This window comes from Blochmannia endosymbiont of Camponotus nipponensis (assembly GCF_009827135.1).
Taxonomy (GTDB): domain Bacteria; phylum Pseudomonadota; class Gammaproteobacteria; order Enterobacterales; family Enterobacteriaceae; genus Blochmanniella.
The window spans coordinates 634,386-749,728 of sequence record NZ_CP046534.1 but is presented as its reverse complement, the minus strand read 5'-3'; the positions used below and the strand labels follow the sequence as shown (position 1 = coordinate 749,728).

Genomic DNA, 115,343 nt, shown 5'->3' with positions numbered 1-115,343 from the left:
TGTAAGAAATTATATATAATTAATGGCCTATATACATTTAATTCAAAATGACCAGACGCACCACCAATATTTATACTAACATCATTTCCCATAATTTGAGAACACAACATAGTCATGGATTCACATTGCGTTGGATTAACTTTTCCTGGCATCATCGAGCTACCTGGTTCATTTTCAGGAATGCTTAATTCACCTATACCACATCTAGGCCCAGAGGATAGTAAACGTATATCGTTAGCAATTTTCGTCATAGAAACCGCTAGACCCTTTAAAGAACCATGACTATGTACTAATGCATCACATGTTGATAATGATTCAAATTTATTTGATGCGCTAACAAAAACATGTCCAGTAAGCAGTGATAATGCATCAGCAATACGACTGGCATATTCCGGATGAGTATTAAGGCCTGTGCCTACTGCTGTTCCACCTAAAGCTAATTCGCATAAATGGGGTATAGTAACTTTTATATGGTCTATGTTATGTTGTAGCATAGATACCCAAGCAGAAATTTCCTGTCCTAAAGTTAAGGGAGTAGCATCTTGAAGATGAGTACGCCCAATTTTAATAATATTATTAAATTCAATAGATTTACCAAGTAAAGTGTTTTGTAATGTTTTAACCTTAGGTATTAGCTGTTCATTTAAATTAATTACTGCTGCAATATGCATTGCGCTAGGGAAAACGTCATTTGAACTTTGACTTTTATTGACATGATCATTTGGATGAATAAATTTATTATTTACACCTTGTTTATTTTTTAACAATTTATTGGCTCGATTAGCTAAAACTTCATTCATATTCATGTTACTTTGAGTCCCAGATCCAGTTTGCCACACTGATATTGGAAACTCGTCCTTATGCATTCCAGATAATACTTCTTTTGCCGCTTTAATAATTGCTTTAGCCCTTTCACAATCTAATAATTTTAGATCGTAATTTACTTGTGCCGCTGCACATTTGATTTGTGCTAAGGCTTGAATTAATGAAAAAGGAATTTTTTCATCAGAAATATTAAAATATTTTAACGCACGTTGTGTTTGTGCTCCCCATAATCGATTTTTCGGTACTAAAACACTTCCCATAGTATCTTGTTCAATACGTGTCACCATAATAATAACCTCTTCAATAGAAAATTATTGTGTTCTTGAATTACGAAAAATATATATCATTTGTATGTAAACATACAAATGATATATATTATTAAAAAAATTCAATTTTTATTTAAAAATTTGATTGTTAATTTAATAAATTTATATATATTGATTATTTATTTAAGACTGTAAAAATTAAAATATAAATATACTATATATTATGTACAATACAAAATATTTTCATTAAAACAAAATATTGAACATGCTGAGATTAATTATATTGGGAATAGTATTTCAAATACTTGTACACAACGAGACCGCTTGGTGTAATACGTTCAAAAATAACGTTAAGTTTAATATGATGAGTAATAGTATGTTTCAAGATGAAACATATCAGAAAGAAATGAAATGTAATACTCAAGACTATGTACGTCAAACTCTCAATTTTTCTCCCTATACAACAAATAAACTGCGTGTGCATGCGTATAATTATACATCTCCATTTTCTTCTATTTACAGATCTAAAATACAATTACAAAATAATTCTATAAATATGTTCCACTCATTTCATACACAATGTAGCACACATCAAAAAAATATATCTTTCATGCAACTAGGAATACATGATTTTTTATCAGAACCAATTTTTAATTTTGGAGGGGGAAAAAGACATTTAACTAATGATAAATATGCTATTGGATACAATACTTTTTACCATTGCCCTCTTTCTAGTCACAGTAGTCAACCATATTCAATTAATGTTGGCGTAGAATATTGGTTATATAATACATTATTTATGCTAAACAATTATTATAATTTAAATAGTGTTTTTAATTTTGAAACATCATCATCAAAAAAATGTAGCATACACTGCCCAAAAAGTGGCTACCAAATACATATGCACACTAAATTTCCATATTTTCCCGAATTTACTGGAAAAATAAAATTAGAGCAATTTGTTTATAGCAAAAAATACAAAAAAATTTTTAATAAAAAAAATAACGACTACTGTATATCATTAGCTCTAAATTATCAACCTTTTCCCATATTAGGATGCAATATAAACAATATTTTTGTAAACAATAAATATTTTAATACTGTTTGTCAGGTATTGATAAATTATCAATTTGGTGTGCCTATTGCAGAACAAATAAATTATACAAATAAACGAAATAAATCAATATTGAGCGATATTGATACTATGGTGCAATCACCATTTATACCTACCGTCACTCCATGTCGTGATTGTATTCTATTTAATAAACATAATAATTACACTAAATCATTACAAAATATTCAAAAAATAACGGGTTATCCTGGAGAAATAAAAATAATTAAAATTGATGACAGTGATAACGAATCTATACAATGGAATTTTCAGTTACTGCAAAATCAAGGAGGTAATATCATTGCAATAACAAATGACACTTATGCGTTATATTTACCTGACCATCCTATTACACAAGAAGACAAAATTTTTATTTCATATATTACGAATTCAAATAAAACTCCTCAAAAACAAAGAAAACAAGATATACCTATTTTAGTAAAAGATTTTTCACAAAAACAATCATTAAACACACAAAAACAAACTTCTTCTTCCGTTATTAATTTTAATAATGATTCCGAAATTAATGTTGTAAAAGACACAGTTACACATACATCAATGTATAATGATGATCATCATCAAACAAAAAATAATATGTCTCTTTCAAATATTACTACAGAACATATCACACACGATACTACAAAAGAACATGCACAGAATGTTACAACAGAAAATGATTGTATACTTTCCATTCCTATTCCTCCTCCAATTCCTTTGCTTTTTTCAGAAAAAGAATCTTCATTTATCATTGCATCATCAACATTAAACGATGATACATTACCGCTATCGTCCTCTTCTGCGTTTCATGAAGATCATGATGCTGATTCTGAAGAAAATAGAAATAAAAAAGAGATACATGATAATTTGGTTGAACATTCTAAAGTTATATTGAATAAAAATGAAGATTTATCGTACCGTTTGTCTGCACATAAGCAAACTAAATTTTCTTTAATAGGTACCACAGAACATATAAATAAACTTGAAAATACTATAGCAGAGAGAAAAAAAAACAAATACTTTGGTGATATGGAAAAAATATTTATTAAATTAAATATTGCTCAATCTGCATCATCTATGCACGAAGATTGCATTACAGATAACAGTAGTAGTGATGATGATAGTTTTACTTCTAATAAATAAAGAAAAAAATTTCTTACAGAAAATATCAACTTATTGATATTAGTTACCTTTAATAATGTTAAAATCTAATTGTTTTAGTTTAATTTCATAAAGTTGTCATGATTTTGATGCTTGATTCCTAGCCAAGTGGAAGAAATTGTAGTATTAATTCCAAATAAATTTAAAGCTCTTGCTACAGTATAAGAAATGATATCATCTATAGTTTTTGGATGTGTGTAATATGCAGGTACAGGTGGCATAATCACCGCTCCAAATTCTGCCAACTTAACCATTGTACGTAAATGTCCCAGATGCAGTGGAGTTTCTCTGATCATCAGCACTAATTTACGTTTTTCTTTTAACATTACATCTGCAACACGACTCATCAATGATGATGTCATACCTGAACTAATTTCTGACATAGTTCTAATAGAACATGGAGCAATTAACATACCTAAAGTTGGATATGATCCACTAGCAACGGATGCCCCAATATCTTGCGGAAAATGTACAACATCTGCTAATTCATATACAGCTTGTTTATTCATATTGAATTCTTGTTGCAATGTAATCAGAGCATTTCGAGTGACAATAAGATGAGATTCTATATGTATAGGACATTGTTTTATTATAGTTAATGCGCGAATTCCATAAATACCGCCAGATGCTCCTGATATTCCCACTACTAAACGTAGTTGTTGCTGCTGCATAATTATTTTTATACTCCAAATAAATATAAGTAAATATACTTATGATTTTCACTATTAATAATCCTAAGTATATAACATTAAAAATATTTCTTCATGTCACAACTATATATGTATGCTCCAGGAAATTTGATACTTATATTATGAAAATACACGTCATCAGGATTTATCATGATTAATATCATAATAAATCCTGATGATTTATATAATTAGTATTATTTACAGTTCCCTTATGTATTTACTTCAGAAAAACACAATTAAAGTGAATTTATTGTATAATCCATTGAAAACATTTTCGTATGTTGTAATCTTATATATAGAAGATACATATTAATATATTATATTTTTTTTGATGTATCTTTAAATGCGATATTAGCATATTTCAACGATTCTGGAGTATCTACGCTAATATTAAACGCATTGTCGATGACAGCAACATGTATTGTTTCTCCATGCCATAGTACTCGAAGTTGTTCAAGTTGTTCATATTGTTCTAATGGACTTCTGGTCCATGAAACATAATGATGCAGGAACTGAACTTGATATGAATAAATACCAATGTGACGTAACAATATTCTAGACGATCTATTATCTATGTGATTCTTATAATTACCGCGATGCCATGGAATCATAGAACGCGAAAAATAAAGAGCATTATGATGTATATTTACAACAACTTTCACAACATTATCATCATGCGCTTCTTTTAAAGAATGTATCGGAGCTGCTAATGTTACCATGCTAGCAGTATCTCGCACTGAACATAAAGTACTTGCTACTTGACGAATCATAGCAGGTGAAACTAATGGTTCATCTCCTTGAAGATGTACAATAGTTTGATTGGTTGGAAATTTGTAATTAATAACTACCTCTGAAAGACGTTCAGTCCCTGATTGATGATCAGATCGCGTTAAATATATTTCTCCTGAAGATTGTTCTGATTCAACAACTCGAGCTATACAAGCACTATCAGTAGCAATTATTACTTTATCAGCCCCAGAAGCCAAAGCGTTTTCCATAACACGCACAATCATGGGTTTACCATGAATATCGGCTAAAGCTTTTCCTGGAAAACGTGTCGAAAAAAATCGGACAGGTATAATTACTACAAAATTCATATTTATTCCTTTTATAATGTAAAATTACGAGCATCTTTTTTTAAAAGAACTGGAATTCCGTTTTTTATTGGAAAAGCTACGTTATCAACATTACAAATTAATTCTTTTTTTTTTGAATCAAAAAATAATTTCGAATAACATATAGGGCATACAATAATTTTTAATAACTGATATTTCATTATAATAATCACTATATTAATAATATAATTACTTCACATACTGTATATAATCAAACTGTATGTAAATATTTCATAAATACCCAACGACTGATTAAGCATGTAAATAACCTATGATACTACAATGTATAATTGCATACGATATCAATAATATTGATATCGTATGCAATTATACTCTAAAACTATATGTTGGAATTAAAATATTTATAATATTTGATTTTATCCTCCACCGAACACAATAGTTTATTCGTATCTTTTGTGTTTATTTTTACTTCTATATGCACGTACCACCAATTATCATGAGCAAAATCTAGACATTTAACCGCGTCTTTTTCAGTCATTAATAATATCTCATTCTTTTCAGTAAGAGATTGCAACATTTTTTCTGAATATATATGATGATCAGAAAACGAAATCACTTTGATAGGAGTTATACCATAATTTCTCAGAGTATCGAAGAATTGTGTAGGATACCCAATCCCTGCTATAGCTACAACGTTATTTAAAATATTAAGAGGCCTATGTTCTCCTGTCAATATATTTATTGCAGCACTAGGATATAATTGCATTAATATTTCTCCGGATTGCATCCCTTCTGCTGATCCATTTGCAATAATTGCCTGCACCGTGTGAAGTCTATTAATACGTTCACGCATAGGACCTGCTGGCAACCAATAACCATTTCCAAATCGAAATGAAGTATTAATAATTACCCATTCTATATCCCTAAAAAGCGCATAATGCTGTAATCCATCATCGCTTATTATAATATCTAATTCTTGCATTCGTAACAATGCAGCAACTGCATCAGCACGTTTTGGAGAAACTGCTACCAATACTCCAGTACGTCTCCAAATTAGCATAGGCTCATCACCGCATTCAATGCTATGACTATTTATATTAATAATAATTGGATAATTGCTTGACCTACCCTTATATCCTCTGGAAACTACTCCAACTTTCCAACCACGGTGTTTCAATTGTTCTACTAACCACAATACCATCGGGGTTTTCCCATTTCCTCCAATTGTTAAATTACCAATAATTATTATTGGAACTGAAAATCTATATACTTTACGCCATCCATATTGATAACTAATACGATTAAGTGTACTTACTAAACCATATAACCAGGAAAATGGTAGTAAAAATAAATAACACAACGATGATCTAAACCAAATACGAGCAAACATTAAGAAAATTGTAATTTATATAACTGAGCATAAATTCCTTGGCTACATATTAAACCCTTATGCACACCACGTTCTATAATATAACCATTTTCAACCACCAATATTTCATCTGCATTTTCAATAGTAGATAAACGATGCGCTATAACTAACGATGTTCTGTTTTTTTTCAACATATCAAGTGATTTATGAATCACATATTCTGATTCAGAATCTAAAGCAGAAGTAGCTTCGTCAAAAATTAAAATCGGACAATCTCTTAATAAAGCACGTGCAATAGCAATACGTTGACGCTGACCACTAGATAATAATACCCCATTTTCTCCTATAGTGGTATCTAATCCGTTTTTCATTTTAGAAATAAAATCCATAGCGCATGCCATACGAGCTGCAGTTTCGATAGCTTCCCTAGAATAAAAATTCTTGCGCGCATACGCAATATTATTTGCGATAGTATCATTAAATAAATGAACGTTTTGAGATACTACAGCTACTTGATTACGTAAAGAAGAAAGCTTATAATCATTTAAATTAAAACCATCAAGTAATATACGTCCTTTATTTATATCATAAAAACGAGTTAATAAATTTACAATAGTAGATTTTCCGGAACCAGAACGACCTACTAAAGCAACAGTTTTTCCCGATTCAATAGTAAAAGTAATTTTAGACAATGACGGAGTGTTTTTTTCAGGATAAAAAAAAGTAACATTATCGAAAACAATATTTCCCTTCACCCGTTGAATATTAAGTGTACCTTGATCTTTTTCTGTTTCCAAATCCAAAATAGCAAATAAAGTTTGACAAGCTGCCATTCCACGTTGAAATTGCGCGCTAACATTAGTCAACGACTTTAATGGTTTCATCAAAACTATCATAGATGAAAAAATAACAGTAATAGTTCCTGCAGTAAGCATTTCCATAACGCTTGGGATACTAGCTGCATACAGAACAAAAGCTAATGCCAATGATGCAACAAATTGAATCAATGGATCAAAAATAGATGAAGTTTGTACCATCTTCATACTTTGTTGTCTCATGCTATTACTTACAGAATTAAATCTATCATTTTCTGTATGTTGACCTCCAAATATCAATACTTCTTTATGTCCTTTTAACATTTGTTCAGCACTGCTAGTTAATTGCCCCATAGTACTCTGCATCTTTTTACTGATTGCTCTAAATCTATGAGAAACAAGTTTAATAGTAATAGATACTATTGGAGCAATCAGTATTAAAATTAATGATAATTGCCAACTGTAATAAAACATCATGATACATAAACCAATAATAGAGGCTCCTTCTCGAATAACAGTGACTAAAGCTCCAGAAGAAGAAGAAGCAACTTGATCAGAATCATAGGTAATTCTAGATACTAATGTACCAGTAGACTGTTTTACAAAAAACGAAACTGGCATATTCATAATATGTTGAAATAACGCACGTCTCATCTGCATAACTACTTTCCCAGATACCCAAGATATGCAATAAGTAGATGCGAAACCACTAAACCCACGAACACCCATTAACCCAACTAAAGCTAATGGCATCCATACAAATACATCTCTATTTGCTCTTCCAAATCCATCATCAAGTAAAGGTTTTAATAAAGCTAACATTAAAGCATCACTTGTTGCATTTAAAATTAAAGTAATAGACGCAACAACTAATCCTACCCTAAAAGGAAAAATTATTGGCCAGAGACGGCGAAAAGTGTGCCAAGTAGAAGAATAATCTTTATTATACTGCAACATTTATATCCCTGCAGTCAGAATTTATTTCATACTAAACATATGGGTAAATCTCGATCAAATATAACTATAATAATATAGAACATACACATCTACTAATCTTTAATCTTAACTCTCATAACATATATTATTATATAAAATATAAAAACCCCTAAACTTAATAAGTTTAAGTAATTGAATGTAATTTCATAGAGAATAACTTAATACTCATTTACATATTAAATATTTTATCACAAAAACCTCATCTATCATACTATCCGATCATTGATGACATTTTGATTATAACTTATAAATTATAGCTAACACGTAATATTTCTTATTTCGCATTTATTTTATTTAATATTTAATGTCAACTATATTTTATTATTTTTATGTACAAATAGTCAAATATCTTACTTAATATGAAGTAAATATAAAAAATTGAAAATACGATCTTCTTAATTTTTTAAATTTAAGAAATATTACGTCATTCCATTAAAAAAATTACTGACTGGGCAATTAACACTATAACTCTTATATTCCTAATATATATTATACTCATAATATATATTAGGAATATAAATTTTATATATTTCACATTACACACACTAAAATTATTATTTATTCTCTGTTTTATTGTTTATTACCTTTATATTTATCTCATTGTTTATATTAATCTGTTAACATATGCAGAAATTATGTAATTGAATAATCATTCATTTTTAGTTGCTGCTTTAAATGCCTCTACCATAACACTAGAAAAATTCTTATCTTTTTCTTTTTTATGATTGCCACCAACATTTATCTCTGATTTTGGAAGAATATCATATATATTACATTCAGATAAATTAATGATTCTATTTTTACGATCTACCCCATCTAATGTTGCTTGTATATCACTGCCTATGTGTAATGATGTATATTTTTTCTTATTAGCAGGTTTATTTCGCAATATTTCAGATACACATAAATAGCCAATGACAGTGTTATTGTCTAATGAAACAGTAGCTCCTCCTTTTTCATCTATAGACATGACTCTTCCATATACCATACTCCCCTTTTTATGAGCAGATAAATAAATGTTTAAAGGATCCTCTGTCAACTGTTTTATACCTAAAGAAATACGTTCACGTTCTGCATCTACCTGCAGCACCATGGCCATTATTTCATCACCCTTCTTATACTTATTAACTGCTGCTTCATTAGATAAATGCCAAGAAATATCAGAAAGATGCACTAAGCCATCAATACTTCCATCTAATCCTATAAAGATACCAAAATCAGTAATCGATTTTATCTTTCCCATCACTCGATCACCTCGATTATACATATCGGAAAATTTTTGCCATGGATTAATTTTACATTGTTTCAATCCTAAAGAAATTCTCCGACGTTCCTTATCAATGTCTAACACCATTACTTCAACTGATTCTCCTACTGTTACTACTTTAGAAGGATGGATGTTTTTATTGGTCCAATCCATCTCAGATACATGTACCAATCCTTCTACCCCCTCTTCAATTTCAATAAAACATCCATAATCAGTTAAATTAGTTACCTTTCCTGTCAATTTACTTCCTTCTTTGTGATCTTGAACAATAGCCAACCATGGATCCTCGCCTAATTGTTTGAGACCTAAAGATACACGAATACGTTCTCGATCAAATTTTAATACTTTAACAACAATTTCATCTCCAATATTTATTATATCACTAGGATGTTTAACGCGTTTCCAAGCCATATCAGTGATATGTAACAATCCATCTACACCTCCTAGATCGATGAAAGCGCCATAATCAGTTAAATTTTTGACTACTCCTTTAATTTCTATTCCTTCATGTAATTTATTTAATAATTGTTCGCGTTCAACATTATTTTCAGACTCAATCACAGCACGACGAGATACTACAACATTATTACGTTTATGATCTAATTTTATTACTTTAAATTCAGATACTTGTCCCTCTAAAAATGAAGTATCACGTATTGGTTTTACATCTACTAAAGAACCAGGTAAAAAAGCACGTACACCATTTAGTTCAACAGTGAACCCCCCTTTTACTTTTCCATTAATAATACCTGTAACAGTAGTCATTTCTTGATGTGCTTGTTCTAATGATAACCAAGATTCATAACGTTTGGCTTTTTCACGAGATAATACAGTTTCTCCAAATCCATCTTCTACTGCATCTAATGTAACATCAACATAATCACCAACTGACACTTCTAATTTTCCTTGAGAATTATAAAATTGCTCAATAGGAATAGCAGATTCTGATTTTAATCCTGCGTCGACCAACACAATATCCTTAACAATAGATACAACAACTCCACGAATTATGGATCCAGGGCAAGTTTCTATCTTTTTTAAAGATTCTTCAAATAGCTGGGCAAATGATTCTGTCATCTTTATAATCTTCATTTTTTAATTAACGTCCATCATATATCCATTCTTGATGGAGTTATAATAAATATCTCATCACTATCCTTGATGATGAGTAGTATTATACAGCACTCTCTATGAGAATGCCATACTCTCTCTGATATACATAAGCACTTTAGATTTTACTTCTTCTGCAGACAAATAGGTAGAATCTAATATTAATGAGCCAAACGCAGGAGTCAAAGGGGCTGATCTTCGAGTATAATCACGTTCATCTCGTTCTCTTATTTGTGATAATAAAAGTTCAAAATTAACATTTAATTTTTTTTTCTGCAACTGATGTAATCTACGGCGCTCTCTTTCTTTAAAAGAGGCATAAAGAAAAATTTTTAATTTTGCATTAGGAAATACTACTGTTCCCATATCACGTCCATCAGCAATAAGCCCCGGACATTTACAAAATGTACGCTGATATCTTAATAAATTTTTACGTACTTGTGAAAAAGTAGCAATCTTAGATGCACAATTTCCTATAGTTTCTGTATAAATATCTTTTTTAATTTTTTTTCCATTAAATGATATAATAAAATTATTTTTGCTATTTATAAAAGTGATTTGTATCGTTTCAGTAAGTACTGCTACTTTTTCTTCATGATTAATATTAATTTTATTTTCTAAAACTACTGACGCTAAAACTCGATAAATAATTCCTGAATCTAATAGATTCCAACCAAGAATTTTTGCCAAACCTTTAGATAAGGTTCCTTTGCCTACTCCACTTGGCCCATCAATAGTAATAACCGGAAAAATATTATCCACAATTATCCCCTTATAATACAACTATCTTTATTATATCATGATGATAATTAAATTATTTTGAACATAAAACTTAATAATTGCAAATCCTCATGCGTGTAATTTTCATTATATATATACATCACATATTATATAAAATTTTATCGTAATATACTAATACTAGATAATTGTGTGAAAAAATCTGGAAAAGTTTTATAGGTACATTTAGGATTATGAATTATGATAGAAACATCTGATAATGCCGCTAAAGAAAAACACATCGCTATACGATGGTCATTATAAGTATGAATATAAGCTGATTTTATTTTAACTGGAGGGGTGATCTGTAAATAATCATAACCTTCTACTATTTTAGCTCCTAATTTTCGTAATTCAGAAGCCATAGCAGTTAATCGATCACTTTCCTTAATCCTCCAATTATAAATATTACGTAATATTGTAGGACCATTGTCAGTAAACAATGCAGTCGTAGCAAGAGTCATAGCTGCATCAGGAATATCATTAACATCTAGATCAATAGAATTAAGATGAGATCCACGAGCACATTCTATATAATTATCACCCCACGAAATATTTGCGCCCATCCTTTCTAAAATATCAGCAAGATAAATATCTCCTTGTTTACTATATCTTCCAACTCCTATCACTCGAACGGTGCCTCCTCGAATAGCTGACGCTGCTAAAAAATAAGAAGCACTTGACGCATCTCCTTCCACTAAATAATGCCCAGGTGATTGATATACTGTATTTCCTTTACAATGAAAAACACGGTAATTCTCATGTTCTATATTAATTCCAAAAATTTTCATAAGAGATAAAGTAATATCGATATATGGCTTAGATACTAATGCCCCATTTAATCTAATCAGAGTATCTCTAGGGGCTAATGGGGCCATCATAAGCATGGATGATAAAAATTGACTAGAAATATTTCCTTTAATAAAAATTTCGCCCCCATGATATCCTCCATACAATCGTACCGGAGGATAATTATTACGTTCTATATAATCAATATGCGCCCCTCCTTGTCTTAAGGCTTCTACTAAATGTAATATAGGTCTATCTTTCATACGTGGGTAACCAGTAAGGATAACATTTTGCATTTTTATAGATAATGCTGCAATAAGAGGTCTCATAACAGTTCCGGCGTTACCTAAAGATAAAATTAGTGGATTATTATTTTTTGATTGAAGTGCACCACCGATACCATTAATTTCACAAGTCTTTCTATTATTTGAAAGAGAATATGTCACGCCTAGATTATGTAATGCACTCAACATATAACGTACGTCATCACTATCTAATAAATTGGTTAATTGCGTGGTGCCTACAGACTGAGCTGCTAATAATAACGCTCGATTAGATATACTTTTAGAACCAGGAAGATAGATGGTCCCCTGTATTTTTTTAATAGGATCCAATTTGATAAAATCATTCACGCTCCACCCACTTTTTATATAAAATAAGCTTTATTTTTAAAAAATCAATTACTTATTTATCACTTTATAGTAACAATATATACTTAAATGTACGCAATGTTAATACATTACTTATATATATATATAAGATATCAAGCGCTACATATATAATTTATCTATATTTTTCAGAAAACAATTGCATAAATTCAACTAATTTTTGTACACCTTCTAACGTCATGGCGTTGTATAAAGATGCTCTCATACCTCCAGCTGTTCTATGTCCTTGTAATCCACATAATCCAAAACGTGTTGATTCTTTTAAAAAAAGATCATTTAATTTATTTTTTTTTAAAAAAAAGGGAATGTTCATACATGAACGATTAGATGGACTGATATTATTATAATAAAAATCATTAGAATCAATAGCTTTATATAAAAAAGCTGCTTTTTCTTTATTACGTTTATTAACTTCTTTCAATCCTCCTTGTTGTTTTAACCATTTAAATATCAAACTAGCTACATACCAAGACATAGTAACAGGCGTATTAAACATCGAACCATTATCAAATAAAATTTTATAATTTAAAATAGAAGGAACTGCTCGATTAGGTTCTTTCAATAAATCTTTTCTAATAATTATTACAGTTAAACCAGATATACCAATATTTTTTTGAGCAGCAGCATAAATTATACCAAAACGACTCACATTGATTGGACAAGAAAATAAAGTTGAAGAACAATCTGCTACTACTATCTTTTCTGGAAAACTTGGGGTTTCATATACAGCTATCCCATCGATAGTTTCATTAGGACAATAATGTATATAAATACTATTTGTAGAAACATTCCATTGAGACATCGGTTGAATATTATATAGTCTATTTTTTATTTTTATTACATTAATTACATGTGGATTACAATATTTTTTTGCTTCTGTTGCGGCACTATATGCCCAATATCCAGTATTTACATAATCAACATTGTCTGATGATTTTTCTAATAAATTCATAGGAACTGCCGAAAATTGCGCACGTGCTCCACCGTGACAAAATAAAACTGCGTAATTTTCTGGAATATCCAGCAGATCACATATATCTTTTTTTGCATCTTGTATTAATTGCAAAAATTCCAAACTGCGATGACTTATTTCCATCACAGATGCACCCATATTGTTCCAATTATATAATTCTTCTTTAATTTGTTTTAGTACCTGTTTTGGCAGCATTGCCGGACCTGCGCTAAAATTAAATATCTCATTCATTTCATGTTCAATCAGAAATACTTGAATTAATAAAAAACTGTATTTTGCGTAACAAATTGTTATAAAAAAGAAAAAATAGTAGCAACAACACCAAAAATTATATTTAATATGATATTAAATGACATATCTTCTTTAAATCTCTACTTAACGTGAAAAAAATTATTTAAAGAAACAACGACATTTTTTAATTTTATATACATAAAAATAGCACGTAAATAGAATGCATATATTCCCACTATTTTAAAAATCATCTAATTACTCATAGTGACCAATGTAACATATATATTTATTTAATTTAAATAAAAATAATAATGAAAAATATTAGATAAACCAATACAATATTTAAAAATATAGAACAATCAATTAATATGTGTCATACCATCCATATAAGGATATAACACCTCAGGAATCATTACACGTCCATCCTTTAATTGATAATTTTCTAGCACCGCTGCTAGTGCTCGACCTACTGCTACTCCAGAGGCATTTAAAGTATGCAATAATTTCTTTTTTTTGTGTCCCTTTCTTTTATAGCGCGCTCTTATACGACGTGCTTGAAAATCTCCAACATTTGAGCAAGAAGAAACCTCACAATAAGTATTGTGAGCTGGTAACCAGACTTCTAAATCATATGTCTTACAAGAAGAAAATCCAATATTTCCTGTACATAATAATATTTTTCGATATGGTAATTTAAGTAAACGCAATACCTGTTCTGCATGATTAGTTATTTCCTCTAATATTTGCATAGATTTATCTGGATGTACTACTTGAACTATTTCAATTTTATCAAATTGATGCATCCTAATCAATCCACGGGTGTTATGACCATATGATCCAGCTTCAGAACGGAAACATGGAGTATGAGCAACCATCTTAATGGGTAATTCTTTTTCATCAAGAATTACGTCACGAACTAAATTTACTAATGGCACTTCAGCAGTAGGTATTAATGTGTAAGGTTTAACCTCAGATTGTAAACATTGAATATGAAACAAATCTTCATAAAATTTTGGTAATTGACCTGCACCATATAAAGATTCTTCATTTACTATATATGGTAGGTAGTATTCTTCATATCCATGATGTTTAATATGCAAATCTATCATAAACTGAGATAAAGCACGATGCAAATGCGCTATCTGTCCTTTCATTACAATAAAACGTGATCCGGTTAATTTTGTTGCATCAGAAAAATTTAAACCATTCGCTAATAAACCCAGTTCTACATGATCTCTTACAGGAAAATCAAATTGACCTAAAGTACCCCAACGCAGCACTTCTAAATCATCTTGATCTCTTAATCCATACGGTACTTGATCATTCGGAATATTTGGTAAAGATAATTCATAGTGTCTTATTTTTTCCTGCAATGTCTTATGTTCAAGTTTAAGTAAATTTAATTTTTTTCCTAACAGATATGCTTCTTGACATAAATATTCCACATTTTCTCCATGAGATTTAGATATTCCTATGATTTTAGCTTTAGCTTTACGTGCAGTTTGTAAACTTTCAATTTTTTTTTGTAAAATTTTACGTAAATTATCTTGTTGACGAAATTGATTAGTATTCAGTATAAAATTTCTACGAGCAAGCTGTTTAGCAACTAAATCAATATTACTACGTAATAAATCAGGATCAAGCATTTTTAACCTATACTATCTATTTTATCATGTACTAATTTAGTAGTAACATATGTTAATTATCACTTCAGTTCATCATCAATTATAACAATCTATATTAGATCTATATTTATTTTACACCAAATTCATCATACAATTACACTTTATGCATATAAAATAGTATTATTTTCTATACTGATGCATTTCTTATAAAAATAGTAGTTCATGTTCTTTATACTAATACTGTTTTTTCAAAAAAAAAACACACAACCATTCCTATTATAAATAGGAAACACATCATTATATATTTCATATATTCATTATTTTACAATTTGTAAAATATACAGATTAATTATATTTGTAAAGTAACTATATACGCTATATATAATATATAGCGTATATAGTTACTTTACAAATATAATTAATTGTTAAAAACATTCTAACAAAAAATAATGCTTATTACAAATAATTTATTATAACACATCCTCTCTATATTTTTAGAAAGTTGAAATACGATAAATGTAATAATACTAAAATGTTTTAAATAAAATAGATTAGTCTTATATGCGAGCTAATATACAAATTATATATAATAGTTTATCTTCAGTAAAATTAATATCAAAAAAAATACATTAAAGCCACGGTACATATTTAAACGCAAATATTTGAATATCATCTACTTTTATACTTTTTATAATCAATAATTATTTAAAATAATTTAAATAATTTCTTTGAATCTTCATGAAATAATAAATTCATATTAATATACAAAAACTTTTAATTTAATATATATATATTTTATATTAATAATGATATATGAAGTATCTTTAAATACTATACTAAAATAGTGGCTTTTATTAGAATACCGTTTGAATTATTTATATCTCGCGATAATATAGCAACTAAAATAGCTTACTATTGTATAAACTTAAACAATAGCATTATTCATAATATTTTACATGATGAAAATAATGTGTTTAAATCACTACTAACAATGTGTTCAATAAATTTATTAAATACAATATTTGTTCATATAATGTATATTGTATGAAATTCAACCTAGTGTTGCTTGATATGATTTTTTATTTTTGTACAAAATAGTAATTTTATACACATGCAATAGAATACAGGTTAATTAACTATCAAGCACTATTTGCGTTGCTCGTCTAGTTGAATATCTTCCGACAAAACAAAATAAAACTTTTTTATGTCAATTATGTTATTATTTTGCTCTGATAAATTATAATCCACACGCTGTCCTTGTTTTTCAATAAAGCTAAACCCCTTAATTGTACCACAATCAGTTATTTCAATCCTGTATTCTTTTAAAGAAATATCATTATGTATTGGTATTAAAGAAAAAAAATCTTCTTGTTGAAATACATTATAATCGTCCCATTTATACATATTCTCATTAGAAAATAACATAAAAAAAATGTTATTAGAAAAGTTCTTTAACCAATATGTAGTAACTTGTTTGAGAGAAGGAATATAAAACCAAAGCGTTTTTCCATCAGATATCAAAAAGTTCTCTTCGGGAGATATCATATGCCAATTAAATAAATTAGGACATTTTACCCATAGTTCTCCGTAAGCTTCTAACAACATATTACTATCAGCATCAATTACTTTTTGAATGAAATGCGCGTAAAAATTGTTTATTTTTTTTAGGCGATTCTGCAATACACAAACAGATATATCATTAGCCACTACTGCAATCACCACAACAACATTAAAAAAAAGAGCGTATATTACTCGTTTAAACATTTATAGTTAATTATTCTCCCATTATTATATTTTATTCATATAAATGCATAATAAAAGTTGTATATCTGAACATACACATAATAATCCTATGCATATTACAATAATTCTTATTGTATAGAAAAGATTATAAACTAACTATCTGATTTTTCCAAAAATCAACTACCGCATGTATTTCCTGATCTTCTACGAAAGCTCCATGCACTCGAGTAGATATAGAAGAATTGGGGCCTAAATATAACATGTCACCCATACCTAATAAAGATTCTGCTCCGGATTGACCAAGAATAGTACGAGAATCTATTTTACTTGATACAGTAAAAGCTACACGCGCTGGAATATTTGCTTTAATGACTCCGGTAATCACATTGACTGATGGTCTTTGCGTGGCTAATATTACATGAATACCAGCAGCACGAGCTTTTTGTGTTAAACGAATTACTAATTCTTCTACTTTTTTGGTGGTAGTTATCATTAAATCTGAAAATTCATCTATAATAATTACAATATAAGGTAATTTTTCTAATGTATCAGAAAATGCAGAACTATCATTAATGTATTTACTCATAACATTGTTTGCAGTAAATCTCTTAGAATGATTTTTTTTTAAATGGTTATTATAATTTTCCAAATTTCGAACACCAAGCATAGCCATCAATTTATAACGACGTTCCATTTCTTTTATACACCATTGCAATACTTCATATACTTCTTGCGTATCAGTAATAACTTGTTTTAAAAGATGAGGAATACCTGAATATATAGATAATTCTAAAATCTTGGGATCAATCATAATAAAAGACACTTCTTCCGGTGTAGCCTTATATAAAATGCTAATAATCATAGCATTAATTCCCACAGATTTACCTGATCCAGTTGTTCCAGCAACTAATAAATGCGGCATAGATTTAAGATCCACAATAAATGGTTGTCCAGATATATCTTTACCCAAAACCAACGCTAATGGAGTATTAATTTTTTTAAACTGTTGCGAATTAATTATATCCCCTAAATATACCGTATTGCGTTTTTTATTAGGTATTTCTAATCCAACATATGATGTACCAGAAATTACCTCTACCACTCTCACAGAAGTGGTATATAAAACACGAGCTAAATCACGCGATAAATTAGAAATTTTTGATGATTTTATGCCGGGTGATAAATTTAGTTCAAATCGAGTAATTACTGGCCCGGGAACAATATTTGCTACATTTGCTTTAATATGATATTCTAATAATTTCGATTCTAATAAATGAGCAATTTTTTTTAATTCTAAAAAATCCGTTGTTTTTTCTGAAGAAGATGTAGTTAATAAGTCTACGTCGGGAAAAATAACGGCACGATCATTACAATATGACTTTCGATATACTGCAGAAACTTCTTTATGTTGAAACAGAGGTATATTGCGTTTTATGTTTTTATTTATAAATACAGGTATTTTCCTTTTGTGATGCTTATCATTAATGCATACTGTATTCGAATCATATATCAATGACATATTAATATTTTGTTCTTTTTTCTCGAAACAACATATATTATAATTATTAGAAAATTTTTTATCGTACTTATCAGTTTTTATATTATAATTATTTCGTTTATAAAAAACATTATTCATATATTTTATTTGATAATAATCACGACCTTTCTTACTAGTATATAACTTAATACGAGATAGCAGACTCTTAATAATATTAAGAACTCGGCTAAATATTTGCACTAATGAAACGCATTTAACTTTAATAAAAATATTTTTTAAAATAAGAACAAATGTTTTCATAAATTCTTTAATTTTCTCAACAGTATCATAAATTGTATGTGTGTTTAATAAATTATTTTCTGAATTTTTCAAAAAATTAGATTTTTTTGTGGATAAAGTTAATGGATAGATACTACATGTATCACATGATTCTTGATTATTAATTTGACATCGTTGTTTTTTTTCACAAAAAAACAACGATGTCAAATAGTATGAATAATAAAATAATTGTTTCTTGATAGTTCTTAAAAGCACCAAAAAAAATCTATTGAAAAATATCATAACATCAGCAATTCCAATCAATAAAAATAAAATTAAATTAGTAGGATAAGTTATTTTTTCAAAAGATGAAATAAAATCATGCGTTACGCTGCCTACTATACCACCAGAAGAAAAATAAAAAAAATTATCAATAGTCAAATGAGCTAATCCGCAACACACAAATAATAGTACTAATATACCCATTAATTTAAATAAAAAAATAAAAGTAGTAATATGAACGTCTCGTGCATAAATTTTCCAAAGATAAAATAACATAAACAATGGAATCATATAAGCTGGAATACCAAAAATAAAAAATAAGAAATCAGAGATTTTTGCCCCCAATATACCTCCAACATTATGAATTGATCCATTCCACGTCATCTGTAACCATCCAGGATCTGCAGGATTGAAAGTAATTAATATAATAATTAAATATAATAAAATTATGCTTATACCAATCAATATAAAATGAATCACATAATATTCCTTACTTAAATATTTGGATAAAATTTATTAAATTTAATATCCCCTTTTTATATTGAGTATTCTTACTTAGAATAAATAATAACATTTTAATTTGTATAAATAATTACAATGATAACAACTTATATTAATTCAGTAATTTATATACATGTTGAACCAACAACATATTCAAAATATTATTTCAAAATTATATATATGTATCGGACAAATATTCATTTGTATCTAACAAAAGTTAAAAAAATACTGTTAAATTTTGTATAAAACACTTGCTGTATATTACAAGTATGTCTTATAATGTGTTATTTGTTATGTATGATCTTAATATTAGTTGTATAAATTTAATTATATCATTAAACATCTATATGTTTTGCTACGATTCTTATTCTCAATCATACAAAAAAATTAAATGTTTAACCACATATTAGTATTGTTAAAAAATATATTTAATGTTAATAAAAAATAAATATATTCATATAACTAAAATGAATTATTATTTTTAGCATACTTATAACTTATTTTTTACATCAATTTTAATTTTTAAAAAACATTAAATATCAAAAAAATCAATACTTAATGCAATATACAGAAGCAATATATGCATTTTGTTTGAATGAGATATGAGGAGGTAAAACAATTATGGTAATGAAAAAACACTGTAAATTACTTATATTAGGAGCAGGACCTGCCGGGTATACTGCAGCGATTTATGCTGCACGAGCCAACTTAAAACCTGTACTAGTTACTGGATTAGAAATAGGAGGTCAACTCAGTACTACTACATATATTGAAAATTGGCCTGGAGATGCAAAAAATCTTACCGGACCTACATTGATGGATCGTATGAACACACATGCCACTTCTTTACATACAGAAATTATTTCTGATCATATTTTAAAAGTAAATTTCAAAAAATATCCTTTTTGTTTGTATGGTAATGTCTATAAATATACGTGCGATGCTTTAATTATAAGTACAGGAGGATATGCTCGCAAACTTGGAATACCTTCTGAAGAAAAATATAGAGGAAAAGGTGTATCTTCATGTGCTACTTGCGATGGATTTTTTTTTAATAAACAAATTGTTGCAGTAGTTGGTGGTGGTAATACGGCAGTGGAGGAAAGTTTATATTTATCTAACATTGCCTCTGAGGTTCATATTATCCATCGTCGTGATAAATTTAGTGCAGAAAAAATATTAATTAATAGACTGATGCATAAAGTGAAAACCGGTAATATTTTTTTACATACTAACCATATTGTTAAGGAAATATTAGGTAATGACACAGATGTCACCGGTATATGTGTAAAAAACATAATACAAAACAAGGAATATATAATAATCGTTCAAGGTGTATTTATTGCTATCGGTTATAACCCTAATACTTCTATTTTCAATGATCAACTTGTATTAGATAATGGATACATTCGTATACAATCTGGCACAAATGGTAACGTAACAGCTACTTCCATTTCTGGTATATTTGCAGCAGGAGACGTTATGGATCATATCTATCGTCAAGCCATCACCGCTGCTGGCTCAGGTTGCATGGCAGCAATAGATGCTGAACGCTATTTATCCACTGCAGATTAATACACTTTTAAGAAGCTATAATAATTATTATAGCACTTAAATGATTATCTGGTCACTTTCAAAATAAAATATATAATTATTTTTATTTAAAAAATTGAAAACAAACATAAATATCTTATCAATATATTTTTTTTGAATACTATTTCATACATAAAATAGTGATATGAATCTATATTCACCATGCAACATATACGTTGATTATATTAAAGTCTACATATATATATCGATACCATAAAAAAGAGATTCATATTAAATATGAATATATGCATATGTTCAAAAATAAAATATCATAAAAATATATAATAACTATATATAACAAAAATATTGCTTTTATAAACTTTTATTAAAAATTAAGATATTAAATGAGTCGCATGCATTAAACTTTAATACTTGATTAACTAATATATTATGATATAATTTCAATTATTGTTAATTTGTTAGAGATAATGATGACAAAAGAAGAAAATTTCGAAATGCATGGTGTAGTATTAGATACTTTACCTAATACAATGTTTCGTGTAAAATTAGAAAATGGACACATCATTGTGGCACATATTTCCGGAAAAATAAGAAAAAACTATATTCGCATATTGACGGGAGATAAAGTAACAGTTGAACTTACACCATACGATTTAAGCAAAGGAAGAATTATTTTTCGCAGTAGATAATCAAAATTTCCAAAATATATGCGCAATTAACCTAATCTCTAAATATATTCTCTGACAATTATACTACCGACAACAATAAAACTCTTTTATTTATCTATGAACCTGTTGTCCATTATCGCCTCTTTTTTATTTAGAATATCATCCCTACTTTAACCCACCAAGTACGTCCTGGTTCATAAATTAACTTTCTATCAGGATATCCAAATCGTTTATGAATATGTGAACTCAAGTATTCTCTATAATTATGATTTAATAAATTATCTACACCAACGCTAAATTTATAAAATCGAGAACTCGTCCATGCTAGATGTACGGATAATATTCCAAAACCTGGGGTATTACAATTTATTCTTGTATGGAACCACTCATTATTATTAGACTGTTGTGCTAACATAAACCTCCATAAAGTAGCTATACTGTAATATCCGTGTGTCCATTGACATGTTATTTTCCCTTCCAATGGAGGAATTGTAGGCAAAATAAAATTATCGTTTATATTAACGCCCCAAGCCCATGAAATATTGCCTTCAGTACTCCAATGATCATTAAATTTATAATTTAATCCTGCTTCAGCGCCACATATTTTAACATGAGTGTTTTTTGCATAATTAGTATCATCTGATGTGGTAGCATGATTATTGTAATCAGATAAAATAAAATCTTTAACATACCCAACATAAGATGATATCCATCCGTTTGTTTGTAGATGCTGAAAATATACTCCTGTATCTATTTGTATGGATCTTTCAGGTTTTAATTGAAAAATATTTTCAATATTAAGATTTTCACCCAATTTAGTAGAAAATAATTCCCAGTAATCTGGAAAACGAAAGCTTGTTCCCACACCAATATAATACGACAATAATGGATTAACATTATTTTCATATCGTATAAATCCAGCAGGATATACTATAGCATTTCGTTTATACTTAGAATGATTATTAAAATTAATTACACCATATTCCAGTCGCGCGCCGCCAACTAATCTTCTATCTGACAACGAATCAACAATCAATTCGGTAAATACACCAGTATCTTGAGAAATAATATCTGTTTTCCAATTAGCATCAGATTGTGCGTATTTTCTATGTTTATTAATTTGTAGATCCGCACCACTGTAACACTTAATATTATCCCACTGAGACACAGCGATACCTCGAACCCCCCATATCAATCGATCAATATTGTTATTGAAATTTTCACTGAAACCACAACATTTTTTAGTAGAAGATTTTGTAATATAAGGTATAGTAGTATCAGCCATAATATGGTTTACATAATTGCGCCATGCTTGCAATTCAATTTTATCTAATGTTTCACTTATATTCGAAGTTTCTATTTTTATTGCATAACTTTCTCTAGCAAAACATAACCCATCCATAGATCGAGCAGCATAATTTGCATGACCATTGCCTTGTCCCAAACTAACTTCCAAACATGTGTCCGTACCAATATTGAATGATAAAATTGCATCAGCATTCCATTTATACCATGCAGAATGTACTCGGTGTTTATTACCATCATAATAATCATCCGCACTAGAAACCTCTCCTATTAATCTAAGATAACCATATTTATTCCCTATGATACTATCTATATTTTTATCCATTCTATTATTTGCGCCAATTGCTACATTGCTACGTAATTGAATTTTTGATCTATCAAAACGAGGATGATATCGTTCAAATTGTAATGTACCTCCAGATGTTACAGGACCCCATAGTACCGTTTGAGGGCCCTTAATAATATTTAAAATATCAAAAGTGTTTGGAGAAATATAAGCACTAACAGGATCCATGTGAGAAAAACAAGCTCCAAGTATTTCACCACTATTCATCAAAATACGTATCCGAGACCCAAACATTCCACGAAATGTTGGTTCGTTATTTACTCCTCCGTTACGAATAGAATTAAAACCAACAATATTTTTTAAATAATCAGACATATCAGTTACATAAAACGATTGCAAAAATTTTGAGGGAGAAGAGGTAAAAATTAATGGAGAATTTTTTGGTAAAATAATAGTTACGATATCGTCGTGCACTTTTTCTTGTAATAATATAGGCAAATTTTGTATATCATCAGACACCGATACGGAAACTTCCTCGGATCTACCGTGAAATGATGCATCGTTTGAATTAGCTTGAGTATGATTAACAATCAACATAATCAATGTGAAATATATTATAAATAACATTATATGAATTAATATTTTAAAATATAAAAAATACACCATACACCATACATCATATACCATATACATGATATTTATAACTATTACATGTTTTCAACATACTCATACAATCATCACAATTATACTGGTCATTAATTTTTTTCAATAAAAATCATATAAATCAATGATACTAACAACATCAATTGAAACCATATATAGCTAAACATGCATTTTTGCAGTATTTACAAATATCATGATACTTTAAAAAATCAAATTATTATATATAACATTAAATTAAAAATATTATCTTAACACTAATGGAGACTTACAATACTTATTATTCTGTGCTCAACTAAAGTTTAATTAACGCATACTATTCAATTTAACGCTAAAATTGATTGAATAATAATTTATATATCATTGGCGTACTAACATATATAATATGTATCATTTTATATTTCTCCTGAAACAATACATGTACTAACATGCTAGCTTTTTTATGGTATGGTATTATACTATCTGAAATAAATTGTAAAACTACCATAATCTAAAATAATATAATTAAAATCATGTTAAAGCAAATTTTCATAATAAAATACTTTTTATAGTTTTTATATATTTCAATTAAAAAATAATATTATTTAAATTTTATATAAACAACTGACATGAATCTGACTTTGTCAATTTACAGTTCATATAGAGTAACTAAATGAAATATGTAATTCAATCTACCATAATATTTGACACTACAGAATATGTTTTAACATCATTAACTGATTCTAATACATCAGTAAAATTGTCTAATTCTGCTGGACGGGTATTAGAAGAACTAATTAAACAACGGAATACTGATGTTTGCGCGCCAGTTACTCGAGAACACTTGTTTTCAATCGTTTGGAGAGCTTATGGACTTGAACCATCTAATGGAAACTTAAATCAACAAATTAGTTTAATAAGAAAAACTTTTACTTCTTTTGGATTAGAAGCTTCGTCTATTGTAACAATTCCTAAACGAGGATTAAGATTAAATAATCAATTAATTATAGAAAAAATTAATGAAGATCAACTCTACATATCCTCTCCTCTGAAAAAAACTGAGGATCAAAACAATCACTCGTCATCACCTATTCTGATCAACATAAAAAATCAGGTAAAATATATAATGAATTTAACAATAATGCTTATAATTTTATTAAGCATCGGTTTAGCATACTTATATACTAAAAAAGATCGTATTAAATTATATTGTTGCAAAGAAATAAACTCATGCAATATTTGTACCTTTCATCCAGAAGTAGGATTTGAATGCAGTGACTGTACTATGCAATGTACTGAAATTACATGACATAAATCAAATATCAAACTAACTAACATGAAAATTTAAGTTATCCCAATGTTCCCGTTATAACAATTACCTAACTTAAATACTTATAACCGAAACATTTGCTGATAATATATTAAAAATATATAGTCAAAATAATATATATATACATATATATATTATTTGTTTCAGAAACAACTATTATAATATAAAGCATTCATTAATAAATTTATGAAAAAATCAATTTAATCAAATTTACTCTTCCCTTTTTATTAAAATTTAACAACTCGCAAATTACAATAGTTAATAACCATATATTTATCAATTTTTATATATAAAATGATCTACAACTTGTAATTAATTTTTAATTAAACCACATAATAACAAAGTATCCTGATATTTTAACATGATTATCACCCATTTAAATGGATCAGAATAACCATTCATTAATCTTAAATATTCTATTGACATCTTTTTACCATTTATTACGATAATGACAGTAATCAAATATATTGATACCCATTAAAGTTAGATATAAAAATTAACTACAATCAATAAACATATTAATAATTATGCTTCATCAAATAATTATCACCATATATATGCTCGTAAAAATTTTATTAAAAGCATTAATATCAAATACATCATTATTATAATTAATTCTGTTCAATATAAATAGAATTAACTTTAAATAAATAACGTTGTGCTTGTGTAGATGGATGATGAGATTGTATATGTTGGAAAAATTGTTCTGGATTAAGTCTATTTATTTTCTTGATTGCATAATTGCGATCAATAGAAAATGTTTTTAACAATGCACTTACACCGTTCACATAAGCAACAATTATAGCGTAACGTCTGGTTTTTAAATTAATAATTCCTTCTAATTGTTTTTGCAATATAGATAAATAAGCAGTACCAAGATCAATATTAATAGCAGCATTTTTTAATTCATGAATACTAGGCTTTCCTTTCCATCCTTTCAAACGATAAGCATCTTTTCCTGCAGTATCCGCTTTAAGCTGCATCAAACCCACAGCATTAGATTTACTAATTACAGTAGGATCGTAATTAGATTCTACTTGAATGATAGCTTTTACTAAAGAAGCGTCTACTCCATAATTCATAGCACAACGATGAATGTAATCATTATATATAGATGGTGTAATTCGTTTAGAAGAATAAATAATCGCGTACTTTGAATCAGTATATAATGTTCGTCCAATGTTTTCTTCAACGTTTCTCTGCGCACAAGCCGTTAAGAATAAAATGCCAACCGAATATATTATATAAATCTTCATAATTTCATGATTTTTATAATCAAAATATATACTTCTTCATAAAAATTATCATGCAAAAGCGATGCCTTTATTCTGGAAAATTAATTCCTTGTAATTTTAATAATTAAAATATGCAGAGATATTTATTTATATATACTATATATAAATAAATAATAATTTATATTTACATTTTTATTATAGTAAACGATATATGTAAAGTTGATATTAAAAAATCTAAAAAACATAACTTTACTATATAACGTAAGATATCTCATTTTTAATGAGATAAAGATTAATATAAATTAAATATATATATATATATATTTATTATATAATTATTTAACTAAATTTAGTTATCTATTGAAGCGATCAGAAAATTGACTAAATGCTAGTAATGTTTCATTGCTAACATGATGTTCAATACCTTCTGCGTCTCTTTGAGCAATTTTTTTATTAATGCCTAAAGCCATTAGAAAAGTTTTTACAATTTTGTGTCGTATATGATTTTCTTTAGCTAACTGTTTTCCTTGTATTGTCAAAGACACTCCACGATAGCGTGCATGTTTAACTAATGAAGAAGCAATTAATTTCTTCAGCATTTTTGCTACTGTTGGTTGTGTTACTCCCAGTCTTAATGCTAACTCTACTTGACGCGCTTCTCCGTATTCTTGAATCAAATCTGCAATCAACTCAATATAATCATCAATAAGTTCACGACGATGCGCCGCTCTAACCTGAACAAATCCTTGTAAATTATCTGTCTTTTTTATGATCCGCGTTAGATCATTGGATAACACTTTTATATCATTTTTAGTCATAAAAATCTCATTTTTTACATGTATAAACAATAACATTTTTTATCAATAAATATATCAAAATATATATATAACATAATGTACATTACATATTTCATACTGAAAATCATGATATATAAAACATAAAAAATAAATATAAATATATTATTATAGCATTGAGTTTTTAAATAAAACATTGTATATATACTAGATATATTTTGTATATATTTCAAAAGAATAATTGAGCTCAAAAATTTATATTTATCTATCCTATTCTATCCATATAAAAGATACAAAATAATAATACATAACATATATTTAAAATTAAAAAATCAAGTTTATAATATATGCTAATTTAATATATATATATATTTACATTAAAAACTTGCAAATAACTATAATTTAATTTTCTTTTTTTTGAAAACACTATATCATCAACCTCATAACGTAAATGAAATTTTTCAATTTTCATATTTTATACACATAAAAGTACTTAATTTTTTAAAACATGTATTTTTGTATATGTATTATGAACATATAAATTGTTCCAAATAAATAATGTACCGTACATTTACATAATGAAATCTTTTTTAAATATAAATTTTTTGCTATATAATATATTATGTATACGCAGTATTACATAATTAACTTTAGATCTTTATTTTATTATAAATTATGTCGTATATTAGTTCAAAAAAAGTAATTGTTGGTATGTCTGGGGGGGTAGATTCTTCTGTATCCGCATGGTTGTTACAACAACAAGGATATACAGTAGAAGGATTATTTATGAAAAATTGGGAAGATGACGATAACACAGAATATTGTGCATCAGCATCTGACTTATCAGATACTTATTCTGTCTGTAATCATTTAGGTATACATTTACATACCATAAACTTTTCTCAAGAATATTGGGAAAATGTATTTCAAATATTTTTACGAGAATATAGCGCTGGTCGCACCCCCAATCCTGATATACTCTGTAATAAGGAGATTAAATTTAAATATTTTTTAGAATTTGCACGTAAAAGTTTAGGAGCTGACCTTATAGCAACTGGACATTATGTGCGTCGTATTAATATAAACAAAGAAATTTATTTGATGCGTGGTGTAGATAGAAATAAAGATCAAAGTTATTTTTTATATACACTTAGTAGCAAACAACTTAGGCAATGTTTATTTCCTTTGGGAACATTAAATAAATCAAAAGTTAGAAATATTGCTAAGAAACTAAATTTAATTACAGCAAACAAAAAAGACTCAACTGGTATTTGTTTTATTGGTAAACGCAAATTTAAAGATTTTATTAGCAACTACATACCGATACGGCCAGGAATTATAATTAATACAAGAGGGAAAAAAATCGGAACACACCAAGGAGTATCATTTTATACTTTAGGACAAAGAAAAGGGCTGAATATCGGTGGAGTTAAAGAAGGCAATGGTCAACCGTGGTATGTAATAGATAAAGATATAATGAATAATACATTAATTGTAGCACAAAAACGTAACCATCCACGTCTCATGTCTACCGAATTCGTCGCTGAACAAGCACAATGGATTAAAGAAAATACACTTAAATCACCTTTATGTTGTACAGTTAAAACTAGATATAGGCATCCAGATATTCCATGTCAAGTGTACCCTCTTTCTAACAACAATCTAAGAGTCATTTTAAAAAACCCGGTTCTAGCAATTACACCGGGACAATCAGCAGTCTTTTATTCAAAAGAACGTTGTTTAGGAGGAGGAATCATCGCAAAAAATATCCTTTTATCCGGTTTAAACACCAAAGAATAATCTGAACCAACATAAGAAACAACAATAATAAAATTTATTTAATATTGTTAATAATATTAAATATTACTATAATTGTGAACATTTAACTGTTATTTGATTGGTATACATTTTATTATAAATAAATGTTATAATTTTCTAGAAATTTATATAAAACCAAAAATAATTAACATCAAAATTAATAATCAATTATATGCATAATATAAATAGTTATACTTATCATTATAATAAAACATCAGTAATTATAATTACTCCATATGTTTTTAACATTAATGTAAATGCTCATATAATCAGTCATAATTATAAAAATAAATTTTTCATCACAAAAAAATAAAAACACAATATATACATATGTATTATTTTTAAAAACATTTAATCTATAAATATTGTGTACACGTAAGAACCTACAAATTATAAAGAGGAAAAAGTGATAACATTATCGCCCTTAACCGTAATATCTCCTATTGATGGTCGTTACTATAAACAAACTGATTCTTTACGTAATATTTTTAGTGAATTTAGTTTACTAAGATTTCGTGTACAAATAGAAATCCATTGGTTGAAAAAACTAGCTAACACAATTTCTATCAAAGAAATACCACCTTTCACGCAAATAGAATGTGATTTTTTAAATAAATTGGTAATTGACTTTAATATTAAAGATGCAGAACGTATTAAACAAATAGAAAAAATTATTAATCATGATCTCAAAGCAGTAGAATATTTTTTAAAAGAAAAAATAAATAAATTACCTACTTTAAAAAAAATAAGTGAATTTATTCATTTTGCTTGTACTTCAGACGATATTAATAATCTTGCATATGGATTAATGCTGATTAACGCTAAAAGAACCATTTTATTGCCAATTTGGGAACAAATTATTAACGAAATAAAAAAAATGAGTATTAATTACAAAAATATTCCTATGTTATCCAGAACTCATGGACAACCTGCTACTCCTTCTACCATAGGAAAAGAAATGGCTAACATTGCATATCGTTTGATACGCCAATATCATCAATTAGAATCAATAAAAATTTTAGGAAAAATTAATGGCGCCGTAGGAAACTACAATGCTCACACTATAGCATATCCAGAAATAAATTGGCGAAAATTCAGTGAAGAATTTGTTATATCTTTAGGTATTGAATGGAATCCTTATACAACACAAATAGAACCACATGATTATATTGCTGAATTATCCGATTGTATCGCACGATTTAATACCATCCTCATAAACTTTAATAGAGATGTATGGGGCTATATTGCTTTCAATTATTTCAAACAAAATCATAAGAATGATTTCATCGGATCTTCTACTATGCCTCATAAAATAAACCCTATAGATTTTGAAAATTCCGAAGGAAATTTAGGATTAGCCAATGCTATATTTAATCATTTTTCTGCTAAATTACCAATATCGCGTTGGCAACGTGATTTAAGTGATTCTACTGTTCTAAGAAGTTTAGGAATAGCCTTGGGATATGCCTTAATTGCCTACCATAGTGTATTAAAAGGCATAAAAACATTAACAATTAATAAAGAACATATATTGACCGAATTAAGTAAACATTGGTTAATATTAAGCGAAGCCATTCAAACAGTAATGCGGCGACACAATATTCACGAATCTTATGAATATACGAAAAAATTTATCAGTAATACAGACGTTAATGCTGAAAAAATAAAAATTTTTATTGAATCATTACCATTACCAACAATAGAAAAAATACGACTAAAAAAAATCACTCCAATTAATTATATAGGTTTAGCGGTAGAAATGGCAAATGACATTGCTGATATAACATAACAAAATTTTTAATTATTGGTCAATTATAATAAATTTATACTACATTTTAAAAATTAAAAAATAAACATTGATTATTTTACCGATTGATCTGCAATTTTCATTGCATATATATCCTTACATTAAAAATACAACTGTAAGTATCAGATTATAGATATTATCCTTATACGCATAAATACTAAATTCATATCAGGATATACATTCAAACATATTGATCTCGTGGATTCTTGTGTTATACAATATCACACATCCTATTGTATTTTATTACCTTCATAATCATAATGTAAACTACAAACTAAATATTATTCAAAATACACACATAAACAAACTTCAAAACTATTACATAAAAATACTAAACATATACTTTTATAATAATATTCGATATTCATTTTTACTTATAATATCATTGTGTACATAATCAAATAGATCATTTAACACCCTACATTCTGATAAGAAAAACTGTAATCTCAATTATTCATTTTAATATTTTATATAAATCGATTTTCCTCGTCTTTAATGCTATGCACCAACTAGTTAATGATCCAAGTAACAATGTTATGCTTAACACCAACAATATATCCCATTTATTCAGTTTGACAGGTAAAAAATTAATAAAATAAATTCCTTCTGGAAAAATTTTATTTCCTAGTAAATCATTGCATATTATAACTAAATTTGTTAAATTAAAAGCTATAAAAATACCGAATCCAGTTCCTACTATACTGGCAATCACGTAAATAATTAATCCATACCAAAAAAAAACATGCTGAATAAAAATATTTGGAGCTCCTAATGCACGAATTATCGCAACATCATAATTTTTATCTTTTATTGATAAAATAAGCGTAGCAATTACATTAAAACAAGAAATACCTATTATTAATACTATCGATAAATATATAATTATACGAACCATTTGAATATCTTGATAAATATATCCATAAGTATCCATCCAGCTGCGCACGTAAATCTGATGATTCAGTTTCTTTGCAATCTTATATATTGTCTTATTAACAGAAAAAATATCATTAGTTTTAATAGCTATTCCTGAAATATCTGATGTTCTACCACAATAACATTGCGCGTCTGATAAGGATATCATCGCAATATTATAATCTAATTGACTATTCAAATTTAATATCCCAGCCACTTGTAAAGAAATTTTATTAGATAATAATAATTTGTTGCTTGCACAAAAGTCCTTAGTAATTAAAATAGTAACCCAATCTCCTACTTTAACTCCTAAAGTATCTGATATTCCTTTTCCTAAAATAATTTGTTTCGTATTTTTACAAAAATATTTCCAAGAATCTTTTTCTATAAAATTAATTAATCCATTTTCATACACGTTTTGTGTTAAATCTACACTTCTAATATAGACTGCATGCCATTTATTGTAATATTCAACAACTCCGTAAAAATTAATATAAGGACTTGCATAAATAATGTCTGGCATTTTACGAATATGCGCTAAAACTGTCTTCCAACCAATGAAAGGTGTATTGATTGGTTCAATCTCACCATGCGGAATAACTGCCAAAATGCGATTGCTTAACTCATATTTGAAACCATTTATTGCGCTTAATGAAATTATAGATATCGTTATTCCTATAGCAATACTAACAACTGCAATTAAAGATACTAAAGATATTAAAGTATTGTTTCTTGCGCTTTGATGAAATTTCAACGCAATTTGTAGAGATAATATCATGTATAAATAATTACCTGAATGAATTATCCTGTGTTAATGTTATTCTACCATTGGAGATTTTTAATATTTTATGACATTGCTGAGCTAAACGTAAATCATGAGTTGCAATTACAAAAGTTGTACCATAATGTATATTTAATGTCTTTAATAATTGAAAAATATTATCTGAATTTTTTTGATCTAAATTACCAGTTGGTTCATCAGCAAGTACTAAAGATGGGTTATTTATTATAGCTCGAGCTATAGTGACTCGTTGACTTTCTCCCCCAGATAATTCATGTGGAAAAGAATGAATACGATTTATTAACCCAACCACCTCTAGTATATATAGTGCCCTATTTTTTGCATGATTAAACTTAACACCTCCAATCAACAAAGGCATAGCTACATTTTCTAAAATATTAAAATCCAATAATAAATGATGAAATTGATAGATAAACCCTATACGTTTATTACGTATCGCAGCACACGCATTATCAGATAAATGATGTAGCGCATGACCTTCAAAAAATACCTTACCTTCAGTTGGTTTATCTAATCCTCCAAGCAAATGTAACAATGTACTCTTACCAGATCCAGATGCTCCTACGATGGCGATAACTTCATTACATTGAATACTTAAAGTAATACCATTTAATACTTTAACTAAAATATCAGCACATTGATAACACTTTGTTAACTGAGTACAATGCAATAATGGAATATCAGTCATAACGTAAAATTCTTGCAGGATGAATAGCAGTTGCACGCCATGATGGATATAAAGTTGCTAATAAGATAATAATGAACGTTATAAATATAATACTTAATATTTGCGAAAATTTTATTTCTACAGGTAATGGTAATACATCTGAAAATATTTTTAAAAATAATAATATTTTGTTTAATTTATTAGATAACAATACTCCTAATCCTGTTCCAAATATAACACCAAAAAAACCATTACTAATCCCCTGAAGCATAAAAAGTAACACAATATTTCGGCGAGTAAAACCATATGTTTGTAGTATTGCTATCTCTATTTGTTTGTCTAATATTAACAATACCAAAAAAGAAATAATATTAAAAACTGCTGCTATTATGATTAAACTTAGCAGCAAAAACATTATATTTCTTTCTGTTTTCATCGCTTGCATTAAAGATCCTTTAGATTCTCTCCAATCTTTCCAAACCCAATCTATATGTAATTGTGATTGTTGATAACAATAATAACTATTATCAATCAAAAATGGTTTATGCAGCCATACACGCCATCCAGTAACACATTGCGGTGGATAATGCATTAATGCAGACGCATCTGATTGATGCGTTAATACTTGATAAGAATCAACTTCACTAGAAGTAATATAAATATCCAATACTGTAAACAATCGTTGACTAGGAACATAACCAATAGGAGTGATCTGCACAACAGAAGGAATAATCAAACGAATTTGATCATTTATATGTACTTCAAGTTTTTTTGCTAATGCTGATCCAAGAATGATATAATATTTTCCTAAAATTAATTTACTTGCACGTTTATTCACCAAATAATCACATAATGGTTCAAATTGATTTGGATCAATACCCAGCATAACTCCAAACGAAATCTTCTTACAACTTTGTAATATTACATTAGATATAACTAACGGTTGCACACGTGTTATATTGTCTAATTGACGTAACATTAAATGTGGTTTATGTCCAACATGCACGTATCCTTTTGAACTAGTGAGTAAAACATGAGGTATGAAATTAAGAAGGTTTTTTTTTAATTCTCGTTCAAAACCATTCATGACTGATAATATAATTATCATAGCCATTACACCTAACATAATAGCAAAACTAGAAATCCAGTAAATATATCGACCAAATTGATCTACCGATTTTCCTAAAATATAACGTAGTGCAATAAACAATATAGTTGATCGATACATCAATATTTGTTTATATTACCTCATAAATATATAAATTACAGATATCAAAATTTACATATGCAATGTTAATGCAAATATGCATATTTCCATCTATGCTGACTTACTGCGCAATAGATGTAACTGTTCTATTAATTTTAACAAGCTAAATGATGCTTAAGTATCATATTAAAATCTTCTTAAAAACTTTAAACAGTTACTTTACCTCTCTTTCCTATTAAGAGGATATATATACATTTTATACAGAACCGTTAATAACTTGTACAATTTCACCAGTTTTAACTAATATTAATTGTAATTCTAAATTTGGTTTTTTTGAATCTCCGTAAGCAATACTATATAAAATATAGTTCGCTTTTAAATAATTTGCAATTTTTATAGCAAAATTATAAGAATTACGATTATCCTCCGGATATACACCTAATTGCCTATATACGGCATACATTGTTTCTATATCAATAACATTATATTTTCTGGTATTTTCTTGAATACAATTAATTAAAATATTTGTAATATTTGTGGCTTGTAAAACACCATCGGTATCATTTTTTACCATGTTTACTAATAAAAGACCATCATGTGCAATGTTATCAAAAAAAAATACATTTTGCAGTATTTTTAATAAAACCGGTTTCCAATCAATTAAATTGATTGTCGACGGCACTGATAATACTGGTTCTGTACTTAAAGCAAGTATATTATAACTATATAATCCAATACAATATATATTAATCACATTAATCATTAAATACATAATTTTTTTTTTCATGATAACAAATGTATTATCTATCATTAATAATAGAATTCTAATATGATTTTTATCATTTTATCTAGTTATATGAATATGATATAATAAACAATATATGTTATTATTCATAAATTAATAAATAATTACCTACCATATTAGGTAAGCTACATACAACTATGTCACATATAAAGAACCATCTCATTCACATTTATAGCGTATTAAACTATAAATAGCTACAATATATTGTTTTGTTGTAACAAAGGACCTAGAGGCTTGCCACCTAATAAATGCATGTGGAGATGATAAATTTCTTGTCCAGAATGAGCATTACAATTAACTATCAAACGATAACCTGAAGAATGTATATTTTGTTTTTTAGCAATCTTTGCTGCTACTATGAATAATCTACCTAATGTTATTTCATCCTGAATTGATACATGATTAACAGTAGGAATTAATATATTAGGAATAATCAGTACATGAACAGGTGCCTGAGGATATAAATCATAAAATGCAGTAACTAATTCATCTTGATATAAGATATCAGTTTTAATTTTTTTTCTAATAATATTTAAAAATATATTATCTTTTTTCATGATTTATCCTGTTTTTAAGATAATGTGAATTCTACAATAACTTCTTTAACACATCAACCAAAATTTTACTTCTTAAAATAAAAACATAAATACTATACCTGGATCAATCTTCAAATACTATCTCTTAGAGATATTGATATAATTATTATATTAATAAATTTCAATACCAACTAAATCATTATTTTAATATAACAAAATTACTATGTTCTAAAGATCAACCAAAATAAAAATATTTTATTTATGTCTTCATTAAACATATACATTATGTATACTGTTGTTCTAAATGGAATAAGGTATGAAAATTAGAAGTAGTAATAAGAGCTAATTCATCTATATTTATATTTTTTACAAGCGCTACATATTTTGCAATTTCATATATATAAGCAGGTTGATTTTCCTGCCCCCTATAAGGTACTGGGGTCAAATAAGGCGAATCAGTTTCTAATAATATACGATCAGAAGGTATATATTTAATAACTTCTTGCATCGCGCAAAACTTCTTAAACGTTATCATTCCAGAAAAAGATATATAAAAATTAAGATTTAATAACAATCTTGCGGTATCTATATCTTCACTAAAACAATGCAATACACCACCGCATTCTCTTGCTTCTTCCGCGAATAAAAGAGTAACAGTATCCTTACAAGATTCACGACTATGTACTATAATTGGCTTTTGTACTGCTTTAGCAACATTAATATGTTCTTGAAATGCTTTTATTTGTTTTTTTTTGTCATCTAACGTTAATTGATAATGATAATCCAATCCGGTTTCACCTATAGCAACTATATTTTTTTGAGAAGATAAAACAAATAATTTCTCACTGTTAAAATTATCAATATTATACACATATGTAGGATGTACCCCGCAAGAAAACACAACATCATTTCTATACCCTACTAATTCCACCATATCATTATAGTCCGCCATAGTGAGACTAACTGATAAAACTAATTGCACTCCGCGTTCTTTCGCTTTGTTTAATACATCTGAAACATTTTTATGAACATTTTTATAATTCAATTGATGTAGATGACAATGAGAATCCACCAAAAACATAATATCATATACTCCATGGATGAAAACAAGATTCAACAATATCTTGTTTCCAATTTAATAACCGATAAGTCAATAATAACTCACGATCAACATTAGTAAATTCTTGAAAATAACGTAATAGTACTAACCATTGTTGTAACTGACTACTTAAAGACAAGAGACTCCTCTGTTCTGTGATAACAGTAATTAATTCCATTTGATCTAAATTTATTATAAATCTTTTTTTTATGCCTTGCTTCCATTTTAATGCATCCATAAGCACAGTAATAAACCAATACAAAAATATATTTTTATTACAAGCATTTAACAATGGTACAAGTTTTAAAAAATCTCCGTTTGTAATCGCGTAATTTATAGATTTACACAATTCTAATCGTTTTTTCCACAAACCTAATCTAAACATAGCCTCTGCTTCTATAGGGGCCCCATCACATAGACGTAATGCGCATTGTCCCAACAAAATATTATTTATCTTCTTCTGTTGTTGCATTAACCACTGTAATCCAAGTGATTCCTTTGGCGGTATAATAGACCATCGTATACATCGACTCAACAATGTCAATGGTATTCTCATATGATCTCGGGTTTTAAAAAAAAAATAAGTATTTATTGGAGGTTCATCAAGTGTTTTTAGTAACGCACTACTAGCCTGATCAGTTAAATATTCCACGTATTTTATACATATAATTTTTAATTTGTTTTGATAAGAATGCTTAGATATAGCATCAATACAAGTACGTATGGTATCTATACCTATAGATTGAGTATTATTTTCGGGCTTTATTTGATAATAATCAGGATAATGCCCAACATTCATTAACTTACAATTATAACAAATGTTACAATGTCTAATGTCTTTAGGATAAGCACAAATTAACCAACGAACAATGGCATCAATCAAAGTATCTTCACCATTATCTCGTTTACCATTTAAAAGTAACGCATGATGTCCTCTATTTTTTCGATAAGAATTTAATATTTGATTATAAGTAATATCTAACCAAGGATACCATTTCATTATATTTTATTCTTGTTGACACAAGAACCACCAATTTAAATATCTGTAAATAGTAATAGAAACTTCTTCTAAACTTTGAGTAGCATCGATCGTGATGATATTTTTTTTTTCAGAAGCTAATTTTTTATAACAAGAACGCACACGATCAAAAAAAATTAGGGGTTCTTTTTCAATACGATCTAACGTTCTTCTGTTATTTATACGAGATAAGCTTAATTCCGGAGAAATATCAAGATAAAATGTTAGATCTGGAGATAAGATATTTGTAATTTTATCTGATAAAGTATGTAACAATAATGTATCCATTTCTCTTCCAGCTCCTTGATATGCCTGAGAAGATAAATCATATCTATCTCCAATCACCCAATAACCTTTAGATAAAGCTGGTTTAATAACATTTTCTATTAATTGTAATCGTGCAGTATATATCATTAATAATTCTGATGTATTATTAATAGGCTCATCCGTAGGTCCACCGTATTTTATCAGTATACGCAATAAATCCGAAATTGGCGTACCTCCAGGTTCATGCGTAGTTAAAATTTTAGTAATACCGTACTGATTTAAGTAGCTAATCATTCTATGAGCAACAGTAGTTTTTCCGGCACCATCTAACCCTTCAATTGTAATAAACTTATTATCCATATTATACTCTCATATAAAACGATTTATGTCATTTTTTGAGTGATTCTAATTATTTTACGAAAATTACATGAGCTTTTCATGTAAATTAGGTACATAATTATCAAAATACATTATACTTAAATATTCTTTAATTATTTTTACTCAAAAAAAATACACATAAATTTAATAAAAAACATAACATTTAATGCATTCTAAAAAGATAATAATCATTATCTATGTAATAATAAAATGAAATATTTTTCTATTACTGTTATGGTAATGCTTGATAAAAACTGATATCAAGAGATGTGTGATCACTATTTTAACAAATTTATATAAGATATAGTTCTGATTAAAAAAACCATAAATATTGTATGAGTATTATTTTACATAAAACCATTATAAGTGTTACTAAATATCACTATTTATAATATAAGAACGCAATAAATGAAATAACGTCCTATCTGAATAACAATAATCATCAATTGAATTAACTGATGCTAATGGTAACAAAGAATTGGTAATAAAAACTTCATTTGCGTTTTTTAAATGCTCAGGACCAACTGTCACTATTCGTATGTGGTAGCCTAATGTTGGTAATAATTGTAATATAAACTGACGCATAGTTCCATTAACACCAGCATGACGTAAAGATGGAGTAAATACTTGGTATTTATGCCTCCAAAAAATATTAGCACTACAACATTCTACAACATTTCCATTAGTATCTAAAACTAATGCTTCATCAATAGTTTTATTTTTATCCACCCAAATAGCAATCATAACCTGCTCTAATCTATTTAAGTGTTTTATGCCTGCTAAACAAGTGTTACGTGCTAAACGCATAACACTTGTTCTCAAATGAATTCCAGATCTAATCCAACGCATGTAATATTTTGGTAATTTACTAACATAAATGATACGTAATGGTTCTATATCGTTGCTACATCGATATCCAGATAACCTGAGGTTATTTTCTCTAATTACTATTACTTTGATGACACTGTATATATTACTATAAGAAGCTGCATGCAGCATTTCTTTATATAAAAGATCAAAATTAATATTATTAAACATCAACCTTTTTGCTGATATAATTAATCTATCCATATGCCAATCTAAAAATTTTACTTTTCCATCTTGTAATTTAGCAGTCGTAAAAAATCCATCACCAAAATGTAAAGCACGATTATTTAATAATATTGTTTTTTTTTTAATTCCATTAACCCAATACATTTTTATCTCAATTTATCAGTACCCAATAATATTACAGTATTATAATATAAATTTTATTAATATAATTTTCATAAACACATACAATAGAAACAAAAAAATATTTCATGTATAGATAGCAGCAGTTACCTATATTAAAATAGGCATAATCCCATACTATTGATGGGACATTAACACATACAATGCTTAAAATCTGATTACTTCTATTTCTATATATAATTCGTACTACAATTTAACTGTCATTTAACTTTGCACAATATCTTTAATTTTATAATTCAATAAAACAATTATCTAATATAAATGATATTTTTAAAAAAAAATCAAACTTTTTTAAAACTATTATCTTGTAATATTTGCAAATTATCACAGTGTGATTTATATATTAAAGTTCATCTGATTTATGAAAAAAGCACCAAAATTTCATTAAATATCATAGACAACAAAATTAATTAAAACATAATCGACAGCCTTACTTACATGAGACCAACGTCATGTATGCATATAATTAGTCTTATACGTAATAAGAAACATCACAAAACAACTTCGATCTATATCGAATCATAAATAAATAAATACAATTTACTAGAAAAATTACTTATATATCAATATAAATAAAAATATACACCTTATAATTAATTAATTAATTCTTATTTTTTTTGTGATTATTACTGATGAAATCTATTGCTGCCTGTACAGTTGTAATTTTCTCTGCTTCTTCATCTGGAATTTCAGTATCAAATTCTTCCTCTAACGCCATAACCAACTCAACAGTATCAAGAGAATCAGCCCCAAGATCGTCAACAAATGAAGCATGATTCACAACTTCTTCTTTTTTTACTCCTAATTGTTCAGCAATAATTGTTTTTACTTTTTCTTCTATAGTAATCATATTCTCATTTTCCTATCAAAAATGCACCTATACAAAATAATTTTTAAAAACATCAGCAACTTTTCTCTTATCTTTCGCGCCATAAGGATAAAATACATTTTTATTTTGTTAAATATTTAATATCTACTAGCACATAATATAGATTACCCCATATACATTCCTCCATTAACATGTATTGTTTGTCCAGTGATATATTCCGCACGATTAGAAGCAAAAAACATTACCGCATAAGCTACATCTTTTGGATCTCCAAAACGTTTAATTGGTATTTGTGACAAAATATGATTTTTTTGTTTATCAGTAAATTTTTTAACCATATCCGTGCAAATAAATCCTGGTGTTACCAAATTAACTGTAACACCTCTAGAAGCAACTTCCCGCGCTAAAGACTTTGTAAACCCAATTAATCCTGACTTAGCAGCCGAATAATTCACTTGACCAGCATTACCCATAACACCAACTACAGATCCAATATTAATAATTCTACCATAATGTTTTTTTATCATCGATTTTATTACCACTTTAGACATGCGGTACACAGCGGTTAAATTTACATCAATAACAGACTGCCATTCATCATCTTTCATGTATAACAAAATACTATCCTGAACTATACCAGCGTTATTTACCAAAATATCAACATTACCAAATTCTTGTTGCATCTTGTCTAAAAAAATATCAATAGAATGTTTGTCACTAACATTTAATTGGATTCCTTTTCCTTGATTTCCTACATACCTATCAATATCTTTAACACCTAACGCGCTAGTTGCAGTTCCTATTACAGTAGCTCCATACAGTGCAAACATTTCTATAATAGCACGACCAATACCACGGCGAGCACCAGTTACTAAAACAATCTTTTTATTAAAATTCATCCTACATATACTCCTGACATGAATAAATTAACTCCAATTAACTTTCATCGCTTCTGCAAAAGAAATAGGATCGTTTATTGATAAAACAAACGCATTGTCAACGGTGTTGCGTACCAATCCGGTTAATATTGTTCCAGGACCCATTTCTAAAAATCTCTTAATTTTTTGATGAACACAATATTGCACAATTTCACGCCAACGCACTGGAGTATACAGTTGCCTCATTAATGCACTACGAATAGCTTTGGGCTCTCGCTCAATACACACATCAGTATTATTCACTACTGGTATATTAGGAGTAGTAATAACTATTTGTTCTAATGCTTTTCTGAATTTTTCAACCATTGGTTTCATTAACGCACAATGCGATGGAACACTAATCGGCAACATAAATATATGTTTTGCTCCTGCATTTTTACAACACAAATTGACACGATTTACTGCTTCTTTATGCCCAGAAATAACTATATGTCCAGGGGCATTAAAACCAGCAGGAGAAACAATTTGATCTTTTTGTGCAGACCTACAACATTTAAAAACCATATCATCATTAAGTCCAATGATTACAGACATAGCTCCGTACCCATATGGTGTTACTTCTTGCATTAGCATACCACGTATCATTACTAATTTAGCTGCAGAGTACAAATCCATGCTCTCCGAGCATACTAAAGCAGAATACTCGCCTAAACTATGACCCGCCATTATCCTTGGCATACAACCTCCCTGTTGTTTCCATATTCTCCAAATAGCCACTGATGCCGTCAAAATAGCTGGTTGTGATCGATAGGTTTTGTTTAATTCCTCAGAAGGTCCGCACTGTATCAATTTCCATATATCATAACCTAAAATCTCCGATACTTCAGCAAAAGTCTCTTCTACTAATGAATAATGTTTGGCAAGAGTTTTTAGCATGCCTACTCGCTGAGCCGCTTGTCCTGGAAATATTACAGCTAATTTATTATTATTCATAATATTTAATACTCCCTTTATAATTAAAATCGTAATAATACTGAACCCCAGGTAAATCCAGCTCCAAATGATTCCAGTAATACCAATTGATCTGATTTAATACGACCATCGCGTACTGCTTCATCTAACGCTAAAGGAACAGAAGCTGCAGATGTATTTCCATGTCTATCAAGAGTAATTACTACTTTTCTCATATCCATATCTAATCGTTTAGCGGTAGCGGAAATAATTCTCAAATTAGCTTGATGAGGTACTAACCAATCTAATTCATCTTGGTGTACATTGTTAACATGCAGTGTTTCATCTATAACACGCGCTAAAACAGAAACAGCGATTTTAAATACTTTATTGCCAGACATTGTTAAATAATTAGATACAGCAGGATACTGCCTGTTACAATGAGGAAGAGTCAACAAATCTCCATGATGTCCATCTGCATGTAAATGAGTAGAAATAATACCTGGTGTTTTTGAACGACCGAGTATTACTGCGCCTGCTCCATCACCAAATAAAATCAATGTTTCACGATCTCTAGGATCTAAAGTATGACTTAATGTATCTGAACCTATAACTAAAGCATAATCTACACTTCCATTTTTAATATATTGATCCGCTACACCCAATGCATAAACAAACCCAGAACAAGCTGCTGATAAATCGAACGCAATAGTATCTTGTATGCATAAGTCGCGTTGAATTTGACATGCTGAACTAGGAAATGCATGACTAGAAGATGTAGTAGCAACAATAATAATACCTATTTTGTCAGCACGTAGACAAGACATATCTAAAGCTTGTTTAGCAGCAAAATAACCCATTTTTGCAACAGTTTCATCAGAATTAGAAATGCGACGTTCTTGAATACCAGTGCGAGCAACAATCCATTCATGCGATGTATTTACCATTTTTTCTAAAACAAGATTAGATCTGATTTGTTGAGGCAAATAACTCCCAGTGCCAAGGATTCTAGTAAACATGGATATTCAATTATTATTTTTAGATAACACTACACTTAATCGATTAGAAATTTTTTCTGGCACTTTTCGTTCCACAGCACGAATCGCCTGTATAATAGCAGCAGTAAATGCACGTTGATTAGCTGCGCCATGGCTTTTTATTACCGTACTACGTAAACCTACCAAATGAGCTCCATTATACCAATCTGGATTGAATTGATTGAGTTGATTAAATAAATATTTACTTATCCAAAAATTAATACTTTTCATCATCCAATTAAATTTATTTCTTTGCCCTGATGATGATTGTAATATCGACAGAATTACTCTCATAACTCCTTCCATGGTTTTTAAGGTAATATTGCCAATAAACCCATCACAAACTAAGACATCTGTTTTTCCCATTAATAAATCATTCGCCTCAATGTAACCAACATAATGAATTGATGAAATAGTATGTAATATCTCTGAAGCACTACGAATGTTATCTAAACCTTTAGTTTCTTCTGATCCAATGTTTAATAATGCTACTCTTGGATTACTTATACCTAAAATTTGTTCTGACAATACCGAACCCATGATTGCAAATTGTACTAACATTGCACCATCACATGAAATATTAGCTCCTAAATCTAATATAACAGTTTTTCCCTGTTTTTGATGTGGTAGCAACGTTGTTAAAGCAGGGCGTACAATACCATTTATGGACTTGAGTACTAATTTAGATAAACCCATGAGAACGCCCGTATTTCCTGCGCTAACGCAAGCTTGAGCGCGTCCGGATTGAATAAGTTCTAAAGCTACACGCATCGAAGTGCCTCGACTTGCTCTAATAGCCTGAGCAAGTCTAACATCCCCTCTAATTACCGCTTTTGCTGGAACAACAGTTAATCTATCTAGACATACAGATTTTGATGTCTCTAAAAGAGGTGAAATGACATCAGAGTCTCCAACAAGCAACAATTCGAGTTTTGGGTATAAAGATAATGCCTGTAAAGAAGCAGGTACTGTTACAACTGGACCAAAATCTCCACCCATCGCATCCAATGCAAGCACTAAATTCTGCGATTGTATATCGTTTTTCAAAAATTACTTCTCAATCATTTTTCGTCCGCGATAAAAGCCATCAAAAGTAATACAATGCCTTCGGTGTGTTTCTCCAGATATTCGATCTATTGATATAGTAGTTAGGCGCAGTGCATGATGAGCACGACGCATTCCTCTTGTAGAACGAGTAGACTTATTTTGCTGTACGGCCATGCTATATTCTCCTTTTAATATATTTTTTATAGTATTATTTGTTCTCCGAATATCCAGTATAATTCTTATCAAATTAACTAAATGATTAAAATGCTCGTTTATTTAATTTACACTTAATATAACTTCTCAAATTAATAATATTTTTTATTTTTCATTGAAAACATTATTTTATCAAAAAATATTAGATTTATTTTCTATCACTTACAAACATAATATTTTCATTGATTTATACTACTTCTTTGCGTTATTACATAACATTCTTAATGTTATTCAAAAAAAATATAACCGTATGTAATAACTACATTCACTATATACTCATATATAAACTATATAAAGAATCAGTTTATCTTAAATTGATAATATTTTATCATAGCACTTATTCTCTTGTCTTAATCTTATGCACTTACCAATTTTCTCACGACAATAAAAAATTACACCAAAAAGCATCAATAACCAATATTTTTAATACCAACTATTAAGACATAATTCAATAAAAATCAGATAACATATTTAAAAAAATCAAATTTATTACATATATGAGCATAATCACTAACATTTATACAATTACGTTCTTAACATTAAATGTCATTTATGATTAGAGTATTATAAATATACTTCATAATTCACTAAAACGATCAATTAAATTTTATTTTATAATACAAAACTATCTAGATATTATTCAAATAATTTCATTTTATACAATACACTGATTTTCTAATGCATCTCAACTCTATTATGTCATGATAATATTCATTATATCAAAAACAGACAATAAATTAACCTCTTAATTCATCATCTTTTTTTATTAAACAATTAATAATACCGAAACTGTTTTAAAAAATGAAAATTTTATACATTTATTATTTTTGTAAACAAGATATTAATCTTGTCAAGATTATAAAAACTACATCAATAATAATATTCTTCTTTGAGCATTCTAATATTAGCGATCAAATTTTTTTGTTAAATTAATGATTAACAACTAACAATAATCATTGTTATTATTTTTTATCTCTATTATCTACATTTTTCTCATATACTCTAATGCACCATTATAGTTATTTATAATTAAATTTCTTAAAAAAAATAAGCAATTATAAAATGACTGTCCCAACGGTGCATATATATGGAATTTTTTTCTTGTATTTGGGTGTGTAAAACATAACATGTAAGCATGTAAAAACAATCGATTAAATCCAAATTGTTTAAATTGAACATTAACTTGATCATCACCATATACATCGTCTCCTATAATAGGATGACTAGCATGCTGAGTATGCACTCTAATCTGATGTGTACGCCCGGTGATAGGTTTAATTGTAAGCAAGGTTGCTATGTTAGCAAATCGTTCTTTAATGTAAAAATAAGTCGTAGAAAATTTTCCCTTATCTGAATCTATATAAATAGTTCTATTGTCATACAACGAAATATTCTTTTTTAACAATGGCACAGATACTATTTGTATATTTGCATTCCATACTCCATGTACTAAAGCCAAATATTCTTTTTTCATATTTTTTAGACGTAATTGTTCATGTAATTGCACTAAAACAGTACGTTTTTTAGCCACTAACAGCACACCAGAAGTATCTCGATCTAAACGATGAACTAATTCTAAAAACTGTGCTTTAGGACGCAGTGCTCGTAATCCTTCAATAACACCAAATTTAAGACCACTTCCTCCATGTACAGCAATACCAGTCGGCTTATTCAGTGCTAACAAATAATCATCTTCATGAATTATGATTTTTTCTAAAAATGCAATTTCCTTCATATATTTCGTATTAAATCTATTTACTTTTATTCCCTTTACTGGAGGAATTCTTAACACATCTCCTACTTGTAACTTATATTGAAATTGGATTCTTTTTTTATTAACACGTATTGCACCAGTTCGTATAATTCTATAAATCATAGATTTAGGGACTACTTTTAAATAGGTATATAAAAAATTATCAATCCTTTGACCAGAAAAATTTGAAGAAATTCTAATTAAATGTATTTGAGTATTATGTTCTTTCATAAGAAACCATGGCAATTAGATAATTGTTCCAATATAATGACAAAGATAATAGAAAATATAATTTAAGTAAACTAAGCCTAACTAAATGACAAATATTTTAAAACCATTAATATATTTAATACTTACAACTAATAATTTTATATTAATCATATGTAATTTCATTAAGATATACTTATATAAAGTATTATTTTTTCATTTAGTATCAAGTACAATTATTAACTTATATAATTACAATAAAGTTGCTGATAGATGATATATTACAAAAAATAATAAACATCATTTGTAATAATACTGCTGGAATAAAATATTCCATCAATAACTAATATTATAATTTACATAAATATGTAGTTATTAACAATTCTAGGAACTTTCAGAGAAAAAACAATTATACATTTAAGTTATAAATGAAAATTTATTCAACATAACACTAAAAGAATACTGAAATAATTAGATATTCAAATGAATACATCTACATTTCAATATGTCAACATTGGTAAAAATTATAATGAAAAGAATGTTAATTAACGCTACTCAACAAGAAGAATTACGAGTAGCATTAGTAGATGGACAACGATTATATGACTTAGATATTGAAACCATAGGTCACGAACAAAAAAAATCAAATATTTATAAAGGCAAAATTATTCACATTGAACCTAGTTTAGAAGCAGTATTCGTAGACTATGGAGCCGAACGACACGGATTCCTTCCTATAAAGGAAATCTCGCATGAATATTTTCTTTCTCCATTATCTTCTTCCTATAATAAATTTAATATTAAAGAAATTTTGTGCGAAGGACAAGAACTAATTGTACAAATAGATAAGGAAGAAAGAGGAAATAAAGGTGCGGCATTAACTACTTTTATCAGTTTAGCAGGTAGCTACTTAGTACTCATGACAAATAATTCCAAAGCTGGTGGCATCTCAAGACGGATCGAAGGCAATGATCGAGTCGAATTAAAAGAAACTTTATCTGCTTTAAAATTGCCTGAAGGAATGAGTTTAATTATTCGTACCGCTGGATTGGGAAAATCTACTGAAGCATTAGAATGGGATTTAACTTCTCGCTTACAACATTGGGAGACTATAAAAAATACCGCAGAGAAACAACTAGCACCTTTTTTAATACATCAAGATAGTAATGTTATCGTACGTGCATTTCGTGATTATTTACGTCCAGATATAGGAGAAATTTTAATCGATAATCCTAAAATTTTGAATTCAGCCAAAGAACATATCACTTCTTTAGGTCGTCCGGATTTTGCCAAAAAAATAAAATTGTATAATGGTGACATTCCTTTATTTAGTCATTATCAAATAGAATCTCAAATAGAATCGGCATTTCAACGAGAAGTACGTTTACCATCTGGAGGATCTATTGTTATCGATACTACTGAAGCTTTAACAGCAATCGATATTAATTCCTCAAAATCTACTAAAGGGTTAGATATTGAAGATACAGCTTTTAACACCAATTTAGAAGCAACTGATGAAATAGCACGACAATTACGTCTTCGGGATGTAGGTGGATTAATTGTTATAGACTTTATAGATATGACTCCAATTCGCCATCAACGTGATATTGAAAATCATTTAAAAATAGCAGTACATCAAGATCGTGCTCGCATTCAAATAGGACGTATTTCTAAATTTGGTCTATTAGAATTATCTAGACAACGACTAAGTACGTCACTAGGAGAGTCAAGCCATCATATTTGTCCACGTTGCAGTGGAACAGGTAGTATTCGTGATAATGAATCTCTTTCTCTATCCATTTTACGTTTAATTGAAGAAGAGGCACTAAAAGATAATACTCACGAAGTACATGCAATTGTTCCCGTAGCTATCGCCTCATACTTACTTAATGAAAAAAGAAAAGCTATTAGCGATATAGAACAACGTCACAGAGGAGTACGTGCCGTCATAGTACCTTATGAACAAATGAAAACTCCAAATTACGAGGTTCGACGCATACGCAAAGGAGAAATAAACAATAAACCAAGCTACTTATTAGCAACAAATCAAAATCATGAAATAATCCAATCATCAGGAGAAATAATTTCTTCAAATTACACATATGCTTCAGAAACATCACAATCAAACACAATCGTTTTATTAAATTCAATATCTAATCATAATAACATTTATCATTATACAAATTACAAATTACAATCTAAAACAAAACAAGAAATTTCATGGTTTGACAAAGCAACAAATTATTGGTCTAAATTGCTTAGTGTGTGCATGGATAATTATACTCACTTAGAAAAGAGACTATCCAACATAATTAAAAAACATACCAATTGGATATATATTGCAATTACACATAAAAACAGACTATCTCAACACTTACACCATGATACTCAGTTATATCAATATTGTTGTCCTAAAGACAACAATATTGATAAAAAAAATCACAACCATGACATAAAAAATCAAGCTAACTGCAACAACTATAAAAAAATAACAGATTGTTTTAATGAAGATAAAAATACCACTGTATCTATATCAAAATTTATTGAAAATATTGATCAAGTTATATCTACTCCTTGTTATACTAATCAAACACAATATATTAAAAAAACAATAAAAAAAACATCTATACAAAAATATAATACAAAATACAAATACCGCGTTATATGTAAACACTTAAATAAGATATGTCATCTGACATTTTGGATACGACTAAAGGATCATCAATCTAAACATAACCTTTTGGTAAAAATAAACAAAGAATCAGTAGAATTTCTATATCTCCATCTCTACAGAATATATAATATATCAGATTCTCATATTTTTGAAAAAAAAATCACTATCACTGCAGTAAACTCTCATTCTATCAACAATTCTAAAAATACTAATGTTTCAGACATACAACCAAGTGATCTACATATTCCAAAAAATATCAATAATAACATTATACACTATTCACATAGTAACCGTAATGTTACTAAATATAATAGCAATAACATATACTCCCAAGACAAGAACAATCGTACACAATGTATCCATCGGTTACGTCGATCTTCTCGTTATTTTATATAAATCGCAAAAACCAATTACAGCAACATCGAAACAAAATTACTTTGAAGTCAACATAATAATATTTTGAAATAAAGACGACACAACACCTGAAATAATTTTCAAAAGCTTGTTACGCGCAGAAACCTTCCATGAGTTTATACATAATCCAAATTAAAAAATCTAGTTTAATTTTTCAAAAAAAATGAACTATACGATATATATGAATTATCGAATATTATCATTCTATAAAAAATATAATCTATCCAGTATAAATATGCTTTTAAATCAATAGATTTATATCACTAATTATTGAAATTTTATTAACTGTAAAATTATCTAAATAACTTAATATATGTTACACTTGAAAATGTGTGCAATTTAATAAAAATAGATCCCTTATAAAATCAGGGAAACGATGATGATTTTTGTAAATATACTATTACATATTTCTATATGTCATTGGATATGATGTTGATTGAACATGAAAAAACTTCCAATTTTTAATTATTCTTTCTTACATCCACGATTTTGGTTAATTTGGCTGGGTATAGGAGTATTATATGTTTTAGTATTACTTCCTTATCCTATCATATATTATCTTGGTACTAGAATTGGTCGTGTTACAAAATATTTTATGTTACGTCGTATGCGTATTATTCGGAGAAATTTAGAACTCTGCTTTCCTAACTTACCGATCCAAGAACAACAAGATTTATTTAATAAAAATTGTGAATCGATAGGTATGGGAATATTTGAAACTGGCATGGCCTGGTTTTGGTCAGAGCACAGAATTAAACGCTGGTTTAAAATCAATGGATTAAAAAATATAACTCAAGCACACAAAAAAAATAAAGGCGTATTGCTGATTGGAATGCATTTTTTAACTTTAGAGTTAGGAGCTCGAATTTTAGGAATGTTAAATCCAGGCATTGGCGTCTATCGTCCTAACAATAATCCATTATTGGATTGGTTACAAACCAAAGGACGCTTAAGATCTAACAAAAAAATGTTAGATCGTGCTAACACCAAAGGTATAATTAAAGCTTTAAAACAGGGTGAAATTGTTTGGTATGCACCAGATCATGATTATGGATATAAAAACAGCGTGTTTGTTCCCTTATTTGCAGTTTCAAATGCAGCAAGTACCATCGGAACCTATATACTTACAAAAATAGCTAAACCTGCCATTGTTCCTTTTGTGGCACGCAGATTACCTAACGTTCACGGATATGAATTGTTAATTCTACCTAATAAACAAGATGAAATACCTTTAGAAACAAATATCGATATGATCAAACACATTAATAAAATGATAGAACAAGTAATTTTATTAGCTCCTGATCAATACATGTGGTTACACCGTCGATTCAAGACCCGACCTCCTGGGGAATCTTCTTTATACTAATTAATAATAAATAACATCACTTATACATAAATCAATAAACACATAATACTATATGCATTCACAATATTTAATTCAATAAAGCACACAATTAATAAACAATACGTAACAGAAAAATTTCTGATACGTATTGTTAAATTAGATATTAATTATTAAATTTATTAAAAATATTATTATTCACCTTAGAAATCATTGCAAAATCAGCTAAAATAAATTTATTATATATTATTGAAATTTTCTTATAATTTTATGATATAATGGATGAATTAAATTGATTTATTATAAGTTCACTCAACACTCTAAAGTATTAAACAATAAGTTTATATAACACCTATCTTCATAGCATAAAATATAGATATTTGATCTAAAGTAAATAAATATGAATATAAAGGTATTTTTCTATCATTCGATATATATTATCATGGGTTTATATCATTCTTTTACTTCTGCAACTGTTTACTTACTGCCTGATCCCAATAACAGGTTAATAGGAGAAAATATAGAAATTTTTACGCCTAAAAATAACATACATTCTCTTGAATTTTTCTCTGAACACTTCCAAGTAGGAATAAGTAATATGTTGGAAGCCAATCCAAATGTTGACGTATATCTTCCAGATTCAGAAAAACGCCTAATAATTCCACATCAATTGATTTTACCAAATACACCTCGTTTAGGTGTTGTGATTAATAGCGCTGAAATGCGATTATACTATTACCCTGAAAACAACAATATTGTCATTGTATTACCGATAGCTATTGGAACAGTTAAACATGCAACACCATCTAACTGGATGACCTCAATTAAATATAAAAAAAAAATCCAATTTGGATTCCTACAAAAAATATGCGTAATGAATATATTAAACATGGAGAAATACTGCCCACAATTTTCCCAGCAGGTCCTAACAATCCCATGGGGTTATATGCGTTATATTTAGAAAAAAACTATGCAATTCATGGAACTAATAAAAATTTTGGAATAGGTCTTAGAATCACTCGTGGTTGTATCAGATTACGCCCTCAAGACATTGAATATCTTTTTCATATTGTTCCTGTCGGCACTAAAGTGCGATTTATCAACGAACCCGTAAAAAGCACTATTGAAGCAAATGGCATGCAATATATAGAAATTCATAATCCATTATCTTGCATTAATGAAGAAAATCCCTCAGAAGAATCAATAACAGCATATTTAAAAAAAAAAATACAATCTATATTAACAGATGATTCAAATATAGACTATAAAATAGTACATCAAGCAATAAAAGACCGTTCCGGTATACCGACAAACATTACACGCAGATTTTCCAAAAATTAAAAATAATTATCACAAAAAAACTGGTATATTTATATGTATCATTGTATGGTACAAATACATTAAAACACGACTAATGATTATTTTTTTAAATAAAAACCGTCTCTAATATTCCAAAATTTTTTCTACGTACTACATATTATTCTGAAAATTACCCGGGACGAGATTTGAACTCGTACGGATAAAACCGAGGGATTTTAAGTCCCTTGTGTCTGCCAATTCCACCACCCGGGCTATTCATCATCAAAAGGCGCGCCTCGGAATTGAACCGAGCTATACAGATTTGCAATCTGCCGCATAACCACTCTGCCAACGCGCCTGATGAAAAAAATTGGCTAGAAGCATATCATAAAAATTAATACAATCAAATCAATATATAATCACAATTTCATATATATCTATATAATAATACACATTATTCCTGAATAACTGAATAATGTGAAGATCTTTAATATAGTAAACAAACGATCTCCATAAAACCATTTTCTTTATTTTTAAAAAATAAATACACATCTCTTATATGAGAGATATTTAAAATCAGTACTATGCTACCTACTCAAAAAAGTATATACATAATCATATACGCTACAACATTAACAAATATTTATATTAATTAAATTACAGAAAATATTAAATTGTAACCTTTAAAAATATTTTATTTATATAGCAATCAATAACCGAACAAGTCATGCCGTGCAGCATATAAATAAAGACACATAGACCAAAATGTTAATAAAACAGCAACATATAACGAAATAATTCCTGTCATTACTATCCATTCATCAGGACTCCATAATAATGCAGTTAAAGCTAACATTTGCACAAATGTTTTAATCTTACTAATCCAAGATATTCTAATTTCATTACGACTCCCAATTTCAGCTACCCATTCACGTAAAGCTAATATAATCACTTCACGAATAATCATAACAGAGGATGGTAACGTAATCCACCATACATGAAAATGTTCAGCTATTAAAATAAGTGCTGCAACTATCATAACTTTATCTGCTACTGGATCTAAAAATTTACCGAAGCTAGTAGTTTGTTGCCAACGACGAGCCAAAAAACCATCAAACCAATCTGTAACAGCCGCAATAAAAAATATAACAGTACATACCATTGACGCCCAACTCATAGGCAAGTAAAATACCACTGTAAAAAATGGCACTACCACAACACGAAATAAAGTAAAATACGTTGGTATATTAATAAAATTCATAGCATATAAAAACAGACAATTTAACACAATTGTAATATTACAACTAAAAAACTACATATTAAGAATGTGCACTCACACATGAATATTCTTATAAAATATATAAGATATATCAATATATTTTCAATAATTAAGACCAACTATACCACTATATATCCTACACCAGAAGATATTTATAACAAATCTCGTTGTTAATTATTTTTATCATTAGGCTGAAGAAACAATAAAATAAAATTAGAATTACAATAATTAATATAATAAACACAAATATTTATAATCTATATATAGCACACATATTTTTGTTAAATTATCTTTAGATAATTTAACAAAAATATGATATATAACAGTCATTATTATTTCAATGCAATAAACACTGCAAAATGTAGTATTAGTAATAATATGACAATATGTTCCAAAATATAATTTGGGTCGTTAGCTCAAAATGGCAGAGCAGTTGACTCTTAATCAATTGGTTGTAGGTTCAAATCCTACACGACCCAATAAATTTATGAGATAAATAATTATTTTCATGCTCAACAAACTAATAAAATCTTTTAAATTTTTCAATATTAATATATGTTTATCACATCACTAAAGAATTAAAATATAAAATTTCGGGATATCTCTCTTCATATATAATCTTCATATATGATAAAAATAACAAACTATGTTAATTGACAGTAAATAAAAATTTAGAAAATAATACATTTTTATCACAGCTCTAAAACTAACAAAAATATTAGTTATTTTGTACTTAATTAAAGTACACAAAAATACTCATTAGACCTAATGAGTAACAAAAATTTTCGGAGGAGTAGAGATTCGAACTCTAGAACGTTTTTCATTACCGATTTTCAAGACCGGCGCCTTAAACCACTCGGCCACTCCTCCAAAATATTTTAAATAATAAAATCAATGCTACTATTTTAACGCATATCACGCATATACGTTTACATGATCACAACTAATATTACAAATTATAAATTTTCATACTTAAATTAATATCAAATTTTGAATTAGATAATTCTTATAACTGATAAAAACTATATTTTTAAGTTTATTATTAGATTATATATATAACTATATATATAGTATATAATATATAGTAAAATTTAAGAAAATTTATTATTGTAAAAATACATATGCTCGTAAATTACGATATATTGCAATTATATTTAAATCCAAAAATTATTTTTTATTTTCTGTATATTATGGTGCAATAATAATGATAATTGCTACACCGTACTCAAAAGGAACAATTTATGCAAAAAAACCAAATAAACGCTAATACGGATGCACAAGGATATCTTATGCACATTGAAGATTGGAATGAAAAAATTGCAATAAAAATCGCTAAACTAGACGGTATTGTACTTAATGCAATACATTGGGAAATTATATATTTCGTGCGAAAATTCTATGAAGAATTTAATACGCTACCAAAAATCAGACTATTAATTAGCGCTATAGCACTTAAATACGGCAAAGAAAAAGGAAATAGCCAGTATCTTGCTCAATTATTTCCAAAAGGATCTGCGGCTCAAAAAATTGCAAAGATTTCAGGTCTACCTAAACCCATTAAATGTTTATAATACAACAAATAACGATTTTAAAAATTAAGCTAAATTACTTAATTAAACGTTGTTAAAATTTATACTAATACCTGTTAAATTTACTCAACATTAAAGCATGATAATTTTTATTTACATCAGATCTACTTAATAATAATTTACCCTTGATTTTATCATCTTATCCCATATCTACTTCATTATGTCTAATAAATAATATAATTTTAAGGAGTGTTCATGATAGCTAGTAAATTTGGTATAGGACAACAAGTTCGACATAAACTATTAGGATACTTAGGGGTGATAATAGATATAGACCCCGAATATTCTCTTGAAAAACCCACGTTAGATGAAGTTACAAAAAATGACACCCTACGAAAATCACCATGGTATCATGTTGTAATGGAAGACGAAGAAGGAAAACCCATACACACTTACTTAGCAGAAGTACAATTAGGATATGAAAATGTTCTCACACATCTAGAGAAAACAACTTTAGATGAGCTTTCTGAATCCATTCGTTTACAACTGAAAACACCACGATTAAGGAATTAACATTTACATCACATAACTTGTATAAAAACACATTACTACACGGCGATACCATCCTATTTTTAATAATTATATTCATAACATAAATATAATAAAATGAGATAACAATTTTTAAAATCATTAGATATACCTGTTAATGCGCATTAAACTTAAATAACAATTATAATAAACAATTAAATCTAACAGCATATATAGTCAAGTAATCTTTCATCTGTATTGTACAAATGATATCATTATCCTAAATATACCAATTACTTTTTCAAAATTTGAACTGCCATTATTATAAATATATATGATATATATCAAAATTATAAATAATTATCATTATAATTAACATTGTTTTTATTATGATCTATATTCATAGATTAACCTGATACAAATTAATTTTTATAGAATACTATATATGCACACACAATTATATTAATGATATTCAATAAAAATGTTTCATGTAACATACATATTTATATAATTGATGACATTATTGACAGTTATGTTTTACACATAAAATACTTACGATTATAAGTCATATATATCATATATAATTGTTTCATTAAAATAAATTGCTATATATTTAATAAATAATAATGTTTTCAGACTATAACAAATATAATAAAATGAAACATTAAATTTTGTATATTATCCTAAATCTCATTAAAACATAATGATCGAAACTTTTATTAAAACAAAATTTTTTCATCAATGCTGCATCACACATATATGGAGTATGATCACATGCAATAAATGTCACATTTAATTATTATTAATATAAGTAAGTATATTCATAGGATGAGATGTACTATGTTTAATAGACGTGAATATTATACAAAAGAAGATCTATTAGCTTCGAGTAGAGGTGAATTGTTTGGAAAAAATGGACCTACACTTCCAGCCCCTAATATGCTTATGATGGATCGTGTGATAAAAATGACTAAAAATGGAGGTAATTATAATAAAGGGTTTATAGAAGCAGAATTAGATATCCAATCAGATATGTGGTTTTTTAATTGCCATTTTATTAAAGACCCAGTCATGCCCGGATGTTTAGGGTTAGATGCTATGTGGCAACTAGTAGGTTTTTATCTTGGTTGGATCGGAGGAGAAGGTAAAGGACGAGCTTTGGGAGTAAAAGAAGTAAAATTTACTGGACAAGTTCTACCTACATCTAAAAAAGTTACTTATTTTATTCACTTCCGAAGAATTATTAACAGAAAAATTACTATGGGTATGGCTGACGGAGAAGTATTATGTGATGGAAAAATAATTTATACTGCTATTGATTTAAAAGTTGGGTTATTTAACAAAACTACAATATTTTGAAATATGTACATAAAATATAAGATATTTTGAATTTTAATGCATCATAGTAACCAATGTAATCAAAAAATTACATTTATTTCATATAAAAACATAATTATTATTTATCATTTATGAAGTGCTGCATTAAGTTATGATGATTATTTCTATACTTGGATCAGAAATATAATTTAAAGAAATAAAAAATGCAGCTATTCATTATATATTACAATTATTTCGAATACAATTTTTGGTACATGATCATTAAATTTGTAATGTGCCTGAAACATAAAAATACTGTTAGTTTAAAAATTTGGAGATATAGTATGAATTTAGTATCAATAGCAGATATATTATGTGGATGTATATCAAAAAATACTGAAATTACCATACAAGGTTGGATTCGTACTCGACGAGATTCTAAGGCTAAAATTTCTTTCCTTGATTTATACGATGGATCTTGTACAGCCCCATTACAAATAATTGCATGTGACAATTTATATAATTATAAAAATGAAATATTACGTCTAACTAGTGGCTGTTCAATAATAGTTGTAGGAACAATAACTAAATCCATTGGTATTAAACAAAACGTTGAAGTAATTGCAAAAAAAATTAAAATATTAGGATGGATAGAAAATCCTAGTACCTACCCGATCACTGCTAAAAAACATACTATGGAATACTTACGTGAGGTTTCTCATTTACGTCCACGTACTAATATAATTGGTGCTGTTACTCGCATCAGGCATACTTTAGCGCAAGCTATTCATAACTTTATGCACAAAAAAGGATTTCTATGGATTCCTACTCCTATAATTACCGCATATGATACTGAAGGAAGCAGCAAAATGTTCTCCGTGTCTACCTCAGAAAATCAACATGTTCTACATAATCCAAAAAAATTAAACCATACTGATGATAACACCTGTAATTTTTTTGGTAAAAAGGCTTTTTTAACAGTATCGGGGCAATTAAATGCAGAAGCTTATGCTTGTGCGTTAACAAAAGTATATACTTTTGGTCCAACTTTTAGAGCAGAATATTCTAATACCAATCGACATTTGGCTGAATTTTGGATGATAGAGCCAGAAGCTGCATTTATGAATTTAGATAATATTATTGTTTTAGCCGAATTCTTATTAAAAGATATCATCAGAACACTCCTCAACGTTCGTTCTGATGATATGCAATACTTAGTCAAAAAAATTGACACAAATATTATTACCCGTTTAGAATATTGCACTAATATTAAATTTAATCATATAGAATATACCGAAGCGATAAAATTATTAAAAACATGCAATAGACGATTTAATAACCCAATACACTGGGGAAAAAATTTGTTCTCTGAACATGAAAAATATTTATCGGAAGAATATTTTAAATCTCCCGTAATAATAAAAAACTACCCAAAAAACATCAAAGCTTTTTATATGCGTTTAAATGATGATAATAAAACTGTAGCATCTATGGATATTTTATTACCTGGAATCGGGGAAATAATTGGAGGTTCACAACGAGAAGAAAGATTATATAAATTAGATCAGAGATTACAAGAAAATAATCTAACACAAGAAAATTATTGGTGGTATCGTGATTTGAGGCGCTACGGAACAGTGCCTCATTCAGGATTTGGACTAGGTTTTGAACGACTCATGATATATGTTACAGGAATAAAAAATATTAGAGATGTCATTCCTTTTCCCAGAACATCAAAAAATATTAACTTTTAACAATATCTATATATAAACTTACATAAAATAAAAATAAATATAATTGTAGTATTTAAAAATAATCTGTTATATCTATATCAAACTATAATATCCATTATTATTTTATATTTAAATTAAAAATTTTAATATAAATAGTTGGCAAACAATAATAGTTTTGATATAAATATAGAATTATGCATATTATAATAAATACGGATGTATGTTATGTTTGAGTCTATTAGAATGGCGCCTGCTGATCCAATTCTTGGTTTATCAGAAATTTACGATACTGATAAACGAAAAAATAAAATTAATCTCGGAATAGGTGTATACATTGATGAAATGAAAAACACTCCTGTTTTATCTAGTGTTAAACAAGCCGAAGAATGGCTGTTAAAACATGAAACCAATAAAAATTATCTTAGCATAGAGGGCATACATGATTTTAATACCGCTACTCAGAATTTGTTATTTGGACCAAATGATGATTCTATTATTTCAAGAAAACGCACACGAACAGTTCAAACTCCCGGAGGCACTGGTGCATTACGTATTGCAGCTGAATTTATAGTAAAGAACACTAAATCTAAACGTATATGGATTAGCTCTCCTAGTTGGGTAAATCACAGAAACATTTTCCTTGCCGCAGGATTAGAGGTATATACTTACCCTTATTACGATAACAATATTCATTCATTAAATTTTGATAAGTTATACTCAAGTTTAAAAAATATTAAACCTAATGATGTTGTATTATTTCATTGTTGTTGCCATAATCCTACAGGCATTGATCCTAATACCGAACAATGGAACGTCTTATCCGAGTTATCTGCAAAAAACCAGTGGTTACCTTTGTTTGATTTAGCTTATCAAGGATTTTCTAAAGGATTAAGAGAAGATCTTGAAGGGCTATATATTTTCTGTAAAAAAAATGAAGAATTGATAATTTGCAATTCTTATTCTAAAAACTTTGGGTTATACAACGAACGAGTAGGAGCATGTACCATAATAACTAATAGCAATGATGATGCAGAACGTGTATTAAGTCAATTGCGAGTTGTTATTCGTGGTAATTACTCTAACCCACCGGCACATGGAGCATCCATTGTATCTTTAATATTGCACAATAGTACTCTGCGATCTATATGGAAAAAAGAACTAAAAAACATGCGGGAACATATTAATCACATGAGAAACTTACTGTTGAATACTTTACAAGATAATAGCAAAAACAAAAATTTTGATTTTATTAAGCACCAGTGTGGTATGTTTTCTTTCATGGGATTTAACGAAAATCAAGTAATTAAATTGAGGGATCAATTTGGTATTTATTTAGTAGGCGCAGGTAGAATTAATTTGGCTGGTTTATCAGATGATAACATCATATATGTAAGTAGAGCTATAATAAAAACTTTACAAGACACACAATCATCATACTATTAGGATCAGATACTTAACATTATACATAATATAACTAAAAGCTATAATTGTGGCTATTCGTAACACAAATAGGTGATTTACTTAATATTCTAATATATTTGAATAATTTTAATTAAAATGTAAAACGTAAAATATGAAGTTGCGTTCATATGTTTTAAGTTCAAATAATTTTGTTTCAAAACATAATAAAAAAGTTCATTTTTCTCAAATTAAAATAATCATATCAACTAAATTCTTTCTTATTTATCTTATGAACTTACTCTAATCACAATAATTATACTATGAAAACATTATTCGCCCGTTCATGCCCAATTGTAGACATTTTACCATGCCCTGGTAAAAATTGAACGTCATCTCCCAATGGTAATAACTTAGTTTTAATAGAATGAAGCAATGTTGTAATATTCCCTCCTGGTAAATCTGTGCGACCAATACTACCTTTAAATAACACATCTCCCATCACTACGAATTTACTCATTTTATTCCAGTATACTACATGGCCTGGAGAATGTCCTGGACAATGTAGTGTATTAAAAACTTCACAACCTACACGTACTACATCTCCATCTTCTAACCAAACATCTGGAACAATTGCAGTAACATCGCTGCTAGGAATCTCTACATTCAATATACTACATTGAACAAATAAATTATCTAATAATGATCGATCAGCTTTATTCGGTCCTATTATTGGAATACTATAATATTGCTGCAATTCCATTGCACCACCAACATGATCAATGTGACCATGAGTTAATAAAATTTTATTTACATGTACTTCTAATTTATCAATTTCCAACCGTAATTTGTCACTTTCTCCCCCAGGATCTACCAAAACAGCCTCATGTGTTATTTCACACCAAATTATTGAACAATTTTGATGAAAATGTGTAACCGGTACGATATGATATTGCATGTTTATCCTATTTTTATATATCATATATAATACTAAAATTTTTTAGCATTTCTAATTTTGATTCTCAAAACATAAATTCTTTTTATCTCCATCATATTTTAAATATGAACAACATTATAAAAAAATTAAATATTTGTTTCATATTAACAACCATTATAAATAAATTATCTACCACCATTATCTAAAGAATATTAACAAAAAAGTACAATATCACAAATAATACACATCTCTGTATAATTTTTATAAAAATGAAGCAAATATACAAACAACATAATACTACAATCCACCATTAATTAATTATATTAGTAATCATTCTACATCATTTATATTAGCCACTATGTTGAATCCGCCATCAACATAAATCACTTCACCAGTAATACCAGATGATAGGTCAGAACATAAAAATACAGCAACGTTCCCTATTTCTTTAATAGAAATATTACGACGCATTGGTGATTGCTTTTGGTAATGCAGTAACATTTTTTTAAAATTCTTAATACCAGACGATGCTAAGGTACGAACAGGTCCACAAGATATTGCATTAACACGAATTCCTTCCGGTCCCATAGCACTAGCCATATAACGAGTATTAGCTTCCAATGAAGCTTTAGCTAATCCCATAACATTATAATAAGGTATAGCCCGTATAGCACCTAAATAAGTTAATGTAACTAAAGATGCACCATTGTTTAACATACTTCTACATGCTTTAGTTATTCTCACAAAACTATAAGAACTAACAACATGAGATAACACAAATCCCTCGCGAGTGACAGTATCTACATAATCACCTATTAACTGATCAGTAGGAGCAAACGCTATTGCATGAACAAAGCCATCAAAAGTCAACCACCTTTTTTTTAATTCAACAAACAATTTATCTATGCAAGAATCTTCAGACACATCACATGGCAACACAATGTCAGAGCCGAAATTTTTAGATAAAGTTTGCACCCTTAATTTTAGTTTTTCGGTATGATAAGTAAAGGCTAATTCAGAGCCTTCTCTATGTAAAGCTTGAGCAACACCATAAGCTATAGACCGATTGTTAATCATGCCGGTGATTAAAATCCGCTTATTACTAAGCAAAACCATACCCATATCTCCTAAATTTAACTTGTATTGTTATAGTTATATAATGAATACATTTAATATATCAATGATTCAAAAAATAGATCATGATAATACTGTTATTTTTCATAAAATTTCCCTTCACCGAATATGAAAACGCTCATATATTCTTAATTATATAGGGTAACATTATAAAATATTTTCATAAACTTATTGATATTACACCATTATTTTCAATAACATCTATAATATTGTAATTCTATTATTTATTTTAATTTATGATTTTCGTCATATCACACCAATAACATTAAACATAAAACACTTGTTAGCTATACTTTAAAATATTATATATGTTATTTTATTCTAATTAATAAGCATAATCTATAAAAATAGATATCAAAAACTTATGTTTAGAAATAAATTGCATCAAATTACTATGATAAATAATATTAAAAGTATAAAAAATACTCCCATTTTTTATCAATATATTTAACTAACATTTAGTTAAATATATTGATATAGTCGTAAATTAATTTAATATATCTATTATTATTTAGTAATATTAATCAACATAAACAAATTTATGTCTACATGTCCCTTTATGCATATACAGTCATAATAATATATATATAATATTGATAACAATTCTAATCATCATTATTTACTGTTAATTTAAAACCATTCTATATAATCAAGATATAGACAAACATATTCTTCTATTTATTTCTGTGTAAAACTAATAATAAATTAACCAAAATTAAATATCCTTTTACAGCTACTGTTATCAATTATTATTATATTATTTTGATTATAAAAATACACGTTTTATATCTCACACAATTATTTTTGATTCATTTTATATAAAAAAATTCATAGTTTTATTTGTATATACTCATGCATTTCTATATAATTTTTGTGCTTATAATAAAAATAAGGAAATATAAAAAATCAAAATTTATAAAATTTGAATCACACTACTTGCATACATCAATAATTATATTTGTTAGAAATAACATAAAATTTCAATTACATAGATATTCAAAATATACAATTTACAATTTTTTAATGATTCATACAAATCAAGAAACATAGAACTACTGTACAATTATATACTAATATCGCTATTTATTGTCATTACTATATTTATTTTATATAAAAAAATTAAATATTCAGTATGATATTTTATCACTCATATATTATTTACTAACATTTATCATCAAACTATAATTATTCGGGCGAAATATCTGTTTTAATCTATAATCATTAGACATATCTGAAAAGTAACATATGTTGCTTATATATATTAAAATTTTAATTAGATCAATAATCTATGATAGATATTCATAAATATTTTTAAGTATATTATACTGTTATAGGTTTTAATTATCTAATGAATATTACTTTTCAGATACAATTTTTTGAAAAATATCACTATAAAAATAAAAATTGATCATACTAATTTTTAGTAATTATGCATATCGCAAAACCATGTCATATACACTGAGTACTTAATAATTAATTAAAACATTATTACATCAAAAATAATTATAATATGAATATCATTATATATAACATATTGTATACTTCAATGTGATTATTGAAAAACTATCAATGCTTTAATATAGAAATAGACATTCTTGATTATATCTTTGGAGAGGTGATAACATGCGACTTAGGCGTGTGACAGAAGCAAGACTACCAACACTTTGGGGGAACTTTTTAATAGTAGGTTTTGAGGAAAATTTTACCGGACATCATCATGTTGCGTTAATATACGGAAATATAACCGGATCAGATCCAGTGTTAACACGAATACATTCTGAATGCTTAACGGGTGACGCTTTATTTAGTTCACGCTGTGATTGCGGCTTTCAACTAAAAACAGCATTGCATTGCATTACAGAAGAAAAACGTGGTATTTTAATCTATCATAGACAAGAAGGACGTAATATAGGATTATTAAATAAAATCCGTGCTTATGCATTACAAGATCATGGAGCTGATACAGTAGAAGCAAACCAATGTTTAGGTTTTGCTCCTGATGAAAGAGATTTCACTATTTGTGCAGATATTTTAAAATTATTGTATGTAAAAAAAATACGTATTTTAACCAATAACCCCAAAAAAGTAGAAATTTTAAATAAATCGTGTATTAACATTACAGAACGAGTTCCATTAATAGTAGGAAGAAATCCAGAAAATTCTAGATATTTAGATACCAAAGCATCTAAATTAGGACATTTATTTTATAACTATCATAAATAAAAAATCGTATAATAAAAAATATATTATGTGGGCTTCCCAAAGAAATTAAAAATGTCTACCATACAAAAAAATATTTTTTAGCAACTACTATATATATTAAAAAAAATAACAACAGGCTTGTTGTCTATATAAAACATATATAATACACATATGTAAATATATGGCTAATCATTATCACCATTACATTGTAATATAGAAGAGTTTATGAGCTTAATCTCACGTATTAAGAATACATTAATTGACAAAATTAACATGAATGTATTATTATTTATCCTGTTTCTACAATTCATCACATAAATCATATTATTTTGAGCCATATGTAATCATATGATATTTGCTGAATGATCACCCTCATTTTTTATAAAAAATATCTTTTATCTTCCCTATATCTATCTACTTCATGCTAAATTATTTCCTTTTAATTTCATCGACTTAATTAAAAACACATTCAAATTAATAAATTTTTAATAAAATTATTGATTATCTACAAATAACAATTCATTGAACTGTAATCGGTATAACTTTCTATATTTGCTCCGTATACAATAATTATTCATAACGTTATCATTGTATATAATGTGTTCTAATTGTTCTTATAGATTTAAAAATAAATCTGAATTATTAATTAAATACATTAAAAACCAACTTCATGGATTTATAATATTACGTAAAAATTGCTGATATGTACTAATATTACATTTAATTCTAAAAATTTTTTTTAAAATTTATTTCATTGTTGATTTTCCAGTCTTGAACACATGTAATTACAATTTAAAAAATTATATTTACAAAAAATTTTTATCAAATAATCAATTGCCATCATTATAATATATTTAACGATTTACTTACATATCAACAAACAATCAATTAAATTTTTTAATTAAAAACTACTTCAATTGAAATAGCCACAATCAACCTATTTTATCAAATTAATACTTATTATGTATATATACATTTGATTCAGTACACAAACCGTAATTGACATATTTGAAAATATTTCCGAAACAAATAATATATTTGTGATTATAAGATATAGATTATATTGATATGTATAACAATAAATGTGATACTATATATCAATAGTAACAGTTATCTTTTATAAATTACAAATCAACCACTAAATTCTTCATATACCCCGTAACAATACGCTATTTGAAACAAAAATAACAACCACAATACTATTTACAAATAATATTTATAATAATAGTATCAGATCACGATCTACGATACTATTATTATTATTAATTTTTTAGTCTCTTTTATTAACTCAGTAAAATTTTAGGCATAAATAAAATAATTACACTGATTATTTTTGATAGCTGCATCCAATTCTTAATTCATGTTGTTTTAATATAGAACGGTAATGATTTATGTATCATCATTATAATTTAACTAATTAAAATATTTCAAACGCCGAAACATTTAATAATTTATTTTTGGGTAATTTATAGCAAAATATGATACAAGTACAATTACATATATCAAATCAAAATATTTTCTATATAACTATATTTAATATTAATTGCCAATTAACTCAAATTGAGTAACTTACATAAACAAAAACATAAAAAAATAAATAAATTACCCTATTTTCTTTATTTATAAAATAAGACTGATGAACAAACTACTTTTATTCATACTTCTGACTCAAATTAACTATACAAAAAATGACTATTTCATAATCAAACATAAGCTAACACTTTTGATCACTATTAACCAATCTAAAGTTATTTAATAATAAAAATAAACATTAAATGAATTTTTAAACAATCAATTAAAAATTTTTATTACATTTATCATTAATTACTTTCTATATTTTAACTATTATACTAACATCAATTAATTTTTTATAAATTACACCACTAACTAATCTAAAAATTGTATAGTATATTCGGTTGAATGTTAACGCAATTGTAATATAATTAATAAATCAAATAAATATAATAGCAAACTATAACACTAATATATATATAATACACCACATAACTAAAACCATTATTAAATATATGCCTTCATATATTTGTGTTCTTTATTTCCACATATTCATTAAATTCAATTTATAATTTATTTTGATAATACAACTTCCCAATTAATATCATTAATGAGTATAAAAACTGCGATGAACTATATATATCACGCTAATAATTTTGTAAAATTTTATATTCATTACAATAATTTTACCGCATATAAAACTACGTAACATGATCGCATTAATTGTATTTAATAAAAATGTTTTTACTATCTTTGCAATTATCATTATTTGACATTTAAAAAAAAAACTAGTATTACTAACACAATTAGTATTCGTATCTTTGTAGAATAATTATATAATCACAACACAAGAAAATTGAGTATTTCACTCATATAAGCCGTTTCTAATAATTAAATATTTATTAAAATATTTAATATACTTGAAAATATTCCAATTACATCGTTAATATAAATAAGGTGCTTTTATAAATAAATAACTAGGACAATGAAATAATGGGATTTACAACAAATCAAACAGAATGTTTAAACATTCAAGTACGCTATCATTCCAATCCAGCAGCAGTTTTTTATCAATTATGTAATAAACGTAATTCAACATTATTATTAGAATCGGCAGAAATTAATAACAAAAATAACATAGAAAGCATGATGATTATTGACAGCGCCTTACGTATTACCGCGTATGGCACTATCGTCACTGTACAAGCTTTGACTAAAAATGGTGCAAGTTTACTCCCATTACTAGAACAAACATTTCCTGTAAAAGTAAAAATCAATACTACCTCTGATAAAATAAAATTAATGTTTCCTACAATACAAACAACGATTGATGAGGATACACGTCTACAATCAATTTCGATATTCGATTGTTTACGAGCATTATTAAAAATAATACAATCTCCCAAAAACATACCCAAAGCCATATTTTTAGGAGGTTTATTTTCCTATGATTTAATATCTTGTTTTGAACCTTTTCCACAATTGATCAATACTCATAAATTCCCAGACTACTGTTTCTACTTAGCGGAAACATTATTAGTTTTTGATCATAAAAAATATACCGCTTCATTACAAACTACTGTATTTAATTCAAACATACTAGAAAAAAATCGATTACAAACTAGAATGAATCAATTAAAAGCTCAACTTAACCAAACACCACAAGCTATTCCGTACAAAAAAATAAGCAATATGAAGTTACACTGTGATCCAAACGACAAAAAATATAAACGAATTATACAAAAAATACAACAATCTATACGTCAAGGAGAAATTTTACAAGCTGTTCCTTCAAGACGCTTTTTTCTTCCATGTCCTTCACCATTAGCAGCATACCATGTATTGAAAACTAATAATCCTAGTCCTTACATGTTTTTTATGCAAGATATAACATTTACACTTTTCGGGGCTTCTCCAGAAAGTTCTTTAAAATATAATGCAGATACTCGTCAAATTGAAATCTACCCCATCGCTGGTACACGACCCAGAACTTATCACGCTGATGGCTCATTAGATACAGACTCAGATAACCGTATAGAATTAGAAATGCGCTTAAATCATAAAGAAGTATCAGAACATTTAATGTTAGTAGATTTAGCAAGAAATGATTTAGCACGTATCTGCAAAGCAGGTAGTCGTTATGTCGCTGATTTATTAAAAGTAGATAGATATTCCTTTGTTATGCATTTAGTATCTAGAGTAGTAGGAGAATTACGCCATGATCTTGATGTACTACATGCTTATCGTGCATGTATGAATATGGGTACATTAACTGGAGCTCCTAAAATTAGAGCAATGCAACTTATTTATGAAGTAGAAGGAGCACGTCGTAATACCTATGGAGGTGCTATTGGATACTTAACTGGTTCTGGAAATTTAGATACATGTATCATCATTCGATCAGCTTACGTTACGAATCAAACTGCTACAGTACAAGCAGGAGCTGGTGTAGTAATAGATTCCATACCTCAATTTGAAGCCGATGAAAGTCGTAATAAAGCACGTGCTGTTTTGCGTGCCATTGCCACAGCACATGGTGCTGAGGAGTTATTCTGACATGGTTAACGTAGTATTGCTAGATAACATTGATTCATTTACATATAATTTAGTTGATCAATTACGTGACAATGGGCATCAAGTATTGATATATACTAATCAATTACCCACATCAATCATTATAAACACATTATTAAATATGATAGATCCAATTTTAATGTTATCCCCGGGTCCCGGATCTCCCAGCCAAGCTGGATGCATGGCTCAATTAATAAAACAACTATTCAGACAAATCCCAATAATTGGGATTTGTCTGGGATATCAAGCCATCATAGAATTTTATGGAGGACGCATATCACAATCACAAGAAATTGTTCACGGAAAATCTTCTCTAATACACCACGATAATTTAGCTATGTTTTCCAATATACCAAATCCTTTACTAGCAGGACGATATCATTCGTTAATAGGTAGTGAGATACCTAACAATTTAAAAATTAATGCCTATTTAAATAAGCACACAGCAATGGCAGTACGTAATGACTCTGATAGAATTTGTGGCTTTCAATTTCATCCTGAATCCATATTAACTACTCATGGAACACAACTTATTCAGCAAACTATCGCATGGGCAATGCATTTATACAAGGAAAAAAAATAACATGCAGGATATTCTAGACATCTTATACCGAGGTAAAAATTTGCACCAAAAACAAAGTGAAATGTTATTCCATAACATTATAGAAAAAAAATTATCTGCAATACAAGTCGCTGCTGCATTGATAAGTATGAAGGTACGCGGAGAAACCTTTGAAGAAATCATAGGCGCCGTGAATATGTTGTTAGCTCATTCAAAACCCTTCCCACGTCCAAATAGCTTGTTTGCAGATATCACAGGAACTGGAGGAGATAATAGCAATACCATCAATATTTCCACAGCTAGCGCTATCGTTGCTTCAACTTGTGGCGCAAAAATCATTAAACATGGAAATTGTAGTATATCTAGCCTAACAGGATCAACAGACTTATTAGAAAAACATGATGTATACATAGAAAATAGTGCTCAACAAGCACTTAAACACTTTGACGAACTAGGTATATGTTTTTTACACGCCCCTCAATACTATACAGTACTACATCACATCATGCCAATACGCAAGCAATTAAAAACTCCCACATTATTTAATATAATAGGCCCATTAATAAATCCATCTAAACCTCCAGTCACCCTTATTGGTGCATATAAAAAAGAATTATTATTACCCATGGTTCAAACATTAAAATTACTTAAATATAATCGTGCAATAGTAGTACATTGCGGAGGAATAGATGAAGTGGGATTACATGCCCCTACTCATATAGCAGAATTACGTAATGACATCATAAACAATTATACTTTGACGGCATCAGATTTTGGATTAGATTCTTACCCACTAGAAACACTATGTTGTAACTCTAGAAAACAAGCTTACGAACACGTAATAAATGCATTGAAAGGAAAAGGTCAACCTGCACATTCAGCTGTAATAGCGGCCAATGTAGCACTGTTATTAACATTATTTGGATATGATAATCTACGTACTAATGTACAATTAGCTTTAGAAAAAATAAATCATGGTATACCTTACGTTCGTTTGATGTCTTTATCAAAAAGTAGGATATAAAAATATGCAACACACAATACTTGATAAAATTTTATTACATAAAAAAATATGGATAGCTAATCAAAAAAAACAACATCCATTACGTCTTTTAAAAACCAAAATACAAACAAGTCAGCGTAATTTCTATCGCACTATATCCAAACAAAAAAAACAAACAATATTTATATTAGAATGTAAGCAAGCATCTCCCTTTAAAGGTATTATTAATAATGATTTTGATCCTATCAGGATAGCCCAAACCTATAAACATTATTCCTCAGTTATTTCAATATTAACTGACAATAAATACTTTCATGGAAACTTTGATATTTTACGCCAAGTAAGCAATATAGTAACACAACCAATATTATGTAAAGACTTCTTTATTTCAGAATGGCAAATCTATTTTGCACGCCTACATCAGGCCGATGCTATTTTACTAATGCTATCAATTTTAGATGATGCAACTTACCAAAAATTAGTCAAAATAACTCATACATTATGTATGGGCGTGATAACAGAAGTAGTAAATGAAGACGAATTAAAACGCGCAAAAAATTTAGGAGCCCAAGTGATCGGTATAAATAATCGCAACCTACATGATTCATCTGTTGATTTAAATCGTAGTATTACTCTCAGCAAACATATACCCAGCACAATCACGATAATCAGCGAATCAGGTATTAGTAATTATTCCCACATAAGAAAGCTTAGACACTATGTTAATGGATTTTTAATTGGAACAGCATTAATGTCTCAACCAAAAATTGGTATAGCAATCAAAAAATTAATTTTAGGAGAAAATAAAATATGCGGACTCACTCGAACAAAAGATGCGTATATTGCGCATAAATTAGGAGCAATATACGGAGGATTAATTTTTATTTCCGATTCACCTCGCTGCATAAATATCATGGTCGCGCAACATATTGTTTCCCATGTAAAAGGTTTAAGTTATGTTGGTGTATTTTATAATGCTACTATTGACTGTATTGTCAATACAGTCAATAGATTAAACCTATCAGCAGTACAGCTTCACGGCACAGAAGATCAAAGTTATATTAACATTTTAAGAACACGACTACCAATTACATGTTATATATGGAAAAGTATTAATATGAATCATAGACCATTACCAAAATATGATATACTAAATGTGGATCGCTATTTAGTAGATAATGGGGGAGGAAGCGGTAAAACTTTTGATTGGTCACTGCTTGCTAACATGCCATTAGACAAAATTATTCTAGCGGGAGGGTTAACGATTAATAATTGTGAAAAAGCGGCACGCATAGGTTGTATCGGATTAGATTTCAATTCTGGAGTAGAAATTAGACCAGGTATTAAAAATCATCAGAAACTCATCAAAATATTTCAAATACTCAGGTCTTATTAAAAAAAATAAACGTATTCTAAACAATTAAAAAGAATAAAAACAATTAATATGGTAAAATTAAAGTCTTATTTTGGCGAATTTGGAGGCACATATGTACCACAAATTCTGATGCCAGCGTTAACTCAATTAGAAGAAGCATTTATATCAGCTCAAAAAGATCCTATTTTTCAAAAAGAATTAAAATATCTTTTAAATCATTACGCTGGTCGACCTACTCCTTTAACATTATGTAGAAATTTAACAAAAGGCACACGCACTAAACTTTATTTAAAACGCGAAGATCTATTACATGGAGGATCTCATAAAACTAATCAAGTATTAGGACAGGCATTATTAGCAAAACGTATGTCAAAAAAAGAAATAATAGCCGAGACTGGTGCTGGTCAACATGGAGTTGCTGTTTCTATTGCAGCATCCCTTTTGAGATTAAAATGTCGTGTTTATATGGGATCCAAAGATATAAAACGCCAAGAACTCAATGTTCTGAGAATGCAATTAATGGGCACACAAGTTATTCCAGTGCATCACGGATCCAAAACCCTAAAAGATGCTTGTAACGAAGCCATGCGGGAATGGTCTAAAACTTATGAATACACTCATTACATGCTTGGTACAGCCGCTGGTCCTCATCCTTATCCTACAATTGTTAAAGAATTTCAACGTGTTATTGGAAAAGAAACATATAAACAAATACAAATATATGAACAGTGTTTACCAGATGCTATTATTGCTTGTGTCGGGGGAGGATCTAATGCTATCGGTATATTTTCTGATTTTATTGACATACCATCGGTACAGTTATTAGGTGTAGAAGCCGGAGGGTTAGGTGTTGATACCGAATATCATAGCGCAGCTTTACAACACGGAAACATAGGAATTTATTTTGGAATGAAAACCTCAATCTTACAATCTTCAGAAGGACAAATAAAAAATTCCTATTCCATTTCTGCTGGACTCGATTTCCCATCTGTCGGACCAGAACATGTTTATCTAAAAAATACTGGTCGAGTACAATACGTATCTGTTAAGGATTCAGAAGCTATAACAGCTTTTAAAAAATTATCTATTAATGAAGGAATTATTCCAGCTTTAGAATCTGCTCACGCCTTAGCTCATGCATTAAAAATAATAGAAGAACAACCAAATAAAGTACAAATTTTGGTGGTCAATTTATCTGGACGTGGAGATAAAGATATTTCCACAGTCTATAATACATTACAAAAAATACATAAAAAATGAATCGTTACCAAAAAATATTTATAGATTTACACAAAAATAAATCAGGGGCATTTGTACCTTTTATTACTGTAGGATATCCAGATCCCATTTCTTTCATGCATATCATAGATACATTAATTTCATCAGGTTCCGATGCATTAGAATTAGGGATACCATTTTCTGACCCTATATCAGATGGACTGATAATACAAAAAAGTATGGAACGTGCTTTCAATTCAGGAATAAACTTGTCACTTTGTTGGATGATGTTATATAAAATTCGTAATAAATATCCAAATTTACCTATAGGATTACTAATCTATGCAAATTTAGTATTTAAAAAAGGAATAAATAGCTTTTACTCATACTGTGCAGAGCTAGAGATAGATTCTGTATTAATTCCTGATCTTCCTATAGAGGAAAGTCTACCATTTTACAATGCTGCTATACAACATAAAATAGCACATATATTCATTTGCCCGCCTAATGCTACCGAAGAACTAATACGTAACATTACCGCTCAGGGACATGGATATATCTATTTATTATCTCGTCCTGGAGTAACTGGTATTGATATTAACAAAAAAATTAATGCTACTATATTATGCAATGTAATTAAATGTCTACAGAAACAAGCAAAAAAATTACCTATACTTCAAGGATTTGGAATACATACCCCACTGCAAGCTCAAGAATCATTATTGTTAGGAACTTCCGGAATTATTTCCGGATCTAAAATCGCAAGAATCATCGAAGAAAATATATCTAATCTAGAGCTAGTGCTCAAACAATTAGAACAATTAGTACATCTAATGAAAACATCCATGTATTTTCAAAAACATTAAATGTACAAATAGAATATATATTCTATCTTTATTGCAAATAGAACAATTAAATATTATCAATTAATTGATACAAATTACTATTATAGATGCTTACAAAAATTATCTAAATGTGTTATAATCAAAAATAAAATATTATTTAATATAAAGGACATTGCTTCTAATATCTTTTATATCCATTGATGTAATATTAATTACAAAAATGCCGTGATACGATACACCAATACAAAAACATTCAACTTACTTAATAAATCATCAATGTTTCTGGACAAAAATCAACTATAAATATCTCTGACAATAAACATGATGACATTAACGTTTTAGGCAAATCACATTTTATTTGACTTAAAATTAAATATTTAATCATATTTAATAAATTTAATGTTGAAAAATATGATTTCTTTTTTTTTCAAAAATATTTTTTGGAGAAAATTATAGGAACCATGATAATTAAACTATCTCAAGATGTATTATGTTTTATTCGTAATTATTGCATCTATATTGCAGTATTAATATTTACTACAACATTAATTCAAACTACCTTAGATTATATTTTTTTACCAAAACAAGAGGATCTTATATTTATATATGATTTTATTGGCGTAAGCTTACAAAGCATGATAAAAGAGTTATCGGTAGATCAACAGTATATTTTATTAAAATTATCTGTTGCTAATATTATATCGAAACTGCTAAGTAATACTTTTTTATTCGGATGTACGCTAACCATGTTACATCTAGTATCTATGTCTGATAAAAACAATCAGTCTTTCAATGTAAAACACATTCTTAAGTTAGCAATACCAATATTTCCAAAATTACTACTATTAATTTTATACACTACGTTATTCATACAATTGGGTCTAATGGTGGCAATTATTCCAGGCATTCTATTAACTATGATTATAAGTTTAACCCCGATTATAATTATTACCAATAACAACAAGTCTATTGTGGAGGCTATGTGTCTGAGTATCAAGGTAAGCTTTCGAAACATCCATCTAGTTATACCACCAATATTATTATGTTTTCTAATAAAAACTATATTTATACTAATTTTAGCCCACTATTCACACTTTTGGATCTTTTTTTCTAAGATTCTGATCAATGGTTTAAGTAATATATTATCTGTAGTTATTTTAATCTACTTATATCGTTTATATATGATTATTAAAACAATATAAATTTTAGTTCTTTAAGAAAGATGGTGTTTATACTTACAATTTTAGACACTTAAATATGGAAATACAGAAAATTTTATATACTATGATTTTTATCATATCAAATGTATTCACAAATTCAACAAATAATAATAAATATTACTCCCATATAATACAATAAATAAAATTTAATAAAATTACTACAATCAATATTAATTAACAAATGTTTTCCTGGAATTTAAGCAAAATTTAAAAGTAACAATCAGGTTTTTTTCTGGTTTGTTACTCTCATATACCCAACGACGCATCGCTGATCTAATATTTTCTTCAAATATACCAACAGGAACAGCTGATAATATGCATATATTATCAATTCTCCCATTAACGTTAACATTATACTGTACAATAATTTTTCCTTCTATACCTAAAATTCTCGCTCTATTAGGATATTCAGGATATATACGATTAATTATACAAGAGGCCCCATAAGGATGATCATGGTATATTGTAGGAGAAACTACAGAAGGTGTTGTAGATTTGGTAATATTAATATTATTTCTTTCAACTAAAGGAAAATTTTTATCAGAATGTAATATGTTGTTAGAATGATTTAAAACCTGTTTTTCCACACATATTGTAGATTTTGAATTCTGTTTCTTTTGTAATTTTTTTAATGGTTTTAATAATTGTTTCTCTTCTAACAATTTATGAGAGATTTGATTGGATTGTAGTAACGACAATGTAATTATTTTAGATTTTTTCACGCAAATAGGCTGATCAACAAAATGATGAAAATAATAAAATAATGCATGCACTGCAACCGCATGCATTATACATGATAAAAAAAAACAAGCACAAATTGACATATGTAATCTACACCAAATAAATTGCTGACTACCTGTAATTAATTTTTTTTTAAAAAAAATCTTGTATTTCATTTTTATTTTATATACTTTATACTTTGTATGAGGGATGGTTTATTATTGTTCTATTAATACTTTTAAATTAGATACAAAAATATGTATAACATAAAAATTTTTATTTAATATAAAACATTTTTTTTACATCATATGTATTTATTTTATTACATTACATGCAAAATATAAGTACACACAGCATTTGATTTAAATACTTTTAAAAACCACAACATAACTTATTGATTATAATTGTTTCAATCTTGTTATACGACTTTGAAAAATATTAAAAAATTTATACTTACAATACAAATAAAACATTTTTTTAACACACTCTTTTTCAATTAATTAATTAAAATAAATAAATTGTTTTACTGTTATAAAAACATTCATCATTTATTTCAAATAATCTAGCATCAAACACTTTAACTAAACTCACCCAAACACTTTTTAGTGATTACGTATATTTTTTATCTTAATAAGCGTATGTTTTTATTATACACATACAACAATTACTCATCATACAATGAAAACATATGAATGGGTTTATTTGCTTAAAATGTAGAAAGTCTTTGCAAATAGTAAATATTATTTACTAATTGCAAATATATAATAAAGTTAATATTTCTAAATAATTTTTAATATCAATCAAATATATTTGACTGATCAATATCTACGCATTATAGATATTTATACTTTTTTACAATTATAAAACTTATCATGAAACAAACATTCAAAAATAATCTATAGTCTTTGTTAAAAAGATCTACAAATATCTAAAACAGGATTTATTATAATCATGATTGCGATTTACGCGATATTCAATTGTATTTTTTTATGCAGTTATTGGTCATTAATTATATTAGTTACATTTAAAGTTTTAATAAAACGTCGAGCAGTGCCATCATCCATGGCATGGTTATTAATAATTTACATTTTACCTTTAATAGGAATCATCACATATTTATTATTTGGAGAATCTAACCTTGGTAAACAACGAACTATAAGAAGTAAGATAGCTTGGTTATCTACTATGCGTCGCATACAAATTCTAAAAAACTACAAACATATATTTTCTACAGAGCACAGCATAATTGCTTCTTCATTATTTAAGCTTTGCGAACATCGTCAAGGAATAGGCGCTCTAAAAGGTAATCAAATACAATTATTAAATAAAACTGACGATACCATCATATCTTTAATTAAAGATATTGAATTAGCTCAACACAGTATTGATATGATGTTTTATATTTGGGAAACTGGAGGATTAGTAGATCATGTTATAAAAAAATTAATTATAGCAGCTAACAGAGGCATCCGATGTCGGATTATATTAGATTCAGCTGGATGTGCTAATTTTTTTAGCAGTTCATACCCTAATATAATGCGACAAGCTGGCGTTAATATTGTAGAAGCGCTACATGTGAATTTATTACGAATCTTCTTACGTCGCATGGATTTGAGACAACATCGAAAAATGATATTAATTGATGAACACATTGCTTACACTGGTAGCATGAATATGGTAGATCCACAGTTATTTAAAAAAAAAATAGGAATTGGACAATGGATCGATATTATGGTGCGTATAAACGGTCCTGCCGCCTCAGCCATGAGCATGATATTTTCTTCTGATTGGGAAATTGAAACAGGACAACATGTATTTTTCCCATTACTATTAAACACCCATATAATAGCAACTCATAAACTAACAACAACAGGACATACTATTCAAATTATTCCCTCCGGACCAGGATGTCCCGAGGGAATAATTCATCAGGTATTACTAATATCATTATACGAAGCACACAAAAAAATCATCATTACTACTCCATACTTAGTGCCCAGTGATGATTTATTACATGCCATTTGTACAGCAGCACAACGAGGAGTAGAGGTACACATCATTATCCCAAAAAACAATGATTCTATATTAGTAAACTGGGCTAGTAGGGCATTTTTCAGTGAATTATTAAAAGCTGGAGTTTTAATACATCAGTTCCAAAATGGATTACTACACGTAAAAAGTGTGTTGATTGATCAACAATTAAGTCTAATAGGAACCGTAAATTTAGATACACGCAGTTTATGGTTAAACTTTGAAATTACTTTAGTAATTGACAGTAAAGATTTTAGTAATGAGCTAGAAGAAACACACCAAAACTACATTGCACATTCTAAATTGATCGATCCCAAAAAATGGTCTAAACGTCCATATTGGGAGCGTATTGTTGAACGCTTATTTTACTTTCTCAGCCCCTTATTATAGAAACTTTTTGACTTTTTGTTTTTAATAAAACAAAATTATATTTAATATAATAAATTATATGGTACAGTTACTGAATATATAATATTTTCAATATTAAAATACCTATAACTCCTATATTCCAGTTAAATATATCCTTTATTTACAATTAATCTGCATATTATTTATATATTCGTACTATTAAATTTTTCTATTTCGAAAAACACACTTTTTTAAAGATAACGGGGATCGTAATTGTTCCTCAAAATGTTTACGACATACCGAAACATAATGATTATTACCTCCAATCAATACTTGATTTCCTTCTCTTATAACTAAGCCTTGATCGTTGATCCTAAGAACTCTGTTAGCCTTACGCCCGCAATAACAAATAGTTTTTAATTCAATTAACTTATCTGCCCATGCTAATAACCATAAACTTCCTGAAAATAACTCAGCTTTAAAATCAGTGCGTAACCCATAACATAATACTGGAATATTTAACACATCAACTATTTTGCTTAAATCAACCACTTGATTATGATTAAGAAAATGACATTCATCTACTAAAACACAATTTATCATATCCTTTTGATGTATAGCTCCTATTTGATCAAAAAAATTAGTTTTAAAATTAAATACTCTAGCAACAGCAGTCAATCCAATACGAGATTTAATTTGTGCATATCTATTATTTTCAGAATGCATTTCAGCGGTATATAACACAGTGCGCATTCCCCGTTCTTGATAATTATAAGAAGACTGTAATAATGCAGTAGTTTTTCCAGCATTCATTGCAGAGTAATAAAAATATAATTGCGCCATACAGTTCACATCCTATCTGAATCACAATATTTCAGCACTAATAATATGATATAATTAAACTATAATAATATTAATTTCAATAAAATTATTTAACCTAAAAATTCATAGAATTTTCATTCTTACATTCATCAATGATGTTAATAAAATAAATGTTCACACTATTTGAGATAAATATCTTTGCAACATCCCATTTGAGTTCAATATTATTCTACATGCTATATTCAAAACAATAATATTAACAAATAAAATATAAAATATTCTACACTTAAAAAACAATCTATATATATCTAATAGAACGAACAAATTGATAAAAATGTTATTTTTATTTTAAATATTTATAAATAAATAATTGTAATTTAAATCGAAAAAATCTAAACAGTTAAATAATATTAAAATCCTGTCATAAATAACAAATCATCTATTTAATTAAATTGATTTAAATATTTTTATAGAAAAAAATAAATAACATTCACGTATACTCATAGCATTAAATCTATTTAATTGCCTATCGATACAAGATATAATAGGATTATTTATAAATTAAAACACCCTAGGTATTGCAGAAAACAAATTAGCACTCTATCCTTATCAATAGATTTGTTATTTATAATATTTGAGAGTAAATCAATGAACGACGCACTGAAAATTCTTAACAATATACGCACTTTACGAGCGCAAGCTAGAGAATGCACCCTTGAAACTTTGGAAGAAATATTAGAAAAATTAGAACTAGTTGTTAATGAACGTCGAGAAGAAAACAGTCAATTCCAAGCCAAGATAGAAGCACACTCCCGAAAATTACAACAATATCGTGATATGTTGATAGCTGACGGGATAAATCCTAACGAACTATTAGAAAATATAAATGCCAATGCTAAATCATTGTATAAAAATAAACGCGCAATTCGTCCAGCAAAATATCAGTACACCAACAAATATGGTGAAATTAAAACCTGGACCGGACAAGGACGTACTCCCTCAATTATTAAAAAAGCTATTGATGAAAAAAAGAAAACTCTAGAAGATTTTTTGCTTTAACTATTAATTTCATATAGCACAAAGTACTTTTGAACACATTATTCAACATTTTTTCATATACAATGAAAAAACGTACTGATGCATAAAACAGTAACTGGTGACCGTTTAAATCCATTTTATCTTTATATGTTATGTAGTATATAATATATAGTTGTTTTATAAATTATATATATTTCATTAAACTAATCTCGCACATATTCTATTTTAGTGACATAAACATCAAAATATTTACTAAATTTATTTTAAAAATTATTATTATTTAGTTATCATAACAATGATGATAATAATCAAATAGAAAGTTCTATAATAGTTAAAAATATTAGTTACTGATTCAAACCTTATTAGTACCTCATCAAACATCCATTATAGTGAATTACTATAATATTTTCTATTTATATGAAAAAATCCTATTTCTTTCCACACCAAAATAAATTCATCTGTGCACACATGAAAAATAACCATATTGACACTGATTATAATAAAAATGACAAAAATTTTCAATTAACATAAGCTGTATAGTAACACATAATGACTAATATAAACTTTATATTGTCATTCTTTTTACAAATTCAAACTAAAATATCAATAATAACAACATATACAATATACAAAAAATAATCTTTAATTAACGATTCATATATCTTATGAAGACTCATAAATTAAATAAACATACTTGCAAGCTATATGTTCTTCAGAATTATTAAAATAACCAAAAATCAAAATTACAATACAACATCCAATGTTATTGGATGAACACAGTATTATAATTTATCTTCTAAATAAATATGCTTTGAGTGTTTAAATAAAAATTATTGATAATTATATATACTTAATATATCTTAAACATCAAATGTATCAAAACAATCACTAAAACTAATAATGCCACATAATATATTCCAAAATATTATGACTATAAATAATTTCACCATCATCTTCTAGTTCTACATATAAAAAATATAATCAATCTGTTGATGTTGCCAATTAATATAATAATAACAATAAACATTTAAAATTTTAAAACTTTAGATCCTCATATGTTTTATATGACATAAATATTAATTATTTTAAAAATAATATTTAATTAACTTAAAATAAGATTTATACTTTAATCATTCATATCATATACATCATATCGTTGGGTACAGTAATTCTTCATGAAATAATTTTTTTGTTATATATACCACAAACACTTATATACCTATTTTATTTAACATGCTATTTTAAATACATATTTAAACTATTTTTATGATAATTTTAAATTATCTGAGTAAAATCATAAAAATCAATTCCAATTAATATTAATATTTTAGTTGAAATATTTACCGTTACATGAAAATATTTTATTTTATAAATTTGCAATAAAATTGTAAATTATGAACACTTGAATTATAACTGTTAAAAACATAGATAATATCTGTGTTTATTCACTAAATCAATTAATCATCCAGTAATAAACATATACAAAAATTACAACCATAATAATTATTCTAATAAATTAATAACCTTCGTATATCATACGATAATACCTCAAACTTAAATATACTTATCTAAAATAAACAAATATTTTTCATATATTATACATTGTATTACATCGAAGTATTCATATATAATAAGCTCAATTTTAAGATATTAGCTTTTATTTTTAAAAACATAATTGCTAAACTGATTAATAACCAATTTGTTTAGTGAAAAACACTTTTTTTATATACCATCATATAATTATTAATTATATTGTAATTAAAAAAAATAATACCTATGTTCTGTAACATAAAAATAATTCACACACTAACACTATATGAAATTTGTTACTTTTAATATCAATGGATTACGTGCTCGTATGCATCAATTAAATAAAATTATCTTTCAATTACAACCTGACGTAATTTGCCTACAAGAAACTAAAGTACATGATGATTCTTTTCCTATAGAGGAAATATTACAAAATGGTTATCACGTATATTACTATGGACAAAAAAAATACCATGGTGTTGCATTGCTTCTTCGCCAAATTCCTTTAACTATTATTCATGGGCTTACTAATGATGATGATCTATCTCAAAAACGCATCATCATTGCTGATATTATGACATCAATAGGTATATTAACTATTATTAACGCTTATTTTCCTCAAGGAGAAAATAAAAATCATCCAGAAAAATTTTTGTATAAAAAACGTTTTTATAAAAATTTGCAAAACTACATAGAACGTACCTATCACAGTAATTCATTATTACTAATTATAGGCGATATGAATATTAGTCCTACAGATTTTGATGTTGGTATTAGCGAAGAAAATAAAAAACGTTGGCTTATGTCAGGACGATGTTCTTTCTTACCAGAAGAAAGAACATGGATCAATCGTTTAATGAACTGGGGTTTAATAGATATATATCGAAATATGCACCCCTATCATGACAAACGTTATTCTTGGTTCAGTTATAGATCGCATGGATTTGATAAAAATAATGGTTTACGTATTGATTTGATATTGGCAACACGCTCTTTGGTAAATCGTTGTAAAAATTGTGAGATAAATTATGATATTCGTAGTATGCAAAGACCGTCTGATCACGCTCCAGTATGGGCAGATTTTGATCTTTAGCATACACTTGTACCGCGCGCGCGCTCACAAACCACCTACATGAACATTAACATACAAATTTAATTGCTCTTACCACGGATAAGTATAACATGGTTTACAGTTCATGTTGATATATGAAAAACCTAATAAAATCATGAAAATATCATAATTTTTATTTAATTTATGCATACTATCTAATATCTAATACAATTTTAAATATTAGATAGTATGTGAACATAATAACTCATTTGGATTATCATAGAATGTCTTTAATGATTACAGCGTTCATTCAAAATGTATGGAAGACCATTTATAGAGTATTTAAATACAGTATACGTACACTATACCTGATACGAACAGTAACAATAAATATATTGTTTATAATATTTATAATCATCAGTATAGGAATATATTTAAATTTAAGTGATTCTTCTACCGCATCATTGTCAAAACACACTGCATTAATTCTAGATCTTTCTGGTATCATTGTAGATAAACCTGTAACATATGGTAAATTTCACAAATTCAGTCAGCATTTACTTAACACGAACAGATCAAATACTAAAGAAAATTCACTGTTTGATATTATTAATATATTACGTCAAGCTAAAAATGATCCATGCATAACCGGACTAATATTGTCATTAAAAAATTTTTCAGGAAGTAATCAAGCCTCATTAGAGTACATTGGAAAAGTATTACGTGAATTTAAAGATGCTGGTAAACTAATTTATGCTATTTCTGATTACTATAACCAATCTCAATATTTTCTAGCTAGCTACGCAAACAAAATTTATCTCACTCCACATGGTTTTGTAGATTTACGAGGTATCTCCACCAACAAGTTATATTATAAATCACTATTAAACAATTTAAAAATTAACACTCATATTTTCAGGGTAGGTACATATAAATCTGCCGTAGAACCATTTATTCAAGATCAAATGTCTGATCATGTGCGGCATGAAGAAAAACAATTAATAAATCGTTTATGGAATCAATATTTAAAAATAATATCTATTAATCGTAATATAACAAGACAAGAAATTTTTCCAGGAATTAACAAAATACTAGATGGATTATATCAAATGCAAGGTGATACCGCAGCATATGCGCTTAAAAATAAATGGATTGATGAAATCGCATCTCATTTTTTCATAGAAAACACAATGAAAAAAATATTTGGATCTAATAAAGAAGGTACCTCATTTAATGCAATTAGCATGTATGATTATAATGTTATTACACCAATAGAAAAAAACAACCAAATAGCAATAATCTGTGTTAATGGCCCTATCGTAGATGGACCTGATATACCCGGTGCCATTGGTGGTGATACTATAGCCAATAAAATTCGTAGTGCCCGATTTAATCCAAAAGTAAAAGCAATAGTACTTCGTGTCAATAGCCCTGGTGGAAGTGTCAATGCCGCTGAACTAATTAGATTAGAATTAATAGCTATCAGAAACGCTGGTAAGCCAGTAGTCGTTTCCATGGGTGGAATAGCTGCATCTGGTGGATACTGGATTTCAACTCCAGCCAATGCTATCATTGCAAGTAATAGTACTATTACAGGTTCTATAGGTATATTTGGTATTGTTAACACATTTGAAAAATCTCTTGACTCCATTGGTATTCATAACGACGGAGTGGGGACATCCCCTATAGCAAACATTTCAATAACTACACCACTACCCACTGAATATATCAATATGATGCAACTTTATGTGAATACCAGTTATCATTATTTCATTAGTACTGTAGCTACATCCCGCTGCAAGACTATAGAAGATATTCAAAAAATCGCTCAAGGACATGTATGGCTTGGGTATGATGCAATAAAAAATGGATTAATTGATACTATAGGAGATCTAGATGACGCAATAAATAAAGCTACTGAACTAGCTCACTTAACAGAATATCAACTTAACTGGTATGAAGATAAAGTAAATTGGATAGATGTTATACTACAACAAACTAACAAGGTTGTTTATACTATTATTATAAATTTATTAAATCATTATGTTTCACTCACTAATTTTAATGAAAATATAAAAACAAATAACCCTAATATCTTGAATTTTTCATGGAATGATCCAAAGCATTGTTATGCTCTTGACTTAGATTATTTAATGCAATTATAATATGTAAAATCTTGTTGGAATTTTTATGAGAAGCAAAAAAAACAATTGGACATGCTTGATTATTGTGCGTTAAGTTTATTTGATTTTAATACTTATTGAACGGAAAATACAAAATATTATAAGATCTGTATCTTTTATGTTATTACACTGCAATAAACCATAAAATATATATCACTAATTATATTATATCTTATTGACATGATAGTATATCAATATAACATTTTTGCATGAATATAAAACATTTAAAACACATATTACATTTAAATTTTCAGCATACATTGCTATATACAATAGATATTTAAAAACTAAATTTAACACTTTTATCAAAATTTACTAAAATAACACATCATCAAAATCAAACCAGGAGTGTAGAATATATGACTATTAAAATAGGTATTAACGGATTTGGTAGAATTGGTCGCGTCATTTTTAGAGCTATACAAGAACGAAAAGATGTAGACGTCGTAGCTATTAATGATTTACTAGATATTGAGCATGCTGCATATATGTTGAAATATGATTCAACTCACGGAAAATTTCCAGGTGCAATTAGTGCACATGGCGATCATTTAATAGTTAACAATAAAGTTGTTCACTATACCTCAAAAAAAGACCCAAAAAACTTGTGTTGGAAAAACCTTGATATTGATGTTGTTACTGAATCTACAGGAGTTTTTTTGACTCAAGAAAAAGCTTATGGACATATATTTGCAGGAGCACGTAAAGTAGTATTAACAGCTCCAGCAAAAGATGATACTCCAATGTTTGTTATGGGGGTTAACAACCATCTTTACAACGGAGAAAAAATAGTATCTAATGCATCTTGCACTACTAATTGTTTAGCTCCACTCGCCAAAATCATTAATGATAACTTTGGAATCATTGAAGGCATAATGACCACTGTTCATGCTACCACTGCTACTCAAAAAACTGTTGATTCTCCAATAAATAATGACTGGAGAAGCGGACGTGGTGCGTACCAAAACATTATTCCATCCGCTACTGGAGCGGCACGATCATTAGGAAAAGTTATTAAAGAATTGGATGGTAAATTAACCGGAATGTCATTCCGAGTCCCCATTCCAAATGTTTCTGTTGTTGACTTCACCGTTCGCCTGGAAAAAACTGCCTCTTATAAAAATATTTGTGATGTAATTAAAAATGCTACTTTCGGAAATTTCAAGGGAATTATGGGATATACTGATGAAAAAGTAGTATCTAGCGATTTTAACGGAGAAAAATTAACCTCTATATTTGATGCACAAGCTAGTATCTCATTGAATAATCATTTTGCTAAATTAATATCTTGGTATGATAATGAAACAGGCTATTCTAATAAAGTAATTGATTTAAGTATATATATTACAAAATATAAAAAATAACATTACCCAACAACATATCCAATCTATCAAATAGAAACTTAATTATTAATTTTTAATAAAATATTTAATAATAATTCAATAGAAATGTTGTTATTGAAGTATATTGTTAAAAACCACATTCCAACTAATAGATATATTATATAAGGAACTAATAAAAATTTATAGCATTTTAATAATTCACATTACCTACATTATAGTCTATTATCCTCATATCTCTAAGAGATGTGACATTGTTAATAGTCAATTGATAAGATTGATGAAACTATTAATAGTTAATATAGTGCTACGCACAAATAAATTTAAATTTAATTTTTAAAAAATTAAATTATACCATTTGTATCATTTTTTAAATTTGATATTTTTCAGAAGAAATATCATATATATATATAATCATACATATATCATTTTAATGTAATTAATGGAAAATATATGTTAACTATATTAAAAAATTATTTTATTTTATTTTAAAAATTATTATTATATATCAAACTTAAGTTGTATAATTTTAGGTAATTGTTTATGTTGGATTTTTTAAATATTTGCTCTAAAACTAGAAAATATTGGATTTTGTTAACACTTACCGTTATAAGCTTAGAATTAATAGCTTTATATTTACAGCACGTTATTTTAATAAAACCCTGTGTATTATGTGTGTATCAAAGATGTGCTTTAGGTGGTATAGGAATTGCAGGATTAATTGCTACTATTGCTCCATTTACTTCTTTGAGATTTTTTGCTATTTTAATTTGGATATACAGCGCTTGGAAAGGATTGTTGTTAGCTAAAGAATATACTAATATTCAATTACATCCAACCCCATTTTTCATGTGTGATTTATTTGTCAAATTTCCTCATTGGCTACCTCTAAATAAGTGGTGGCCTGCTGTATTTCATGCCGATGGTATTTGTACTGAATATAAATGGTACTTTCTATCATTAGAAATATCTCAGTGGATGCTGATAATTTTCTCTAACTACTTAATAATAGCGCTATTTGTAGCTCTATCACAAATTATTGATCTCAAAAAACATAACAAGTAATAATAAATACAATTGTAATAAACATTATACTCATCACTTATTCTGAATGATACACGTTACTTATATACAAATAAAAAATAAATATACTATTTATTTTTATAATATAAAATATTGTCTTAATATATACATTAGCAGTATATCTTTGACTTTCATTAAAATTCATATAAAATATTAACAGCTAAACTTTAAAATTTAAAAAATTAAATTACTAATAAAAAAATATAATTATTACTAATAATTTATAAAAATAAAAAATCATTAATATGATTAATTAACATATTATTTGATTACAATACCAAAGATTGGGATATAATATTAATACTTAATTATATATAACTATTATTCAATTCTATCGATTTATTATTATATTTACGTATTCTATTATAAATAGTAATGATAGCTCGGATTGTAAAATAAAATGAATTATATAAAATAAATAATAAATAAATATGCATTTATACGAATACAACAAATGTATAAAAAGTATGTATATAAATCTATCTTGTAAAAAATTAATGTGTTTATTAGCATAAAAGGAAGCAATTTTACATTATTAGTAGTGCATGTTTATAGAGCATGCTTAGAGGGGGTTCGTCGAGCATTAGAAGAAAAAATAGAAAAAGCTCCATTTTTTTTACTAAAAAATACTCCAGTTGTTGTAAATGTTAACAATCTTAATTATTATGATAATTGGAATGCTCTGTACCAAACAATATCAAATACTGGATTATTTATAGTAGGAGCATGTTGTTGCCATGATAACAAATTAAAAGAAATAATCATTCGTAGTGGAGTCCCTATCCTTACACAAGGAGCCAACATAAAAAATAACAAGGATTTTTCAACATATTTACATAAAAAAACTCCAATAACCTTAGAAACACAATTAATAGAAAAACCAATACGTTCTGGACAGAAAGTATATGCTCGTAACAGAGATTTAATCATTATTGCAAATGTTAGTACTGGAGCTGAAATTATTGCTGACGGCAATATTCATATTTATGGAATAATGCGAGGACGTGTTTTAGCTGGTGCATCTGGCAGTGAGGAATCCCAAATTTTTTGCACTCATTTATCCCCTGAACTGGTATCTATTGGAGGGCATTATTGGCTAAGCGATCAAATTCCAAAAGAATTTTCAGGTAAAGCAGTGAGACTTAGTTTAAAAGATGATACGCTTATAATTCAAAATTTATAATGTATCCTACTCAATAAGGAATGTGTTTATGACACGTATAATAGTTATCACTTCAGGAAAAGGAGGAGTGGGTAAAACAACATCAAGCGCAGCTCTCGCCACCGGATTAGCACTTAAAGGAAAAAAAACAGCCGTCATTGATTTTGATATTGGTTTACGTAATCTTGATTTAGTTATGGGATGTGAACGCAGAGTAGTATATGATTTTATTAATGTAATCCAAGGTGAAGCTACATTGCGTCAAGCACTAATTAAAGATAAACATACTGATTGTTTATACATTCTACCTGCTTCACAAACACGTGATAAAAATTCTTTAACCCATACTGGAGTTGAAGAAATATTAAATAATCTTAATAAAATGAACTTTGAATTTATAATATGTGATTCTCCTGCAGGTATTGATAGTGGAGCTTTAGCAGCTTTATATTTTGCAGATGAAGCAATTATCACCACCAATCCAGAAATCTCATCAGTACATGATTCAGATCGCATTCTAGGTATTTTAGCATCTAAATCCAAACGTTCTGAAAATGGCATAGAAACAATCAAAGAACACCTATTACTCACTCGATATAATCCTATCCGTGTTCAAAAAGGAGATATGCTTAGTTTAGAAGACGTAATAGAAATATTAAGAATTCCTTTATTAGGTGTTATACCAGAAGATAAATCGGTATTAAAGGCATCTAATCAAGGCGAACCAGTTATTTTAGATACCAAATCTCATGCAGGACAAGCTTACTCAGACACAGTAGATCGCTTATTAGGTAATCCATGTCCTTTTCGCTTTACTGAAGAAAAAAAAATTAATTTTTTAAAACGATTGTTCAAGAGATAATATTATTATGGTATTAGTAAATTTATTTTTTTTTAAAAAAAAAACACCAGCCGATATTGCTAAAAAAAGACTAAAAGAAGTCATTGCTGAAAACAGTATTAGAAATCACTTTCATCAATATTATCTATCTCAATTAAAAAAAGATTTAATTAAAACAATAAGTAAATATACGCATGATCCACATATACTTTCAATTCAATTAGAAAAGAAAAACAACAATACATCTGTTTTAAAATGCAAAATTATTTTTTTTAATGAAAAAACATAACAAAAACCTCCTATCATTGTTTTCATCAAAACAACAATCAATGCTTTTACAACACAACTCTCTCATTCTATAAATAAAATTATCATTAAAATACACAAAAAAATACAAAATTCTACTCATATCTCCTATGATTCTCAATCAATATCCCAATGAATGCATTTATGTTACCATCTAAAAAATTATAATGAAATATATGAATAACTCATATCACACTTTATATTAGAAAACAATTTTATACTCAATCATATCATCACATCTTGTTATGTCATAAAATATATACATTACACTTTTGTTTAACGACCATCAAAAACATATATATCTTTACACATTGCTACATATTCAATAAAATTAAACCTTATATTTATATTTCCTCGTAACTACTGCATTACGCAAATAAATAGGTTGCACCTGGTCTGGTTTAAGAAATATTTTTTTTCTCCAACTACACATTCCTAAAGGAAGCATATCCTGTGCTTCAGGGAACATAACACTCTTCTTTAAAACAATCATATCACTACTCATTTGTATACACGCTAACACTGGATAATCATTCCAACCTGTTCCTACAAGCGCCCAATCACCCTGTGTTAAAACACTACAACACGTTAATTCTTTCGCAATTATATCCGGCGTTACAATAGACTCATTATCACCACCCATCCAATAACCTTCATCACTCACCCTACGATAACACGCCCAATATAATTCACCCATACGCGCATCAATAGTAGATATCACGTGTGTAACAGAAAAAACACGCCACGCTCCTTGCGCCAATGTCCCCAAAGAAGATACCTCCACTAAAGGCAAATCAGCTCCTAATGCTAAACCTTGCGCAACACTTATTCCAATACGTACCCCTATAAAACTACCTGGACCCCTATTAAATACAATACAATCAAGAGATTTCAAAGTAACACCTATTTCTATTAATAATTGATTAATCATAGGCAATATCTTTTCTGAATGACTCCTTAATGCTAAAATTTTATGATCATATATATTATGATCGATCATTAAAGCAACAGAACATAACTCAGTAGTAGTATCAAAAGCCAAAATTCGAATAGACATATCACATAACAACACAAATAAAATTCATATATAACCTGAAAGTACAAATCAAACAATATTTTGCATACAACATTTTCGATAATGTATTAAATATTTATTAAACTCAACTAACATTTTAAAATTTGAAATTATATTAATATTTTAATATATAATATCGACAATATATAAACTAATTGTTGTGACATAATAATACATGTTTTCTGATCATTAAAATTTTAAAATTATTATAAAAACACAATTTTCAAAACAATTAAATTTGATACATATAAAATATATATATATATTATTATATATTCTTTAATTTTCTATAAATCATCAAACATTATGTAATAATACATGTGTTTTATTGTTATACATATAACTAAAATAATAAGAGCATATTCCAAAAACCATAAAGGAAAGTATATATTGTCAATGAGAATACATCTTATAGAATTACCTTATCACCCCAACACTATACTGAATCTTTTTGAACCTTTGTCTAACACAGCATGGTCTATGTTGTTGTATTCTGGTTATAACAATAAACACCCGGATAGTCGCTTTGACATACTAGTAACTGATCCAACGTTAACGTTAATCACCAAAAGCAACATCACTAAAATTTCTTATAATAAAAGTCATCAAATTAGTAACACAGATCCATTTATTTTATTAAAAAAATATATTCATATTACTAATATGAAAACATATAGTAGTCATCAGTTACCATTTCAAGGTGGATTTTTAGGTGTATTTGGATATGATCTCATAAGATATATTGAATCATTACCAAAGTTAGCAAAGCAAGACCTCTCTTTTCCAGACATGGCAATTGGATTATACCGATGGACGATTATTGCAGATCATAAACTTTGTAAAAATTATCTTATTACTCATGATGATCCTAACAAAATATTAACCTGGATACATAAACAACAACATATATATAATAATCATCATTTTTCTAGTACATCATTTCGTCTTATGCAACCATGGAAAAGTAATATTAGTCGATCTGAATATTCACAAAAATTTCATATCATAAAAAAACATATAATTTCAGGAAATTGTTATCAAGTATGTCTTTCTCAACGTTTTTCCGCTCCATATATAGGAGACGAATGGATCGCATTTCGTTATTTATTACATTATAATTATGCACCTTTTTCAGCTTTTATTCGATTACCAAATAAATTAAGTATACTCAGTTTATCTCCAGAACGTTTTTTAGAATTACATAAAACCAATATTAAAACCCAACCCATTAAAGGCACACTACCTAGATTAAAAAACGTACAAGATGATTATCATCAAATTATTAAGCTATCTAAATCTACAAAAAATCGATCAGAAAATTTAATGATCGTTGATTTACTAAGAAATGATATTGGAAAAGTAGCTGTACCAGGTAGTATTAGTGTACCTACATTATTTGATATCCAATCATTTCCAGGAGTACATCATATGGTCAGCACAATTACAGGAACACTTTCTAATCATTTTTCTGCTTGTGACTTATTACGTGCATGCTTTCCAGGCGGATCTATAACTGGAGCCCCAAAAATTCAAGCAATGAAATTAATTGAACAACTTGAACCACAATGTCGAAGCATTTGGTCGGGTAGCATTGGATACTTAAGTTGTTGTGGAAACATGGATATCAATATTGCTATTAGAACACTATTAGCTGAAAAGCAACACCTCTTTTGTTCAGTAGGAAGTGGTATTGTTTTTGACAGCGACGAAGACTTGGAATACCAAGAAATGAAAGATAAAGTATCCACGTTATTGTTACCGCTATTTAAAAAATTTTATTTAAAATAATTACACTTCAACTTACTCGTGTACAATGTTACTTCCAGATACGTGTACACATAAATACTGTTACTTATATATATCATTAGAAAAAACAAAACGTTCTATCTCCACTAATTCAATACGATACTCTATCATTTTTCGAATTATAAAACGCCATTTATTGATTATCAATACGTCACCCTCTTTTGGTATACGCTCACAACGAGATAATAATAATCCAGCTAAAGAAGCGACATGATAACATTCGTGTACTAAATCGTGAGCCTGTAATGCTTGTTGTAATGCATGCAAATCCATACTACCTTTTGCTAACCAACCTGTTCCATTGTTAATGATTTCAATTTCTGGTGTTTCATCTTCATCAGGAAATTCCCCCGCTATAGCTTCCAAAACATCCAATGGAGTTATTAAACCTTGAATAATACCAAACTCATTAGATACAATCACCATACTACCTTTCGCACGTCGCAATTCTTTTAACAAATTCAAGACATCCAAAGTTTCTGGAACTACAACAGGCAAACTTTCTGAAGCATGTGTTTCCACTTGCTCTCCATTAGCAATAGCTGCCATTAAATCTTTAGCACGAACAATTCCTATTAATTGATCTAATTCACCATTACATACTGGAAACATATTATGAGGAGTATTCATTAACGTAGAATATAATTCTTGTACTGGTTTTTGAGTATCCAACCATGAAATCTCATTACGAGGAGTCATTATACTACGTAAGGTGCGTGAAGCTAATGATAACACTCCAGTAATCATATGACGCTCCTCTTCAGCAAAATGTGTTTTTGGTAAGGAATCTAAAGAATTTTTTTCTGCAACAAAATTCCATTCTACTGCATTACCCATTAATCTCATAATTACTTCTGCAGTACGTTCACGCATTGATTTAGTTGATTGACCCTTCATAGAATTACAGTAAGCAATTTGATTGAACAATTCAATTAACACCGAAAATCCAATAGCAACATATAAATAACCTTTTGGTATATAAAATCCGATTCCCTCTGCAATTAAACTCAAACCAATAATTAATAAAAAACTCAAACATAAAACTACTACAGTTTGATGACTATTAATAAAATTAATCAATAAACGAGATGATAACGACATAAGAACTACTGCTATAACAACTGCTATTATCATTGTTGTTAAATTTTCTACTGTTCCAACAGCTGTTATCACTGCATCAAGAGAAAAAATAGCATCAAATACTACAATTTGTATTACTACTACCCAAAAACTAGCATATCCACGGCTAGTATGACTATGCACTTTATATTCTAATTGTTGATGCAATTCAGTGGTTGCTTTAAATAAAAGAAAAATACCACCAAATAATAAAATTAAATCTCTACCAGAAAATGAAAAACCAACAATCTTACACAATGGATGCGTAAGAGTAGCAAACCATGAAATCAAAGTTAATAATGCTACACGCATTATTAACGCTAATGTTAAACCAATAATACATGCACGTTCACGTTGTTTTTTTGGAAGTTTATCAGCTAAAATAGTAATGAAAACAAGATTATCTACACCAAGTACAATTTCTAAAATCACTAATGTTAATAATCCTATCCACATTGATATGTCTGTTAAAAATTCCACGATAATCTCCATTGAATATTAAATAACAAATCATTTCATGGCATATTTATATAAACATATTAAAATATCTGATTACATAATGAAGTTATAAGCAATAAATCAAACACGATCATTTTTATCGCTTGTGTAGAGGAGGGTATTAATAACAGTCAATACATATATCACCTATAAATTATATGAATATTACTTAAGTAGTGATATTACCATTGTTGATGTGGCATAACATATCTTTGTAAATTATTAAAAACAAACATATTAACATTAAAGATAATGCATTATTATAAAAAAAATAGTATAACCTAATAGGTTTTTTTTAGTATCTAATGATCATTTTAATCTACATTAATTAAAAAAAATCAAAAGTAACTGAAATAATTATATATAATTTTATTTTATATGTGTCAAAGAAACGTTAGCCTATATATCATATTTAATATATAATACATTATTAAGTAGTACGATACACAACTAAAGATATATACTTATTGTTTTAAAAACCGAAATAAATCGCTTAAAATAACAAGTGAAATCACTAAAAATACATAAAAGAGGAAAAAATAGTGACTATTGCTATTATATTAGGGGCTCACGGTTCTGTATGTGAACAATTACTTAAAACTACTGAAATGATTGTAGGACAACAAAAAAACGTTGCATGGGTTGACTTACTTCCCGAAGAAAATACTGAAATACTAATTAAAAAATATCAAATACATTTATCGAAACTTAATAAAAGCGCAGGTGTATTATTCCTAGTAGACACCTGGGGAGGAAGCCCTTTTAATGCCGCTCACAGTATCGTGTTAAACAAAGAAAAATACGATGTTGTTACAGGGATAAACATCCCTATGTTAATTGAAGTTTTTATGGCACGCGATGATATCCATTCTTTTCAGGAACTAGTACAAATTGCATTAAAATCTGGTAATGAAAGCATAAAATCAGTAAAATATTCTTTAATGCATAACCATCATTCACATGATGCAAAAAATACTACTGCAAGCACCTTCATACCTTCACCATTACATGAAAACAATACTAACCCCAAAAACCATATGATTATTTGTTTAGCACGTATTGATGATAGATTAATTCATGGGCAAGTAGTCACTCGTTGGGCTAAAGAATACAACATTAAACGTATTATTGTAGTAAACGATGAAGTATCTAAAGACACAATCCGAAAAACTTTACTTACTCAAGTAACACCTCCAGGAATAACCGCTCATGTTATAGATATCAACAAAACTATACGTGTATATAATAACCCTAAATATGCTGGCGATAAAGTTATCATGTTATTCACTAATCCTACAGATGTTTTACGTCTTGTTGAAGATGGAATTCCTATCAAAACAGTAAATATTGGAGGAATGGCTTTTTATAAAGATAAGAAGCAAATAAATGATTCTATATCAGTGAATAAAGCAGATATTGAAGCTTTTAAAAAACTAGATCAATATGGTATTGAATTAGAAGCACGTAAAGTACCATCAGATCCATCATTAAAAATGATGCAATTAATAAAAAAAATCAATAATTCTTAATTCACTTAAATTACGTATTTTTATTTAACAGTTTTATATACATACCACACTAATGCAATGTTTTTATTTTCATATATTCAGGAAAATGAAATGGAAATTAACACACTTCAAATTATCTTATTATTTCTTATATCTTGTATTATAGGAATGGGTTCAATACTTGATGAATTTCAATGTCATAGACCATTAATAGCCTGTACACTCATCGGATTAATTTTGGGAGATATAAAAACAGGGATCATTATTGGAGGTACATTGGAAATGATAGCACTAGGATGGATGAATATAGGAGCTGCTGTAGCCCCTGATACTGCTTTAGCTGCAATCATTTCTACTATTTTAGTCATTGTGGGACAACAACCTATTAGCGCAGGCATCGCTTTAGCTATTCCATTAGCTGCTGCTGGGCAAGTATTAACTATTATTGTACGCTCTATTACTGTAGCGTTTCAGCATGCTGCTGACACAGCAGCAGAACGCTGTGATATTAAAATTTTAAGCTATATTCATGTTACAGCTCTTATGTTGCAAGCTATGCGTGTTGCCATTCCAGCCACTATTGTTGGAATTTCCGTTGGTACTGAACCTGTGCATCGTATACTCCATGCAATTCCAGAAGTAATAACTAATGGTTTAAACGTTGCTGGAGGTATTATTGTTGTAGTTGGCTATGCTATGGTTATAAACATGATGCGAACCGGATATTTAATGCCATTTTTTTATTTAGGATTCGTTATCACAGCCTTTACCGATTTCAATTTAGTCGCATTAGGAGTCATTGGTGTAGTTATGGCTATTCTATATATCCAATTGTCTCCGCGCTATAATCAAGTTACAACACAAAATATTTCTAACTCACCTGTTCGATCCACAAATAAAATTGATGATGAATTAGATTAATAGGTAATTATCATGATTAATAATCCTCAAAAAATCTATATTAAAACAAAAAAAATAAAACTAAAAAAAAATGATATACGCGCAGTTTTTATACGATCTAATCTTTTCCAAGGATCTTGGAACTTTGAGCGTATGCAGGCATTAGGATTTTGTTTTTCCATAATTCCAGTAATTCGACGTTTATATCCCAAAAACAGCAACGAACAAAAAGAAGCAATTAAACGACATTTAGAATTTTTTAATACACACCCATATGTTGCTGCCCCTATATTAGGAGTTACTATGGCCATGGAAGAACAAAAAGCCAATGGTGCTACTACTGTAGATAATGCTTCTATTAATGGTTTAAAAGTAGGGTTGATGGGACCTCTTGCTGGAGTGGGAGATCCGATATTTTGGGGAACCCTTAGACCGGTATTTGCTGCCTTAGGAGCTGGAATCGCTATTAGCGGAAACTTATTGGGACCGTGTTTATTTTTTATTTTATTTAATACAACTAGATTAACTACCCGTTATTATGGCATTACATATGGCTATAAAAAAGGAATTAGCATTGTTAATGATATGGGAGGGGGAGTGTTACGAAAACTAACAGAAGGTTCTTCAATTTTAGGTTTATTTGTTATGGGAGCATTAGTTAACAAATGGACACACGTAAACATACCATGTGTGTTATCTAAAATTACTGATAATAATGGAAATACAATAGTTACAACTGTACAAAATATTTTAGATCAACTTATGCCTGGATTTATTCCTTTATTATTAACATTTTCTTGTATGTGGTTGCTAAATAACAAAATAAATGCACTATGGATTATTATGGGATTTTTCGGGATTGGAATTTTTGGATATTGGACAGGACTACTAAGTCTTTAGTGTAAATAAAACCTTGAAAAAGAGAGCCTATGATATGTATGATAATGTCTCATACATATCATAGGCTCTCTTTTTCAAGCAATAGCGCCAGCACAGCTGCAACCATCATCCATTATTCTCAGATCTCAGCAAAATTACTAAATTAACACATTAGTACCTAAACTATATTATATATCTGTATATATTTGATGCCTAAAAAAGTACTATGTATGTCATATCAACAGTAAATTTGTACCACGATACTCGCTGTTTATTTTCAAAACAATCTTATATTATTATTATTTTAATAATATAAATAACTATACATAAATCATCATAACGCCGTCACATTCACAGCAGATGGGCCTTTATGTCCATCCTGAATTTCAAATTCCACGCTTTGTCCTTCAGACAAAGTCTTAAATCCATTTCCTTGAATAGCAGAAAAATGTACAAATACATCTTTGCTGCCATCCGACGGCGTAATAAAACCAAAACCTTTAGATTCATTAAACCATTTTACTTGACCTTTAATTTTTGCCATCTTACGTATTTCCTTTAGAGTGTTTACATTTGCCGTAACAGCGATTAAAAGACAAACCAGAGTTATTATTCTCGTGAAACATTCAAATAAGAGGAAATTATATTATTCATACATAACACTTCTTTACTGAATTATCAAAATACTACCTATATACGGAAACATATCTCGGTTTACCTGACATTTTATCATATAATTACATAATTATATAATCTGTAGCAACAATATATAAAATATTCATTTATTTTTAGCTCTATTATTGTTAATGATAATATCTCAATAACTAAACTACATTAATAACAATGTATAAACTCATTCATACAAATCAACTCATGCAGTTAACAATAATATCTAAAAAACTAAATATAATAAAAATTTTTCTACGACTACTATTTCTACCACATAAAAACTAAAAACAAAACAAATTTCTTCGCCATTTTTACAATATAACAACAATTAAAATAAATATCCCCATAAAAATATTATAACCATAAAAAATACTATACACAAATAACATAGACTTCTTTACTTCATAATTAACATGAGTGATTATTATTCACACTCATGAAACCATAATTGTTATCTTTAATTACAGACTTTTATATTTATAAAAAATAAGATGATTTATCTAAATAAATACCATGCCGTAATGCTTCTATTCTTTTATCTATAGAAGGATGCGATGCAAATAAATCGCTAAATATATTTTTTTTTACACTATTAATATATAACGTAACAATATTATTAGATGTTATAGGTTCATGACTATGCTGTAACTCCTGTAAAGCAAAAATCATATTTTTACATCCTACTAGTTTAGCGGCTCCAGCATCCGCGTAAAATTCACGGTGCCGTGAAAACCAAAAAACAATTATACTAGCAAACATGCCAAAAAAAACCTCTAAAAATGCTGATACAACGAAATACACTAAAGAATTATTTATATCACTATAATTATTATTACTATAGATTTCTAACTCTGTATTATCTTGATCACGCATAAAGGACATCCAGTAAGCAATCAATTTAGCAATACTACGTGATACAAAAATCACGACAGTATTTATGACACCTTGAATAAGAGTCATAGTAATCATATCTCCAGAAGCGATGTGATTCATTTCATGAGCGACAACAGCTTCAATAGATTCTTTACTCATATTTTTTAAAAGACCAGTACTGACAGCTATTAGTGCTGCATTTCTTCTTGCTCCTGTAGCAAAAGCATTCATATCCATAGCATCATAAACAGCTAACTGTGGCGAAACGATTTTTAATTTTTTAGCTTGATCATGTATTATTCTCAGTAACCAATATTCTACATCATTAGATGCTTTGCTAATTATCACGCCATTAACTGTAGATAAAGCCACAGATTTTGATAAAAATAAAGAAACAAGAGCTCCTCCAAAACCAAATATCCCAGCTGTTCTCATTAACCCCAATGTGGTGGAAGAACAACACCCCAATACACTTAATATACTACCGAATAGTATCATTACCGATAAATTAGTAATCAAAAATAATATAATACGCGTCATAAAAACCATTTTCCTCTTTAACAAAACACTTAAACATTTGAGCAACAAACAATTATATTCATAATTCTCAAGTTTAAATAATCTCTTATATTATATATAAATATTTTTTATATTATTTTTAAATAATTAAAAACATTCAATTGCCACAGATATCCTTTAAAAATAATGACAATTATAAAATTTCATCTATTAATGATACTAAAGAATCAATGATTATTAATAATTTACAAAAAAATTATCACATATATAATTTATATTCGTTCCAAGAACGCCCATCTTTAGCAATCATAGTCATGGAATCTACAGGCCCCCAAGTACCAGCCTGATACAACTGGGGAATATTATTTTCCAACTCCCAAGTTTCAATCACAGAATCAACCCATGCCCAAGCACCTTCTATTTCATCACGACGTACAAACAATGCCTGAATTCCACGCATAGTTTCTAACAATAAACGCTCATATGCATCAACTATATGTTCTGGATAAAAAGTTTCGTAGAAACTTAAATTTAGTTTAGTAGTTCGTAATCGATGCTTATGACCTAACCCGGGTATTTTGTTTAAAATTTGAACATCTATACCTTCGTCTGGTTGTAATCGAATAGTCAACTTATTATTAGGCAATTCTTTATAAGAATCAGGAAACAAATTAATCATTGGTTTTTTAAAACAAATTACAATTTCAGAACACTTAGTTGGTAATCTTTTTCCAGTACGCAGATAAAATGGAACACCAGCCCAACGCCAATTATCTATATTAACACAAATAGAAACAAATGTCTCAGTATTACTGATTTTATTAGCCCCCTCTTCTTCTAAATAACCTGGAACTGGTTTTCCTTGAATAAAACCAGACGTATACTGCCCACGCACCGTAACATCATGTATATTACTACAGTCAATTTTCCGTAGAGAACGAAGCACTTTAACTTTTTCATCTCGAATACAATCAGCACTTAAATTAGATGGAGGTGCCATGGCTATAATAGTTAAAATCTGTAATAAATGACTCTGTATCATATCACGCATTTGTCCCATCGAATCAAAATATTTCCAACGACCTTCAATACCTACTTCTTCCGCCACAGTAATTTGCACGTGATCAATGGTACTATTATCCCAATTTGAAGAAAACAAATAATTTGCAAAACGCAATGCCAACAAATTCAACACTGTTTCTTTCCCCAAATAATGATCAATACGATAAATTTGTTTCTCCTCAAAATATTCTGATATCTGCTGATTAATAATACGAGCAGAAGCTAAATTAGTGCCCAATGGTTTTTCTATAACTACACGATTCAATGCTTTATTTAGTCCAATAGTACTTAACCCTTTACATATTACACCAAAAGTGTCAGGGGGCATGGCAAGATAATTTACTGTTATCACGTCTATATTTTTTAATTTATCTAACAAAAAAACAAATCGGGTAGTTTGATGAACATCTAAATTACAAAAATCAAGTCGCGATTTAAAGATATGCCATAATGCCTCATCAATAGGCTCTTGCATAAATGTTTTTAAAGCAGCATATACAACTTCAATATACATCATAAGACTCCATTCTGCTCGACCTACTCCTATAATACGTGTATCAGGATGAATAGCTCCCATTTTTTCCAATTGGTATAACGAAGGAAACAATTTCCTACGTGTTAAATCGCCTTTGGCTCCAAAAATAATTAAATTACATGCTTGAGTAATAGATGTTGCTTGCATTTATATTCTCTGATATGTTATTTATATGAATATAACTTTCTTAATATCCATTATACACAAATAAATTGTATAATAAGTTCACATTTATTAGATTGAATTAAAATATCAAACAGAATTACTTAATAAAATTAATATATACAAAACCCCAACCCATAACAATTAAGTATCATTTATAATACTAATAGTAATAAAAAACACCTTTTATTTTCATGATATTTTTAGTTATTTTCTATAACTTTTAAAGATATATAATTAAAACACATATCATAAATTTAATATCTTTAAGAACAAAAAAAACAAATAAAAACAGAGTTATTATAACAACAAAACTACCATGTTACAAATTTGTTCATAATAAAATAGTTTTATTTCCATGAAATAAACAAAAATACCCCGTTATGATTGTAATTTCTATATGCTTATATTATCCACATACAATTATTAAAACTTATAATACTATATTATTTTATATCAATTTTAAAAAATATCAATTAATCACATTATAAATATCAGGAATAAATATTCTATACATAATCATATACTATCATATAATATATTATAATTTAATGTAAAATAACATAAGTAATATTATATCCACAACATAACGAATAATCACTATTCTTTAATACTTGTTATTATATTTCAATTTCATGAGGAATTATTATGTTAAGACAACTAAGAAGAACCAAAATTATCGCTACTTTAGGTCCTGCTACAGATAAAGATAACAACCTTGAAAAAATAATTGTTTCCGGCACAAATATAGTGCGACTAAATTTTTCTCATGGAGAAAAAAAAGAACATTTTACTCGAGCGAAAAAAGTACGTGAAATCGCTTCTAAACTATGTAAATATGTTGCTATTCTCGGAGATTTACAAGGCCCTAAAATTCGTATTTCAACGTTTCAAGGTAACAAAATATACTTAAAATCTGGGGATAACTTTTTAATTGATACCATGATGACAAACAATAAAGGTGATCATCAATGTGTGGGTGTTGATTACGAAGAACTCGCGCAAGATGTACGTTCAGGCGATCTACTTCTATTAGACGATGGCAGAATTCAGTTACAAGTAATAACCATACATAATACCAAAATATATACTAAAGTAATTGTTGGAGGTATGTTGTCTAACAATAAAGGACTAAACAAATTAGGAGGAGGGCTCGCAGCAAAAGTATTAACAAATAAAGATAAAATTGATATTATTACTGCAGCTCAAATTGGAGTTGATTATTTAGCGATATCATTTCCACGTAGCAGTATAGATTTAAATTGTGCACGAAAATTAGTTATTGATGCTGGTAGTCATGCAAAAATTATTTCTAAAATAGAACGCGCAGAAGTAGTTGCATCCGATGAAACAATAGACGACATTATTTATGCATCAGATGCAGTAATGGTGGCTCGAGGAGATTTAGGAATAGAAATTGGAGAACCAGAATTAGTAGGTATGCAAAAAAAGATAATACAAAGAGCACGTGCTCTTAATCGCGCGGTCATTACTGCAACTCAAATGATGGAATCTATGATTCATAACTCCATGCCTACCCGAGCAGAAGTCATGGATGTGGCCAATGCAGTATTAGATGGTACTGACGCAGTTATGTTATCTGCTGAAACTGCTACAGGCCAATATCCATCTGAAACTGTAACAACTATGGCTAACGTATGTCTAGGTGCTGAAAAAATATCCAACATCAATTTTTTAAAATGCATTAATCAAAAAAAAAAATTTAATAGCATAGAAGAAGCAATCGCCATGTCGGCAATGTATACTGCTAATCATTTAGAAGGAGTAAGCGCTGTCATTGCCTTAACTGAATTCGCAAGTACTACATTATTAATGTCTCGTATCAATTCAAAATTACCTATTTTTGCGCTATCCCAACACAAACATACTTTAAATATAGTTACTCTCTATAAAGGAGTTATTCCTATTTATTTTAACCGAACAGGCGATAACATAGCAGACGTTAAATATGCTAGCAATTTATTACGAAACCAGGGATTCTTATTATCTGGAGAATTAGTAGTTGTAATACAAAATGATATATACAATCCACGCGACGTAATCAATATTAGTCGCATTTTACAAGTAGAATAATTTATTATTTTCACTAAACCACACATATATTTTTAAAACTACAATCGAACTCACAAACATATATGTCATTATATACACAAATATGTACAGTTCCTATAATAGAACTTAAATATTTATTCTTTATAAAATATTGTAAGCAATAAAAATAAACCAAATAAAAAATTATAATCAATAGAAAAAATTACAAAAAATTAAAATCAATCTTAATCAAAACGTAGTTGAGGAAGCATCTCTTTAACTTTATTTAAATATATTATACGTTCATTTCCTAACAGTTTATCAACATCTACTACTTTAGTAGTCAATGGATTTACGGGACGATGATTAATCCACATCTCAAAATGTAAATGAGGGCCTGTCGATCGACCTGTATTACCAGATAATGCTATATTATCACCTAATTTAACTTTTTGACCAGGTTTAACTAATACCTTTTTCAAATGCATATACCGAGTTGTACAATGACAACTATGTTTAATTGCCACATAATTACCAGCAATTTTGCTATATGTACTTACAATAACTTCACCGTCTCCCACGGAGAAGATTGGAGTACCAATTGGAACAGCAAAATCAACTCCAGCATGAGGAGAGACTTGTCCAGTCACGGGATTCAATCTATTTAAATTAAAATTAGAAGATATACGAAATGGTTTTAATGTAGGAAATCGTATAAAATTTCTTCTTAAACTTACAGCCTCACGATCATATAATTTACCATCATTCGCACGAAATGCATAATAATCTTTACCAGCAGTATATAATCTAACTCCAAGCAATTTACTGTTAAAATTGTGGTTATTATTCATAGTTATTGATATTAATACAGCAAATCTATCTCCTTGATGCAATTTATGAAAATTTAATTGATATTTGAATGCATTAATTATATCTGTAATACAATTTTCTTCTATTCCTAAGGAACGAGCACTGTTAATAAATGTTCCACCTAATTCACCTATAAATAAAATTGTAGAAGATAACCCATCGTTCAATGGAGTTAAACTTCTGATAATGCCTTCTGTAAAATTAGTATCCATACGATTATAGATACGACTTTCTTGAGGAAAAATATCCCAAATTAAACATTGCAATTTTTTTTTTGTAATTATAATCCAAGAAAGTATTTGTCCCTTTTTTATCTGTCTTAATATCGGATACTGTTGTAGTAAAAGAGTAATTTCAGATCTATCAACACCACTACTGCTATATTCTATTAAAATTTTACCTAATACATCATCCTGAGACACTATATAATTATATATGTTTGCTTCTTTTGATAATTTATTAAAATATAGATATCTCTGTAAAATACTAGAATATATCATGGCATTATTAAAAAATTTCTCATTTTTTATAATTTCAGATTGATGAAACTCGTTTTTTTTTACAACAGATGATTGATTATAATTTTTTTTATTTTTGTTTAATGTACACGGAACAAAAAATCCCCAAACTATCATAATCACAATCATTAATAAAGATACAGACAACATTACAAAATAACGCCTATACAAATAACAATATAATAATTTAATAGCACTAACTATAATACTACACACTCATTACTAACCTATATTACGATCTCTAATAAATAAAAAAATCATTCTTAATAAAAATTAAAAAGAAAATATTATAGAAAAGAATAAAACGACTTTAATATTAATGTTATCTTTCAGTAAAAAATCACATCACTCATATATTTTTCGATAAATAACATGCAAATTAAAATATTCTATTGATTACTTTTACATTTCAAAATATTTGAAATAACTGTATTAGGTTCTTTCCTAATACAGTTCATAGAACTACTGTTCTAAAATACTAAACTATAACTATAAACACATAACTCATCAGTTTTACCTAACAATATAAATCAATCAGGAGCACCAGCCATCATATCTACCGCTGCCGTAGTTTTAGGAAATGCGATTACCTCTCGAATACTATTAGCTCCAGTTAACAACATAACTAATCGATCTAATCCAAACGCCAAACCAGCATGTGGAGGCGCTCCATATTTTAATGCATCTAATAAATACCCAAATTTTTCTTTCTGTGCGCATTTAGTAATACCTAAAATATTAAATACTACTTGTTGTACATCAAATGAATGAATACGCACTGATCCACTACCAACCTCACAACCATTAATTACCATATCATAAGCTTCTGAAGTTACTAATAATGGACCTTTTTTTAAAGTTTGGACATCGCAATTTTTTGGAGCAGTAAACATATGATGCATAGATATAAGCGCACCATCGCTATTTTTTTTAAACATCGGGAAATCTATTACCCACAATGGAGCCCAAGAGTCTTTTTTAATTAAACAAAGATCATTGCCTAATTTAAATCTTAAAGAACTTAATATTTTTGTGATAGATAAATTTTGATTATCCCCAAATCCAAAAAATAAAATATCATTATTCTTGGTATTAGTTTTCTGTAAAATAACATCCAATGTTAGCTCATCTAAAAAATTAGCAGCTGATCCTTGCATCTTTTTTTTAGCAAAATCATTATCAATACATTGGACCCTAACCCACATTAATTCCTGTAAACCACGTTTTTTAGAATAGTAAATATATTCATCAATCTGTCTTTGCGTTAGTTTTCCACCATTAGGCACTTTCATAGCTATTATTTGAGTATTGATATTATCTATTCCAAATAATGATCTAATATATGTTGACCTAAATAAATATGATATATCAAACATTTCTATTGGATTTCTCAAATCTGGAGCATCAGATCCAAAACGTTTCATTACATCAGAATATGTAAAACGGGGAAAAGTTCCCAATTCTACATGCAAAATTTCACGCCAAATAATACGAATAAAAATCTCCATCAATTCTTGTATTTTTTGTGTCATCATGAAAGAAATTTCAATATCTATTTGAGTAAACTCTGGCTGACGATCTGCGCGTAAATCTTCATCTCGAAAGCATTTAGTAATTTGATAATACCTGTCGAAACCAGAAATCATTAACAATTGCTTAAATATTTGAGGGGATTGAGGTAAAGCATAATTTTTACCTATATGTAATCTACTAGGAACAATATAATCCCTAGAACCTTCCGGAGTAACTTTCGTTAACATCGGTGTTTCAATGTTTAAAAATCCCTCTAACTCCATAAAACGATGAACAATTGATATAATCCGCGATCGAGTTTTTATTCTATGGAACATAACCGGACGTCTCAAATCAAGATAACGATACTTTAATCTATTTTCCTCAGTATTATTTTGACTAATATCTAACGGTAACGGATCGGAAGTATTCAAAATAGTAAAAGCTTTTGCTATTATTTCAATAGCCCCAGTAGACATATTAGTATTAATTTGATTTTTAGGTCTCGCACAGACGGTACCTATTAATTGAATACAAAATTCCTGTTTCAATGCAGTAGCATACATACACATTTTTTTGTTTTGATCAACATCAAAACATACCTGTACACAACCCTCTCGATCGCGTAAATCTATAAAAATTAACTTACCGAAACTACGATATTTGTTGATCCAACCACATAATATGACTTCCAAACCTACATGGGATAAATTCAATTGACCACAATATGCAGTGCGCATATCAATACCTCTACTCATAAACATCCAATTACATAGTATCTATTTTACAGAAAAAATAGCAAAAAAAACATATACATGCAATTGACATGAAACACAATATACTAATATATTGTTCACAACACCCGTATAAATAAATTTTTTCCAATATTATATTGATATTTCTATATGAAATATCATAAGATACTTATACTATACTATAGTTGAATTTACTTAAATTAAACGTAGCTTATATTAATCATACTAATTTAAACAACATTGTACTATTTCATAAAAAATAAATAATGTATGTAGTTAACATTTGTAATAGACTCACCGTCTAACACTGTTGGATCATTAAAGATATGTATAAATATATATTTATAGTAGTAATAATTATTACTGATACATTTTTATAAATAAATCGTATAACAACATCATGCAATTATCAATCAATATTCAACAATTTGAATATTATGAGACACAATAAATATATAACATAAAATATAATATAATTTAAAAACATTTGTATTAATTGTAAAAGTTAATTGATGAGTTACATCAATAAAAAAATTAATATTTTTCTAGTTATATTTATATTCCAAAATATTTATATGAACATTCAAAATTTTTTACTGAAAAAAATTCATCAAGCTTTGCTCATCATCACAAATGAATCTGTTTCTAATCTAATACAGGTACAACAATCAACAAAAAAAATTTTTGGAAACTATCAAATTAATGGATTAATAACTATATCTAAAAAATTAAATCTTCCTGTAGAAGAACTTGCTAAAAAAATTATAAAATTTATTAACCTAAATAACATTGCTCAAACAATAAAAATTGAAAAACCAGGATTTATTAACATATTTTTAGATCCACAATGGATATCTCACCAAATTAATAATATTTTTTTTATGTCCAATTTAGGCTTTACTCCAATTATACCAAAAACTGTTGTCATTGACTATTCCAGCCCAAATCTTGCAAAAGAAATGCATGTTGGACATTTACGTTCAACTGTTATCGGAGATAGTATTGCTCGTATCTTATCCTTTTTAGGCCATAATGTCATACGAGCTAATCACATAGGAGATTGGGGCACTCAATTTGGTATGCTTATAGCTTATATAGAGAAAAATAAACAGCCTGAATTGTTATTACATAAAACTATACAATTATCTACACTAGAACATTTTTATCAAGAAGCTAAAAAAATATACGATATCGATCCCACTTTTGCTGAATTATCTCGAAGTTATGTTTTAAAATTACAAAAAGGAGAAAAATATTATCGCCAAATATGGCAACGTTTGGTAGATATTTCTATATTAAATAATCAGAAAATATACACACGATTAAATATTACTTTAAAAAAAAGCGACACTATAGGAGAAAGCTTTTACAATGATATGCTTCCTGGTATTATATCAGATTTAAAAAATAAAGGCTTAACGACCACAAGTAATGGAGCCACTATCGTACCTATTGAAAATTATCACAACAAACAAGGCGATCCTTTTGGCGTAATTATTCAAAAAAAAGATGGTGCTTATTTGTATAGTACCACTGACATTGCTTGCATAAAATACCGATGCAAGATACTACATGCCGATAGAATTATTTACTATATTGATTCTCGTCAAAAACAACATCTAACACAAGCATGGGAAATCGCTAATAAAGCAGGTTACATAGGACAATCAGTATTATTAGAACATCACATATGTGGTATGATGCTTGGAACAGACGGTAAACCATTTAAAACACGATCCGGCAATGCGTTAAAACTAAAAACATTATTAGATGAAGCCTTAGAACGCGCTCGTTGTTTAATATTAAATAAAAACCCCAATTTAAAATTAGCTAAAGTTAATAAACTAGCGCATATTATTAGCATCGGTGCCGTGAAATACTCTGAACTATCAAAAAATCGTATTACAGATTACATATTCAATTGGAATAGCATGCTAAATTTTGAAGGAAATACGGCACCTTATATACAATATGCATGTACCAGAATTTTTTCTATTTTTAAACGATTCAAACAACTTGATTCACAATTCGAAAGAAATACTATTCAATTAGAAACTACAGAAGAAATACTATTAGCAATTTGTTTACTTCAATTTGAAGAAATAATTATTACAGTTGCAAATCAAGGTACTCCCCACATACTATGCTCTTACTTATACAAATTATCTGTATTATTTTCCTCTTTTTACGAAAACTGTCCCATCGTCAAAGTCAACAATACACATATAAAATATAGTAGATTAAAACTAGCATTAATTACCGCACGTATTTTAAAAAAAGGATTAAATTTATTAGGAATTAAAACAGTAAGATACATGTAATACTAAGGTATATTTCATTAAATCAAAATGAATCTTTACTCAAAAAATAAAATCTTTTAAACGAATACCTACACACCATAATGTTAGACAATAACTACTACCAACTAACATCAAAATCCCTGTCATTCTAATTAATCTACAAAGCATATTACCTTGAGCCCAATCAGATACACACATTAACAATCCAATGCTTACTATGTACATTACAAAAAGAGCAATAATTAATTGAAAACAAAAAAATAACCATCCCGATTGCAATTTAAATAAATATTTTTTTTTAAATTTCCAATACAACAACCCTGCATTTAACCATGCACCCAAACTAATAGAACAAGCAAAAACAACATGCTTTAAAATATTAATGCATAATAAATTTATAAATTGAGTGAAAATAAGCACAATAATAACTATATACACTGGAGTTTTAATATCATGACGTGCATAAAAACCAGATACTAATACCTTAGTTAAAACTAACCCAGGTAGTCCAACCGCATACGCAATCACAGAATACCGTGTCATTAATACATCAAATTCTAAAAATTTTCCATACTTAAATAATGTTACTATTAATGGTTCAGATAAAACCCCCAAAATAATAGCACTAGGTAAACTTAATATATAACACAATCGTATACCCCAATTCATCAAATAAAAATAATCTCCATAATTTTTATTATAAATAAAACGAGACAAATATGGCACCAAAATCGTAGTTAATGTCGCACCAAACATTCCAATAGGTAATTCCATCAATCTATCAGCATAATACATCCAAGAAATAGAACCATCTCTTAAAAAGGAAGCAAAAATAGTATTAATAACTAAAGATATCTGATTACTTGAAACAGCAATTATTGCAGGTATCATTGATTTACATACCCTATAAATCCCATTGTCATACAATTTTATTTTTGGAATAACTAGCATATTAATTTTTTTTAGGAATGGTAAGCAATAAACACATTGTAATACCCCCCCCACAATAACTGACCAAGCCAATCCTATAATAGGAACATAAAAATACAAATATTCCGCAAATAACATAAAAATTATCATACTAATATTTAAAAAAGTCGGAGCAAACGCTGGCACCAAAAAAAAATTACAAGAATTTAAAATCGCTCCCATCAATGATGTCAACGACACTAATAAAATATAAGGCAACATTACTCTAAACATTGCAACAGTCATAACAAACTTCTCAGGAGAACTGTTAAAACCTGGAGCAGTAACCATAATAATCCAAGGTGCTACCAATAATCCAACAACAACTACAATAACTATTGTAATTATTAACCAACCAGATACTCCAGCAATAAAATCTCGTATGTCTTCCTTACTTTTACTACATTGATATTCTGATAATACAGGGAGGAAAACTTGATAAAATGCTCCTTCCGCAAAAATTCGTCTCAATAAATTAGGTAGCTTAAAAGCAATAAAAAACACATCTGTTATAATACTAGCACCAAATATTCGAGCTATAATAGTATCTCTAATAAAACCTAAAACACGAGATAAAACAGTTATAGAACTCATTGCAGTTAAATATTTTAACAGATTCATTATATTAAAAAAAAATTTTTAAAAATTTAGCATGAAAATAACAACGCACAAACACTGTTTTTTATTAAAACCTATAAAAAATTGCACAGTGTTATATGTAATTTTATAAATTAGCTTTATAAATAACAATTTTTATTTAAAAAAATTTACATTTGTAATACTAATACAGTGCACATATAATTACAATTATCATATATCTCTGATATAATGTATATGTACTGATGCACACACAACATGATACTTACAAACGAATGATTAATAAAAAAATTATATTTCTTATTTCCATATATTTTTACTAAATAACTACTCAAAATGTTTGATTTAACTTTAACAAAAACCATTAATGATGCTTAAAAGAACATTTTCTATATATAATTTTATGTCTTTAATTCACATAATTTTTTACATGTTCAAATATCATATTTGAGTAAAACATAAAAAATAAAATGTAAAATACAAATAATTACTTTATTTAAATACCTCATAAAATAGAAGATATATATTAATTACGCTATGCTTAAAAATAAAAAACACAATTATTTTAAAATATTTTCGTACACATAATAAACAATAATGTATACAAAAATATACAAATGGAGACTCATGTATACAATATCTAAAGCTAGAAGATTAGGTAAATATTTTTTAATCATAGATAATATGTTTGTAGTTATAGGGTTTTATGTTGTTTTTCCTCTTATATCAATATATTTTGTCGAGCAACTAGGATGGGGAGCTTTTTTGGTAGGATTCGCTTTAGGATTAAGGCAGTTTATTCAACAAGGACTAGGAATTTTTAGTGGCGCCTTCGCTGATAAATTAGGAGCTAAGCCTATGATTGTATCTGGGTTATTCATGAGAACATTAGGATTTATTATAATGAGCATCGCGAGTACTCCTATACTATTATGTTTATCATGTGTATTATCTGCATTAGGAGGAACATTATTTGATCCACCACGAACTGCCTTAGTAATTAAATTAGTCCGTCCATGGGAACTAGGCAGATTTTACTCCATATTAATGCTAGAAGACAGTATGTGTGCCATTATAGGCATTACACTGGGTACATGGTTATTACAATATAACTTTAAGTTAGTATGCTTTACTGGAGCGGCATTGTTTTTTATTGCCGGGATTTTTAATGCCTGGAGATTACCTGCGTACAAAATTTCTAGCTCTCATGCTTCATTATTAGAAGGCATAAAAAAAGTACTCAATAATCAACGATTTGTAATTTATGTTTTTACTCTAACTGGTTATTATATTTTATCGGCTCAAGTGATGTTAATGCTACCTATTCGAATTCATGAGATATCTGGACAATTATCATATATAAAATGGATGTACATCATAGAAGCAGTTTTATCTTTATTACTAATCATTCCTATAACTTGGTGGAGCGAAAAACATTTCAAATTAGAAACACGCTTGATGTTAGGATTAATAACTATGATAATTAGTTTATTTCCTATTGGTTTAGTAAAAAACTTACATACACTACTAATATTAATTAGTGTATTCTACATTGGTTCCATTATTGCTGAACCTGCAAGAGAAACTTTAGGAGCGCTACTAACAGATTATAAAGCACGCAGCAGCTATATAGGTTTTAGCAAATTAAGTTTAGCTTTAGGAGGTACTTTAGGTTATAGTGGTAGCGGATGGTTATACGATATTGGAAAAGAACAACATTTTATGCAATTGCCATGGATCGTTTTAAGCGTAATAGGTCTAATTACTTTATTAGGGCTATATTTTCAATTTAAATATTATTCTTTTAAATTTTTACTTGATAGCAATCATAATAAACAAAAGTAACCATGATTACAGCAATCATATAATTAATATAATACCTAGTTTCTAACTGATTTTTGCTCTTACGTACTACATAAATAATTTTTTTAAATATCCCAATTAAATTATATATTACTAATTAATATTAATAAACAATAAACAATCTTATCATCAAACATACTTGACCTAAAATACACAAAATTTTATATTATGTTTGCATGATGTATTGTTTGTTTCATAGAGTTATGGTGAGGTGTCCGAGAGGTTTAAGGAACGTGCCTGGAAAGCATGTATGCATAAGATCTATGCATCAAGGGTTCAAATCCCTTCCTCACCGTCATAATTATACCAAATACAAATAATTTTATTTATTTTGGTTATTATATATACAAAAAATTTACACACTCTTATGATTAATAAAAAACGATTTAAACTATTCCTCGAGCAATCACATTGATAATGTTATTGTTGCATAATTACTTTCATTTTTTTTATAAAAACGTATCTTCTTGAAAAATATATAATTTAAAAACACATCAACTAATAATAACTATACATGATTGTTAACCAAACACTAAAGATATAAATGTAAATTAACAATAGTGCAAACGTTGAAAACGTAAACATCAAAAAATTATTTATTACTATCAATTAAATCTGCACATGAACTTTATAGCAACATCAATGCATACAATCTTCTGCTTAAACTAACCAAAACTAAGTGATATTATTATTTGCCACTGTGTATTTAATAATACTTGCATACAAATATAAATATAAGTTATATAAGACATCATAAACTAAGAACAAAAGAGATCATCCCTTCTGTTACATATTAATAACACCATAGCATAAATAATCTTCAATACACCAAATACAACAATAATAATAAATATAACGTATATCTCAAAATCAAAAAAATCAAATAATACTTGATATTAATAACAATATCATCATCAATTATCTAATAATAGCATATCATGCTTAAACAATTATACTTCAAAGAGCACAAGACTCTAATAATATAACCTTATTGTTTTTGTTATTATTATCACTCTTTTAATAACAAAATTTAAAACACCGCCAATATCAACGTCTTTTAATTTTTATGAACAACGGAGAGAAAGGGATTCGAACCCTTGAAAGATATTACTTCTTTAAACGGTTTTCGAAACCGCTCCGTTCAACCACTCCGGCATCTCTCCCTTATTTAAAAATCAATAAAATATTATATTTTATAACATACAATGATCGCTTTTAAATATATATACTATCTTCACACTATTGCTATAATTTATGAACTATACTAATTATCATTAAATACTTGTGTTATTATATCTGTTCCCATATTATATACATTATAGGATGCTGGTTCCTCTGTAGTTCAGTTGGTAGAACAACGGACTGTTAATCCGTGTGTCACTGGTTCGAATCCAGTCAGAGGAGCCAAGTGATAGAAAATGGAAAAATCATTTTTTAGAATTATATAAAATCATCATAATTATAAAATACACCAAATATAACTCTAAATAATTACTCTATTCCAGCTTGATGTAAATCGTGCATATTAATTGAACCCACTAACATTCCAAGTTGATCTACTACTGGTGCCGCAGTAATTTTTCGCTGATGTAAAGCTTTTAATGCTACACTTGCACGCCATTCTTTTGGAATATGATATCCAGGTTTAGTCATAGCTATAACAATAGGATCATCAAGAGATTTACCTTGAACTATCCAACGTCTTAAATCTCCATCAGTAAATACCCCCATAACACAATTATAATTGTCACATATAGCAGTTAATCCCAGCCCAGTACGACTTAATTCAAACATAGCGTCCATTACCGTAACCGTATAAAAAACTTTCGAAATATGCTCTCCAATGCGCATTAAGTGATGTACACAATTTAATAATTGCGCTCCTAATCTACCTCCTGGATGAGATCGAGCAAATTGCTCTAAACTAAAACCTCTATGTCTCATAAGAGCCATTGTTAATGCATCACCCATCATTAAAGTATTAACTGTGCTAGACGTAGGAGCAAGTTCCATCGGACAAGCTTCTCTTTGTATTTTAATATCAAGAACGCACGTAGCTCCCTTAGCTAAAGGAGAACTAACATCACCAGTAAATGCGATTACAGGAATACCGCTATCTATTAATAATGGCATTAAAGTAATTATTTCACAAGCACGACCTGAATAAGAAATAAAAACCACTACATCTTGTGTTCCGATCATACCTAAATCACCATGTAAAGCTTCCGCAGGATGAACAAAAAAAGCAGGAGTACCAGTGCTAGCTAAAGAAGCAGCGATTTTTTTTCCAATATGACCAGATTTACCTATACCAGAAACTGCAACCTTTCCTGTACAATCCAACAATATACGACAAGCAAATACAATGCTTTCATCTAACCTATCTAACATTCTTTGAGCTTCGTTAATTTCGATCTCTAAAGTTTCTTTAGCATATTCCAATAGTAATG

83 protein-coding genes, 7 tRNA genes and 1 pseudogene (2 of these 91 cut by a window edge) are annotated in these 115,343 nt (G+C 28.2%); 41 read left to right on the top strand and 50 right to left on the bottom strand.

The annotated features are described in order from the left end of the window. Positions 1-1,115: the 5' portion of a class II fumarate hydratase gene (gene fumC / locus GN161_RS03095; protein WP_181950851.1), read on the bottom strand. Its footprint begins 292 nt before the window's first position; 1,115 of the gene's 1,407 nt are visible here — the first part of the coding sequence; the start codon lies at positions 1,113-1,115; its stop codon lies off the left edge, out of view. Positions 1,116-1,467: 352 nt separating this feature from the next. Between fumC and GN161_RS03090 the strand changes: the two genes are divergently transcribed. Further along, positions 1,468-3,342, top strand: coding sequence for an inverse autotransporter beta domain-containing protein (locus GN161_RS03090; protein ID WP_236840093.1), 1,875 nt, complete (start codon positions 1,468-1,470; stop codon positions 3,340-3,342). 74 nt (positions 3,343-3,416) lie between these two features. Here the strand turns inward: GN161_RS03090 and GN161_RS03085 are convergent, their stop codons facing one another. The 12 genes from GN161_RS03085 to GN161_RS03310 all read right to left on the bottom strand — a co-directional run bounded on the left by GN161_RS03085 (position 3,417) and on the right by GN161_RS03310 (position 20,006). Continuing rightward, positions 3,417-4,031: a UbiX family flavin prenyltransferase gene (locus GN161_RS03085; RefSeq protein WP_159715438.1), complete on the bottom strand. Its 615-nt coding sequence runs from the start codon at positions 4,029-4,031 to the stop codon at positions 3,417-3,419. Between the two features lie 335 nt (positions 4,032-4,366). After that, positions 4,367-5,146: a 3-deoxy-manno-octulosonate cytidylyltransferase gene (kdsB, locus tag GN161_RS03080; protein WP_159715436.1), complete on the bottom strand. Its 780-nt coding sequence runs from the start codon at positions 5,144-5,146 to the stop codon at positions 4,367-4,369. Between the two features lie 11 nt (positions 5,147-5,157). Further along, entirely contained in the window at positions 5,158-5,325 is a 168-nt protein-coding gene (locus GN161_RS03075) for a Trm112 family protein (RefSeq protein ID WP_159715434.1), read from the bottom strand. A gap of 179 nt (positions 5,326-5,504) precedes the next feature. After that, a complete protein-coding gene (lpxK, locus tag GN161_RS03070) occupies positions 5,505-6,515 on the bottom strand; it encodes a tetraacyldisaccharide 4'-kinase (RefSeq protein ID WP_159715432.1) in 1,011 nt (336 codons plus the stop codon). Then, positions 6,515-8,266 (bottom strand): lipid A ABC transporter ATP-binding protein/permease MsbA, encoded by a 1,752-nt coding sequence (gene msbA / locus GN161_RS03065; protein WP_159715430.1) that lies wholly within the window; start codon positions 8,264-8,266, stop codon positions 6,515-6,517. The genes lpxK and msbA overlap by 1 nt, the downstream gene beginning before the upstream one ends. 688 nt (positions 8,267-8,954) lie before the next feature. Beyond that, on the bottom strand, positions 8,955-10,649 hold the full coding sequence (gene rpsA, locus GN161_RS03060; protein WP_159715428.1) for a 30S ribosomal protein S1: 1,695 nt from the start codon (positions 10,647-10,649) through the stop codon (positions 8,955-8,957). 111 nt (positions 10,650-10,760) lie between these two features. Then, entirely contained in the window at positions 10,761-11,447 is a 687-nt protein-coding gene (gene cmk / locus GN161_RS03055; protein ID WP_420021893.1) for a (d)CMP kinase, read from the bottom strand. A 134-nt stretch (positions 11,448-11,581) separates the two neighbouring features. Next, a complete protein-coding gene (gene aroA, locus GN161_RS03050; RefSeq protein WP_159715424.1) occupies positions 11,582-12,880 on the bottom strand; it encodes a 3-phosphoshikimate 1-carboxyvinyltransferase in 1,299 nt (432 codons plus the stop codon). A 151-nt stretch (positions 12,881-13,031) separates the two neighbouring features. Continuing rightward, entirely contained in the window at positions 13,032-14,120 is a 1,089-nt protein-coding gene (gene serC / locus GN161_RS03045; protein ID WP_159715422.1) for a 3-phosphoserine/phosphohydroxythreonine transaminase, read from the bottom strand. A gap of 359 nt (positions 14,121-14,479) precedes the next feature. Then, on the bottom strand, positions 14,480-15,766 hold the full coding sequence (serS, locus tag GN161_RS03040; RefSeq protein WP_159715420.1) for a serine--tRNA ligase: 1,287 nt from the start codon (positions 15,764-15,766) through the stop codon (positions 14,480-14,482). A gap of 1,125 nt (positions 15,767-16,891) precedes the next feature. Then, positions 16,892-17,509: an outer membrane lipoprotein periplasmic chaperone LolA gene (lolA, locus tag GN161_RS03035; RefSeq protein ID WP_159715418.1), complete on the bottom strand. Its 618-nt coding sequence runs from the start codon at positions 17,507-17,509 to the stop codon at positions 16,892-16,894. 124 nt (positions 17,510-17,633) lie between these two features. After that, positions 17,634-20,006, bottom strand: a complete 2,373-nt coding sequence (locus tag GN161_RS03310) for a DNA translocase FtsK (RefSeq protein WP_159715416.1) — start codon at positions 20,004-20,006, stop codon at positions 17,634-17,636. A gap of 642 nt (positions 20,007-20,648) precedes the next feature. Between GN161_RS03310 and trxB the strand changes: the two genes are divergently transcribed. Continuing rightward, entirely contained in the window at positions 20,649-21,602 is a 954-nt protein-coding gene (trxB, locus tag GN161_RS03025; RefSeq protein ID WP_159715414.1) for a thioredoxin-disulfide reductase, read from the top strand. 449 nt (positions 21,603-22,051) lie between these two features. After that, positions 22,052-22,270: a translation initiation factor IF-1 gene (gene infA, locus GN161_RS03020; protein ID WP_159715584.1), complete on the top strand. Its 219-nt coding sequence runs from the start codon at positions 22,052-22,054 to the stop codon at positions 22,268-22,270. Between the two features lie 130 nt (positions 22,271-22,400). On the opposite strand, the gene GN161_RS03015 is transcribed toward infA, so the two are convergent. Continuing rightward, complete coding sequence (locus GN161_RS03015; protein ID WP_236840092.1) at positions 22,401-24,437, bottom strand: TonB-dependent copper receptor; 2,037 nt, start codon at positions 24,435-24,437, stop codon at positions 22,401-22,403. Positions 24,438-25,152: 715 nt separating this feature from the next. Here GN161_RS03015 and GN161_RS03010 point away from each other — a divergent pair. After that, positions 25,153-25,788 (top strand): winged helix-turn-helix domain-containing protein, encoded by a 636-nt coding sequence (locus GN161_RS03010; protein WP_159715412.1) that lies wholly within the window; start codon positions 25,153-25,155, stop codon positions 25,786-25,788. A 632-nt stretch (positions 25,789-26,420) separates the two neighbouring features. Here the strand turns inward: GN161_RS03010 and GN161_RS03005 are convergent. Both GN161_RS03005 and mntR read right to left on the bottom strand, forming a co-directional pair. Further along, positions 26,421-27,065 (bottom strand): transglycosylase SLT domain-containing protein, encoded by a 645-nt coding sequence (locus GN161_RS03005; protein ID WP_159715410.1) that lies wholly within the window; start codon positions 27,063-27,065, stop codon positions 26,421-26,423. Between the two features lie 332 nt (positions 27,066-27,397). After that, positions 27,398-27,862, bottom strand: coding sequence for a manganese-binding transcriptional regulator MntR (mntR, locus tag GN161_RS03000; RefSeq protein ID WP_159715408.1), 465 nt, complete (start codon positions 27,860-27,862; stop codon positions 27,398-27,400). Between the two features lie 651 nt (positions 27,863-28,513). On the opposite strand from mntR, the gene mnmA reads away from it, so the two are divergent. Further along, positions 28,514-29,638 (top strand): tRNA 2-thiouridine(34) synthase MnmA, encoded by a 1,125-nt coding sequence (gene mnmA / locus GN161_RS02995; protein ID WP_159715406.1) that lies wholly within the window; start codon positions 28,514-28,516, stop codon positions 29,636-29,638. Positions 29,639-30,065: 427 nt separating this feature from the next. Further along, positions 30,066-31,445, top strand: coding sequence for an adenylosuccinate lyase (gene purB / locus GN161_RS02990; protein ID WP_420021892.1), 1,380 nt, complete (start codon positions 30,066-30,068; stop codon positions 31,443-31,445). Positions 31,446-31,917: 472 nt separating this feature from the next. On the opposite strand, the gene lolE is transcribed toward purB, so the two are convergent. The 16 genes from lolE to rluC all read right to left on the bottom strand — a co-directional run bounded on the left by lolE (position 31,918) and on the right by rluC (position 47,326). Continuing rightward, positions 31,918-33,153: a lipoprotein-releasing ABC transporter permease subunit LolE gene (gene lolE, locus GN161_RS02985; protein WP_159715402.1), complete on the bottom strand. Its 1,236-nt coding sequence runs from the start codon at positions 33,151-33,153 to the stop codon at positions 31,918-31,920. Between the two features lie 10 nt (positions 33,154-33,163). Beyond that, complete coding sequence (gene lolD, locus GN161_RS02980) at positions 33,164-33,865, bottom strand: lipoprotein-releasing ABC transporter ATP-binding protein LolD (RefSeq protein ID WP_159715400.1); 702 nt, start codon at positions 33,863-33,865, stop codon at positions 33,164-33,166. Beyond that, a complete protein-coding gene (lolC, locus tag GN161_RS02975; protein ID WP_159715398.1) occupies positions 33,858-35,072 on the bottom strand; it encodes a lipoprotein-releasing ABC transporter permease subunit LolC in 1,215 nt (404 codons plus the stop codon). The genes lolD and lolC overlap by 8 nt, the downstream gene beginning before the upstream one ends. A gap of 235 nt (positions 35,073-35,307) precedes the next feature. After that, the gene (locus GN161_RS02970) at positions 35,308-35,862 is read right to left on the bottom strand and encodes a penicillin-binding protein activator LpoB (RefSeq protein ID WP_159715396.1); all 555 of its coding nucleotides are present in this window, start codon (positions 35,860-35,862) and stop codon (positions 35,308-35,310) included. Positions 35,863-36,050: 188 nt separating this feature from the next. Beyond that, positions 36,051-36,413 (bottom strand): HIT domain-containing protein, encoded by a 363-nt coding sequence (locus tag GN161_RS02965; protein ID WP_159715394.1) that lies wholly within the window; start codon positions 36,411-36,413, stop codon positions 36,051-36,053. Between the two features lie 262 nt (positions 36,414-36,675). Then, a complete protein-coding gene (locus tag GN161_RS02960) occupies positions 36,676-37,473 on the bottom strand; it encodes a YchF/TatD family DNA exonuclease (protein ID WP_159715580.1) in 798 nt (265 codons plus the stop codon). Between the two features lie 4 nt (positions 37,474-37,477). Then, the gene (locus GN161_RS02955) at positions 37,478-38,491 is read right to left on the bottom strand and encodes a DNA polymerase III subunit delta' C-terminal domain-containing protein (RefSeq protein WP_159715392.1); all 1,014 of its coding nucleotides are present in this window, start codon (positions 38,489-38,491) and stop codon (positions 37,478-37,480) included. Positions 38,492-38,497: 6 nt separating this feature from the next. Further along, positions 38,498-39,136: a dTMP kinase gene (gene tmk, locus GN161_RS02950; RefSeq protein WP_159715390.1), complete on the bottom strand. Its 639-nt coding sequence runs from the start codon at positions 39,134-39,136 to the stop codon at positions 38,498-38,500. 390 nt (positions 39,137-39,526) lie between these two features. Continuing rightward, positions 39,527-40,351 carry an aminodeoxychorismate lyase gene (pabC, locus tag GN161_RS02945; protein WP_159715388.1) on the bottom strand — a complete coding sequence of 275 codons (825 nt, stop codon included), beginning with the start codon at positions 40,349-40,351 and terminating at the stop codon, positions 39,527-39,529. Between the two features lie 637 nt (positions 40,352-40,988). Continuing rightward, positions 40,989-41,237, bottom strand: a complete 249-nt coding sequence (acpP, locus tag GN161_RS02940; protein WP_159715386.1) for an acyl carrier protein — start codon at positions 41,235-41,237, stop codon at positions 40,989-40,991. 143 nt (positions 41,238-41,380) lie between these two features. Next, positions 41,381-42,115 (bottom strand): 3-oxoacyl-ACP reductase FabG, encoded by a 735-nt coding sequence (gene fabG, locus GN161_RS02935; RefSeq protein WP_159715384.1) that lies wholly within the window; start codon positions 42,113-42,115, stop codon positions 41,381-41,383. A 27-nt stretch (positions 42,116-42,142) separates the two neighbouring features. Then, positions 42,143-43,087 carry an ACP S-malonyltransferase gene (gene fabD, locus GN161_RS02930; RefSeq protein WP_159715382.1) on the bottom strand — a complete coding sequence of 315 codons (945 nt, stop codon included), beginning with the start codon at positions 43,085-43,087 and terminating at the stop codon, positions 42,143-42,145. Between the two features lie 23 nt (positions 43,088-43,110). Beyond that, positions 43,111-44,064 carry a beta-ketoacyl-ACP synthase III gene (locus GN161_RS02925; RefSeq protein ID WP_159715380.1) on the bottom strand — a complete coding sequence of 318 codons (954 nt, stop codon included), beginning with the start codon at positions 44,062-44,064 and terminating at the stop codon, positions 43,111-43,113. 6 nt (positions 44,065-44,070) lie between these two features. Next, on the bottom strand, positions 44,071-45,081 hold the full coding sequence (plsX, locus tag GN161_RS02920) for a phosphate acyltransferase PlsX (RefSeq protein WP_159715578.1): 1,011 nt from the start codon (positions 45,079-45,081) through the stop codon (positions 44,071-44,073). Between the two features lie 51 nt (positions 45,082-45,132). After that, positions 45,133-45,303, bottom strand: a complete 171-nt coding sequence (rpmF, locus tag GN161_RS02915) for a 50S ribosomal protein L32 (protein WP_159715378.1) — start codon at positions 45,301-45,303, stop codon at positions 45,133-45,135. A 1,021-nt stretch (positions 45,304-46,324) separates the two neighbouring features. After that, positions 46,325-47,326, bottom strand: coding sequence for a 23S rRNA pseudouridine(955/2504/2580) synthase RluC (gene rluC / locus GN161_RS02910; protein ID WP_159715376.1), 1,002 nt, complete (start codon positions 47,324-47,326; stop codon positions 46,325-46,327). Between the two features lie 505 nt (positions 47,327-47,831). On the opposite strand from rluC, the gene rne reads away from it, so the two are divergent. The 3 genes and pseudogenes from rne to GN161_RS03305 all read left to right on the top strand — a co-directional run bounded on the left by rne (position 47,832) and on the right by GN161_RS03305 (position 53,073). Next, a complete protein-coding gene (gene rne, locus GN161_RS02905; protein WP_236840091.1) occupies positions 47,832-50,372 on the top strand; it encodes a ribonuclease E in 2,541 nt (846 codons plus the stop codon). A 460-nt stretch (positions 50,373-50,832) separates the two neighbouring features. Then, a complete protein-coding gene (lpxL, locus tag GN161_RS02900) occupies positions 50,833-51,756 on the top strand; it encodes an LpxL/LpxP family Kdo(2)-lipid IV(A) lauroyl/palmitoleoyl acyltransferase (protein WP_159715374.1) in 924 nt (307 codons plus the stop codon). 376 nt (positions 51,757-52,132) lie between these two features. Next, positions 52,133-53,073 (top strand): annotated as a pseudogene (locus GN161_RS03305) (L,D-transpeptidase family protein). A 149-nt stretch (positions 53,074-53,222) separates the two neighbouring features. Here the strand turns inward: GN161_RS03305 and GN161_RS02890 are convergent. The 3 genes from GN161_RS02890 to pgsA form a co-directional block, all read right to left on the bottom strand. Continuing rightward, positions 53,223-53,304 (bottom strand) — tRNA-Leu (locus tag GN161_RS02890). A gap of 14 nt (positions 53,305-53,318) precedes the next feature. Further along, positions 53,319-53,389, bottom strand: a tRNA-Cys gene (locus GN161_RS02885). A 351-nt stretch (positions 53,390-53,740) separates the two neighbouring features. Further along, on the bottom strand, positions 53,741-54,292 hold the full coding sequence (pgsA, locus tag GN161_RS02880) for a CDP-diacylglycerol--glycerol-3-phosphate 3-phosphatidyltransferase (RefSeq protein ID WP_159715372.1): 552 nt from the start codon (positions 54,290-54,292) through the stop codon (positions 53,741-53,743). 423 nt (positions 54,293-54,715) lie between these two features. Here pgsA and GN161_RS02875 point away from each other — a divergent pair. Continuing rightward, positions 54,716-54,789 (top strand) — tRNA-Lys (locus tag GN161_RS02875). Between the two features lie 307 nt (positions 54,790-55,096). On the opposite strand, the gene GN161_RS02870 is transcribed toward GN161_RS02875, so the two are convergent. After that, positions 55,097-55,180: transfer RNA gene (locus GN161_RS02870), tRNA-Ser, on the bottom strand. A 371-nt stretch (positions 55,181-55,551) separates the two neighbouring features. Between GN161_RS02870 and GN161_RS02865 the strand changes: the two genes are divergently transcribed. From GN161_RS02865 to GN161_RS02845, 5 genes are all read left to right on the top strand, one after another. After that, the gene (locus GN161_RS02865; RefSeq protein WP_159715370.1) at positions 55,552-55,881 is read left to right on the top strand and encodes a TusE/DsrC/DsvC family sulfur relay protein; all 330 of its coding nucleotides are present in this window, start codon (positions 55,552-55,554) and stop codon (positions 55,879-55,881) included. 213 nt (positions 55,882-56,094) lie between these two features. Beyond that, a complete protein-coding gene (gene hspQ / locus GN161_RS02860; protein WP_159715576.1) occupies positions 56,095-56,412 on the top strand; it encodes a heat shock protein HspQ in 318 nt (105 codons plus the stop codon). A gap of 795 nt (positions 56,413-57,207) precedes the next feature. Continuing rightward, entirely contained in the window at positions 57,208-57,726 is a 519-nt protein-coding gene (gene fabA / locus GN161_RS02855) for a bifunctional 3-hydroxydecanoyl-ACP dehydratase/trans-2-decenoyl-ACP isomerase (protein WP_159715368.1), read from the top strand. A gap of 302 nt (positions 57,727-58,028) precedes the next feature. Then, positions 58,029-59,438 carry an asparagine--tRNA ligase gene (asnS, locus tag GN161_RS02850; RefSeq protein ID WP_159715366.1) on the top strand — a complete coding sequence of 470 codons (1,410 nt, stop codon included), beginning with the start codon at positions 58,029-58,031 and terminating at the stop codon, positions 59,436-59,438. A gap of 204 nt (positions 59,439-59,642) precedes the next feature. Next, a complete protein-coding gene (locus tag GN161_RS02845) occupies positions 59,643-60,860 on the top strand; it encodes an amino acid aminotransferase (protein WP_159715364.1) in 1,218 nt (405 codons plus the stop codon). Between the two features lie 271 nt (positions 60,861-61,131). On the opposite strand, the gene GN161_RS02840 is transcribed toward GN161_RS02845, so the two are convergent. Beyond that, on the bottom strand, positions 61,132-61,773 hold the full coding sequence (locus GN161_RS02840; RefSeq protein ID WP_159715362.1) for an MBL fold metallo-hydrolase: 642 nt from the start codon (positions 61,771-61,773) through the stop codon (positions 61,132-61,134). Positions 61,774-62,082: 309 nt separating this feature from the next. Continuing rightward, positions 62,083-62,868, bottom strand: a complete 786-nt coding sequence (locus tag GN161_RS02835) for an enoyl-ACP reductase FabI (RefSeq protein WP_159715360.1) — start codon at positions 62,866-62,868, stop codon at positions 62,083-62,085. 1,641 nt (positions 62,869-64,509) lie between these two features. Here GN161_RS02835 and ribA point away from each other — a divergent pair. The 8 genes from ribA (at position 64,510) to GN161_RS02795 (ending at position 75,379) form a co-directional block, all read left to right on the top strand. Next, a complete protein-coding gene (ribA, locus tag GN161_RS02830) occupies positions 64,510-65,109 on the top strand; it encodes a GTP cyclohydrolase II (RefSeq protein WP_159715358.1) in 600 nt (199 codons plus the stop codon). Positions 65,110-67,593: 2,484 nt separating this feature from the next. After that, the gene (locus GN161_RS02825) at positions 67,594-69,156 is read left to right on the top strand and encodes an anthranilate synthase component 1 (protein ID WP_159715356.1); all 1,563 of its coding nucleotides are present in this window, start codon (positions 67,594-67,596) and stop codon (positions 69,154-69,156) included. A gap of 1 nt (position 69,157) precedes the next feature. Further along, positions 69,158-69,757 (top strand): aminodeoxychorismate/anthranilate synthase component II, encoded by a 600-nt coding sequence (locus GN161_RS02820; RefSeq protein WP_159715354.1) that lies wholly within the window; start codon positions 69,158-69,160, stop codon positions 69,755-69,757. 1 nt (position 69,758) lies between these two features. After that, positions 69,759-70,760, top strand: coding sequence for an anthranilate phosphoribosyltransferase (gene trpD, locus GN161_RS02815; RefSeq protein ID WP_159715352.1), 1,002 nt, complete (start codon positions 69,759-69,761; stop codon positions 70,758-70,760). A 4-nt stretch (positions 70,761-70,764) separates the two neighbouring features. Next, positions 70,765-72,135, top strand: a complete 1,371-nt coding sequence (gene trpCF / locus GN161_RS02810) for a bifunctional indole-3-glycerol-phosphate synthase TrpC/phosphoribosylanthranilate isomerase TrpF (RefSeq protein WP_159715350.1) — start codon at positions 70,765-70,767, stop codon at positions 72,133-72,135. 48 nt (positions 72,136-72,183) lie between these two features. Then, positions 72,184-73,374, top strand: coding sequence for a tryptophan synthase subunit beta (trpB, locus tag GN161_RS02805; RefSeq protein WP_159715348.1), 1,191 nt, complete (start codon positions 72,184-72,186; stop codon positions 73,372-73,374). Then, positions 73,371-74,198, top strand: a complete 828-nt coding sequence (gene trpA / locus GN161_RS02800; protein WP_159715346.1) for a tryptophan synthase subunit alpha — start codon at positions 73,371-73,373, stop codon at positions 74,196-74,198. Before trpB ends, trpA begins: the two co-directional genes overlap by 4 nt. Positions 74,199-74,638: 440 nt before the next feature. Further along, complete coding sequence (locus GN161_RS02795) at positions 74,639-75,379, top strand: YciC family protein (RefSeq protein ID WP_159715344.1); 741 nt, start codon at positions 74,639-74,641, stop codon at positions 75,377-75,379. A 188-nt stretch (positions 75,380-75,567) separates the two neighbouring features. Here the strand turns inward: GN161_RS02795 and GN161_RS02790 are convergent, their stop codons facing one another. Further along, positions 75,568-76,293: a TonB family protein gene (locus GN161_RS02790; RefSeq protein ID WP_159715342.1), complete on the bottom strand. Its 726-nt coding sequence runs from the start codon at positions 76,291-76,293 to the stop codon at positions 75,568-75,570. A 775-nt stretch (positions 76,294-77,068) separates the two neighbouring features. On the opposite strand from GN161_RS02790, the gene cls reads away from it, so the two are divergent. Then, positions 77,069-78,538, top strand: coding sequence for a cardiolipin synthase (gene cls / locus GN161_RS02785; RefSeq protein WP_159715340.1), 1,470 nt, complete (start codon positions 77,069-77,071; stop codon positions 78,536-78,538). Positions 78,539-78,715: 177 nt separating this feature from the next. Here cls and GN161_RS02780 read toward each other — a convergent pair whose 3' ends face one another. After that, positions 78,716-79,339, bottom strand: coding sequence for a thymidine kinase (locus GN161_RS02780; RefSeq protein ID WP_159715338.1), 624 nt, complete (start codon positions 79,337-79,339; stop codon positions 78,716-78,718). A 627-nt stretch (positions 79,340-79,966) separates the two neighbouring features. Here GN161_RS02780 and hns point away from each other — a divergent pair. The 8 genes from hns (at position 79,967) to minE (ending at position 89,835) form a co-directional block, all read left to right on the top strand. After that, positions 79,967-80,377 carry a histone-like nucleoid-structuring protein H-NS gene (gene hns / locus GN161_RS02775; RefSeq protein ID WP_159715336.1) on the top strand — a complete coding sequence of 137 codons (411 nt, stop codon included), beginning with the start codon at positions 79,967-79,969 and terminating at the stop codon, positions 80,375-80,377. 1,795 nt (positions 80,378-82,172) lie between these two features. Continuing rightward, the gene (gene xthA / locus GN161_RS02770; protein WP_159715334.1) at positions 82,173-82,979 is read left to right on the top strand and encodes an exodeoxyribonuclease III; all 807 of its coding nucleotides are present in this window, start codon (positions 82,173-82,175) and stop codon (positions 82,977-82,979) included. Between the two features lie 266 nt (positions 82,980-83,245). Then, a complete protein-coding gene (gene sppA, locus GN161_RS02765) occupies positions 83,246-85,102 on the top strand; it encodes a signal peptide peptidase SppA (RefSeq protein ID WP_420021891.1) in 1,857 nt (618 codons plus the stop codon). A 377-nt stretch (positions 85,103-85,479) separates the two neighbouring features. Continuing rightward, positions 85,480-86,484 (top strand): type I glyceraldehyde-3-phosphate dehydrogenase, encoded by a 1,005-nt coding sequence (gene gap / locus GN161_RS02760; RefSeq protein ID WP_159715332.1) that lies wholly within the window; start codon positions 85,480-85,482, stop codon positions 86,482-86,484. A gap of 519 nt (positions 86,485-87,003) precedes the next feature. Further along, positions 87,004-87,525 carry a disulfide bond formation protein DsbB gene (gene dsbB, locus GN161_RS02755; RefSeq protein ID WP_159715330.1) on the top strand — a complete coding sequence of 174 codons (522 nt, stop codon included), beginning with the start codon at positions 87,004-87,006 and terminating at the stop codon, positions 87,523-87,525. Positions 87,526-88,042: 517 nt separating this feature from the next. Next, positions 88,043-88,726 (top strand): septum site-determining protein MinC, encoded by a 684-nt coding sequence (gene minC, locus GN161_RS02750; protein WP_159715328.1) that lies wholly within the window; start codon positions 88,043-88,045, stop codon positions 88,724-88,726. A 28-nt stretch (positions 88,727-88,754) separates the two neighbouring features. After that, positions 88,755-89,567 (top strand): septum site-determining protein MinD, encoded by an 813-nt coding sequence (gene minD / locus GN161_RS02745; RefSeq protein ID WP_159715326.1) that lies wholly within the window; start codon positions 88,755-88,757, stop codon positions 89,565-89,567. Positions 89,568-89,574: 7 nt separating this feature from the next. Next, positions 89,575-89,835 (top strand): cell division topological specificity factor MinE, encoded by a 261-nt coding sequence (minE, locus tag GN161_RS02740; protein WP_159715324.1) that lies wholly within the window; start codon positions 89,575-89,577, stop codon positions 89,833-89,835. A gap of 348 nt (positions 89,836-90,183) precedes the next feature. Here the strand turns inward: minE and tsaB are convergent, their stop codons facing one another. After that, positions 90,184-90,909, bottom strand: coding sequence for a tRNA (adenosine(37)-N6)-threonylcarbamoyltransferase complex dimerization subunit type 1 TsaB (gene tsaB, locus GN161_RS02735; protein WP_159715322.1), 726 nt, complete (start codon positions 90,907-90,909; stop codon positions 90,184-90,186). Positions 90,910-91,323: 414 nt separating this feature from the next. Here tsaB and pabB point away from each other — a divergent pair, with 414 nt between their 5' ends. Continuing rightward, on the top strand, positions 91,324-92,715 hold the full coding sequence (pabB, locus tag GN161_RS02730) for an aminodeoxychorismate synthase component I (RefSeq protein WP_159715320.1): 1,392 nt from the start codon (positions 91,324-91,326) through the stop codon (positions 92,713-92,715). 60 nt (positions 92,716-92,775) lie between these two features. On the opposite strand, the gene GN161_RS02725 is transcribed toward pabB, so the two are convergent. Beyond that, a complete protein-coding gene (locus tag GN161_RS02725) occupies positions 92,776-94,332 on the bottom strand; it encodes a TerC family protein (RefSeq protein ID WP_159715318.1) in 1,557 nt (518 codons plus the stop codon). A 560-nt stretch (positions 94,333-94,892) separates the two neighbouring features. Here GN161_RS02725 and manX point away from each other — a divergent pair. From manX to GN161_RS02710, 3 genes are all read left to right on the top strand, one after another. Beyond that, positions 94,893-95,879: a PTS mannose transporter subunit IIAB gene (gene manX / locus GN161_RS02720; protein WP_159715309.1), complete on the top strand. Its 987-nt coding sequence runs from the start codon at positions 94,893-94,895 to the stop codon at positions 95,877-95,879. A 90-nt stretch (positions 95,880-95,969) separates the two neighbouring features. After that, positions 95,970-96,779 (top strand): PTS mannose/fructose/sorbose transporter subunit IIC, encoded by an 810-nt coding sequence (locus tag GN161_RS02715; protein WP_159715308.1) that lies wholly within the window; start codon positions 95,970-95,972, stop codon positions 96,777-96,779. 12 nt (positions 96,780-96,791) lie between these two features. Beyond that, positions 96,792-97,658: a PTS mannose transporter subunit IID gene (locus tag GN161_RS02710; RefSeq protein WP_159715307.1), complete on the top strand. Its 867-nt coding sequence runs from the start codon at positions 96,792-96,794 to the stop codon at positions 97,656-97,658. A gap of 313 nt (positions 97,659-97,971) precedes the next feature. Here the strand turns inward: GN161_RS02710 and cspE are convergent, their stop codons facing one another. From cspE to zwf, 3 genes are all read right to left on the bottom strand, one after another. Further along, on the bottom strand, positions 97,972-98,181 hold the full coding sequence (gene cspE / locus GN161_RS02705; protein ID WP_011282991.1) for a transcription antiterminator/RNA stability regulator CspE: 210 nt from the start codon (positions 98,179-98,181) through the stop codon (positions 97,972-97,974). Between the two features lie 602 nt (positions 98,182-98,783). Continuing rightward, a complete protein-coding gene (gene htpX / locus GN161_RS02700) occupies positions 98,784-99,719 on the bottom strand; it encodes a protease HtpX (RefSeq protein ID WP_159715306.1) in 936 nt (311 codons plus the stop codon). Between the two features lie 238 nt (positions 99,720-99,957). Next, positions 99,958-101,442 carry a glucose-6-phosphate dehydrogenase gene (gene zwf / locus GN161_RS02695; RefSeq protein WP_159715305.1) on the bottom strand — a complete coding sequence of 495 codons (1,485 nt, stop codon included), beginning with the start codon at positions 101,440-101,442 and terminating at the stop codon, positions 99,958-99,960. Between the two features lie 663 nt (positions 101,443-102,105). Here zwf and pyk point away from each other — a divergent pair. Continuing rightward, positions 102,106-103,551, top strand: a complete 1,446-nt coding sequence (pyk, locus tag GN161_RS02690; RefSeq protein ID WP_159715304.1) for a pyruvate kinase — start codon at positions 102,106-102,108, stop codon at positions 103,549-103,551. Positions 103,552-103,754: 203 nt separating this feature from the next. On the opposite strand, the gene mepM is transcribed toward pyk, so the two are convergent. Further along, positions 103,755-105,047 (bottom strand): murein DD-endopeptidase MepM, encoded by a 1,293-nt coding sequence (mepM, locus tag GN161_RS02685; RefSeq protein WP_236840088.1) that lies wholly within the window; start codon positions 105,045-105,047, stop codon positions 103,755-103,757. A gap of 380 nt (positions 105,048-105,427) precedes the next feature. Further along, positions 105,428-107,149, bottom strand: a complete 1,722-nt coding sequence (gene aspS / locus GN161_RS02680; protein ID WP_159715572.1) for an aspartate--tRNA ligase — start codon at positions 107,147-107,149, stop codon at positions 105,428-105,430. Between the two features lie 590 nt (positions 107,150-107,739). On the opposite strand from aspS, the gene argS reads away from it, so the two are divergent. Then, complete coding sequence (gene argS, locus GN161_RS02675; RefSeq protein ID WP_159715302.1) at positions 107,740-109,485, top strand: arginine--tRNA ligase; 1,746 nt, start codon at positions 107,740-107,742, stop codon at positions 109,483-109,485. A 39-nt stretch (positions 109,486-109,524) separates the two neighbouring features. On the opposite strand, the gene murJ is transcribed toward argS, so the two are convergent. Then, entirely contained in the window at positions 109,525-111,054 is a 1,530-nt protein-coding gene (gene murJ / locus GN161_RS02670) for a murein biosynthesis integral membrane protein MurJ (RefSeq protein WP_159715301.1), read from the bottom strand. Between the two features lie 603 nt (positions 111,055-111,657). Between murJ and mdtH the strand changes: the two genes are divergently transcribed. Next, the gene (gene mdtH / locus GN161_RS02665; protein ID WP_159715300.1) at positions 111,658-112,875 is read left to right on the top strand and encodes a multidrug efflux MFS transporter MdtH; all 1,218 of its coding nucleotides are present in this window, start codon (positions 111,658-111,660) and stop codon (positions 112,873-112,875) included. A 223-nt stretch (positions 112,876-113,098) separates the two neighbouring features. Then, positions 113,099-113,188: transfer RNA gene (locus tag GN161_RS02660), tRNA-Ser, on the top strand. A gap of 779 nt (positions 113,189-113,967) precedes the next feature. Here GN161_RS02660 and GN161_RS02655 read toward each other — a convergent pair. Then, a tRNA-Ser gene (locus GN161_RS02655) sits at positions 113,968-114,056 on the bottom strand. 168 nt (positions 114,057-114,224) lie between these two features. On the opposite strand from GN161_RS02655, the gene GN161_RS02650 reads away from it, so the two are divergent. Beyond that, a tRNA-Asn gene (locus tag GN161_RS02650) sits at positions 114,225-114,300 on the top strand. 84 nt (positions 114,301-114,384) lie between these two features. Here the strand turns inward: GN161_RS02650 and gutQ are convergent. Then, a protein-coding gene (gutQ, locus tag GN161_RS02645; protein ID WP_159715299.1) for an arabinose-5-phosphate isomerase GutQ crosses the window boundary here: on the bottom strand, positions 114,385-115,343 show its 3' portion. It continues 19 nt past the right edge of the window; the window shows 959 of its 978 coding nt (coding positions 20-978); its start codon lies off the right edge, out of view; it ends in the stop codon at positions 114,385-114,387.

Excerpts from the sequence above, each read along its gene's own strand:
- GN161_RS03090 (WP_236840093.1), top strand. The coding sequence starts at position 1,468 with ATGTTTCAAGATGAAACATATCAGAAAGAAATGAAATGTAATACTCAA.
- GN161_RS03085 (WP_159715438.1), bottom strand. The coding sequence starts at position 4,031 with ATGCAGCAGCAACAACTACGTTTAGTAGTGGGAATATCAGGAGCATCT.
- kdsB (WP_159715436.1), bottom strand. The coding sequence starts at position 5,146 with ATGAATTTTGTAGTAATTATACCTGTCCGATTTTTTTCGACACGTTTT.
- GN161_RS03075 (WP_159715434.1), bottom strand. The coding sequence starts at position 5,325 with ATGAAATATCAGTTATTAAAAATTATTGTATGCCCTATATGTTATTCG.
- lpxK (WP_159715432.1), bottom strand. The coding sequence starts at position 6,515 with ATGTTTGCTCGTATTTGGTTTAGATCATCGTTGTGTTATTTATTTTTA.
- msbA (WP_159715430.1), bottom strand. The coding sequence starts at position 8,266 with ATGTTGCAGTATAATAAAGATTATTCTTCTACTTGGCACACTTTTCGC.
- rpsA (WP_159715428.1), bottom strand. The coding sequence starts at position 10,649 with ATGACAGAATCATTTGCCCAGCTATTTGAAGAATCTTTAAAAAAGATA.
- serC (WP_159715422.1), bottom strand. The coding sequence starts at position 14,120 with ATGAATGAGATATTTAATTTTAGCGCAGGTCCGGCAATGCTGCCAAAA.
- serS (WP_159715420.1), bottom strand. The coding sequence starts at position 15,766 with ATGCTTGATCCTGATTTATTACGTAGTAATATTGATTTAGTTGCTAAA.
- lolA (WP_159715418.1), bottom strand. The coding sequence starts at position 17,509 with ATGTTTAAACGAGTAATATACGCTCTTTTTTTTAATGTTGTTGTGGTG.
- trxB (WP_159715414.1), top strand. The coding sequence starts at position 20,649 with ATGGTAATGAAAAAACACTGTAAATTACTTATATTAGGAGCAGGACCT.
- infA (WP_159715584.1), top strand. The coding sequence starts at position 22,052 with ATGACAAAAGAAGAAAATTTCGAAATGCATGGTGTAGTATTAGATACT.
- GN161_RS03015 (WP_236840092.1), bottom strand. The coding sequence starts at position 24,437 with ATGTTGATTGTTAATCATACTCAAGCTAATTCAAACGATGCATCATTT.
- GN161_RS03010 (WP_159715412.1), top strand. The coding sequence starts at position 25,153 with ATGAAATATGTAATTCAATCTACCATAATATTTGACACTACAGAATAT.
- GN161_RS03005 (WP_159715410.1), bottom strand. The coding sequence starts at position 27,065 with ATGAAGATTTATATAATATATTCGGTTGGCATTTTATTCTTAACGGCT.
- mntR (WP_159715408.1), bottom strand. The coding sequence starts at position 27,862 with ATGACTAAAAATGATATAAAAGTGTTATCCAATGATCTAACGCGGATC.
- mnmA (WP_159715406.1), top strand. The coding sequence starts at position 28,514 with ATGTCGTATATTAGTTCAAAAAAAGTAATTGTTGGTATGTCTGGGGGG.
- lolE (WP_159715402.1), bottom strand. The coding sequence starts at position 33,153 with ATGATATTATCTCTACAAATTGCGTTGAAATTTCATCAAAGCGCAAGA.
- lolD (WP_159715400.1), bottom strand. The coding sequence starts at position 33,865 with ATGACTGATATTCCATTATTGCATTGTACTCAGTTAACAAAGTGTTAT.
- lolC (WP_159715398.1), bottom strand. The coding sequence starts at position 35,072 with ATGTATCGATCAACTATATTGTTTATTGCACTACGTTATATTTTAGGA.
- GN161_RS02970 (WP_159715396.1), bottom strand. The coding sequence starts at position 35,862 with ATGATAGATAATACATTTGTTATCATGAAAAAAAAAATTATGTATTTA.
- GN161_RS02965 (WP_159715394.1), bottom strand. The coding sequence starts at position 36,413 with ATGAAAAAAGATAATATATTTTTAAATATTATTAGAAAAAAAATTAAA.
- GN161_RS02960 (WP_159715580.1), bottom strand. The coding sequence starts at position 37,473 with ATGTTTTTGGTGGATTCTCATTGTCATCTACATCAATTGAATTATAAA.
- GN161_RS02955 (WP_159715392.1), bottom strand. The coding sequence starts at position 38,491 with ATGAAATGGTATCCTTGGTTAGATATTACTTATAATCAAATATTAAAT.
- tmk (WP_159715390.1), bottom strand. The coding sequence starts at position 39,136 with ATGGATAATAAGTTTATTACAATTGAAGGGTTAGATGGTGCCGGAAAA.
- pabC (WP_159715388.1), bottom strand. The coding sequence starts at position 40,351 with ATGTATTGGGTTAATGGAATTAAAAAAAAAACAATATTATTAAATAAT.
- acpP (WP_159715386.1), bottom strand. The coding sequence starts at position 41,237 with ATGATTACTATAGAAGAAAAAGTAAAAACAATTATTGCTGAACAATTA.
- fabG (WP_159715384.1), bottom strand. The coding sequence starts at position 42,115 with ATGAATTTTAATAAAAAGATTGTTTTAGTAACTGGTGCTCGCCGTGGT.
- fabD (WP_159715382.1), bottom strand. The coding sequence starts at position 43,087 with ATGAATAATAATAAATTAGCTGTAATATTTCCAGGACAAGCGGCTCAG.
- GN161_RS02925 (WP_159715380.1), bottom strand. The coding sequence starts at position 44,064 with ATGTTTACTAGAATCCTTGGCACTGGGAGTTATTTGCCTCAACAAATC.
- plsX (WP_159715578.1), bottom strand. The coding sequence starts at position 45,081 with ATGGGTGGAGATTTTGGTCCAGTTGTAACAGTACCTGCTTCTTTACAG.
- rpmF (WP_159715378.1), bottom strand. The coding sequence starts at position 45,303 with ATGGCCGTACAGCAAAATAAGTCTACTCGTTCTACAAGAGGAATGCGT.
- rluC (WP_159715376.1), bottom strand. The coding sequence starts at position 47,326 with ATGAAAGAACATAATACTCAAATACATTTAATTAGAATTTCTTCAAAT.
- rne (WP_236840091.1), top strand. The coding sequence starts at position 47,832 with ATGAAAAGAATGTTAATTAACGCTACTCAACAAGAAGAATTACGAGTA.
- lpxL (WP_159715374.1), top strand. The coding sequence starts at position 50,833 with ATGAAAAAACTTCCAATTTTTAATTATTCTTTCTTACATCCACGATTT.
- pgsA (WP_159715372.1), bottom strand. The coding sequence starts at position 54,292 with ATGAATTTTATTAATATACCAACGTATTTTACTTTATTTCGTGTTGTG.
- GN161_RS02865 (WP_159715370.1), top strand. The coding sequence starts at position 55,552 with ATGCAAAAAAACCAAATAAACGCTAATACGGATGCACAAGGATATCTT.
- hspQ (WP_159715576.1), top strand. The coding sequence starts at position 56,095 with ATGATAGCTAGTAAATTTGGTATAGGACAACAAGTTCGACATAAACTA.
- fabA (WP_159715368.1), top strand. The coding sequence starts at position 57,208 with ATGTTTAATAGACGTGAATATTATACAAAAGAAGATCTATTAGCTTCG.
- asnS (WP_159715366.1), top strand. The coding sequence starts at position 58,029 with ATGAATTTAGTATCAATAGCAGATATATTATGTGGATGTATATCAAAA.
- GN161_RS02845 (WP_159715364.1), top strand. The coding sequence starts at position 59,643 with ATGTTTGAGTCTATTAGAATGGCGCCTGCTGATCCAATTCTTGGTTTA.
- GN161_RS02840 (WP_159715362.1), bottom strand. The coding sequence starts at position 61,773 with ATGCAATATCATATCGTACCGGTTACACATTTTCATCAAAATTGTTCA.
- GN161_RS02835 (WP_159715360.1), bottom strand. The coding sequence starts at position 62,868 with ATGGTTTTGCTTAGTAATAAGCGGATTTTAATCACCGGCATGATTAAC.
- ribA (WP_159715358.1), top strand. The coding sequence starts at position 64,510 with ATGCGACTTAGGCGTGTGACAGAAGCAAGACTACCAACACTTTGGGGG.
- GN161_RS02825 (WP_159715356.1), top strand. The coding sequence starts at position 67,594 with ATGGGATTTACAACAAATCAAACAGAATGTTTAAACATTCAAGTACGC.
- GN161_RS02820 (WP_159715354.1), top strand. The coding sequence starts at position 69,158 with ATGGTTAACGTAGTATTGCTAGATAACATTGATTCATTTACATATAAT.
- trpD (WP_159715352.1), top strand. The coding sequence starts at position 69,759 with ATGCAGGATATTCTAGACATCTTATACCGAGGTAAAAATTTGCACCAA.
- trpCF (WP_159715350.1), top strand. The coding sequence starts at position 70,765 with ATGCAACACACAATACTTGATAAAATTTTATTACATAAAAAAATATGG.
- trpB (WP_159715348.1), top strand. The coding sequence starts at position 72,184 with ATGGTAAAATTAAAGTCTTATTTTGGCGAATTTGGAGGCACATATGTA.
- trpA (WP_159715346.1), top strand. The coding sequence starts at position 73,371 with ATGAATCGTTACCAAAAAATATTTATAGATTTACACAAAAATAAATCA.
- GN161_RS02795 (WP_159715344.1), top strand. The coding sequence starts at position 74,639 with ATGATAATTAAACTATCTCAAGATGTATTATGTTTTATTCGTAATTAT.
- GN161_RS02790 (WP_159715342.1), bottom strand. The coding sequence starts at position 76,293 with ATGAAATACAAGATTTTTTTTAAAAAAAAATTAATTACAGGTAGTCAG.
- cls (WP_159715340.1), top strand. The coding sequence starts at position 77,069 with ATGATTGCGATTTACGCGATATTCAATTGTATTTTTTTATGCAGTTAT.
- GN161_RS02780 (WP_159715338.1), bottom strand. The coding sequence starts at position 79,339 with ATGGCGCAATTATATTTTTATTACTCTGCAATGAATGCTGGAAAAACT.
- hns (WP_159715336.1), top strand. The coding sequence starts at position 79,967 with ATGAACGACGCACTGAAAATTCTTAACAATATACGCACTTTACGAGCG.
- xthA (WP_159715334.1), top strand. The coding sequence starts at position 82,173 with ATGAAATTTGTTACTTTTAATATCAATGGATTACGTGCTCGTATGCAT.
- gap (WP_159715332.1), top strand. The coding sequence starts at position 85,480 with ATGACTATTAAAATAGGTATTAACGGATTTGGTAGAATTGGTCGCGTC.
- dsbB (WP_159715330.1), top strand. The coding sequence starts at position 87,004 with ATGTTGGATTTTTTAAATATTTGCTCTAAAACTAGAAAATATTGGATT.
- minD (WP_159715326.1), top strand. The coding sequence starts at position 88,755 with ATGACACGTATAATAGTTATCACTTCAGGAAAAGGAGGAGTGGGTAAA.
- minE (WP_159715324.1), top strand. The coding sequence starts at position 89,575 with ATGGTATTAGTAAATTTATTTTTTTTTAAAAAAAAAACACCAGCCGAT.
- tsaB (WP_159715322.1), bottom strand. The coding sequence starts at position 90,909 with ATGTCTATTCGAATTTTGGCTTTTGATACTACTACTGAGTTATGTTCT.
- pabB (WP_159715320.1), top strand. The coding sequence starts at position 91,324 with ATGAGAATACATCTTATAGAATTACCTTATCACCCCAACACTATACTG.
- GN161_RS02715 (WP_159715308.1), top strand. The coding sequence starts at position 95,970 with ATGGAAATTAACACACTTCAAATTATCTTATTATTTCTTATATCTTGT.
- GN161_RS02710 (WP_159715307.1), top strand. The coding sequence starts at position 96,792 with ATGATTAATAATCCTCAAAAAATCTATATTAAAACAAAAAAAATAAAA.
- cspE (WP_011282991.1), bottom strand. The coding sequence starts at position 98,181 with ATGGCAAAAATTAAAGGTCAAGTAAAATGGTTTAATGAATCTAAAGGT.
- htpX (WP_159715306.1), bottom strand. The coding sequence starts at position 99,719 with ATGACGCGTATTATATTATTTTTGATTACTAATTTATCGGTAATGATA.
- zwf (WP_159715305.1), bottom strand. The coding sequence starts at position 101,442 with ATGCAAGCAACATCTATTACTCAAGCATGTAATTTAATTATTTTTGGA.
- pyk (WP_159715304.1), top strand. The coding sequence starts at position 102,106 with ATGTTAAGACAACTAAGAAGAACCAAAATTATCGCTACTTTAGGTCCT.
- mepM (WP_236840088.1), bottom strand. The coding sequence starts at position 105,047 with ATGTTGTCTGTATCTTTATTAATGATTGTGATTATGATAGTTTGGGGA.
- aspS (WP_159715572.1), bottom strand. The coding sequence starts at position 107,149 with ATGCGCACTGCATATTGTGGTCAATTGAATTTATCCCATGTAGGTTTG.
- argS (WP_159715302.1), top strand. The coding sequence starts at position 107,740 with ATGAACATTCAAAATTTTTTACTGAAAAAAATTCATCAAGCTTTGCTC.
- murJ (WP_159715301.1), bottom strand. The coding sequence starts at position 111,054 with ATGAATCTGTTAAAATATTTAACTGCAATGAGTTCTATAACTGTTTTA.
- mdtH (WP_159715300.1), top strand. The coding sequence starts at position 111,658 with ATGTATACAATATCTAAAGCTAGAAGATTAGGTAAATATTTTTTAATC.